At 57.3% G+C, this 113,591-nt stretch carries 104 protein-coding genes and 8 pseudogenes (1 of these 112 cut by a window edge); 54 read left to right on the top strand and 58 right to left on the bottom strand.

Annotated features, from left to right (window positions below; all coding sequences use genetic code 11):
• Window positions 1-195 precede the first annotated feature (195 nt).
• The 7 genes and pseudogenes from ACYZTY_RS12520 to rarD all read left to right on the top strand — a co-directional run.
• A pseudogene (locus ACYZTY_RS12520) lies at window positions 196-1,278 on the top strand (cache domain-containing protein); the annotation flags it as partial.
• Between the two features lie 384 nt (window positions 1,279-1,662).
• Window positions 1,663-2,187: pseudogene (locus tag ACYZTY_RS12515) on the top strand (methyl-accepting chemotaxis protein); the annotation flags it as partial.
• A 213-nt stretch (window positions 2,188-2,400) separates the two neighbouring features.
• Window positions 2,401-2,847 (top strand): DUF411 domain-containing protein, encoded by a 447-nt coding sequence (locus ACYZTY_RS12510; protein ID WP_403097981.1) that lies wholly within the window; start codon window positions 2,401-2,403, stop codon window positions 2,845-2,847.
• A complete protein-coding gene (locus ACYZTY_RS12505) occupies window positions 2,847-3,281 on the top strand; it encodes a YqaA family protein (RefSeq protein ID WP_461958742.1) in 435 nt (144 codons plus the stop codon). Before ACYZTY_RS12510 ends, ACYZTY_RS12505 begins: the two co-directional genes overlap by 1 nt.
• Window positions 3,282-3,366: 85 nt before the next feature.
• Entirely contained in the window at window positions 3,367-4,392 is a 1,026-nt protein-coding gene (locus ACYZTY_RS12500) for an alpha/beta fold hydrolase (protein ID WP_461958741.1), read from the top strand.
• Window positions 4,393-4,405: 13 nt separating this feature from the next.
• Window positions 4,406-5,359 carry a D-2-hydroxyacid dehydrogenase family protein gene (locus ACYZTY_RS12495; protein ID WP_461958740.1) on the top strand — a complete coding sequence of 318 codons (954 nt, stop codon included), beginning with the start codon at window positions 4,406-4,408 and terminating at the stop codon, window positions 5,357-5,359.
• A 110-nt stretch (window positions 5,360-5,469) separates the two neighbouring features.
• Entirely contained in the window at window positions 5,470-6,357 is an 888-nt protein-coding gene (gene rarD, locus ACYZTY_RS12490; protein WP_461958739.1) for an EamA family transporter RarD, read from the top strand.
• Between the two features lie 140 nt (window positions 6,358-6,497).
• Here rarD and hppD read toward each other — a convergent pair whose 3' ends face one another.
• Window positions 6,498-7,574, bottom strand: a complete 1,077-nt coding sequence (gene hppD, locus ACYZTY_RS12485) for a 4-hydroxyphenylpyruvate dioxygenase (protein ID WP_131058682.1) — start codon at window positions 7,572-7,574, stop codon at window positions 6,498-6,500.
• Window positions 7,575-7,823: 249 nt separating this feature from the next.
• Window positions 7,824-8,762, bottom strand: a complete 939-nt coding sequence (locus tag ACYZTY_RS12480; protein WP_461958738.1) for a DMT family transporter — start codon at window positions 8,760-8,762, stop codon at window positions 7,824-7,826.
• Between the two features lie 78 nt (window positions 8,763-8,840).
• Between ACYZTY_RS12480 and ACYZTY_RS12475 the strand changes: the two genes are divergently transcribed.
• The 3 genes from ACYZTY_RS12475 to ACYZTY_RS12465 all read left to right on the top strand — a co-directional run bounded on the left by ACYZTY_RS12475 (window position 8,841) and on the right by ACYZTY_RS12465 (window position 11,960).
• On the top strand, window positions 8,841-9,713 hold the full coding sequence (locus tag ACYZTY_RS12475; protein ID WP_461958737.1) for a LysR family transcriptional regulator: 873 nt from the start codon (window positions 8,841-8,843) through the stop codon (window positions 9,711-9,713).
• Between the two features lie 115 nt (window positions 9,714-9,828).
• A complete protein-coding gene (locus ACYZTY_RS12470) occupies window positions 9,829-11,364 on the top strand; it encodes an EAL domain-containing protein (RefSeq protein WP_461958736.1) in 1,536 nt (511 codons plus the stop codon).
• A 233-nt stretch (window positions 11,365-11,597) separates the two neighbouring features.
• A complete protein-coding gene (locus ACYZTY_RS12465; protein WP_461958735.1) occupies window positions 11,598-11,960 on the top strand; it encodes a histone-like nucleoid-structuring protein, MvaT/MvaU family in 363 nt (120 codons plus the stop codon).
• A gap of 176 nt (window positions 11,961-12,136) precedes the next feature.
• Here the strand turns inward: ACYZTY_RS12465 and ACYZTY_RS12460 are convergent, their stop codons facing one another.
• A complete protein-coding gene (locus tag ACYZTY_RS12460; protein ID WP_461958734.1) occupies window positions 12,137-12,661 on the bottom strand; it encodes a DUF4946 domain-containing protein in 525 nt (174 codons plus the stop codon).
• Window positions 12,662-12,806: 145 nt separating this feature from the next.
• On the opposite strand from ACYZTY_RS12460, the gene gloA reads away from it, so the two are divergent.
• Window positions 12,807-13,328 carry a lactoylglutathione lyase gene (gene gloA / locus ACYZTY_RS12455; RefSeq protein ID WP_461958733.1) on the top strand — a complete coding sequence of 174 codons (522 nt, stop codon included), beginning with the start codon at window positions 12,807-12,809 and terminating at the stop codon, window positions 13,326-13,328.
• Window positions 13,329-13,416: 88 nt separating this feature from the next.
• Here gloA and ahpF read toward each other — a convergent pair whose 3' ends face one another.
• The 3 genes from ahpF to ACYZTY_RS12440 form a co-directional block, all read right to left on the bottom strand.
• Window positions 13,417-14,979, bottom strand: coding sequence for an alkyl hydroperoxide reductase subunit F (ahpF, locus tag ACYZTY_RS12450; protein WP_461958732.1), 1,563 nt, complete (start codon window positions 14,977-14,979; stop codon window positions 13,417-13,419).
• Between the two features lie 138 nt (window positions 14,980-15,117).
• Window positions 15,118-15,681 carry an alkyl hydroperoxide reductase subunit C gene (gene ahpC / locus ACYZTY_RS12445; protein WP_010460707.1) on the bottom strand — a complete coding sequence of 188 codons (564 nt, stop codon included), beginning with the start codon at window positions 15,679-15,681 and terminating at the stop codon, window positions 15,118-15,120.
• A 150-nt stretch (window positions 15,682-15,831) separates the two neighbouring features.
• Window positions 15,832-16,770 (bottom strand): site-specific integrase, encoded by a 939-nt coding sequence (locus tag ACYZTY_RS12440; RefSeq protein WP_461958731.1) that lies wholly within the window; start codon window positions 16,768-16,770, stop codon window positions 15,832-15,834.
• A 177-nt stretch (window positions 16,771-16,947) separates the two neighbouring features.
• On the opposite strand from ACYZTY_RS12440, the gene ACYZTY_RS12435 reads away from it, so the two are divergent.
• Entirely contained in the window at window positions 16,948-17,967 is a 1,020-nt protein-coding gene (locus tag ACYZTY_RS12435; protein ID WP_461958730.1) for a DNA-binding protein, read from the top strand.
• On the opposite strand, the gene gorA is transcribed toward ACYZTY_RS12435, so the two are convergent.
• Complete coding sequence (gene gorA / locus ACYZTY_RS12430) at window positions 17,964-19,322, bottom strand: glutathione-disulfide reductase (protein ID WP_461958729.1); 1,359 nt, start codon at window positions 19,320-19,322, stop codon at window positions 17,964-17,966. The genes ACYZTY_RS12435 and gorA overlap by 4 nt on opposite strands.
• A gap of 130 nt (window positions 19,323-19,452) precedes the next feature.
• On the bottom strand, window positions 19,453-20,292 hold the full coding sequence (gene galU, locus ACYZTY_RS12425) for a UTP--glucose-1-phosphate uridylyltransferase GalU (RefSeq protein WP_010460715.1): 840 nt from the start codon (window positions 20,290-20,292) through the stop codon (window positions 19,453-19,455).
• A 258-nt stretch (window positions 20,293-20,550) separates the two neighbouring features.
• On the opposite strand from galU, the gene ACYZTY_RS12420 reads away from it, so the two are divergent.
• Both ACYZTY_RS12420 and ACYZTY_RS12415 read left to right on the top strand, forming a co-directional pair.
• Window positions 20,551-20,739, top strand: a complete 189-nt coding sequence (locus ACYZTY_RS12420) for a hypothetical protein (RefSeq protein ID WP_461958728.1) — start codon at window positions 20,551-20,553, stop codon at window positions 20,737-20,739.
• Window positions 20,740-20,882: 143 nt separating this feature from the next.
• Window positions 20,883-21,164, top strand: coding sequence for a hypothetical protein (locus ACYZTY_RS12415; RefSeq protein WP_461958727.1), 282 nt, complete (start codon window positions 20,883-20,885; stop codon window positions 21,162-21,164).
• Window positions 21,165-21,175: 11 nt separating this feature from the next.
• Here the strand turns inward: ACYZTY_RS12415 and ACYZTY_RS12410 are convergent, their stop codons facing one another.
• Together ACYZTY_RS12410 and ACYZTY_RS12405 are read right to left on the bottom strand one after the other, a co-directional pair.
• Window positions 21,176-21,406, bottom strand: coding sequence for a hypothetical protein (locus ACYZTY_RS12410; RefSeq protein WP_461958726.1), 231 nt, complete (start codon window positions 21,404-21,406; stop codon window positions 21,176-21,178).
• Between the two features lie 72 nt (window positions 21,407-21,478).
• Window positions 21,479-21,835, bottom strand: coding sequence for a hypothetical protein (locus tag ACYZTY_RS12405; protein ID WP_461958725.1), 357 nt, complete (start codon window positions 21,833-21,835; stop codon window positions 21,479-21,481).
• 212 nt (window positions 21,836-22,047) lie between these two features.
• Here ACYZTY_RS12405 and ACYZTY_RS12400 point away from each other — a divergent pair, with 212 nt between their 5' ends.
• From ACYZTY_RS12400 to ada, 6 genes are all read left to right on the top strand, one after another.
• Complete coding sequence (locus ACYZTY_RS12400; RefSeq protein WP_007946189.1) at window positions 22,048-22,350, top strand: DUF1883 domain-containing protein; 303 nt, start codon at window positions 22,048-22,050, stop codon at window positions 22,348-22,350.
• A 29-nt stretch (window positions 22,351-22,379) separates the two neighbouring features.
• Complete coding sequence (locus tag ACYZTY_RS12395) at window positions 22,380-22,556, top strand: hypothetical protein (protein WP_461958724.1); 177 nt, start codon at window positions 22,380-22,382, stop codon at window positions 22,554-22,556.
• 131 nt (window positions 22,557-22,687) lie between these two features.
• Entirely contained in the window at window positions 22,688-23,194 is a 507-nt protein-coding gene (locus tag ACYZTY_RS12390; protein ID WP_461958723.1) for a methylated-DNA--[protein]-cysteine S-methyltransferase, read from the top strand.
• A complete protein-coding gene (locus ACYZTY_RS12385) occupies window positions 23,191-23,895 on the top strand; it encodes a 2OG-Fe(II) oxygenase (RefSeq protein ID WP_461958722.1) in 705 nt (234 codons plus the stop codon). Before ACYZTY_RS12390 ends, ACYZTY_RS12385 begins: the two co-directional genes overlap by 4 nt.
• Window positions 23,885-24,565, top strand: a complete 681-nt coding sequence (gene alkB, locus ACYZTY_RS12380; RefSeq protein ID WP_461958721.1) for a DNA oxidative demethylase AlkB — start codon at window positions 23,885-23,887, stop codon at window positions 24,563-24,565. The genes ACYZTY_RS12385 and alkB overlap by 11 nt, the downstream gene beginning before the upstream one ends.
• Before the next feature lie 87 nt (window positions 24,566-24,652).
• Entirely contained in the window at window positions 24,653-25,717 is a 1,065-nt protein-coding gene (gene ada / locus ACYZTY_RS12375) for a bifunctional DNA-binding transcriptional regulator/O6-methylguanine-DNA methyltransferase Ada (RefSeq protein WP_461958720.1), read from the top strand.
• On the opposite strand, the gene acuI is transcribed toward ada, so the two are convergent.
• Window positions 25,718-26,701: an acrylyl-CoA reductase (NADPH) gene (gene acuI / locus ACYZTY_RS12370; RefSeq protein WP_461958719.1), complete on the bottom strand. Its 984-nt coding sequence runs from the start codon at window positions 26,699-26,701 to the stop codon at window positions 25,718-25,720.
• Window positions 26,702-26,940: 239 nt separating this feature from the next.
• Between acuI and ACYZTY_RS12365 the strand changes: the two genes are divergently transcribed.
• Window positions 26,941-28,005, top strand: a complete 1,065-nt coding sequence (locus tag ACYZTY_RS12365; protein WP_461958718.1) for an NAD(P)H-dependent flavin oxidoreductase — start codon at window positions 26,941-26,943, stop codon at window positions 28,003-28,005.
• Between the two features lie 409 nt (window positions 28,006-28,414).
• Here the strand turns inward: ACYZTY_RS12365 and ACYZTY_RS12360 are convergent, their stop codons facing one another.
• On the bottom strand, window positions 28,415-29,473 hold the full coding sequence (locus ACYZTY_RS12360) for an IS110 family RNA-guided transposase (protein ID WP_461959306.1): 1,059 nt from the start codon (window positions 29,471-29,473) through the stop codon (window positions 28,415-28,417).
• A gap of 240 nt (window positions 29,474-29,713) precedes the next feature.
• Here ACYZTY_RS12360 and modA point away from each other — a divergent pair, with 240 nt between their 5' ends.
• The 7 genes from modA (at window position 29,714) to ACYZTY_RS12325 (ending at window position 34,594) form a co-directional block, all read left to right on the top strand.
• The gene (modA, locus tag ACYZTY_RS12355) at window positions 29,714-30,481 is read left to right on the top strand and encodes a molybdate ABC transporter substrate-binding protein (RefSeq protein ID WP_461958717.1); all 768 of its coding nucleotides are present in this window, start codon (window positions 29,714-29,716) and stop codon (window positions 30,479-30,481) included.
• A complete protein-coding gene (gene modB / locus ACYZTY_RS12350) occupies window positions 30,482-31,162 on the top strand; it encodes a molybdate ABC transporter permease subunit (protein WP_461958716.1) in 681 nt (226 codons plus the stop codon). It begins immediately after the preceding gene.
• A gap of 3 nt (window positions 31,163-31,165) precedes the next feature.
• A complete protein-coding gene (modC, locus tag ACYZTY_RS12345) occupies window positions 31,166-32,245 on the top strand; it encodes a molybdenum ABC transporter ATP-binding protein (protein ID WP_461958715.1) in 1,080 nt (359 codons plus the stop codon).
• Window positions 32,246-32,322: 77 nt separating this feature from the next.
• Window positions 32,323-33,363, top strand: coding sequence for a DNA topoisomerase IB (locus ACYZTY_RS12340; protein WP_461958714.1), 1,041 nt, complete (start codon window positions 32,323-32,325; stop codon window positions 33,361-33,363).
• Window positions 33,364-33,435: 72 nt separating this feature from the next.
• Entirely contained in the window at window positions 33,436-33,657 is a 222-nt protein-coding gene (locus tag ACYZTY_RS12335) for a hypothetical protein (protein ID WP_461958713.1), read from the top strand.
• Between the two features lie 115 nt (window positions 33,658-33,772).
• Window positions 33,773-34,003 carry a hypothetical protein gene (locus ACYZTY_RS12330; RefSeq protein ID WP_010460746.1) on the top strand — a complete coding sequence of 77 codons (231 nt, stop codon included), beginning with the start codon at window positions 33,773-33,775 and terminating at the stop codon, window positions 34,001-34,003.
• 306 nt (window positions 34,004-34,309) lie between these two features.
• The gene (locus ACYZTY_RS12325; protein WP_461958712.1) at window positions 34,310-34,594 is read left to right on the top strand and encodes a hypothetical protein; all 285 of its coding nucleotides are present in this window, start codon (window positions 34,310-34,312) and stop codon (window positions 34,592-34,594) included.
• 92 nt (window positions 34,595-34,686) lie between these two features.
• On the opposite strand, the pseudogene ACYZTY_RS12320 reads toward ACYZTY_RS12325, so the two are convergent.
• Window positions 34,687-35,250: pseudogene (locus tag ACYZTY_RS12320) on the bottom strand (TetR/AcrR family transcriptional regulator); the annotation flags it as partial.
• A pseudogene (locus ACYZTY_RS12315) lies at window positions 35,250-35,648 on the bottom strand (MFS transporter); the annotation flags it as partial. The pseudogenes ACYZTY_RS12320 and ACYZTY_RS12315, both read right to left, overlap by 1 nt.
• Before the next feature lie 306 nt (window positions 35,649-35,954).
• Here ACYZTY_RS12315 and ACYZTY_RS12310 point away from each other — a divergent pair.
• Window positions 35,955-36,971 carry a zinc-binding dehydrogenase gene (locus ACYZTY_RS12310; protein ID WP_461958711.1) on the top strand — a complete coding sequence of 339 codons (1,017 nt, stop codon included), beginning with the start codon at window positions 35,955-35,957 and terminating at the stop codon, window positions 36,969-36,971.
• A gap of 60 nt (window positions 36,972-37,031) precedes the next feature.
• Here ACYZTY_RS12310 and ACYZTY_RS12305 read toward each other — a convergent pair whose 3' ends face one another.
• The 8 genes from ACYZTY_RS12305 to ACYZTY_RS12270 all read right to left on the bottom strand — a co-directional run bounded on the left by ACYZTY_RS12305 (window position 37,032) and on the right by ACYZTY_RS12270 (window position 47,319).
• On the bottom strand, window positions 37,032-37,706 hold the full coding sequence (locus tag ACYZTY_RS12305; RefSeq protein ID WP_461958710.1) for a GntR family transcriptional regulator: 675 nt from the start codon (window positions 37,704-37,706) through the stop codon (window positions 37,032-37,034).
• Between the two features lie 134 nt (window positions 37,707-37,840).
• Window positions 37,841-38,896, bottom strand: a complete 1,056-nt coding sequence (locus ACYZTY_RS12300; RefSeq protein ID WP_461958709.1) for an ABC transporter permease — start codon at window positions 38,894-38,896, stop codon at window positions 37,841-37,843.
• On the bottom strand, window positions 38,889-40,400 hold the full coding sequence (locus tag ACYZTY_RS12295) for a sugar ABC transporter ATP-binding protein (RefSeq protein ID WP_461958708.1): 1,512 nt from the start codon (window positions 40,398-40,400) through the stop codon (window positions 38,889-38,891). Before ACYZTY_RS12295 ends, ACYZTY_RS12300 begins: the two co-directional genes overlap by 8 nt.
• Window positions 40,401-40,485: 85 nt before the next feature.
• Window positions 40,486-41,727 (bottom strand): sugar ABC transporter substrate-binding protein, encoded by a 1,242-nt coding sequence (locus ACYZTY_RS12290; protein WP_461958707.1) that lies wholly within the window; start codon window positions 41,725-41,727, stop codon window positions 40,486-40,488.
• Between the two features lie 119 nt (window positions 41,728-41,846).
• Complete coding sequence (locus tag ACYZTY_RS12285; RefSeq protein ID WP_461958706.1) at window positions 41,847-43,346, bottom strand: aldehyde dehydrogenase; 1,500 nt, start codon at window positions 43,344-43,346, stop codon at window positions 41,847-41,849.
• A gap of 144 nt (window positions 43,347-43,490) precedes the next feature.
• Complete coding sequence (locus tag ACYZTY_RS12280; RefSeq protein ID WP_461958705.1) at window positions 43,491-44,768, bottom strand: carbohydrate porin; 1,278 nt, start codon at window positions 44,766-44,768, stop codon at window positions 43,491-43,493.
• A gap of 187 nt (window positions 44,769-44,955) precedes the next feature.
• Window positions 44,956-46,128, bottom strand: a complete 1,173-nt coding sequence (locus tag ACYZTY_RS12275) for an iron-containing alcohol dehydrogenase (protein ID WP_461958704.1) — start codon at window positions 46,126-46,128, stop codon at window positions 44,956-44,958.
• A gap of 39 nt (window positions 46,129-46,167) precedes the next feature.
• Window positions 46,168-47,319 (bottom strand): glycerol dehydrogenase, encoded by a 1,152-nt coding sequence (locus tag ACYZTY_RS12270; RefSeq protein ID WP_461958703.1) that lies wholly within the window; start codon window positions 47,317-47,319, stop codon window positions 46,168-46,170.
• Window positions 47,320-47,540: 221 nt separating this feature from the next.
• Here ACYZTY_RS12270 and ACYZTY_RS12265 point away from each other — a divergent pair, with 221 nt between their 5' ends.
• From ACYZTY_RS12265 to ACYZTY_RS12235, 7 genes are all read left to right on the top strand, one after another.
• Window positions 47,541-49,139, top strand: a complete 1,599-nt coding sequence (locus ACYZTY_RS12265; protein WP_461958702.1) for a GMC family oxidoreductase — start codon at window positions 47,541-47,543, stop codon at window positions 49,137-49,139.
• A 45-nt stretch (window positions 49,140-49,184) separates the two neighbouring features.
• Window positions 49,185-49,985 carry a shikimate dehydrogenase family protein gene (locus ACYZTY_RS12260; RefSeq protein WP_461958701.1) on the top strand — a complete coding sequence of 267 codons (801 nt, stop codon included), beginning with the start codon at window positions 49,185-49,187 and terminating at the stop codon, window positions 49,983-49,985.
• Window positions 49,986-50,016: 31 nt separating this feature from the next.
• Window positions 50,017-50,709: an SDR family NAD(P)-dependent oxidoreductase gene (locus ACYZTY_RS12255; protein WP_461958700.1), complete on the top strand. Its 693-nt coding sequence runs from the start codon at window positions 50,017-50,019 to the stop codon at window positions 50,707-50,709.
• Between the two features lie 127 nt (window positions 50,710-50,836).
• A complete protein-coding gene (locus tag ACYZTY_RS12250) occupies window positions 50,837-51,937 on the top strand; it encodes a glycerol dehydrogenase (protein WP_461958699.1) in 1,101 nt (366 codons plus the stop codon).
• Between the two features lie 86 nt (window positions 51,938-52,023).
• Window positions 52,024-52,911, top strand: a complete 888-nt coding sequence (locus ACYZTY_RS12245; protein ID WP_307337118.1) for a transketolase — start codon at window positions 52,024-52,026, stop codon at window positions 52,909-52,911.
• Window positions 52,912-52,913: 2 nt separating this feature from the next.
• Window positions 52,914-53,894 (top strand): transketolase family protein, encoded by a 981-nt coding sequence (locus ACYZTY_RS12240; protein ID WP_461958698.1) that lies wholly within the window; start codon window positions 52,914-52,916, stop codon window positions 53,892-53,894.
• Between the two features lie 150 nt (window positions 53,895-54,044).
• Window positions 54,045-55,352 (top strand): MFS transporter, encoded by a 1,308-nt coding sequence (locus ACYZTY_RS12235; protein WP_461958697.1) that lies wholly within the window; start codon window positions 54,045-54,047, stop codon window positions 55,350-55,352.
• 106 nt (window positions 55,353-55,458) lie between these two features.
• Here ACYZTY_RS12235 and ACYZTY_RS12230 read toward each other — a convergent pair whose 3' ends face one another.
• Together ACYZTY_RS12230 and ACYZTY_RS12225 are read right to left on the bottom strand one after the other, a co-directional pair.
• Window positions 55,459-56,841, bottom strand: a complete 1,383-nt coding sequence (locus tag ACYZTY_RS12230; RefSeq protein ID WP_461958696.1) for an efflux transporter outer membrane subunit — start codon at window positions 56,839-56,841, stop codon at window positions 55,459-55,461.
• Entirely contained in the window at window positions 56,834-58,531 is a 1,698-nt protein-coding gene (locus tag ACYZTY_RS12225; protein WP_461958695.1) for an efflux RND transporter permease subunit, read from the bottom strand. Before ACYZTY_RS12225 ends, ACYZTY_RS12230 begins: the two co-directional genes overlap by 8 nt.
• A 23-nt stretch (window positions 58,532-58,554) precedes the next feature.
• Between ACYZTY_RS12225 and ACYZTY_RS12220 the strand changes: the two are divergent.
• Both ACYZTY_RS12220 and ACYZTY_RS12215 read left to right on the top strand, forming a co-directional pair.
• Window positions 58,555-59,093 (top strand): annotated as a pseudogene (locus ACYZTY_RS12220) (DJ-1/PfpI family protein); the annotation flags it as partial.
• A gap of 409 nt (window positions 59,094-59,502) precedes the next feature.
• Complete coding sequence (locus tag ACYZTY_RS12215; RefSeq protein WP_461958694.1) at window positions 59,503-59,727, top strand: hypothetical protein; 225 nt, start codon at window positions 59,503-59,505, stop codon at window positions 59,725-59,727.
• A gap of 139 nt (window positions 59,728-59,866) precedes the next feature.
• Here the strand turns inward: ACYZTY_RS12215 and pdxR are convergent, their stop codons facing one another.
• The gene (gene pdxR / locus ACYZTY_RS12210) at window positions 59,867-61,369 is read right to left on the bottom strand and encodes a MocR-like pyridoxine biosynthesis transcription factor PdxR (RefSeq protein WP_461958693.1); all 1,503 of its coding nucleotides are present in this window, start codon (window positions 61,367-61,369) and stop codon (window positions 59,867-59,869) included.
• 102 nt (window positions 61,370-61,471) lie between these two features.
• Between pdxR and ACYZTY_RS12205 the strand changes: the two genes are divergently transcribed.
• Window positions 61,472-61,945 carry a GMC oxidoreductase gene (locus ACYZTY_RS12205; RefSeq protein ID WP_461958692.1) on the top strand — a complete coding sequence of 158 codons (474 nt, stop codon included), beginning with the start codon at window positions 61,472-61,474 and terminating at the stop codon, window positions 61,943-61,945.
• Between the two features lie 25 nt (window positions 61,946-61,970).
• On the opposite strand, the gene ACYZTY_RS12200 is transcribed toward ACYZTY_RS12205, so the two are convergent.
• Window positions 61,971-62,738, bottom strand: coding sequence for a hydantoinase B/oxoprolinase family protein (locus ACYZTY_RS12200; RefSeq protein ID WP_461958691.1), 768 nt, complete (start codon window positions 62,736-62,738; stop codon window positions 61,971-61,973).
• A gap of 520 nt (window positions 62,739-63,258) precedes the next feature.
• On the bottom strand, window positions 63,259-64,161 hold the full coding sequence (locus ACYZTY_RS12195; protein ID WP_461958690.1) for a LysR family transcriptional regulator: 903 nt from the start codon (window positions 64,159-64,161) through the stop codon (window positions 63,259-63,261).
• Between the two features lie 506 nt (window positions 64,162-64,667).
• On the opposite strand from ACYZTY_RS12195, the gene ACYZTY_RS12190 reads away from it, so the two are divergent.
• On the top strand, window positions 64,668-64,880 hold the full coding sequence (locus tag ACYZTY_RS12190) for a hypothetical protein (RefSeq protein ID WP_461958689.1): 213 nt from the start codon (window positions 64,668-64,670) through the stop codon (window positions 64,878-64,880).
• A gap of 1,085 nt (window positions 64,881-65,965) precedes the next feature.
• Window positions 65,966-68,758, top strand: coding sequence for an ATP-binding protein (locus ACYZTY_RS12185; protein WP_461959305.1), 2,793 nt, complete (start codon window positions 65,966-65,968; stop codon window positions 68,756-68,758).
• Between the two features lie 119 nt (window positions 68,759-68,877).
• Here ACYZTY_RS12185 and ACYZTY_RS12180 read toward each other — a convergent pair whose 3' ends face one another.
• From ACYZTY_RS12180 to ACYZTY_RS12120, 13 genes are read right to left on the bottom strand one after another with little or no spacing between them, the layout of a single operon-like run.
• Window positions 68,878-69,924, bottom strand: a complete 1,047-nt coding sequence (locus tag ACYZTY_RS12180; RefSeq protein WP_461958688.1) for an EscU/YscU/HrcU family type III secretion system export apparatus switch protein — start codon at window positions 69,922-69,924, stop codon at window positions 68,878-68,880.
• Window positions 69,917-70,735 (bottom strand): type III secretion system export apparatus subunit SctT, encoded by an 819-nt coding sequence (sctT, locus tag ACYZTY_RS12175; protein WP_461958687.1) that lies wholly within the window; start codon window positions 70,733-70,735, stop codon window positions 69,917-69,919. Before sctT ends, ACYZTY_RS12180 begins: the two co-directional genes overlap by 8 nt.
• Before the next feature lie 5 nt (window positions 70,736-70,740).
• Window positions 70,741-71,010 (bottom strand): type III secretion system export apparatus subunit SctS, encoded by a 270-nt coding sequence (sctS, locus tag ACYZTY_RS12170; protein ID WP_461958686.1) that lies wholly within the window; start codon window positions 71,008-71,010, stop codon window positions 70,741-70,743.
• Window positions 71,011-71,014: 4 nt separating this feature from the next.
• Complete coding sequence (gene sctR, locus ACYZTY_RS12165) at window positions 71,015-71,668, bottom strand: type III secretion system export apparatus subunit SctR (protein ID WP_461958685.1); 654 nt, start codon at window positions 71,666-71,668, stop codon at window positions 71,015-71,017.
• Window positions 71,665-72,696, bottom strand: a complete 1,032-nt coding sequence (sctQ, locus tag ACYZTY_RS12160) for a type III secretion system cytoplasmic ring protein SctQ (RefSeq protein WP_461958684.1) — start codon at window positions 72,694-72,696, stop codon at window positions 71,665-71,667. The genes sctR and sctQ overlap by 4 nt, the downstream gene beginning before the upstream one ends.
• Entirely contained in the window at window positions 72,693-73,166 is a 474-nt protein-coding gene (locus ACYZTY_RS12155; RefSeq protein ID WP_461958683.1) for a hypothetical protein, read from the bottom strand. Before ACYZTY_RS12155 ends, sctQ begins: the two co-directional genes overlap by 4 nt.
• 16 nt (window positions 73,167-73,182) lie before the next feature.
• A complete protein-coding gene (locus tag ACYZTY_RS12150) occupies window positions 73,183-74,511 on the bottom strand; it encodes a FliI/YscN family ATPase (RefSeq protein WP_461958682.1) in 1,329 nt (442 codons plus the stop codon).
• The gene (locus ACYZTY_RS12145; protein WP_461958681.1) at window positions 74,508-75,098 is read right to left on the bottom strand and encodes a FliH/SctL family protein; all 591 of its coding nucleotides are present in this window, start codon (window positions 75,096-75,098) and stop codon (window positions 74,508-74,510) included. Before ACYZTY_RS12145 ends, ACYZTY_RS12150 begins: the two co-directional genes overlap by 4 nt.
• Window positions 75,095-75,718 (bottom strand): type III secretion protein, encoded by a 624-nt coding sequence (locus tag ACYZTY_RS12140; RefSeq protein ID WP_461958680.1) that lies wholly within the window; start codon window positions 75,716-75,718, stop codon window positions 75,095-75,097. The genes ACYZTY_RS12145 and ACYZTY_RS12140 overlap by 4 nt, the downstream gene beginning before the upstream one ends.
• A complete protein-coding gene (gene sctJ / locus ACYZTY_RS12135; protein ID WP_461958679.1) occupies window positions 75,715-76,497 on the bottom strand; it encodes a type III secretion system inner membrane ring lipoprotein SctJ in 783 nt (260 codons plus the stop codon). Before sctJ ends, ACYZTY_RS12140 begins: the two co-directional genes overlap by 4 nt.
• Window positions 76,498-76,501: 4 nt before the next feature.
• Window positions 76,502-76,945 carry a hypothetical protein gene (locus tag ACYZTY_RS12130; RefSeq protein WP_461958678.1) on the bottom strand — a complete coding sequence of 148 codons (444 nt, stop codon included), beginning with the start codon at window positions 76,943-76,945 and terminating at the stop codon, window positions 76,502-76,504.
• A 10-nt stretch (window positions 76,946-76,955) separates the two neighbouring features.
• The gene (locus ACYZTY_RS12125; protein WP_461958677.1) at window positions 76,956-77,171 is read right to left on the bottom strand and encodes a hypothetical protein; all 216 of its coding nucleotides are present in this window, start codon (window positions 77,169-77,171) and stop codon (window positions 76,956-76,958) included.
• 17 nt (window positions 77,172-77,188) lie between these two features.
• Window positions 77,189-77,776, bottom strand: a complete 588-nt coding sequence (locus ACYZTY_RS12120) for a type III secretion protein (protein ID WP_461958676.1) — start codon at window positions 77,774-77,776, stop codon at window positions 77,189-77,191.
• A 123-nt stretch (window positions 77,777-77,899) separates the two neighbouring features.
• Here ACYZTY_RS12120 and ACYZTY_RS12115 point away from each other — a divergent pair, with 123 nt between their 5' ends.
• Window positions 77,900-78,682 carry a tetratricopeptide repeat protein gene (locus ACYZTY_RS12115; protein ID WP_461959304.1) on the top strand — a complete coding sequence of 261 codons (783 nt, stop codon included), beginning with the start codon at window positions 77,900-77,902 and terminating at the stop codon, window positions 78,680-78,682.
• A gap of 11 nt (window positions 78,683-78,693) precedes the next feature.
• Here the strand turns inward: ACYZTY_RS12115 and ACYZTY_RS12110 are convergent, their stop codons facing one another.
• The 7 genes from ACYZTY_RS12110 to ACYZTY_RS12080 form a co-directional block, all read right to left on the bottom strand.
• Complete coding sequence (locus ACYZTY_RS12110; protein ID WP_461958675.1) at window positions 78,694-79,101, bottom strand: hypothetical protein; 408 nt, start codon at window positions 79,099-79,101, stop codon at window positions 78,694-78,696.
• A 13-nt stretch (window positions 79,102-79,114) separates the two neighbouring features.
• A complete protein-coding gene (locus tag ACYZTY_RS12105) occupies window positions 79,115-80,437 on the bottom strand; it encodes a type II and III secretion system protein family protein (RefSeq protein WP_461958674.1) in 1,323 nt (440 codons plus the stop codon).
• A complete protein-coding gene (gene sctV, locus ACYZTY_RS12100) occupies window positions 80,434-82,572 on the bottom strand; it encodes a type III secretion system export apparatus subunit SctV (RefSeq protein ID WP_461958673.1) in 2,139 nt (712 codons plus the stop codon). Before sctV ends, ACYZTY_RS12105 begins: the two co-directional genes overlap by 4 nt.
• Window positions 82,569-82,907: a type III secretion apparatus assembly chaperone SctY gene (gene sctY, locus ACYZTY_RS12095; protein ID WP_461958672.1), complete on the bottom strand. Its 339-nt coding sequence runs from the start codon at window positions 82,905-82,907 to the stop codon at window positions 82,569-82,571. The genes sctV and sctY overlap by 4 nt, the downstream gene beginning before the upstream one ends.
• Window positions 82,904-83,263: a hypothetical protein gene (locus tag ACYZTY_RS12090; protein ID WP_461958671.1), complete on the bottom strand. Its 360-nt coding sequence runs from the start codon at window positions 83,261-83,263 to the stop codon at window positions 82,904-82,906. The genes sctY and ACYZTY_RS12090 overlap by 4 nt, the downstream gene beginning before the upstream one ends.
• A complete protein-coding gene (locus ACYZTY_RS12085; RefSeq protein WP_461958670.1) occupies window positions 83,260-84,192 on the bottom strand; it encodes a SctD/MshK family protein in 933 nt (310 codons plus the stop codon). The genes ACYZTY_RS12090 and ACYZTY_RS12085 overlap by 4 nt, the downstream gene beginning before the upstream one ends.
• Before the next feature lie 112 nt (window positions 84,193-84,304).
• Window positions 84,305-84,466 (bottom strand): hypothetical protein, encoded by a 162-nt coding sequence (locus ACYZTY_RS12080; protein WP_461958669.1) that lies wholly within the window; start codon window positions 84,464-84,466, stop codon window positions 84,305-84,307.
• Between the two features lie 651 nt (window positions 84,467-85,117).
• Between ACYZTY_RS12080 and ACYZTY_RS12075 the strand changes: the two genes are divergently transcribed.
• The 9 genes and pseudogenes from ACYZTY_RS12075 (at window position 85,118) to ACYZTY_RS12035 (ending at window position 96,482) form a co-directional block, all read left to right on the top strand.
• A complete protein-coding gene (locus ACYZTY_RS12075) occupies window positions 85,118-88,321 on the top strand; it encodes a hypothetical protein (protein ID WP_461958668.1) in 3,204 nt (1,067 codons plus the stop codon).
• A gap of 1,159 nt (window positions 88,322-89,480) precedes the next feature.
• A pseudogene (locus ACYZTY_RS12070) lies at window positions 89,481-89,747 on the top strand (methyl-accepting chemotaxis protein); the annotation flags it as partial.
• A gap of 297 nt (window positions 89,748-90,044) precedes the next feature.
• Window positions 90,045-90,509: a hypothetical protein gene (locus tag ACYZTY_RS12065; protein WP_461959429.1), complete on the top strand. Its 465-nt coding sequence runs from the start codon at window positions 90,045-90,047 to the stop codon at window positions 90,507-90,509.
• Between the two features lie 449 nt (window positions 90,510-90,958).
• On the top strand, window positions 90,959-91,120 hold the full coding sequence (locus ACYZTY_RS12060) for a hypothetical protein (RefSeq protein WP_461958667.1): 162 nt from the start codon (window positions 90,959-90,961) through the stop codon (window positions 91,118-91,120).
• Window positions 91,121-91,252: 132 nt separating this feature from the next.
• On the top strand, window positions 91,253-92,038 hold the full coding sequence (locus tag ACYZTY_RS12055) for a class I SAM-dependent methyltransferase (protein WP_461959303.1): 786 nt from the start codon (window positions 91,253-91,255) through the stop codon (window positions 92,036-92,038).
• Complete coding sequence (locus tag ACYZTY_RS12050) at window positions 92,038-93,570, top strand: class I adenylate-forming enzyme family protein (RefSeq protein ID WP_461958666.1); 1,533 nt, start codon at window positions 92,038-92,040, stop codon at window positions 93,568-93,570. The genes ACYZTY_RS12055 and ACYZTY_RS12050 overlap by 1 nt, the downstream gene beginning before the upstream one ends.
• A gap of 561 nt (window positions 93,571-94,131) precedes the next feature.
• Window positions 94,132-95,577: an MFS transporter gene (locus tag ACYZTY_RS12045; protein WP_461958665.1), complete on the top strand. Its 1,446-nt coding sequence runs from the start codon at window positions 94,132-94,134 to the stop codon at window positions 95,575-95,577.
• A 3-nt stretch (window positions 95,578-95,580) separates the two neighbouring features.
• Entirely contained in the window at window positions 95,581-96,105 is a 525-nt protein-coding gene (locus ACYZTY_RS12040; RefSeq protein ID WP_461958664.1) for a DedA family protein, read from the top strand.
• Between the two features lie 125 nt (window positions 96,106-96,230).
• Window positions 96,231-96,482, top strand: a complete 252-nt coding sequence (locus tag ACYZTY_RS12035) for a hypothetical protein (RefSeq protein WP_461958663.1) — start codon at window positions 96,231-96,233, stop codon at window positions 96,480-96,482.
• A 471-nt stretch (window positions 96,483-96,953) separates the two neighbouring features.
• Here ACYZTY_RS12035 and ACYZTY_RS12030 read toward each other — a convergent pair whose 3' ends face one another.
• The 9 genes from ACYZTY_RS12030 to ACYZTY_RS11990 all read right to left on the bottom strand — a co-directional run bounded on the left by ACYZTY_RS12030 (window position 96,954) and on the right by ACYZTY_RS11990 (window position 109,859).
• A complete protein-coding gene (locus tag ACYZTY_RS12030) occupies window positions 96,954-98,633 on the bottom strand; it encodes a BCCT family transporter (RefSeq protein ID WP_461958662.1) in 1,680 nt (559 codons plus the stop codon).
• 291 nt (window positions 98,634-98,924) lie between these two features.
• Entirely contained in the window at window positions 98,925-99,902 is a 978-nt protein-coding gene (lipA, locus tag ACYZTY_RS12025) for a lipoyl synthase (RefSeq protein WP_461958661.1), read from the bottom strand.
• Window positions 99,903-99,948: 46 nt separating this feature from the next.
• Window positions 99,949-101,070 (bottom strand): glycine cleavage system aminomethyltransferase GcvT, encoded by a 1,122-nt coding sequence (gcvT, locus tag ACYZTY_RS12020; protein ID WP_461958660.1) that lies wholly within the window; start codon window positions 101,068-101,070, stop codon window positions 99,949-99,951.
• 30 nt (window positions 101,071-101,100) lie between these two features.
• Window positions 101,101-102,477, bottom strand: a complete 1,377-nt coding sequence (locus tag ACYZTY_RS12015) for an L-serine ammonia-lyase (protein WP_461958659.1) — start codon at window positions 102,475-102,477, stop codon at window positions 101,101-101,103.
• A 31-nt stretch (window positions 102,478-102,508) separates the two neighbouring features.
• Window positions 102,509-103,762, bottom strand: a complete 1,254-nt coding sequence (gene glyA, locus ACYZTY_RS12010) for a serine hydroxymethyltransferase (protein ID WP_461958658.1) — start codon at window positions 103,760-103,762, stop codon at window positions 102,509-102,511.
• 72 nt (window positions 103,763-103,834) lie between these two features.
• Entirely contained in the window at window positions 103,835-106,705 is a 2,871-nt protein-coding gene (gene gcvP, locus ACYZTY_RS12005) for an aminomethyl-transferring glycine dehydrogenase (RefSeq protein ID WP_461958657.1), read from the bottom strand.
• A 13-nt stretch (window positions 106,706-106,718) separates the two neighbouring features.
• A complete protein-coding gene (gcvH, locus tag ACYZTY_RS12000; protein ID WP_461958656.1) occupies window positions 106,719-107,096 on the bottom strand; it encodes a glycine cleavage system protein GcvH in 378 nt (125 codons plus the stop codon).
• Between the two features lie 279 nt (window positions 107,097-107,375).
• Entirely contained in the window at window positions 107,376-108,914 is a 1,539-nt protein-coding gene (locus tag ACYZTY_RS11995) for a sigma-54-dependent transcriptional regulator (protein ID WP_461958655.1), read from the bottom strand.
• 12 nt (window positions 108,915-108,926) lie between these two features.
• Window positions 108,927-109,859, bottom strand: a complete 933-nt coding sequence (locus ACYZTY_RS11990) for a LysR family transcriptional regulator (RefSeq protein WP_461958654.1) — start codon at window positions 109,857-109,859, stop codon at window positions 108,927-108,929.
• A gap of 154 nt (window positions 109,860-110,013) precedes the next feature.
• Here ACYZTY_RS11990 and speB point away from each other — a divergent pair, with 154 nt between their 5' ends.
• The 3 genes and pseudogenes from speB to ACYZTY_RS11975 all read left to right on the top strand — a co-directional run bounded on the left by speB (window position 110,014) and on the right by ACYZTY_RS11975 (window position 112,285).
• On the top strand, window positions 110,014-110,988 hold the full coding sequence (gene speB, locus ACYZTY_RS11985; RefSeq protein ID WP_461958653.1) for an agmatinase: 975 nt from the start codon (window positions 110,014-110,016) through the stop codon (window positions 110,986-110,988).
• Between the two features lie 418 nt (window positions 110,989-111,406).
• Window positions 111,407-111,634 carry a hypothetical protein gene (locus ACYZTY_RS11980; protein WP_461958652.1) on the top strand — a complete coding sequence of 76 codons (228 nt, stop codon included), beginning with the start codon at window positions 111,407-111,409 and terminating at the stop codon, window positions 111,632-111,634.
• A 409-nt stretch (window positions 111,635-112,043) separates the two neighbouring features.
• Window positions 112,044-112,285 (top strand): annotated as a pseudogene (locus ACYZTY_RS11975) (ribbon-helix-helix domain-containing protein).
• 29 nt (window positions 112,286-112,314) lie between these two features.
• Here ACYZTY_RS11975 and ACYZTY_RS11970 read toward each other — a convergent pair.
• Both ACYZTY_RS11970 and ACYZTY_RS11965 read right to left on the bottom strand, forming a co-directional pair.
• A pseudogene (locus tag ACYZTY_RS11970) lies at window positions 112,315-112,461 on the bottom strand (Lrp/AsnC ligand binding domain-containing protein); the annotation flags it as partial.
• 220 nt (window positions 112,462-112,681) lie between these two features.
• Window positions 112,682-113,591 carry the 3' portion of a N,N-dimethylformamidase beta subunit family domain-containing protein gene (locus ACYZTY_RS11965; protein ID WP_461958651.1) on the bottom strand. The gene runs 764 nt beyond the window's last position, so the window shows 910 of its 1,674 coding nt (coding positions 765-1,674); the start codon falls outside the window, past its right edge; its stop codon occupies window positions 112,682-112,684.

The following is a 113,591-nucleotide window of genomic DNA, read 5'->3' as shown; positions in this document are numbered from 1 at the left end:
CTAATCCGACTCGTAATGCGTACTAAACAGTGCATGTGTATCGACATTGACACCGTTCGAGGCCTGACCATCCGTCACTCCGCCCATTCTTGCACGCCCGTACCTAAAGCTCGCCTGTTGCGGGCCGATAGCCCTTCGAAGCGCCGATCTTTCGATCGAAAACCACAATAAAAACGCTGCACAAGGACCGGTCCCATGCCCGCATTCCGCACCATCCAGGCTCGCTACACGCTGTTTCTGGTCCTGTTCATCCTGCTGTTGTTCGTCCTGACAGTGGTTGGCATCAGCCAGTTGGTCGCGCCTAAACTTCGCCACACGGAAGAACAAGTGGCCCTCAACCGCATCGCCGAAGTGGCCGAACAAATCCAGGGCGAACTGAACAAGGTTCAGGCGCAACAGCGCAGCATCACCCAGACCATCCCGTTGCTCGACAGCGCCGCCATCGACACGGTGCTGCCAGGCCTGGTCGATCAGTATGGCGAGTTGAAAGTGTTCGGTGGCGGGATCTGGCCGTTGCCCGGCCAGCGTGAGGCCGGACGCAACAAATTCAGCACCTTCTGGCACCGCGACGCCTCGGGCAAGCTGGCGGTCAATACGTTCTGGAACAGTGACGCCGCCCCCAACTATTACGACCAGACCTGGTACAAGGGCGGCATGCAAACCCCGCGCGGCCAATGCGCCTGGGCAGCTGCCTATAAAGATGACGCCAGCGCCGAGCCGCGGACCAACTGCGCCATGGCCATTCAGAAAAATGGCGCGGCGTATGGCGTCTCGACCATCGACGTGACCCTGGGCTTCTTCAACGATCTGATCGCGCGCAAGGAAAAAGACCTCGGCGCAGAAATGCTGATCGTCGAGGCCGACGGCAAGATCATCAGCAACAGCTCGCGGATCAGCGGGCCGATCGTGCTGAAGAACATCAGTGAACTCGCCAGCAACTCGCCCTTCGCCAGCCAAGTGAAGGCCGGCCTGCAAAACCGTGATCAGTCGCAGCGGGGCGAGTTCGATAACAACGGTGAAGCCAGCACCTTCTTCATGCGCCCGATCGAAGGCACGCCGTGGTTCCTCGCCACCGCCCTGCCGACCAAGCTGATCACCGCCCAGCGCGACGATGTACTCAGTACCTTGAGCCTGCTGCAAATCCCGATGGTGATCCTGCTGGTGTTGCTGCAGATCTACGCGATTCGCCAACTGGTCCAGCGCTTGAGAATTCTGAAGGCCAATATCGACGCCCTGTCCGCTGGTGATGCCGACTTGACCAAGCGCATCACCATCCGTGCCGAAGATGAACTGGGCGCAATCGGGCACTCGGTCAACGCCTTCATCGTCTACTTGCAGAACATGATCGGCGAAGTCACCCAGGCCACCGGCGCCATGGCGTCCAGCCTCGATAACCTGCAACGCACCTCCGCCCACACCAGTCAGATTCTGGTGCGTCATGCCTCTGAAACCGATCAAACGGTCACGGCGATCACCGAGATGAGTTCAACCGCCGAAAGCGTCGCGCAGAACGCCGCAGAAACCGCAGCCTTCACCCAGCGTGCCAACGAAAACGCCGACCGTTCGCGTGTCGTCGTCGGCGAAGCGTCCAGCAGCGTGATCGCCTTGATCGACGAAGTGGCGAGCGCCACTCATAAAGTCGAAAGCATGCAGGAGGATGCGCAGCGCATCACCGAGATTCTCGGGGTGATTGGTGCCATTGCCGGCCAGACCAACTTGCTGGCGCTCAACGCCGCGATTGAAGCAGCCAGGGCCGGTGAGCAAGGTCGCGGTTTCGCGGTGGTCGCCGATGAAGTCCGCGCCCTCGCCGCCCGCACGCAGGCCAGCACTTCGCAAATCAATGAAATGCTCAAGCGTCTGACTCAGGGCGTGAGTTCGTCAGTGAGCGCCATGGAAAATACCCAGGCCAGTTGCCAGTCCGCCGCCGATGCCACGGCGCGGGTCAACACGGGGCTGGATGAAATGGCCGGTTCGGTCAGCCACATCAACAGCCTGAGCACGCAGATCGCCACCGCCGCCGAGCAGCAAAGCGCGGTGACCGAAGAGATCAACCGCAGCATGGTGCAGATCCGCCACATGGTGGATGAGCTGGTGAAAAGCGGTCAGGCCAGCGAACTCAACACCCAGCAATTGCTGCACGCCAACGCGCGCGTCAGCACGATCATGGGACGGTTCAAGGTGCGTTGATTTTGGCGCAACTCCCGTGGTGAGGGAGCTTGCTCCCGTTCGGCTGCGAAGCAGTCGTCGCTTTTGGGGCTGCTGCGCAGCCCAGCGGGAGCAAGCTCCCTCGCCACAACAGCTTGGCGTACTTGTATTACTTCGAAACAACCTCGTATCTCTTCTCGGCAGAAAACGGTCAAAATGCATCTTTTTTGGCCGCCACCCCGAGACGAGATCCCCATGCGAACCCACCTGCGTCTGGTCGCCCTGAGCGCCCTTTTTATTTCCTCCCTGGCCCAGGCCGCCGACCTGATCCCGATCGAAGTCCACCGTGACGCCAACTGCGGTTGCTGCAAAAAATGGATCAGCCACCTCGAGGCCAACGGCTTCAAGGTCGAGGACCACGTCGAATCCAACATGAGCGAATTCAAGCAACAGCACGGCGTGCCTCCGCGCCTGGCGTCCTGTCACACCGGCCTCATCAACGGCAAATTCGTCGAAGGCCATGTTCCGGCGGATCAAGTCCTGGCCTTGAGCAAACGCGATGACCTGCTGGGTGTTGCGGCACCGGGCATGCCCATGGGCTCGCCCGGCATGGAAATGGACGGCATGAGCGATGCCTATCAAGTGATCGGCCTGAAAAAGGACGGCACTGATGTGGTGGTGGCGGACTACCCTGCCCATTGATGGGCGGTGCTTACATCGGGCTTTTCTTCGCAGCATTCGGTGCCGCGACCTTGCTGCCGTTGCAGTCCGAAGCGGTGCTCGTGGGCCTGTTGCTCAACGGGCAGTATTGGCTTTGGTTGCTGCTGGCCGTCGCGACACTGGGCAATGTCCTTGGCTCAGTGGTGAATTGGTGGCTCGGCCTTCGCATCGAACGGTTTCGCGACCGACGCTGGTTTCCGGTCAGCCCGCGCCATCTGGAACACGCCCGAAAACACTATCAACGTTATGGTCACTGGTCATTGCTGCTGAGCTGGGTGCCGATCATCGGTGACCCGCTGACGCTGGTGGCCGGGGTCATGCGCGAGCCGCTTGGGCGGTTCCTGCTGATCGTGACCCTCGCCAAGGGCGCTCGATACGGTGTGCTGGCCCTGGCCACACTTGGCTGGATCGGTTGAACGATCAGGTGCGGCGATTGCCTGTGTTTAATGTCGCCCTAATCATGCCGATCCAGCATCGGCTGTTTTCCAACGGAGTCCGCCCATGTCCTTTGCTCTTCTGCGCTGGTTGCCCGGCCTGTTTCTGACAGCGGCATTGCCGGTTCTGGCTCACGCTGAAGGCCCGGAGTACGGGCCGGAACTGCAAGGGTTCGAGTATCCCTACACGGTCAAACACTTCGCGTTCGAATCCCAGGGCAAATCCCTGCAGATGGGTTACATGGACGTCGCCGCCCATGGCAAGGCCAACGGGCGCAGCGTGGTGTTGATGCACGGCAAAAACTTCTGCGGCGCCACCTGGGACAGTTCGATCAAAGCCCTGAGCGAAGCCGGATACCGGGTCATTGCGCCGGACCAGATTGGTTTCTGCACCTCCAGTAAACCGGACAACTATCAGTACACGTTCCAGCAGTTGGCGACCAATACCCAGCAACTGCTCAAAGCCCTCGGCATCCAGAAGGCCAGCCTCCTCGGGCATTCCACCGGCGGCATGCTCGCCACGCGATATGCGCTGCAATACCCCGATCAGGTCGAGCAACTGGCGCTGGTCAATCCCATTGGCCTGGAGGACTGGAAGGCCCTCGGCGTGCCGTATCGCACCGTCGATCAATGGTACGAGCGCGAAATCAAACTCAGCGCCGACGGCATCCGCACTTACGAACGCAACACCTACTACGGTGGCCGCTGGAAGCCTGAATTCGATCGCTGGGTCGATATGCTTGCCGGCCTGAATAAAGGCCCCGGGCACACGCAAGTGGCATGGAACTCGGCGCTGATCTACGACATGATCTTCACCCAACCGGTGTACTACGAATTCAAGGACCTGAAGATGCCGACGCTGTTGCTGATCGGCACGTCCGACACCACGGCCATCGGCAGTGACATTGCCTCCCCGGAGGTCAAGGCGAAGCTCGGTCACTACGACGTGCTCGGCAAGCAAGTGGCAAAACTGATTCCCCAGTCCACACTGGTTGAATTCCCCGGTATGGGCCACGCGCCGCAGATGGAAGAGCCGGCGAAATTCCACCAGGCATTGCTCGACTGGCTGAACAAAACCAATCCCGTGCGTTGATGAGGTAAGGCTGATGGCTGTGCAGATTGCGGTGATCGATGATTGGCAGGACGTAGCCCGTGACGTAGTCGACTGGTCAGTGCTGGACAGTCTCGGCGAGGTGAGTTTTCTCCACGACTACCCTGCCGACAACGAAACCCTGGTTGAGCGTCTGGGCAAATTCGAGGTGATCTGCGTGATGCGCGAGCGCACCCGGTTCGATGAAGAACTGCTGCGTCAGTTACCGAAACTCAAGCTGCTGGTCACCGGCGGCATGCGCAATGCCGCGCTGGACCTCAAGGCCGCTGCAGCATTGGGCATTCAGGTCAGTGGCACCGACAGCTACAAACACGCCGCTCCGGAACTGACCTGGGCGCTGATCATGGCCGCGACCCGCAATCTCGTGGTCGAAGCCAATGCCTTGCGCGCGGGGAAATGGCAGCAAGGCCTGGGCGGCGACTTGCACGGCAAGACGCTGGCGATCCTCGGCCTTGGCAGCATCGGCCAACGTGTCGCGCAGTTCGGCCAAGTATTCGGGATGCGGGTGATCGCCTGGAGCGAAAACCTCACCGCCGAACGTGCTGCCGAAGTGGGCGTGACTTATGTCAGCAAGCAGGAGTTGTTCGAGCAGGCCGATGTACTGTCGGTCCACTTGGTACTCAGTGATCGCAGCCGGGGATTGGTCGACGCCCAGGCGCTAAGCTGGATGAAACCATCGGCGCTGCTGGTCAATACCGCCCGTGGACCAATTGTCGATGAGGCCGCGCTGATCAAGGCATTGCAGAAGAATCGGCTGGCGGGAGCTGCACTGGATGTGTTCGACGTCGAGCCTTTGCCGGTGAATCATCCGTTCAGAACGCTGGACAATGTGTTGGCGACGCCCCATGTCGGGTATGTCAGTCAACAGAACTACCATCAGTTCTTCTCGCAGATGATCGAGGTCATTCAAGCGTGGTCGGCCGGTGAGCCGATTCGGCTTCTGAACTAAGACTGCAGCGCCGCTCTCGCACTCGATCGATGTTGATCGGTTAGTCAATACTGAAAGCGAAAACCACGTATCCTCTGCGCCCGTTTCACGTCCAACCTCGCGAGGGCAGTTTGTCTAAAGGTATCGCTTTATCGGTCTCGGCCTCGGTGCTGTTTGCCGTCATGTATTACTACACCTCGTTGCTCACGCCCTTGAGCGGCGTGGAGATTTTCGGCTGGCGCATGCTGCTGACCGTGCCGTGCATGACCGTGTTCATGGTGGTCTCCGGCGAATGGAAGCGTGTGCTCGAAATTTTTCAGCGCATCGCTGGCAATCGGAAATTGATGGCAGGCCTGGTCGCCTCTTCGGCCCTGCTCGGTGTACAGCTTTGGCTGTTCATGTGGGCACCACTCAACGGCTATAGCCTGGATGTCTCTCTCGGGTATTTCCTGTTGCCACTGACCATGGTGCTGACCGGGCGGATCGCCTATGGCGAGCGCCTCTCCTATTTGCAAAAAATTGCTGTGGTGCTGGCCTGCCTCGGCGTGATCAACGAGGTGTATCAGGTTGGTGGTTTTTCCTGGGCCACCTTGCTGGTCTGCATCGGCTATCCCCTGTATTTCATCCTGCGCAAGCGTCTGGCCGCCGACAACCTGGGCGGTTTATGGCTGGACATGGCATTGACGCTGCCGGTGGCGTTCTGGTTCGTACAGAGTGGTGAACAGGGTTTCGGCGTGTTTGATCAGCATCCGTGGTTGTCGCTGCTGATCCCGATGCTCGGGGTGATCAGTGCGTCGGCGCTGGTCGTCTACATCATCGCCAGCCGGTTGTTGCCGTTCAGTCTGTTCGGGCTGTTGAGTTATGTAGAACCGGTGTTGTTGCTGGGCGTTGCGTTGCTGCTTGGGGAAAGCATCAAGCCCGGGGAATGGTTGACTTATATTCCGATCTGGCTGGCGGTGGTGGTGCTGGTGTTTGAAGGGTTCAAACACCTGATGCGGCAACGACGCAAATCAATGTAGGAGCGAGGCTTGCCCGCGAAGGGGCCGATGAAGACGCTAAAAGCTTCGCGGGCAAGCCTCGCTCCTACATTGGTTTTGCATAGTCCAAAAAAACCCGGTCAGCATTGCTGCTGACCGGGCTTTCTTACATCTGAAGCGGCTTATTCTGTGGCGAGTACGCCACGACGAACCTGATCACGCTCAATCGATTCGAACAGCGCCTTGAAGTTGCCTTCGCCGAAACCATCGTCGCCTTTACGCTGGATGAATTCGAAGAATACCGGGCCCATCAGGGTTTCCGAGAAGATCTGCAGCAGCAGGCGCTTGTCGCCCGACTCGGACGAACCGTCCAGCAGGATCCCCCGCGATTGCAGCTGATCGACCGGCTCGCCGTGGTTCGGCAAACGGCCTTCCAGCATTTCGTAGTAGGTTTGCGGTGGTGCAGTCATGAAGCGCATGCCGATGCTTTTCAGGTGATCCCAGGTCTTGATCAGGTCATCGCTGAGAAAGGCCACGTGCTGGATCCCTTCACCGTTGAACTGCATCAGGAATTCTTCGATCTGCCCGGCGCCCTTGGACGATTCTTCGTTCAACGGGATTCGGATCATGCCGTCCGGCGCGGTCATGGCCTTGGAGGTCAGGCCGGTGTATTCGCCTTTGATGTCGAAGTAACGGATCTCGCGGAAGTTGAACAGCTTCTCGTAGAAGTTGGCCCAATAAGCCATGCGACCGCGATATACGTTGTGGGTCAGGTGGTCGATGATTTTCAGACCGGCGCCGACCGGGTTACGGTCCACACCTTCGATGAACACGAAGTCGATGTCGTAGATCGAGCTGCCTTCGCCGAAACGGTCGATCAGGTACAGCGGCGCGCCGCCGATGCCTTTGATCGCTGGCAGGTTCAGTTCCATCGGGCCGGTTTCGATGTGGATCGGCTGGGCGCCGATTTCCAGCGCACGCTTGTAAGCCAGCTGCGAATCCTTGACGCGGAACGCCATCCCGCACACCGACGGGCCGTGCTCGGCCGCGAAATATGAAGCGACGCTGTGCGGTTCGTTGTTGAGGATCAGGTTGATCTGGCCCTGGCGATACAGGTGCACGTCTTTGGAGCGGTGGGTCGCGACCTTGGTGAAGCCCATGATCTCGAAGATCGGCTCCAGGGTGTTCGGGGTCGGCGAGGCGAGCTCGATGAATTCAAAGCCCATCAGGCCCATTGGGTTTTCGTATAAATCTGCCATTTTGGCGCCTCATCATTTTTTAGAATTAACGGATCGTTAGTTGCTAATAATGCTGAAGCCGGCGGGTGGCGCGCAGGAGATGCCCCGCACGCTGCGGGCGAGGAAGTCACCGTAGATCAATTGAAACCCGAAACTTTTCATTGTCGACCCAAGGCTGATGCGGGCGAGGCTTCTGCTTCCAGAAGACGATTATTATTGTATGCGTAACCCGATTCTACACAGCGTAAATAGGTTTGTCCGCCTTCTGTATCAAATCCCCTTTTTCCCTGCTCGCGCAAGGGGTTTGTTGCACAGGAAAATTCCGGCGAGAATCAGCCCTCCTCCCAGGCACATCGCCAGCGTCAACTGCTCGCCCAACAGCAACGCGCCGAGGATCACCGCGGTCAGCGGATTCAAGGCAATGAACACCCCCGAACGCGTCGCGCCGATCTGGCGAATGCCGTCGTAATAGCCGATGTAGGCCAGCGCCGAGCCCAACACGCCCAGGTACATCAGGCTCAACCATTGTTGCGGCCCCAGTCCGATGAACGCGCTGGCACTCAGTTCACCGCGCACCGCACTGGTCACCCACAGCATCAGCGTGCCCAGCAAAATCGAATATGTCACCGTCTGTACCGGCCCCAGCGTCTGGTTGAGGTCTTTGGAGAACAGCGAGTAAATCCCCCAGCCAAGCACGCAGCCGAAAATCAGCAGGTCACCGATCCAGGCGTCGGCATTGCCGGCCAGCAGCTGCGGACTGCGACTGACGATCACCAGACTCGCCCCGGCGATACAGATCGTGATCCCGATAACCTTCGCCCGACTCAAGCGCTCCTTGAAGAGCAGCCATGACGCCAGTCCGATCACGGCAGGGTTCAGCGCCACGATCAACGACGCTCGCGACGCATTGATGTAATGCAACCCGTAAAAAAAACACAGGTTGTAGAAGAAGATCCCGAAGAACCCCAGCAGCGCCAGTTGCAGCCATTGCCTGGGGCTCGGTTTCGCCAATGGCACTCGAGCCAGCAGCAAAAATAGCAGCAACGCCACGCTGGCCAGCAGAAACCTCAGGCTGGCGGCGAACAACGGGCTCAGGCTGTCCGCGAGAAACCGGCCTGCCACGAAAGTCCCGCCCCAGATCATGGTGACGGCGGCGAGTTTCAGATACACCGGCACATCCGATGACGTGGTTTGCGCATAGCTATTCATAAGGCGTGAGGACTTCAATCAAGGCAGATGACGTATCATTCGACTAATGCGCCATCATCGTAAAATGAGTAAAGACTCATGACTCTGACACAACTCGAGATTTTCTCGCTGGTCGCCGAACTGCGCGGCTTCACAATGGCGGCCAATCGTTTGGGGATTTCCCAATCGGCGGTGTCTCACGCCCTGAAGTCGCTGGAACAGGAATTGGGTGTCGAGTTATTCAGACGCCACCAATCCCAAATCGAACTGAGCGACATCGGCCAACAGCTCTTGTCCCGCGCCCGGGCGATGCTCGGGTTGGCCAACACCTTGCGCCAGGAAGCCGCCGACGCCCGAGGAATGAAGCGCGGCACACTGCGTATCGGCTCGTTCGGCCCGACTTCATCGATCAAACTGCTGCCACAGATCCTGCGACACTACCGTGCTGCTCACCCTGGCATCGAAGTCCACATTGACGAAGGTCCGGACCGGCAGATTCTCCAGTGGCTGGAAGAGCGGCGAATCGATATCGGTTTCGTGGTGCTGCCTGAAGATCGTTTCGACACCTTCCCACTGATCGAAGACCGGATGGTCGCGCTGCTGCCCTCCGACCATCCGCTGACGGGTCGCGACAGCCTGAGTTTGAGCGACTTGTGTCACGACCCGTTCGTGCTGACCGAAGCCGGGTCTTCGGAGCTGGTTTCACGGCTGTTCAGCGCTGCCCGGCTGACACCGAACATCCGTTATCGCTGCTCGCAGTTACTCAGCACCCTCGACACCGTGGGCCGTGGTGATGCCGTGACCGTTGTTGCTGAAAGCTCATTGCCCGACGACAACGACAGCCGCTACGTGAAAAAACCGCTGTCGCCATCCGTCAATCGGCAGGTGGGCCTGGCGGTGCTCGATCAGCGTCAGTCGTCACCCGCGACGCTGGCGTTTATCCAGCTGGCGTCAAGCCTGAACTATCGCTGAGCGGCAAAAGGATCGACGGCCATCTATCATGCCCACTACCTGAACTCTTTTTGGGGGACGTGCCGTTATCCTCCCAGCATTTGAGAGCCGTACCTCATCGTCACAGGCTTCGCGAATGCCACTGAACGCCAAAACCCGCCGCAAGCGCGGCAAACGACTGGTTGTAACCCTGCTGAGCGGCTTGCTCCCGGTACTGTTGGGGGGCGTCATCCTCTATATGCAGGCTGAACGTACGCTCCAGCAAAGTACCCAGCTGACGGCCGAAGAAGCTGTCAGCCAATTCGAGTTGATGCTCGACAACACCGCCCAGGCCGCACAGGAATTGCTGCCGCTGGCCGGCCAAAGCTGCAATGAAGTCAAATTGGCCCTGCGTGAACAGGTCACCCGCCGACCGTTCGTGCGCTCGACGAACCTGGTGTGGGACAACAACAACTATTGCAGTTCTTTGTTCGGTGACTATCAGGAAAAGATCATTGCCGGCGACTACTCCTCAGGCCGGTTGTTGCTGATGAAGGGCAATCGGGTCACGCCCGATACCGCGGTACTGGTGTATCGGCTCAGTGAAGGAGAACAGGGGGCGATGAGTGCGCTGGACGGTTATCACCTGAGCAACGCGCTGCGCATGATTGGCCGCAAGACGACGCTGTTGCTGCAAGTCGGTCCCGACTGGTTATCCGCCGAAGGTAAGGTTCACGAAGATCCCCTGCCCGTCCTGCCCGTGGCCGAAAGCAAACTGACGTCCACGCGTTATGGCTTTACGGTCGCAGCCGGCTTTCCCGAGGGAGAAACCTGGCGTTACATGAGCAGCGAGTATCCGCCGCTGTTCAGTTTGCTGATCTTCTTCGGGATGGTGTCGGGAGCAATCGGACATGTCCTGCAGAAACGCTCGTCGTCCCCCAGCCACGAAATGCAGCGCGCGCTGGAGGCTGCCGAGTTCGTTCCGTATTTCCAGCCCGTGGTGCATGGCGAGACTAAAACCTGGTCCGGGGCCGAAGTGTTGATGCGCTGGAGCCATCCGAAAGAAGGCCTGGTGCGCCCGGACCTGTTCATTCCTTTTGCCGAACATTCCGGGTTGATCGTGCCGATGACCCGCTCGCTGATGCGACAAACCGCAGCGTTGTTGGCGCCCGCTGCGTCCTCGTTCGACGGACCGTTCCACATCGGCATCAACATCACCGCCAGCCATTGCAAGGATCTGGACCTGGTCGAGGACTGCCGGGAGTTTCTCAGTGCCTTTGCGCCGGGTGCCATCAACCTGGTGCTGGAGTTGACCGAGCGCGAACTGATCGAGCCGACCGCCATCACGCACCAATTGTTCGAGCAGCTTCACGCATTGGGCGTGATGATCGCCATCGATGACTTTGGCACGGGTCACTCAAGCCTCGGTTATCTGCGCCAGTTCAACGTGGACTTCCTGAAAATCGATCAGAGCTTTGTGGCGATGATCGGCGTTGACGCCCTCTCCCGGCACATTCTGGACAGCATTATCGAACTGTCGGCCAAGCTTGATCTGGGGATCGTCGCCGAAGGCGTGGAAACCGAGGAGCAAAGTGACTATCTGGCCGCCCAAGGTGTGAATTTCCTGCAAGGTTATTTGTTCGGTCGACCGATGCCCGGCGCAGAATTCATTAATGCATTAAGGCACCATTAACCGACGGTTTTAAGCGACGAGACTTCGAAAGGGCGCACCAAATTGAATCAAAAGACTACAGTTGTTACATGAAGAAAAAGACAGGATTTACTCTTGGCCAATTAACTACTACAATTTTTCATGCCTGTGCAAGATTGGCAGGTGAGCCACTATCACCGAGTCGCTTCAAGGCTCTTGGCTTATAGCTTTGTTTGCGGTTGGTATCAGCCAAACACACTATTGGAGTAATGATTTTGTCCAGACTCGCTGAATTTCGTGCCGCTGAAAAGGCCCTTCAAGAACAGCTCAAGCAGCTGGAATCGCTGAAGAATGATGCCGGGCTCAAGAAAGAAATCGAATTCGAAGAAAAGCTCCAGGGGCTGATGAAAACCTACGGCAAAAGCCTGCGCGACATCATCGCCATCCTCGATCCGAACCCGGCAAAATCCGGCTTGCAGACAGCCTCCCCTAAAACCCGCCGCGCTCGCGTGGTCAAGGTTTATCATAACCCGCACACCGGCGAACTGATTGAAACCAAGGGTGGCAACCACCGCGGCTTGAAAGCCTGGAAGGAACAGTACGGTGCCGCTACCGTTGATTCCTGGCTGCGAGGTTAAGCACTCGCGGTGATAAAAAAGCCCTGCCAATGCAGGGCTTCTTTTATGGACGCCTTCTAAATGCAACGAAAGGAGACGATCAACTCGCTACTTGCCGACTCAACTTTATGCTTAATCCGTTTGGGTATCTAAAAATCTCGGATCGCACTGAAATCTGCAGTCATGCAAACCGTCAGCTAAAGTTTCAAGCTGTTACGAGCTGCTGCTATTTCGTCCTGACTTGCCTTATAAGCCTCGGCCTGCCCCGCGTAGGAAAGAACATAGGCTTTATTGGCATCCACCGCCGCGACCAATGTTTGTGACAGCACATGTCGACCATTCTGTGTAATCGTGCAGGTAGTTTCCAATCCCGATAAGCGGCCCAAGGGCGCTGGATGAATTTTGTTGCAGACACTTTGATAGCCGCTTTGAAAAAAGTCCTTCTGCACCGACTTGCGCATTTCAAGCAACACACCTTCCAGATTGACCTGATGACCGCTTTCTACTGGCGTCATGGTCAATTCCATTACCAGCACCGGTGTGCCACCTTGGTCGACCTTCACCGCGCGTTGCCGGACAACCTCTGGTTTGGCGTCATCTTGCGGCACGGCTTCGACCTCCCAGCCATTTGGCCAGGTCACCACCGGCGCATCCGCATGAGCGCTGGTAGCACCTGACAGCAGGCAAATCAGGACCAACGTCGATTTACAGAATCGGATCATTGCAATAAGCACTCACGGATTGAACCGTAAAGTCTGAGCCTCACCCGTCTGTCAGGCAATAGCCGACTGTTTGCGTTTGGTGATGTCCCACCCCTTGCGTATCATTGTCGCCATTCGTTAGCCCCACTTATTTTCCGGAGGGCCCATGAGCCTGCACGAATTGAACACTTTCCCCGGCGTGACCGCTCAACCTGACACCGCCACCCAGAAATTCGTCTTCAACCACACCATGCTGCGGGTCAAGGACATCACCAAGTCCCTGGATTTCTACACGCGCATCCTGGGTTTTTCGCTGGTGGAAAAACGCGACTTCCCAGAAGCTGAATTCAGCCTGTACTTCCTGGCGCTGGTCGATAAAAACCAGATTCCGGCCGACGCTGCTGCTCGTACCGAATGGATGAAATCGATCCCCGGCATTCTCGAACTCACCCACAACCACGGCACCGAAAACGACGCGGATTTCGCCTACCACAACGGCAACACCGACCCGCGCGGCTTCGGCCATATCTGCATCTCTGTACCGGACATTCGTGCTGCTTGCGAGCGTTTCGAGGCGCTGGGCTGCGATTTCCAGAAACGCCTGAACGACGGTCGCATGACGAGCCTGGCCTTCATCAAAGACCCGGATGCGTACTGGGTCGAAATCATCCAGCCTGCCCCGATGTAACCTCCACCACCATTCCCCTGTGGGAAGGTGTGAGGCACAAAAAACCCCATGATCACTCATGGGGTTTTTGTGTTTTCAGTGACGACGTTTATGCCGGCGCGGAGGTGCGGATCAGGTGATCAAATGCGCTCAACGAAGCCTTGGCGCCCTCGCCCACCGCAATCACGATCTGCTTGTACGGCACGGTGGTGACATCACCGGCAGCGAACACACCCGGCATCGACGTTTCACCACGGGCATCGACGATGATCTCGCCGCGGGGCGACAGTTCGATGGTGCCTTTGAGCCAATCGGTGTTGGGCAGCAAACCGATCTGCACGAAGATCCCTTCCAGCTCGACGTTGCGCAATTCGTCCGACTGACGATCCTTGTAACGCAGGCCGTTGACCTTCTGACCGTCGCCCAGCACTTCAGTGGTTTGCGCGCTAGTGATCACGGTGACGTTCGGCAGGCTGTGCAACTTGCGCTGCAACACCGCGTCGGCACGCAGCTGTACGTCAAACTCCAGCAAGGTGACGTGAGACACGATGCCCGCCAGGTCGATGGCCGCTTCGACGCCGGAGTTACCGCCACCAATCACCGCCACGCGCTTACCTTTGAACAGCGGACCGTCACAGTGCGGGCAGTACGCCACGCCTTTGTTGCGGTATTGCTGCTCACCCGGGACGTTCATTTCACGCCACCGCGCACCGGTCGCGAGGATCACGGTCTTCGCTTTCAGGGTCGCGCCGCTGGCGAAGTGGACTTCGTGCAGCTCACCATTTTTGCCCGACACCAACTTGTCGGCGCGTTGCAGGTTCATGATGTCGACGTCGTATTGCTTGACGTGTTCTTCCAGCGCCACGGCCAGTTTCGGCCCTTCGGTTTCCTGCACGGAGATGAAGTTCTCGATGGCCATGGTGTCGAGCACCTGCCCACCAAAACGCTCAGCCGCCACACCGGTGCGAATGCCTTTACGAGCGGCGTAGATCGCGGCCGAAGCACCCGCTGGACCACCGCCGACGACCAATACGTCAAAGGCTTCCTTGGCGCTGATCTTCTCGGCTTGACGCTCGATACCGCTGGTGTCGATCTTGGCGAGGATTTCTTCCAGGCCCATGCGACCCTGTCCGAAGTTCACGCCGTTCAGGTAAATGCTTGGCACGGCCATGATCTGACGATCATCGACTTCAGCCTGGAACAGCGCGCCGTCAATAGCGACGTGGCGGATGTTCGGGTTCAGTACCGCCATCAAGTTCAGCGCCTGGACGACGTCCGGGCAGTTCTGGCAGGACAGCGAGAAGTACGTCTCGAAGCTGAATTCGCCCTTGATGGAACGGATCTGTTCGATCACTTCCACACTGGCCTTCGAAGGGTGGCCGCCGACTTGCAGCAAGGCCAGCACCAACGAAGTGAATTCGTGGCCCATCGGGATGCCGGCAAAACGCAGGCTGATATCGGCACCCGGGCGGTTGATCGAGAACGATGGTTTGCGTGCATCGTCACCGTTGTCGAGCAACGTAATCTGACTGGAAAGACTGGCAACGTCTTTGAGTAATGCGAGCATTTCCTGGGATTTCGCACCGTCGTCGAGGGAGGCAACGATCTCGATCGGCTGGGTGACCCGTTCCAGGTATGATTTCAACTGGGCTTTAAGATTGGCGTCCAACATACGGGCGATTTCCTTGATTTTGTAAAAAGTCGAATCGAAAAAAAACGCCCGAGCGAATCTCGCCCGGGCGTTTTTTAAAGGGCGGTTGCAGCTTACTTAGGTGCGGAAACCCGCCTTGATGATGCTTTTGTCACAGACTTAGATCTTGCCGACCAGGTCCAGGGACGGAGCCAGAGTGGCCTCGCCTTCTTTCCACTTGGCTGGGCAAACCTGACCTGGGTGAGCAGCGACGTATTGAGCAGCCTTGATTTTGCGCAGCAGCTCGGAAGCGTCACGGCCAACGCCGCCATCGTTCAGTTCAACGATTTTGATCTGGCCTTCAGGGTTGATCACGAAGGTGCCACGGTCAGCCAGGCCAGCGTCTTCGATCAGCACGTCGAAGTTGCGGGAGATGGCGTGAGTCGGGTCGCCGATCATGGTGTACTGGATTTTGCCGATGGCTGGCGAAGTGTTGTGCCAGGCAGCGTGAGCAAAGTGGGTGTCGGTGGAAACGCTGTAGATTTCGACGCCCAGCTTCTGGAATGCGTCGTAGTTGTCAGCCAGGTCTTCCAGCTCGGTCGGGCAAACGAAGGTGAAGTCAGCTGGGTAGAAGAACACCACAGACCATTTGCCTTTCAGGTCAGCGTCCGACACTTTTACGAAGTCGCCATTTTTGAAGGCGTCAGCTTTGAACGGTTTAACTTGGCTGTTGATGATAGGCATCGATGACTCTCCGTCAGGGTTGAAAAGTTTGGTTGAGAAGTTGATGGGGTGAATCCTACCCACTCGATCGCCGCCTGGCTCATTGGCAAAGCTCATGCTGCTGATTGGTTTTCGCTATTAGCAGACAGTATTAATAGAAGAAAACGGTATCTAGGGCGCCAATGGTTTTTCAGCGACTCGGGCCATCCCGAGAAACGGGCTGGCTTCAACATAGCGCATGGCCGACTTCACATCCTTCCAACCCACATAATTCATCAACGATTTCAAATCCCAACCGCTCTGATGGGCCCAGCTGGCAAAACCGCGTCGCAGGGAGTGGCTGGTGTAGCGGTCGGCTGAAATGCCGGCTCGCTCCAGGGCCTGGCGCAACAAGGGGATGACGCTGTTGGCGTGCAAGCCCTCCTCGCTCAAATGACCCCAGCGATCGATACCGCGGAACACCGGCCCGCGGACCAGCGCAGCGTCCGTGATCCATTGGATGTAGGCGTTCACCGGGCAGAGGCGCTGCAAGGCGGGGGTCTGGTAAGTCTTGCCAAGGTTTTCGCGATCGCTCTTGCTGCGTGGCAAGTAGAGGGTGATGCCTGAACCGCCGCTCGCCTGTACGTGTTCGATCTGTACACGGCACAATTCATCACTGCGAAACCCACGCCAGAAGCCCAGCAAGATCAGCGCGGTGTCGCGTCTGGCGCGCAGCAATCCCGACTGATCGTTTTGCGCCTTGGCGGTTTGCGCTTCCTGCTCCAGCCACGCCACCACTTGCTCCAGATGCTGAAGCTGCAATGGCTCGGCCTGTTTCTCCTGGGCTGGGTGCAGCGCCCGTATGCCCTTGAAGACCTTGCGCACCACCGGCGACTTGGTGGGATCGGCGAAACCCTGGCTGTTATGCCACTGCGCCAGCGCCGACAACCGAAGTTTCAACGTATTGATCGATAGCTCGCCCGCATAGGCCACGAGATAACGCGCCACGCTGTCGCTCGTCGCAGGCAGGAAACCACCCCAACTGACTTCGAAATGTTCGATGGCCGCCCGGTAGCTGCGACGAGTGTTGTCGCGGGTGGCGGCTTGCAGGTAGCGATCCAGGTCGGTCATGGCTCAATTCTCTAAAACGTACCGCTTCAGCGGAGTAAAACCTGTCGCATGGCGTATCACACGGGGTAATACCAGTATATCCCGTATCAACAACTTACATTTTTTATGTTATTAGACATGATGGTACACTGCGTACTTTGGTGGCATGTACCACAGTACGAAATCGTAGGAGAGCACATGGCTCGTGGCGGCGTAAATAAAGCGGTGGTGCAGGCGGCACGTTTGGCAATCCTCGCCCGTGGCGAAAACCCCAGCATCGACGCGGTACGGATCGAGATGGGCAATACCGGCTCAAAAACCACCATTCACCGCTATTTGAAGGAGTTGGATGACGGCAGCGAACGCGCCGAAACGCCTTCAGCACCCATTGATGATGAGCTGACAGGCCTGGTCTCGCGCCTGGCGCAACGCCTCAAGGAGCAGGCGCAGGAACCCATCGATCAAGCTCGCGCGCAGTTCGATCAGCAACGAAAAGAATTGGAAATCCAGCTGACTGAAGCCCGACAAGCCAACACTGAATTGCACCAGCAATACGAGATTCAAAGCCTGGCCCTGACTCAAGAGTCCGAGGCCCTGCAAGAAACCCGCTCCATGCTGCAGACCGAGCAAACCCGCAACGCCGGACTGAACCAGGCGCTGGCCGATTTTGAACTGCGCTTGCAAGACAAGGATGAGCAGATCCGCTCACTGGAAGAAAAGCACCTGCACGCACGCGATGCCCTGGAACACTACCGCAACGCCGTCAAGGAACAGCGCGAGCAGGAGCAAAGTCGCCACGAAGGCCAGGTGCAGCAGATTCAGATGGAATTGCGCCAGGCCCAGCAAAGCGCATTGGTGCGTCAGGATGAGATCACTCAACTGCACCGCGACAATGAGCGCTTGCTCACCGAGAACCGTGGAACGCTACGTGAACTGGGGCTTTTGCAGGACCAACTCAAGCACACCAACAGCCGTCAGGATCAACTGGTGGAGCAGGTCAACCGCATCGACAGCGAACGCACCCTCCTCCAGGAACGCTTGCGCGCCGCCCTGCTGGAAAGTCAGTCGCTCAAGCAGAACGTCGACGAGCAGTCGCAGATAAACAAAGTGCTGGAAACGAAATTGCTCAAGACTCAGGCGAGCCTCGATGAAAGCCTGCGCCTGGCGGCGGTCATTGCAACAGCGCCAGACGCATCAGAGAGCGAAAAGAGCGATTAACCGGCAACCGGCGTACGCATGGTGACGAACTCCTCGGCGGCAGTAGGATGCACGCCGATGGTTTCGTCGAAGTCGCGCTTGGTTGCGCCAGCCTTCAAGGCAATCGCCAGACCCTGAACGATCTCGCCGGCATCCGGCCCGACCATGTGGCAACCCAGAACTTTGTCGGTCTTGGCATCGACCACCAGTTTCATCAGCGTGCGCTCTTGGCATTCGGTCAAGGTCAGCTTCATCGGGCGGAAACGGCTTTCGAAAACCAGCACGTCGTGGCCGGCCTCGCGCGCCTCTTCCTCGCTCAAGCCAACCGTGCCGATGTTCGGCAGGCTGAACACGGCGGTCGGGATCATCTTGTAATCCACCGGGCGATATTGCTCAGGCTTGAACAAACGACGCGCCACAGCCATGCCTTCAGCCAGGGCGACGGGCGTCAGCTGAACACGGCCGATCACATCGCCCAGCGCCAGGATCGACGGCTCAGCGGTCTGATACTGATCATCGACCTCGACGAAACCTTTCTTGTCGAGTTTGACACCGGTGTTTTCCAGCCCAAGGTTGTCCAGCATCGGACGGCGACCGGTGGCGTAGAACACACAATCCGCCTCCAGCTCGCGACCATCCTTGAGCGTCACCTTCAGGCTACCATCGGACTGTTTGTCGATGCGCTCGATGTCGGCGTTGAATTGCAGGTTCATGCCGCGCTTGGTCAGCTCTTCCTGCAAATGCTTGCGCACTGCTCCGTCGAAGCCGCGCAGGAACAGCTCACCGCGATACAACAACGTGGTCTCGGCGCCCAGCCCGTGGAAGATCCCGGCAAATTCGACAGCGATGTAACCACCGCCCACCACCAGAACGCGCTTTGGCAGTTCTTTGAGAAAGAACGCCTGGTTGGAACTTATCGCGTGCTCGTGCCCCGGAATCTCCGGGATCTGCGGCCAGCCACCGGTAGCAATCAGGATGTTCTTGGCGGTGTGGCGCTCGCCGTTGATCTCGACCGTGTTCGGGTCGACGATTTTGGCGTGGCCTTCATGCAAGGCCACACCGCTGTTGACCAGTAAATTGCGGTAAATACCATTCAGGCGGTTGATCTCGCGATCCTTGTTGGCAATCAGCGTTGCCCAATCAAACTTCGCTTCGCCCAGCGTCCAGCCGAAGCCCGAAGACTGCTCGAAGTCTTCGGCGAAGTGCGCGCCATAGACCAGCAACTTCTTCGGCACACAGCCGACGTTCACACACGTACCGCCCAGGTAACGGCTTTCGGCCACCGCCACTTTCGCGCCATAACCGGCAGCAAAACGCGCAGCCCGTACACCGCCGGAACCGGCGCCAATCACATAAAGGTCAAAATCGTAGGCCATTTTCAATCTCCTCGGCAGGCAACCAGCATACCCGCAGCCGTCTGTTGGGCAAGCGCTGCAAGCGATTTGGGGGCGGAAAATGAAAAAGCCACCCGAAGGTGGCTTTTCAATACAAGTGGTTCAGGCGCTATCAGTAAGCCTTGCCAGTCTTGTAGAAGTTTTCGAAGCAGAAGTTGGTCGCGTCGATGTAACCTTCAGCGCCACCGCAGTCGAATCGCTTGCCTTTGAACTTGTAAGCCATGACGCAGCCGTTCTGGGCTTGCTTCATCAGGGCGTCGGTGATCTGGATTTCACCACCCTTGCCTGGCTCGGTTTGTTCGATCAGGTCGAAGATGTCCGGGGTCAGGATGTAACGGCCGATGATCGCCAGGTTCGACGGTGCATCTTCAGGCTTTGGCTTCTCGACCATGCTGTGAACGCGGTAGATGTCGTCGCGGATCATCTCACCGGCAATAACGCCGTATTTGTGAGTTTCTTGCGGATCGACTTCCTGGATGGCAACGATCGAGCAACGGAACTGCTTGTACAGCTTGACCATCTGGGTCAGAACGCCGTCGCCTTCGAGGTTGACGCACAAGTCATCCGCCAGCACCACGGCGAACGGTTCGTCACCGATCAGTGGGCGACCGGTCAGAATCGCGTGGCCCAAGCCTTTCATTTCGGTCTGGCGGGTGTAGGAGAACGAGCAGTTGTCGAGCAGCTTGCGGATACCGACCAGGTACTTCTCTTTGTCGGTGCCCTTGATCTGGTTTTCCAGCTCGTAGCTGATGTCGAAGTGGTCTTCCAGGGCGCGCTTACCGCGACCGGTGACGATGGAGATTTCAGTCAAACCAGCGTCCAGTGCTTCTTCGACGCCGTACTGGATCAGTGGCTTGTTTACCACCGGCAGCATTTCTTTGGGCATGGCTTTAGTCGCTGGCAGGAAGCGAGTACCGTAACCGGCTGCTGGGAACAAGCATTTCTTGATCATATAAGTCCTTGAAAGGGCTGTGTGTACGAGTTTCGGCGCAGTCTAATCAGGCGGCGTGCACCTTACAATGCCCCGCGCTGGCTAACCGATGCCATCATAGAGAAATATTCCCGCGGATAGTTCCATTCGCATTTTTGCGCGGTCAAATCAGCGTAGCTCAAAGAGGCCGGCAAACTGAACTACCATACGCTTATCGTCCCCCGATGCGAGCATTTGCCGGTATCATGGCGACTTTGAACCAGTGAACGAGACAGATAGATGACCGTAGCAAAAATCATCAACGGGTACACGGTCGACAAAGGAACAGATGGCCAGTGGCACATTACCGCCGCCAATGGCGAAGATGTTTCCGGGCCGTTACCCACCGAAGCGATGGCGATTGAAGTGGCGTCGGTGCTCGACTACACGCCCCCCGCGCCGAAGCGACGCGGCAAGAGTCAGGACTAATCTCCTACGGCACTCGCAGAGCCCTGCCATCGAGCAGGGCTTTTTTGTGGCTGGGTGCAAACAAGTGGCCAATCGCTATAACCTTTTCACACTGGCGCTGTCAGAGCGTCTAGCCCCCCTCGCTGAAGACGACAACTATGAACATGAACAGATTTTTGCCCCTGATTGCGATCCTGGCCCTGACCGGCTGCGCCACTTCCGAAAAAATGTACCTGAACAACGGTGAGCAAGGCCTGGCGATCGACTGCTCCGGCGAAGCCAATTCCTGGGCCACGTGCTACGAAAAAGCCGATGCCTCTTGCGCCGGCACCGGCTACCGGATTGTCGGCACCGACGGCACGCCTTCCACCAAGGAAAGCGACAAGACCCTGGGCGTCGATGTCGGCAACTTCAAGAACCGCAGCGTTGTGGTGGTCTGCAAGTAAGGCGCCCTGCCCTACATGTGAATTTCCGCGAATTTGATCCCGAGGCCGCGCACGGTCTCGATCAAATCGTCGAGACGACCAAACGACTCGACCTCGTCATTATCGTCCACCAGGAAATAACTGCGCCCGGCGCTTTTCTTGAAAAACACAATCCATTCCCCGGGGGTCGCCGGATTTTGAATGACGTGGGTGGCAGAGATCAGACCCTCTGCATGGCGTTCCCGTACCTGCTCTCGCTTCATGCTCGACTCCAGAAATGACAATGCCGCCAAAGCATGGCTTTGACGGCATCGGTATGAACGGCGGCCAGTCTATCAGCCGGAAATGCACGCATTGGCGGCTTTCTGTACGTCCTTTGGACGGACCGGCACATTGGACATACGTTCATGCAGCTTGATACCGCTGCCGCCCGAGCGGTCTTCGATGTCGAACACGGCTGCCGGGGCCGTCGAGAGTTTCGCCGGCACGATCACGCGCATGCCGTCCTTGTGCGACTCCACTTGCAGGGCACCACGACTGTCGGCCAGTTTTTCAACCAGGCATTGCGCGTACTCATTGGGCTTTTTGCCTGAGATCACGTTCATGGTAGGCAGCGTCTGGTTAATCTCCGAGACACTTGCACAGCCACTCACTACCAATGCCAACGGCAAGACCAACACACCCCACTTCATATAAAACCTCCGATAAAGACCCTCCGACAGCACAAATGGCAATTTTCTCCGAGGCTCACTGCGTTTATCGCTCATAGAATTCCGAATAACTGTTTTTAATTGTCAAAGCGCACCCCGACGACCGGATAATAACCTGTTCGGGCTGATAAACTGCGCCAATCGCCCATGCTATCGTTTTGATTTTGTAGAAAAAGCCCTTCTGGAGGCGCCTCATGAAATTTATCCACCAGCGCGAGCACCTCAACGAAGACGACATCGTCGTCATCCAGTGCTCCCAAACGTGCAACATCCGCTTGATGAACGACGCCAACTTCCGCAGCTTCAAGAACGGCGGCCGTCACACTTACCACGGCGGTGCTTTCGACACCTTCCCGGCCCGGATCACTGCGCCGAGCACCGGTTTCTGGAACATCACCATCGACACGGTCAACCGCCGGCCGATCAGCGTGACCCGCAAACCGACCCTGACGCACTCGATCAAGATCATCCGCCGCTCCAGCACGAAACTGAGCTGAGAGTCGCTCCCACACAAAGAAAGGCAGGTATGACCGTGGCCCAAACGACCAAGTACGTCATCAAATACAAACTCAACGGCGAACGCCGCTTCGAATTTGCCCAGCTCGAAAACGGCACCGAAGAAGAAGCCAAAGCCGCGCTGGACGCCATTCATGGTACGAGTGAAGACGTCATCAGCGACATCGCCGTCAGCAAAGCGCTGTAAACGCGACCCGGAGCGACAACAAGGACGTCATGCTCCGCGCCCGATTTGAATTCGACCGCAAGCGCCGGAGTGTTCACTCCCTTGGCGCTCCCTAGACTGGCCACCTCGACCTTTGGTTAAGGAGTCAGAACATGCTTGTTTCCCCGATTCGCTACATCAGCGGCACTTCCAGCCTTGGCGTCTTGATGCTGGCGTTCAGCGCCGAGGGCCTGTGCGCGTTGCTGCTCGGTGACGACTTGATCACGCTCGAACGGGATCTGGCACGGCGTTTCCCCGGCCAACCCAACCCACAGCGCGATGAAGGTTTGGTGCCGGCACTGGAGCAAACCCTGCGCCACCTCGAAGACCCACACACCGCGCTCGATCTGCCACTGGATCTGACCGGCAGCGTATTTCAACGGCGGGTCTGGGAAGCCCTGCGGCAAATCCCCGTCGGCGAAACCGCCAGCTACCGCGATATCGCCCAACGCCTCGGCCAGTCCAGCGCTTTTCGGGCGGTGGCGAATGCCTGTGGGGCAAACCCGGTGGCCGTTATCGTGCCTTGCCATCGAGTGCTGCGCCAGGACGGCAGCCTCGGCGGCTATCGCTGGGGACTTGAGCGCAAACGGCAGTTGCTGGATCGTGAGGCTCAACGATGAGCGAGCAAACCTTCGATGCGCTGGACTGGACAACCCTGGAGCAACAACTCGATCAAGATGGCTGCACCGTCATCAGGTCCCTGTTGAGTGCGCAGACGTGCGACGAAGTCAGCGCCCTCTACGCCCAGTCGGCGCCCTTTCGCTCTCAAGTGCTGATGGCGCGTCACGGTTTTGGCCGTGGCGAGTACAAGTACTTTAAATACCCGTTGCCGGAGCAGGTCGCCCGCCTGCGCAGCGTGCTTTACCCTCGACTGGCGCCGATCGCCAATCGCTGGTACGAATGCATGGACCTGCCGACCCGTTTCCCCGATACCCACGACGCGTTTCTGCAACGCTGCCATGCCGCCGGTCAGGAGCGCCCGACTCCGTTATTGCTGCAATATGGCCCGCAGGACTACAACTGCTTGCATCAGGATCTGTACGGCGAACACGTGTTCCCGCTGCAAGTGGCGATTCTTCTGTCAGAACCGGACGAAGATTTCACCGGCGGCGAGTTTGTGTTGACTGAACAACGCCCGCGGATGCAGTCACGGCCTCAGGTTGTCGGCCTGAAAAAAGGCGATGGGGTGATCTTTGCGGTCAGCCAACGCCCGGTCAAAGGCGTTCGCGGGTATTACCGAGTGACGATGCGTCATGGCGTGAGTCGCCTGCACAGCGGAAAACGGCATACCCTTGGAATCATCTTTCACGATGCGTTATGACCCCATGAGCCCGATCACCTTCGATCTGTTTGCCGACGCCGAGCCCGAGCAAGCGCCCAGACGCGAACAGATCGGTGAACAATCCTACGTCTTGCGCGGCTTTGCCTTGCCCCGGCTGGATCAGTTGCTGCCTGCACTGGAAGTGATTCTTACGTCCGCGCCGTTTCGGCAGATGATCACGCCCGGCGGCTTTACCATGTCGGTGGCCTTGAGCAGTTGCGGCACCTGGGGCTGGACCACGGATCGCAGCGGCTACAAGTACACGCGCAATGATCCACAGACCGGGCAACCCTGGCCCGAGATGCCCGATGTGTTCTTCGAACTGGCACAGGCCGCGGCACGGGAAGCGGGATTTGCTGATTTTGTTCCGGATTCCTGCCTGATCAACCGCTATGTCCCTGGGGCGAAGATGTCATTGCACCAGGACAAGGACGAAGGTTCCTACACAGCACCGATCGTTTCGGTGTCATTGGGATTGCCTGCCATCTTCCTGTTCGGCGGCTTTGAACGAAGCGATAAAAGCCAACGCGTACCGCTGCTGCATGGCGATATCGTGGTCTGGGGCGGCGTTGATCGCTTGCGTTATCACGGCGTCCTGCCCATCAAGGATGGCCATCACCCGCGCTTGGGCGAACAACGGATCAACTTCACCTTTCGAACCGCCGGATGATGCCCTCGAATTCAACCGCAAGACTCGGGGTGCAGCGGGTTTGCGGGCTGGTTAATCTGAAGGAAACGGGTCAACGGACATGAAGCCATGACAACTCATTCGACAAAGATTGCCACCGAGAACGATCCGCGCTGGGCCGCCGTCGTAGCACGGGATCCAGGCGCCGACGGGCAGTTTGTCTATGCCGTGAAAACCACCGGCATCTATTGCCGCCCCAGCAGCCTGGCGCGTTTGCCGAACCCACAGAATGTCGAATTTTTCGACACGGCGGAACAAGCCCAGGCAGCGGGATATCGTCCGAGTAAACGGGCCACAAAGGATCAAAGCGACGTCGCCGCACAACACGCGGCAACCGTGGCCGCCGCCTGCCGGTACATCGAGTCCGCCGAAAATCTACCTGCGTTGACTGAACTGGCAGAGGCAGCGGGTCTGAGCAGCTTCCACTTCCATCGAGTGTTCAAAGCCGTGACCGGGCTGACACCCAAGGGTTACGCCACTGCCCATCGCTCACGCAAGGTTCGCGAGCGCCTGGCCGATGGCGGCTCGGTCACCGACGCCTTGTACGACGCCGGATTCAACTCCAACAGTCGCTTCTATGAGTCGGCAGATCAGTTGCTGGGCATGAAGCCCGGCGATTATCGCGCGGCGGGCCAGAACAACGACATCCGTTTTGCCGTCGGCCAGTGTTCCCTGGGGGCGATTCTGGTGGCGCAAAGTGAACGCGGCGTTTGCGCGATTCTGTTGGGGGATGATCCGCATCAACTGGTCTGCGACCTGCAAGACAAGTTTCGGCGTGGGAATCTGATTGGCGCCGATCACGCGTTCGAGCAGTTGATTGCCAAGGTAGTGGGTTTTATCGAAGCACCGGCCATTGGCCTGGACTTGCCGCTGGACGTTCGCGGCACCGCTTTTCAAGAGCGGGTCTGGCAGGCGTTGCGGGAGATTCCTGCAGGCAGCACCGCGAGCTACGCCGATATCGCTCAGCGTATCGGCGCTCCCAAAGCCGTGCGCGCCGTGGCCCAGGCTTGCGGTGCAAACAGTATTGCGGTGGCGATTCCGTGCCACCGCGTGGTGCGCAGCGACGGCAACCTGTCGGGCTATCGCTGGGGGGTTGAACGCAAGCGTCAGTTGCTGGAACGCGAGACTCGCTAATCAGCGATTCACATCGACCACAACTCGTCCGCGCAATTGCCCGGCGAGCAGGCGCGGCGCGACGTCGAGGGCTTCGCTCAAGCCGATTTCATGACTGATCAGCGGCAGCAACGCGAAGTCCAGGTCCTTGGCCAGGCGACTCCAGGCCTGTACCCGTTTGGCTTTGGGTTGGGTCACGCTGTTGATCCCGGCCAATGTCACGCCGCGCAAAATGAACGGCGCGACGGAGGCCGGAAAGTCCATGCCTTGCGCCAGCCCACACGCGGCGACCGTGCCATTGGCCTTGGTGCTGGCGCAGGCGTTGGCCAACGTGTGGCTGCCGACCGAGTCGATCACCGCTGCCCAGCGCTCCTTGGCCAACGGTTTGCCTGGTTCGGAAAGCGTGGCGCGATCGATGATTTCGCTGGCACCCAGTTGCTTGAGGTATTCGTGCTCGGAGGTGCGGCCCGTGGACGCCACGACCCGATAGCCGAGTTTGCTCAGCAGCGCGATGGCGAAACTGCCTACCCCGCCATTGGCCCCGGTGACCAGGACTTCGCCCTGCTCAGGCGTTACGCCGTTATGTTCCAGCGCCAGGATGCACAGCATCGCCGTGTAACCCGCGGTGCCGATTGCCATGGCCTGGGCCGCGGTGAATTCCTTGGGTAGCGCAATCAGCCAGTCGCCGTTGAGGCGCGCTTTTTGCGCCAGTCCGCCCCAATGCCCTTCACCCACGCCCCAGCCATTGAGCAGGACCTGGTCACCGACCTTGTAGTCCGGATGACCGCTGACTTCGACCGTACCGGCCAGATCGATCCCCGGCACCATCGGGAATTTCCTGACCACCGGGCTGCTGCCGGTGATCGCCAGGCCATCCTTGAAGTTCAGCGTACTGTACGCAACGCGCACCGTCACATCGCCCTCAGGCAGTTGATCGTCATTGATCTCTCGCAGTGTGGCCCGGTAACCGCTGTCGTCTTTGTCGATCAAAATACCTTTGAACATCATTGCCTCTCAATGGAATCAATAAGGGGGTGGGGCTATTGAAATACCATAAAGAAACATCTGGCCGTACAAGACTTTAAGCTAAACCGCCAAAGCGCCGAGCGTTTCCATGATGTGCTACCACGCTTTTTTTTCGCGCTTCTGGAACACTGGAAATCGTCCTGGATACAAAAGTCGGCTGGCCCTGCGACAGCCATTGCTGGTAAAAAACCGGTTCTACCCGTCGGAGAACCATTCAAATGAGCCAATGGCCAGACACCCGCATTCTTGACCTGCTCGGCATCGAGTTGCCGATCATCCAGGCGCCCATGGCCGGTGCGACCGGCTCGGCCATGGTCATCGCGGCGAGTAACGCCGGTGGGCTGGGCTCGATGCCCGCCGCAATGCTGAGCATCGAACAGCTGCGCGACGAGCTGAAGACGATCCGTCAACACAGCCAGTGTCCGTTCAACATCAATTATTTTTGCCATCAGACGCCGGCCGCCGATGAGCAACGTGCTCGGGACTGGAAAAATTTACTGGAACCGTATTACCGGGAACTGGGCGTCGATTTCGATGCACCTACACCAGTGTCGAATCGCGCGCCTTTCGATAACGCCGCCTGCGAAGTGCTCGAAGAATTTCGCCCCGAAGTCGTGAGTTTTCACTTCGGCCTGCCGGAAAAATCGCTGCTGGATCGAGTGAAAGCCACCGGCGCGAAAATTCTCTCTTCGGCGACCACGGTCGAAGAAGCCATCTGGCTGGAGCAACATGGCTGCGACGCGATCATCGCCATGGGCTACGAGGCAGGAGGACATCGCGGGATGTTCCTCAGCGATGACTTGAGCAGCCAGGTGGGAACATTTGCTTTGGTGCCTCAGATTGTCGATGCGGTGAAAGTGCCAGTGATAGCGGCGGGCGGGATCAGTGATGCCCGGGGCGTTGCGGCGGCTTTTCTGTTAGGCGCTTCGGCGGTGCAGGTGGGCACGGCTTACCTGTTCACGCCGGAAGCCAAGGTCAACGCGTCGCACCACAAGGCGTTGCGCACCGCCAAGGAAAGCGAGACCGCGGTGACTAACCTTTTCACCGGGCGCCCGGCACGGGGGATTCTCAATCGGGTGATGCGCGAACTCGGGCCCATGAGCGATAAAGCCCCGGCCTTCCCCTTGGCCGGTGGTGCGTTGATGCCGTTGCGCGCCAAGGTTGAAGCGGATTTCAGCAACCTCTGGGCCGGGCAGGCGTTTACGCTGGGCGTTGAAATGACCACGGCAGAGCTGACTCGGCGTTTGGCGGAAGAAGGCTTGGCCAAGTTGCTCCGTCGCTAACGCACGACCTGTAGCAGCTGCCGAGCAGCGCGAGGCTGCGTTCGGCTGCGAAGCAGTCGTCAAATCAGCCACTGCGGTCGTTCAGGTTAACCGTGGCGCCTGGATTTACGACTGCTCCGCAGCCGAACGCAGCCTCGCGCTGCTCGGCAGCTGCTATGTATGGACTCGCCCCCACTGTCTACCCGCTTTTGAAAAACCGCCGCCCCGTTGCATCTATGTATAAGGCCTATTCGTGGAAGTCGTCGTCGGCTTCTGGCCAAAATTGGAAGAGCTCGTGGTATGCCGATTACAGTCAGGCCTCGAAGGCCAGTAGCAGCTAAGGCATCAATCCACGCCGGTCTTACCTGGGGTCAATTTTTTTTCAGCAAAGGGCCGGACAGTTAGTACCTCGGTGGCAGAACTCTGTCGCTCAGTGGCTCATCGTCGCTTGCTGGCCATCACCAGCCTGGCGACGATAAGTCTGGTCATTCTGTAGAAGCACCCAGACGATTCGCAGGTTGCGGTTGGCCAACCTGACCGCAGCCTCCTTACGGCCCAGTCGGCTCATCCAGCGCAACAAGCGGCGGTCATCGGGTTGCTGGGAATCAGGTCGTAGTTGTTGCAGTACCGCATGGGCTCCCTGGATCATCAGGCTGCGTAAATAAACATCGCCTCGCCTGGTCATGCCCCCCAGCCGGACCGTCTGCCCGCTGCTGTGCTGGTCAGGCACCATGCCAAAGTACGCGGCAAACTTGCGGGCATTGGGAAATCGCTCAGGCTTGGTTTCCTTGGCCACCAGTGCCGTGGCAGTGACTGGGCCGATGCCGCGCACAGTCATCAGTCGCTTCGCCGTCATGTCGGCGTTGGCGGCCACTTCCAGGCGCCCCGTCAGCACGCTGATGCGTTCGCCCAAATGGCGCCACTCGGCCAACAGTTCGTCGATCAGTTCACGCAGCAGGCCCGGCACCGGCTGGGTGGCATCTTCCAGGACCCGCGGAATTTTCTGGCTGATCGCAACGTCACCTTGCGCCAAGGCCACGCCGTGCTCGAGCAGCAGGCCGCGCATCTGATTGCTCACCGCCGTGCGTCGACGCACATAGCCTTGGCGGGCGCGATGCAACGCCTGCATTGCCAGCGCCGCAACGCTTTTGACCGGCACTGCGTAGATCTTTTCATCGCGACCAGCCCGCAGAATCGCCAGCGCATCGTTGCGATCATTTTTAGGCCCGCTGCGATGTGTGGCCACCAAACCGGCTGGAAGAATCCGCGCCAGATTGCCTTGGTCTTGCAGCTGCCGGGCCCAGGCTTGAGCACCCGGACCGGTCTCCATCAGAACCACGACATGAGGCGGCAACTGGCGTAGAAACTCATAAAACGCCTCGCGCGACTTGATCCGTTGCTCGTAGTGCACCTGGCCGAGGACGTCTTCACCGGCGACCTGAAAGACCTGCTTGGCCAGATCGACCGCTACGGTTGTGCAGGCCGACAAATCGGAAGAAGACAGGGATTGATCAACCGAAGTATGCTTTTTCATGGACTCGCCCTCGCTGTCGTTGGCTGTTTAGACTGCCACCGTGGCGCATTGACGCCTCGGCTTGGGCGAGTCCATCCAATTACAAGTCCCGCGATAACTCAGTACCGACACATTCCGTTTGCAGGCATTTCGCTATATATTCCGATATATAGCGTTTCGCCCCCTCGTTGCATTTGCCTATAACGGAGCCGTTTCATGACCATGCGTGCCTCACGTTTTGCCCCCACCTGCCTGGCGAGTCTGATCGTCGCACTCCCTTTCGGGTCCGCTCAGGCGGACGAAGTCCAGGTGGCCGTCGCCGCCAACTTCACCGCGCCGATCCAGGCCATCGCTGCAGATTTCGAGAAAGACACCGGGCATAAACTGGTCACCTCCTTTGGTGCGACCGGCCAGTTCTACACCCAGATCAAGAATGGCGCGCCGTTCGAAGTGCTCCTCTCGGCGGACGACACCACCCCGCAAAAACTTGAAGCCGAAGGCGATACCGTCAAGGATTCGCGCTTCACCTACGCCGTCGGCACGCTGGCGCTGTGGTCAGCCAAGGAGGGTTACGTTGATGCCAAGGGCGATGTGCTGAAGAAGAATGAGTACAAGCACCTCGCCATCGCCAACCCGAAGGCCGCGCCTTACGGCCTGGCCGCCACTCAAGTGCTGGGCAAGCTGAGCCTGACCGACCAGGTCAAAGACAAAATTGTTGAAGGCCAGAACATCACCCAGGCCTATCAGTTCGTTTCCACCGGCAACGCCGAACTCGGCTTCGTGGCCTTGTCGCAGATCTACAAAGACGGCAAAGTCACCAGCGGCTCGGCCTGGATCGTCCCGGCCGACATGCACGACCCGATCAAACAAGATGCGGTGATCCTCAACAAGGGCAAGGACAACCCCGCTGCCAAGGCGTTGGTCGACTACCTCAAGGGGCCGAAAGCCGCCGCTGTTATCAAATCCTACGGTTACCAACTCTAAATGTCGCTGACAAGTGCCGACTTTTCCGCCATCTGGCTGACCCTGAAACTGGCGTCCCTGACGACGGTTATCCTGTTGATCATCGGCACTCCGATTGCGTTATGGCTGTCGCGCACCCAATCCTGGTTGCGTGGTCCGGTCGGGGCGATCGTCGCCCTGCCCTTGGTCTTGCCACCCACGGTGATCGGCTTTTATTTGTTGCTGGCGCTCGGCCCTAACGGCTTTATCGGCCATTTCACCCAGTCACTGGGGCTCGGCACGCTCACATTCAGTTTTGCCGGGCTGGTGATCGGCTCGGTGCTGTACTCGATGCCGTTCGTGGTTCAGCCGCTGCAAAACGCTTTTTCCGCCATTGGCACCCGCCCACTGGAAGTGGCCGCTACCTTGCGCGCCAATCCTTGGGACACATTTTTCAGCGTGATCCTGCCGCTGGCACGACCCGGGTTCATCACCGCTGCCATTCTCGGTTTTGCCCACACTGTCGGCGAGTTCGGCGTAGTGCTGATGATCGGCGGCAACATTCCCGACAAGACCCGCGTGGTCTCGGTGCAGATCTACGATCACGTTGAAGCCATGGAGTACGCCCAGGCCCATTGGCTGGCCGGGGCGATGCTGGTGTTCTCCTTTGCGGTGTTGCTGGCGCTCTACTCCAGCCGTAAAACCAAAGCGGGCTGGAGCTGATTGATGATTCATACGCGCCTGAAACTGCGTTATTCGGGATTCGCCCTGGAGGTGGATCTGCAACTGCCTGGCCGTGGAGTCACCGCACTCTATGGTCATTCCGGTTCAGGCAAGACCACCTGCCTGCGCTGTATCGCTGGTCTGGAACAGGCCGAACAGGGTTTTATCCAGGTCAACGACGAAGTCTGGCAGGACAGCGACAGGAAGATTTTCGTACCGCCGCATAAACGTGCACTGGGTTACGTTTTCCAGGAAGCAAGTCTGTTTCCCCATCTGTCAGTGCTGGCCAATCTGGAGTTCGGCCTGAAGCGCATTCCCAAGCTGCAACGTCGGGTCGACATGGCGCATGCCACTGAGCTGTTGGGAATCGGTCATCTACTGGACCGCCATCCGCAGCACCTCTCCGGCGGCGAACGGCAGCGAATCGGCATCGCGCGCGCGCTGCTCACCAGCCCGAAGCTGTTACTGATGGACGAACCGCTGGCAGCGCTGGATAGCCAGCGCAAAAACGAAATCCTGCCTTACCTGCAACGCCTGCACGATGAACTCGACATCCCGGTGCTGTATGTCAGCCACTCACAGGATGAGGTCGCCCGACTGGCCGACCACATCGTCCTGCTCAGCGACGGCAAGGCGCTGGCCAGCGGCCCTGTCGGCGAAACCCTGGCGCGTCTCGACTTGCCCCTGGCGCTGGGCGACGATGCCGGCGTGGTGATTGAAGGACAGGTCAGCGCCTATGACCCCCACTATCAATTGCTGACGTTACAACTGCCCGGTACCGACCTGAGCATTCGCGTGGCGCACGCTCCGATGAGCCAAGGCCAGGCGCTGCGCTGCAAGGTTCAGGCACGGGATGTCAGCCTGAGCCTGCAAGGCGACGGGCAAAGCAGCATCCTCAATCGCTTGCCGGTGACGGTGATCAGTGAAATCGGCGCCGATAACGCCGCCCACGTGCTGATTCGCCTGAATGCCGCTGGCACGCCGTTGCTGGCACGCATCACCCGCTACTCCCGGGACCAACTGGGCGTGCACCCCGGCCAGCAACTCTGGGCGCAGATCAAAGCGGTGGCCGTCCTGGCGTAAATTCGTCGGCACCACGGCGAACGGGCGCGGTCAATGGCTGTACAGGCCCCCTGACTTGATCGCCAAGGATTTTCGCCATGTCCGACACCGCGCTGCCCGATGTGCTGCCACCCGATCTGCATTATGTCGATGACACCCAGCCTGGAATCACCCGCAAACTATTGCGTGGCAAATTCTGCTACTTCGATCCGGCAGGCCAGCGCATTACCGATCCCGACGAAATCAAACGCCTCAACGCCCTTGCGGTGCCGCCGGCCTACACCAATGTGTGGATCTGCGCTGACCCACGCGGTCATTTGCAAGCCACCGGGCGTGACGCCCGCGGTCGCAAACAATACCGTTATCACGTGCGCTGGCGCGAAGTACGCGATGCCGACAAATACTCGCGCCTGCGGGACTTTGGCCTGGCACTGCCAAAACTGCGCAAACAGCTTGAAGCGCTTCTGGGCGCTCCGGGGTTCAGCCGAGACAAAGTCATGGCCACCGTCATTACCTTGCTCGATGCGACGCTGATCCGGGTCGGCAACACGCAGTACGCGCGGGAAAATCGCTCCTATGGCCTGACCACCCTGCGCAGCCGTCACGTAGAGGTCAACGGCAGTGCGATCCTGTTTCAGTTCCGCGGCAAGAGTGGTGTCGAGCACCAGATCACCGTAAAGGACCGACGCCTGGCGCGAATCATCAAGCGCTGTCTGGAGATTCCCGGACAAGACCTCTTTCAGTACCTGGACGAAAATGGCGAGCGGCACACCGTCACCTCCTCAGACGTCAATGCCTACCTGCAAACCCTCACCGGCGCCGACTTCACGGCCAAGGATTACCGCACCTGGGCGGGTAGCGCGCTGGCATTGTCGGTGCTGCGCGAGTTGCAGTGGGAACCCGAGTCGGATGCGAAACGGCATGTGGTGGAGATGGTCAAGAACGTCGCCAAGCAACTCGGCAACACCCCGGCGGTGTGCCGCAAGTGCTACATCCATCCGGCGGTGCTCGAAGGCTTCATGCTCGGCGCCTTGGCCCAACTGCCTCGGCCGAGACTGCGTAAAGGGCTCAGGGCAGAGGAAGTCGGGCTGGCCGTATTTCTGGAAAAAATGATCGAGGCCGCTGAACCGACGAACTGACCCGTTCATTTTTTGCACGATCGCAAAGAACTTCTATAGTTGATGTGGACATGAACCAGCCGCGGTGACGCCATGGAAGACATTTTCGTTGTGCAACGTTGCAACAAGATCATCATTCATGGCCGTCGGGCCGGAGAAGTTAGTCACTCGCCACCTGAAGCCGAAGTCTGGTATCGCATCTTCGATACCCGCACCTATGGTTTCATCGGTGACGGTTATGATCTTGAAGAAGATGCCCAGCGTGAATGCCTGCGGCTCAATCTCACCTCACAGGTGACGGCCCGACAAGCCTGAAGTCCGGGTCTATACTGAAAACAGCTGAAGGACCAGCGACCCCATCGGCAGAGAGCTCGCACCAAGCGGGCTTTTTGCTGCTATTTGTCAGATTTCTTGAACGGAGGTGTTTGCCATGTCCGAAAAAGAGTCCATCACCACCCTGCTCACCCTGCTCGACTCACGTCAGGCTCGACTTGCCGCTGCGTGCAAGGAGATTGCCGACTGGGTAGATCATCAAGGAGGGCACCCGACAGCCCTCAGAATTCGTGACCGCCTGAACGACATCGAGAAGGACGCGCCACTGATTCGAAACACCCTGTCTTCGCTGAAACCTGTCGACCCGCCTCTTCCGCGGTTCAGATGATTCGATCTGGACGCGCGATTCGAGAACAGGGCCTGATTCAGGACGCATGAACGGCGACTCCATCGTCACCGCGTCCGTGCCTGTCTGATTATCTTGCGCTACACACCCACCTGGCCTTGAGCCGGGCTTTTTTTTGCGGCCCTCTTTTCACGTAATGTTCACAACACACGTCCTACAGTGAACCACTCCTTTGAGAAATACCCCTGGCCTGCCCGCATGCAGGCCTTTTTTTTGCCCGCCAGGCAGCCAGCGAACGTCGTCGCTGGAGGGAGGTCAAACGATCACACGTCGCGAAGGAGACGTCCCATGGTCACCCACTTCAAAGTCAGCGGGCATCTGGCCTGCGGTCACAAAGGCAGCAATCTCACCTCAAGCAGCGAATTGACCCGCGTAAAGTGCAGAAGCTGCCGAAACACCGACGCGTTCAAGGACGCGCGCAAAGCTGAACGCAACGCAGCACGCCGTGCTGCACGCAAGGCCAAAGTCACCCACACCGCCAATGACTGGCGCGCAGCCTGGGTAGAACGGCTTACCGCCATGGCCGGTTTGCAAAGACTACCTCGTGGATTTACCGGCCAGCCTTTCGTTTAAAGGCAATGAAAATCCAATGTGGGAGCGAGCCTGCTCGCTCCCACAGGGGGATTGCATTTGGCAGCTGAGGCGACGTGCTCTGCCCGGTCCTGTTATGACTCGAACGCTTTTATGCACGCGGGCGGCATGATCTCAGCGAGGGACATGCGCTTGAATGCCTCAAACAACCGCCGCCCCTCTTCGGGCGCACAAGAAATGGCCAGCCGCATGGTCGCTTCACCGAGCTGCCAGATCAGAAAGGCAGTATCAGCAACCCGCTGCGCATCGCTGCCTGGAAACACCCGCAGCATCGCATCGGCCAGTAACCTGCCCGCCACGCGACTCTCCTCCAGTTCCAACGCCAGCAGCTGCTTGTCTGCCTGCATGCCCGACCAGATATCGCGCATCGCAGGCTCGGCCTGAACGATCTCGTAATACTGATCCAGCAGGTCTGAATAGGCATCAGCCAACCCTTGGGCATCCTGCACCGCGACCAGAGCCTCTTCGATACAACGACGGCTTGCAGCGTTATAGCGCTCGGCCAGCGTGCGAATGACCGAGCTTTTGTCGGGGAAGTATTGATAAAGCGATCCGATCGAGATCTCAGAGCGCTCGGCAATTTCACTCATCTTTACTTGATCGCTACCCTTGGTCGCGATCAGCTGAGTCGCCACGGCGCCCGCACCAGGTCTTTTTTCTCGGTAGTGCGAAGCACCGCCAAGCGCCCCACCAGCACCATCATCGCTCCACTGATGCCCTGCAGCACGCGCGCGGCGACAAAGGTTTCCAGGCTTTTACTCAACCCGCACATCAACGAAGACACGCTAAACAGCACGATCGCCGAACTGAATACAAGGCGCGAACCGAAGCGGTCAGCCAACCAGCCGCTGATGGGGATGAACACCGCAACGGCGAGCATGTAGGCGCTCATACCAATGTTCACGTCCACCGCCGCGACGCCAAACGTCCTGGCCATGTTCGGCAACGCGGTAGCGATCACTGTGACGTCGAGGTTCTCCATAAAGAACGTGACGGCGACCAACAGAGCAATCCATGTTGAACGGCGTTGAGACATCGGTCATTCCTGTTCAGCGACGGCATGTAATCGGTAATTTATCAATGAGTGCGTTTTTAATGCCCAGCAACATTGCGCGCCGAACCTCTACCGGTTCGGCATACACCGGACCGAGGCGATCTAGACGACCGCTAGTATATTGAGTCAATTGATGATTTCTGATCACAACACCTTTGCGTAAATCAACGTTCTCCTCATGGATACCTGAAGGGATACTACCGGCCTTAAGTGTGGCGCACCCATGACCACTCAAGGCCTGTTAACGGATTGAAATGGCTTCAATCCGGTCTTTCATGAGGACTCACAATGCACGCTGATTTCGCCGCCTGGTCTTGGACCGCTGGTAAAGGTATCGACGGTTTACAACTGATCCGCAAACCCCTTGTGCAACCTGGCCCGGGCGAAGTTTTGATTGCCAACCGCGCGCTGGCGTTGAACCCGGTGGACTGGAAAATCATTGAGTGGGGCCACCCGGCATGGAAAACCGGCCACGTGCCGGGTGTGGATGGCATGGGGGTAGTAGTCGCTGCAGGCGCCGGTGTGCAGATCAAGCCGGGAACCCGTGTGGCGTATCACCAGTCACTGGAGCGAGAGGGTAGTTTCGCCGAGTTTTGTCTACTGGATGCCGCAACCGTGCTGTTGGTGCCCGCTGCGCTCGATGACGGCGCCGCCGCGTCCTTGCCTTGCCCCGGCCTGACCGCCTGGCAGGCCCTCGAAAAAGTGCCCACTGCCGCATCCCGCGATGTGCTGATCATCGGCGCAGGTGGAGCCGTAGGCCTTCTGCTGGTTCAATTGGCGGTACAGCGCGGATTTCGAGTCTGGGCAACAGCCTCCACAGCCCACCATTCAAGCTTGAAAGCGCTGGGTGCTGTGGGGGTTTTCGACTACCGTGAAGCGAATTGGCAGCAAGCGCTTGAGGCCGCTTTGGGTGAACGTCGACTGCACGCAGTGTTCGACACAGTCAGCGGCGAACATGCAGCCACCCTGGCTCCATTGCTGGGCTACAACGGTCACCTTGTGTGCATTCAGGATCGTCAGGAAACGGCGCCATTGCCTGCCTTCAGCACCGCTATTTCATTGCATGAGGTGGCGCTCAACAGCTTTCATGCCCACGCCAGCCTGAACGACCGACAAGTGCTGCGGAAAAACGGTGAACGACTGCTAGAGGGCTTGCTGGACGGTAGCCTATTGGCTCCCAAACGTCAGGTCTTCGACTTCCGAAATCTTCCGGAGGCGTTGCGTGCACTCAAACAAGGTGCAGAAGGAGGCAAATGGATTGCCCAATTGAACGACTCCGACCCCATCCTTTCTGTATTCCAGTAAAAGCGACAACGCCCGAGCCCCTTTGATCGGAGCTCGGGCGACAGCCTGACACAGCAGGGTTTAGGCCTCAGCCAGGCTTTCCTTTTTCTCTAGCCAGTCAATCATCAGCTCGCCCCAGGCGATATCGGCCTGCAACGCGCCTTTGGCTTTGGCTGAGTCACGGGTGCGCAAGCCTTCCAGGACTTCGAAGTGTTTGTGCCTGGCACTGGCCAGTTCCAGTTTGGGTACCTCAGCGTGGAACCTACTCAGTAGTGGTCCCATGATGACCCACATGTTTTCCAGAGTCTTGGACACCACTGGCATGCGGGCAGCGGAAATCAATCCGAAGTGAAATTCACGATTGAGCAAAGCCGCTTGTTTGTGATCGACTGAAACCGCCTTTTGGAAAGCATCTTGAATGGCTTCGAGGTGCTCCAGTTCCGGTTTGGTAATACGCTGAGCGGCCATACCCGCCGCCTCGCCTTCGAGCAAATGACGGATCAACTGGATTTCTCGCAGTTGACTGACGGTGAGCTCTGGAACATAAATCGATGTCGCCGCCTTCATGTCCAGCGCATGATCGCTGACCAGGCGAAAAATCGCTTCGCGCACCGGTGTGATCGACACACCGAACTGTTCGGCCAACGTACTGATGCGCAATCGATCCCCGGGTTGGTATTGTCCGTCCATCAACGCGGTGCGGATAATGGAATACACGCGTTCGCTCAAGTTGCCTTTATCAATGGGCTTATGCACGGTCACTGTTACTCGATCTCCATGGACGATGATGATGCGCCGACGGCGGCAGACATGAGTAGCTGCCAATCCGAGGCGCAGATAACGCATCATACATCATCAAATTACGCCTGCCACTCCGGCAGGCGAGTCACTCAAATCCGTGCGTCACGGCGACCGACACCCTGCAACAGCACGGCGATGACGATAATTGCGCCTTTGATGATTTGCTGTGGATAGGCCGGCACGCTCAGCAAGTTCATGATGTTGCCGATCAGCCCCAACACCAGTACGCCCACCGCGGTGTAAAAAATCGTGCCCTTGCCCCCCGTCAGCAACGCACCGCCGATGACGCAGGCGGCGATCGCGTCCAGTTCCAGCGCCATACCGGCGCTAGGCGTCGCGACCCCCGAACGAGAAGCAATCACCACCCCGGCCAATGCAGCGAGTCCGCCACAGATCCCATAGGCCGCCAGTTTGTAGCGTTCTACCGGAATACCCGCCAGGCGTACGGCGGTTTCGTTGCTCCCACTGGCAATAGTCAGGCGTCCGTAGGCGTTGTAACGCAGGATCAAGGCAAACACCAACGTCACCAGCGCTGCCAGCCACACCGGCCACGGAACACCGAGCAAACCATCGGCCAGCCTACCGAAATCACGCAGCAACTGAGCGCTGACCAGTTTGTCATCCAGCCTTTGTGGCTGACCATTCGACAAAATAAACGCCAGGCCACGCGCAACCGTCATCATGGCCAGGGTCGCGATAAATGGCGCCATGCGGAAATACGCGATAAAGGTGCCCGTCACCAACCCCATCAACACCCCGGATGCCACCGCAATCGCGACAGCCAGCAACAACCCGAAACTACCTTCGACCGGCATTACGTTGAGGGTCATTGCAACCACGATACCGCCCACGGCAGCCACCGAGGCAACGGATAGATCGATGCCCGCCGTCAGGATCACAATCAACATACCGATGCTGACCAGCAGCAAAGGGGTCAACTGGCGCAGCAGGTTGCCGATGTTCTGGTACGTGAAGAAGTCATCGGAGAGGACACTAGCAACGATAGCCAGCAATACCAGCATCACCAACGCGTTGTGTTCCAGAAACAGGCGCTGCAACGAACGCCAGTTCACCTTGCTCTCGTGAGCGCGGCTGTTTTCCTGCAAAAGCTCAGCCGGGGCCAGCTTGGAATTAGGGTTACTCATGGTGCTCGACTCCCATCGCCAGGCAAATCATTTCTTGTTCTTTAATGCGTTCGCCCGCCAGTTCGCCGGCGACCGCGCCTTCGCGCATCACCAGCACGCGATCACACATGCCGATGATTTCAATCATTTCCGAAGACACCATGATGATTGCCACACCCTGTTCGGCGAGGTCGTTGATCACCCGGTAGATTTCGGTTTTTGCGCCCACATCCACTCCGCGGGTAGGCTCATCGAGAATCAACACTCGACACCCCGCATCCACCCATTTCATCAAGGCGACTTTCTGCTGATTACCGCCTGACAGGTCGCCTACCAACTGTTCTATCGAGTGAGTCTTGACCGCCAATTGCTGGCGCAAGGCTTCGATGCCCAGGGTCTCCCGGGCGCTGGAAATCCAGCCCATGCTCCCGGTATAGGGACTGTCAGGGCGAAGCGCGCCATTGACCCTGATCGACATTTCCAGCAGCACGCCCTGGTGTTTGCGGTCCTCGGGCAACAGGCCTATGCCATTGGCGATGGCTTCACGGGGGGTACGGTTGTGGATTTCCTGCCCATCGAGTCGCAGCGTGCCGGAGGTTTTTTTATCGGCACCAAAAATCGCCCGCATGGTTTCGGTACGTCCCGCACCGACCAGTCCACAGAAACCCAGGACTTCACCGGCACGCACCTCAAAGCTCACATCGCGCACCAGACGTCCGGCACAGAGATTCTCAACTTGAAGCAATACCTCGCCGATCTGCTTGTTGCGCGGGGGGAACAGGTCGCTGAGCTCTCGACCGATCATCATCTCGATCAAGCCGCGCTCGGTAATGTCAGCCAGCTCTAGCGTACCCACCGTCTTGCCGTCCTTGAGCACCGTGGCGCGATCGCAGATCCGGAAGATTTCATCCATGCGGTGCGAGACATAAACAATGCATGCCCCTTTGCGGCGCAACTCATCAAGGATTTTGAACAGCTTCTCCGCCTCATGAGAGGTGAGTACCGCCGTTGGCTCGTCAAAAACCAGCACCGATGAGTTACGTGACAGTGCCTTGCAGATCTCGACTGCTTGTTGGTAAGCCACCGGCAAACTGCCGACCGGTTGGCGCACATCGATATCGCTGAAACCCAGCTCATCCAGAATTGCCCGAGCTTTTTTGCGCATTGCGGCCCACTGGACAAATCCCTTGCTCTTGCCCAGATCGTCGATGCAGATGTTCTCGGCCACCGACAGATGCGGGGCCAAGGCAAACTCCTGGTAGATGATCGAAATACCCAGCTTGAGTGCGTCCCCAGGTTTACGAATATCGACTTTTTCGCCGTTCAGACTGACCCCGCCAGCGTCGCGCACATAGGCGCCTGAAAGGATCTTCATCAACGTTGACTTGCCCGCGCCGTTCTCACCCATCAGTGCATGGATTTCACCCGCACGGGCAGAAAAACTGGCACTGCTCAGAGCGCTGATACCACCGAACTTCTTCGAGATGTCGAGCATCTCTACGGCAGGTTTGTGCATCGCATTCATTTTCTTCACCGCCTATAAACTGTCACCGATCGGTCTGTAACCGCCGTCAAAGACAGCAGTAACAGACCGGTTCAACACCGCTAAATCACTTCATGGCGGTTTTGATCTGCCCGATGGAGCGGAACGGTGGAACGTTGTCGGTGGACGGTGGCAGGCTGTCGGCCTTGATATAAGTGTCGACGTTGTCCGGCGTGATCAGCGTGACCGGGAAGTAGGACGCCAGCGGCAGGTTGTTGGCATCCAGGCCCTTTTCAAGGATCTGGTGAATCAACTCGATGGCGGCAACCCCGGTTTCCGAGCCACTGTTTGTGGCGCTCACCAGCAATTTCCCTTGCTTGATCAAGTCCAGCGCCACCCGAAAACTGCCTGCACCGGAAGCGACCATGACGCTGTTTTTCTTGCCGGCATTTTCCAGCGCGTTGATCGCACCAATGGCAATGAAGTCGTTCTCGGCCAGCACCAAATTGAGCTTTTCGCCCTGGGACGCGAGGATGTCTTCAGTCGCGGCCAGACCACCCTCTTCGGTCCAGTCACCACGCCCCCAGGCGAGCACGTTAAAGCCACCTTCCGGCCAGCTGAAGCTGCCTTTGGCTTTGACTTGCTGGAACAGTTTGAAGCCCTTAAGCATTGCGTCTTCTTTGGAAAGACCCAGCTTGCGCTCTTGCGAACGGGCATAGACGAGCCCGGAGATCATGCCGTTGATTCGGCTTTCGGACGTGGAGTTACCCATCACACCAATGACCATAGCCGCATTGATCACCTTGGCCGGATCGGTCTTGGAGGCGACATAACGACCGGCCTCAAAACCACTGCCATAAGGGTTACCCGTGCTGGTGGTGATCACCGGAGCCTTGGAATCCGGGGCGGTACCCACCGTAATGACCGGAATCCCTGCAGCCACTGCACGCTCAACATCCGATACCGAGCCGAGGACATCGGTAGGGTCGATCACAATCAGATCGACACCCAGGGTAATGAAGTTATCGACCTGCGCACTCTGCTTGGCGACATCACTGTCAGCCACTTGTAGCTCGATATCGTAGTTGTACTTTTTAGCAATGGTTTTCGAGTCGTCGATCATCGAGACAAACCAAGGGTTGCCCAGGGTGATTTCAGTCCAGCCAATACGCAGACGCTCGCCCTTCTTTTTCAGCGGCAAGGCTTTGTTGATCGAAGTGCGATCCGGCATATCGGGATCAATCACACCCGATAACGCCGTGTTAGGAATCAAGCTATAGATTTCATGCTTGCTGGCTGCCCAGGCATGTGTGCCGATAAGCGTCGCCAGGGTAAAAGTCGTGATCGAATGAACAGCTGACAGCTTCATATTATTATTCTCCAGTGCGCTGATTTGAACGGTGTTGCGGGTCTTTCAGTGAGCCGCCCCTGCGGGTTCTGTCGCAGACAGGGCCTGTTTCGAAGGCGGCCATGAAGGTCCGGCCGAATCTAGAATTCGATCCAGGCGGATTTGAGCTCCGAGTACTTGTCCAGCGCGTGCAGCGACCGGTCGCGGCCGTTGCCCGATTGCTTGTAACCACCAAACGGCATGGTGATATCGCCACCGTCGAAACAATTGACCCAGACACTGCCGGCACGCAGCGAACGGATGATCGAGTGGGCCCGCGACAGATCGTTAGTCCATAGGCTGGCGGCCAGGCCATAGGGCGAATCATTGGCGATGCGCACAGCGTCCAGGTGATCCTTGGCGGTGATGACTGACAGCACCGGACCGAAGATCTCTTCCCGGGCGATGGTCATGTCGTTGGTGACGTTGTCAAAAATCGTCGGTGGAATGAAGAACCCGTCGGCTAATACGCCTGTGGCACGTTCGCCACCGAGGATGATTCGTGCACCTTCCTCGGAGCCTTTTCTGATGTAACCCAGCACCCGATCCATCTGCGCCTTGTCGACCATGGCACCCAACTGCGTAGCCGGATCGAGCGGATCGCCGATGGCGATGGTCCGGGCAACTTTCAACACTTCAGCAACAAACTCGTCGCGAATCCCCTCCTCGACGATCAGCCGCGACGGCGCAACGCAAACTTCGCCCTGATTGAAAAACATCGATTTGGCAGCAGTGGTCGCGGCCTTTTCCAGGTCGCGGCAGTCATTGAGAATAATGTTCGGGGTCTTGCCTCCGCACTCCAGCCACACCCGTTTCATGTTCGACTGCCCCGAATACTGCAGGAACAATTTCCCCACTTCTCCTGATCCTGTGAAGACCAGCGTGTCGACGTCCATGTGTAGGCCAAGCGCACGGCCAGCAGTGGGACCAAAACCCGGTAGCACGTTGAAAACGCCTGGCGGAATGCCCGCCTGTGCTGCCAGTTCGGCAATGCGCAAGGCTGTCAGTGGTGATTGTTCGGCGGGTTTGAGGATCACCGAGTTGCCCATCGCCAGAGCCGGCGCGACTTTCCACATCGCCATCAGCATCGGGAAGTTCCACGGTGTCACGGCGGCGACGACGCCGATGGCCTCGCGGGTGATCATACCCAGCGCGCCCGGCCCGGACGGCGCGATTTCGTCATAGACCTTGTCGCAGCACTCGGCGTACCACTGCAGGCACTCAAGCACCGCATGCACATCAAACCCGGCACTTTCGGAGACTGGTTTACCCATGTCCAGCGTCTCGAGCAAGGCCAGTTCCGTCATGTGCTGCTCGAACAGCGCTGCAAAGCGCAGCATGACTTTCTTGCGTTCCTTCGGCGCCAGTTGCGACCACACCCCACTGTCGAACGCCTGGCGCGCGACCTTGACGGTGAGGTCTACATCTTCGGCCTGGCAGGACGCTACGTGGTTCAGCACCTGGCCGTTACGTGGAGAAATGTTGGCAAATGTCTCGCCGCTCAACGCGTCGACAAAACGGCCATTGATGAAGGCTTGTCCCGGCAGTTTCAGGGTGGCGACACGCTGCTGGACCGCAGCGATATCAACGAGATTGTTCATGCTGGTGCGTCTCCTGTTTGATCTTGTTGTAGGCATAGGCGCCAAACGACGATATATCATGCATTATCAAAATCGCAAGCAAAGTAATGCTCAGATTCAAGGTGTTTTATTCACAAGTTTTTTTATTTAAAACGACGTAATCAATCAGAAGCTGACTTCGGTTTTCAGCCCAAAGACCACCACGCTTTTATCGCCACTCAAGCCGCCAGGATTGCTGACGTATTGCACGTTGGGCCGCAGGGTCAGGGCTGGCGTTACGGCGACGCCGTAGTACAGCTCCACCGGGTATTCAGTGTCAGGTGCTGCTTGGGTGTAACCGTTTTGCTGACGAATTCGTTTCGCTGATTTTTCATTCACCTCAAGCCGACCGATCGCCAGGCCGATCTCATCCTGAGGGCGCCCGGCGAAAGGACCGCTGATAAACGCACCGGCATGCCAGACCTTCTCCACGTAGGAGACGTCGCGATCCGATTGAATGAAATTGGCAAATAGAGTCACGCCACGTGCGCTGTTATTCGGGTCCTGGTAGACCCGTTGCTCGGCCAAGGCGTAATAACCGCTGGCTTGATCGTGCTGCTCGGGAGCGTTGCCAGTGAGGCCGATCGGCTGATCGTTGACGTCGCGGTAGACATCATTGAAGTCACCGGTATTGCGCCAGATCCCGGCTCGATAGGCGCCGGGCATACCGTTCAAGGTCGGCTTCCACGCTAACTCACCCACCGCCAGATAACCGGTTGTGCCTGACGGGCTGCCGAAGTTCAGCCCTTGGGAGTTTTCGGTAAACCGTGGATTGACCTGATACAGCGAAGCATTCACGGACAGTTCATCCGTCAGCTTGGCCGCCACCGCCGCGCCCCATTGGCTGACCGGCCAGGTGAACCAGTTAGGCGTAATGTAACCGGGCACAGTGCCGCAGAACGTCAGGTTCTGAAACTTGCAGGAAAACGGGAAGACATCTCCGCTCATGGGCAAGCGGCCAAGTTTGACTACCAGCCGATCGTCCAACAGCGCTTGCTGGTAATAGAACTGCACCAACCGCGTGACGCTGCCATACCCGTAGATTTCCTGAGAGGCCAACAAAGTATTGGTTCCGGCCTCGGAGGTCAGACTTTCACCGTTGCGGTTGGTGAACGTCATCCGGAAAGCCGCGCCCTGCCAGCCGAAGAGTTTCTGCAAATCGAAGTTGGTATCGACCATCAACTGATCGCTGTAAGTCCCTTTGTGCTCTTCCCCTCCCTGGGTGTTGTAGGCAAGTTCGTTGACGTAGGTCAGCTGGAAATCCACACCCTGATCATGCAAGCGGGTGCGCTCGCCGTTCCAGTCACCTAGCAGAAAGTTGTTCGGCGAGTAACTCACCGCTTGGGCTCCCGACAATACGCAAGCACTGAAAAACCCAACACCGACCACTGTGATTTTTTTCATTCTTATATTCCCCGAAACTATTTTTTTTGTTGGTTTTTTATCGTTAATAGTGTTTTTCGAGCATGCAAAACCCCGCCAACCCAAGTGACAGGTCGGTCAAACAACGTCTTCAGAACTTCGTCAGGCGCGAGACGAAACGCCGATCATCGAGCGATCAGCAAAGACTGCGCCTGTTAAACAACGGCGGTTAAAAACACATTCTTATGATGTCGGCGACTTCCTCTTTGCTGTTGATTTTCTTCGGGTGACAGGCCAGGTCCTGGTTGAAACTGGTCCATACGGTTTGTGCAAAATCATCGATCTGATGTTCTTGCAGGCCATAACTGCGGAACGTATCGGTGACGCCCAACGTGGTGAACAGTTTTTCAAGAATGCCTGGCAGACGCTGCGCACGTTCCATCTCCGTGAGGCTCTGCGTCGACGGATCGAGAATCTCGGCCACGCGGGCAAACTTGTCTGCGCACACCGGCAGTGTCCAGCCAATCACATACGGCGTACTGGCCGCGACGGTGCCGCCGTGGGGTGCGTCGGTCATCGCCCCCAACGGTTGGCCCAACGCATGGGAAACCGTTACGCCAGCACTGGCAATCGCCATTCCTCCGAGGGTCGATGCAAAGGCCATACGTGCGCGCGCTTCAACGTCATCGCCGTGTTCGACGCAGCGCTGGGCGTTCGTCGCAAACAAACGAATCGACTCCAGGGCAACCATCTCGACCCAGGGGGTACAGTGAATACTGATGTACGCTTCCAGCGAGTGGCAAAAGGTGTCGACTGCCGTCAACGCTGTCAGCTTCGCAGGTTTCGAAATCAGGATCTGTGGGTCGACCAAAGCAACATCTGGATAGATGAACGGATTGACGATGGCGCACTTAAGGCCCAGTCCGGGATTGTTGATCACCGCAAAAGGGGTCGCTTCGGTTCCAGTCCCGGAGGTAGTCGGCACTACCAGCAGCGGCAACCCGCGGCTTTGCGGTCGAGTCACCGCTTCGCCCAGGCGTTCGGTGTAATCCCAGCAATAACCACCATGTACGGCAACGAGGGCAACGGCTTTGGCTGAGTCAATGGCGCTGCCGCCACCAACCGCAACCACGACATCGCAACCCGCTTCGCGGACAAGCTCAACCGCACGATCGATCGTGGTATGCCGAGGGTTGGGCACGATGTCGTAGAACTCGAGATACGCGATGTCGTGCTCGGCAAAACTGCTGGTAATTTGTGCAACCAGGTCACTGCCCTGAAGAAATGGGTCCACCATCAGGAAGACATTTTTACCGAATGGCTCGACCTTTTCACCCATGCGCTTGATCGCTCCGGCCTCGAAATCGAGTGTGACCGGTAGATTTGCCTGAAATGCTTTCATCAGTTCACCTTTTGTTGTGGCTCTGCGCTGCAAACGGGCTCAACCCGCCAGCAACGAACCGCCTTTTTTATAGAGTTCGCCAAGGTCGCTGGCCGAGATCAGCGCGGCCTTCATTTCATCGAAGGTGACCTCAAACGGCTCGACCTTGCTGGTCTGGTTCGGGTCAGCAGCGGTGCGTGCCACACAGTCGAGTTCGTGTGGGGTGATATCGGCCAGGCCGAGGTCTTCAAAGGTGACTGGTAAACCGATGCTCAGGCAGAACCTCAACACTGCATCCAATTCACCGCTGGATTTGCCTTCAAGCACCAGCATCACCAGCGTTCCGAAGGCCACGTACTCGCCGTGGTACATCGTTGCGCGGCTGCCCAGTTCGCTGAATCCGCAATACACCGCGTGTGCGGTGGCGACGCCATTGTTCTCGAAGCCAATACCGCTCATCAAGGCATTGGCTTCCACCACGCGGTTGAAGGCTTTGGTCACGCATTTGTTTTCACTGGCGCGCTTGGCTTGCAGCCCGTTTTCAAGCAGTACTCGGTAGCACAGCTCGGCGATGGCCATGGAAGTCAGCGTCGATTTGGCGCCGGAGCCGCCCTCCTTCATCCCGGCGCCGGCGTTACCGAGAAAATTGTCCCGGTACGATTCAACGCAGGTGCGGGCTTCGAAATAGGTCGATAAGGCATCCCCCATTCCGGCCACCAACAACCGCACGGGGGCCTGGGCGATGATCCAGGTATCCACCACTACTACATCCGGGCTGCGCTCATAAAACAGCACATCGTCAAACGCGCCTTCCTCGGTGTACAACACCGAAAGCGAACTGGTGGGGGCGTCGTTGGAAACAATGGTGGGCACGATACATAACGGAACCCTGGCTTGATGCGCCACAGCCTTGGCGGCATCCAGGACCTTGCCGCCGCCGACGCCGATCACCCCATCGCATTCAAAGGTGTTCATGCTCGTCGTCAATCGTTGGATTTCCTGACGGGTCACTTCGCCGGAAAAAATCGCGTAGTGCAATTGGGTGTGCTCAGCCTCGAAGCTGGCACTCAGCGTCTGCTTCAGGCTATCCAGGCGCCCCTGGGTGGTAACCACCAATAACCGCCGACCAAACCAGGCAACGTGCCGGTGAAGGCGGTCGAGCTCTTTGTAGCCCTGGATGTAGCGGCCGGGAGCAGCAAATATCTGTGTCATATCAACGTTCATCCTGGCCTCTTCGTGGAGGCTTTTTTTATTGCTTTGAGGACGTGTCCGAGAAGTTCAGCTTCTGGCCAACCGATGATATATCATATTTTATTTTTGACTGCCAACCGTTTTTTGGCTTACCTGTTCGCACAAAATCATCTGGGTTGACGCTTGGGGGGACCAACGATATATGATGCATGAAAACAAGAAAGCACTGTTCGGAGAGAGACATGCACGATTACGTTGTCATTGGAGGCGGGTCCGCGGGCTGCGCGCTGACCGGTCGATTGATCGAGGCTGGCGCCTCGGTTCTACTCATCGAAGCCGGGCCGAGAGATACCCACCCGCTGATCCACATCCCCGCTGGTTTCACCCGGCTGCTGTCCAGTCCACTGCTTTCACGCCACGAAACTCAACCGCAAACCGCCATGGATGGTCGCAAACGAATTCTTCCTCAGGGTCGGGTGCTGGGGGGAGGAAGCTCGGTGAATGCGTTGATCTATATCCGCGGCCAGCAAGAGGATTACGACGACTGGGCAAGCAGCGGCTGCAATGGTTGGTCTTATCGTGAAGTACTGCCTTACTTCAAACGCGCCGAAGACAATGAACGCTTCGATAACCGCTATCACGCAACAGGCGGCCCGCTGGGTGTCTCAGACCTCAAGCAGGTTTGCGAACTGTCTCGGGGATTCGTGCGTGCCGCGCAGCAGGCCGGTATTCCCTTTACAGCGGACTTCAACGGTGAACGCCAGAACGGCGTTGGCTTCAACCAGATCACCGCTCGCAACAATCGCCGTTGCAGTGCGGCTGTGGCTTATTTACGTACCGCTGAAAAATCCGATCGCCTGACGATCATCACCGATGCCACCGTGCAACGAGTCCTGATCGAAGGCAATCAAGCGGTGGGGGTCGAGTACACACACAAAGGCCAGGTGGTGCAGGCGCGTTGCGGTAAAGAAGTGATCCTCAGCGCTGGCGCCATTCAGTCACCCAAGCTGTTGATGCTTTCCGGTATCGGTCCGGCCGAAGAACTTGAACGCCATGGCATTCCATTGCAGCATGCCTTACCCGGCGTCGGTCAAAACCTGCAGGACCATGCGGAAGTCGGAACCATCGCCTACTGCCATGGCAAGTACGGTTACTACGGCCAGGACAACGCCTTCAACACCGTCAAGAATGGCCTGCAGTACCTGATGTTTGGCAGTGGCCCGGTGAGCTCGAACGTCACCGAAGCCTGTGCTTTCGTCAACACCGATAACGCGCAAGAACGACCAAACGCCCAGATGCATTTCGTGCCTATCGTGTTTTTCGACCTCGATCAGGACACGATCAAAAAGCCCGGCGCAACCATCAATACCTGCGTATTACGCCCCATGAGCCGCGGCGAAATCCGCCTGACCGACAGCAAGGCCGACACGCCACCGTGCATTGACCCACGTTATTTCGCCCACCCGGAAGATCGCCGCGTAGCGATCAAAGGGTTGAACCTGTCCCGCGAGATTCTCGCCCAACCGGCGATGCGCAAGTACACCGGCGAAGAGGTCTTTCCTGGACTGAGCGTACGCAGCGATGAAGCATTGCTGAGTTACATCGGCCAGCGCGCCAAGACCGTTTACCACCCAGTGGGAACGTGCAAGATGGGCGACGACGAGATGGCCGTCGTCGACCCTGAATTGCGCGTTCGCGGCCTGCGCAACCTGCGCGTGGTCGATGCCTCGATCATGCCCAATCTGATCTCCGGCAATACCAATGCACCGTCCATCATGATTGGTGAAAAAGCCGCGGACATGATTCTCGGGCGAGACGCGTTGGCAGCTGCCAGCTTTTAGCCCTTGGCACTCGCCGCTATCCACCATTGAAAGAGGAATTTCGTAATGCCTATAAGCGGTAAAACCCGAGTCGTCGTTCATCTCACTTACCCGGCGAAACACCTGCGTACCCCTGAGTTTTTCAATCCGTTACTGGAAAAACTCGGCTATGACGGCGTGCTGGTGCCATGGGAAGTCTCGCCAGCCAACCTGGCCACCGCATGGGAAGGTTTGCGCGGGATTGAAAACCTGGCGGGGGTGATCGTCACTGTTCCGCACAAGCTGGAGGTTGCAAAATTGTGCGATGAACTCAAAGGCACAGCCAGCCTGCTCAACGTGTGCAACGTTGCAAAACGTTTACCTGACGGGCGCTTCAGCGGTCGCATGTTCGATGGCGATGGCTTCGTCGGCGGCCTTAAAAAACAAGGCCATGATCTTCACAACAAGCGTGTGCTGCTGCTAGGGGCAGGTGGCGCGGCCACCGGTATCGCCCACGCATTGCTCGCCGAAGATATTCAAGAACTGGTAATCAGCAACCGCACCCCGGCCAAGGCCGAAGAGTTGGCCCGCGAACTGCGGCAGATTTTCCCCCATCAGCAGGTCAATGCCGGCCCCGCCGACGCGACCGGTTTTGATGTGGTGATTAACGGCACGGCCTTGGGCCTAAAAGCGCAGGACCCTCTGCCCCTGCCGGTCGAGACCCTAGCACCCGGCACGGTAGTCGGCGAAGTAGTGATGAACCCGGACATCACGCCGCTACTGAGCGCCGCCGCCGAGCGTGGCTGCGTCATCCATAAAGGCTCGCACATGATTACTGGCCAGATCGATCTGCTGGCCGAGTTTCTGTTTTCCCAATGTGGCGTTTAAGACGCCCTCTTCCAACACGTAAGGAAAGACCATGAAAAAGACTGCAATCGTGACCGGCGGCGGCTCCGGCATCGGCCTGGCCACTGCACAACGTCTGCTCGCTGACGGCTATGAAGTATTCACCGTGGGGCTCGGCGAACCCGAGCAACGCGTTGAGGGTATCCATTACCAGGAACTGGATGTGACCAGCGACGAGGCGGTGAATGCTTTCTTCGAACAGTTCCAGCGGGTCGATGCCATCGTCAACGCCGCCGGGATTATTGATCACAATCGCGAATGGGAGTTGGAAGGTTTCAGTCGGGTCATGGACGTCAATCTGACTGCGGTATTGCGGATTACCAATGCCGCCCTGCCCGGCCTGAAAGCCGCGCGCGGTGCGGTGGTCAACTTCGCTTCGATGTGGGGAATTTTCGGTTCGGCCAAAACACCCGCCTACGCGTCAAGTAAAGCGGCCATCTCGGAGCTGACTCGCTGCATGGCCGTGGCTTGGGCTACCGACGGTGTGCGGGCCAACGCTGTTGCACCTGGCTGGATTCTGACCAACCTGTCGCGTCGTGCGTTTGAAGACCCGGTCCGCTCGGAAGGCATCATGGCGCGCATCCCGATGAAAAGCTGGGGAGCCCCGGAAGACATCGCCAATGTGATCGCCTTCCTGGTGTCGGACAACGCGCGCTACGTGACGGGTACAACCTTGCCAGTCGATGGCGGGTATTCGATCGCCTGACGTCATCTCGTCGCATGAGTGCTTGACCGTTTAAAAACATGATATATCATGCATCATAACAAGACCGAGCGCTCGGCAACCTGCCGCCGAGCCTCGAATAACAATAAGCAGTGAAACGAGGTGCTGAATGAATCTGGTTTTCGGTTCGCCCGGACGGTACGTCCAGGGCACTGAAGTGCTCGCCCAGGCGGGTACTTATCTGGCGCACTGCGGACGCAAGGCCGTGGTGGTCATCGACAGCTATGTGCTGGGCCTGATCCGGCAACGACTCGATGACACCTGTGCGCACTCCGATGTCGAGTTGCACTACATCACCTTCGACGGCGAGATCACTGCCGACGGGATTGCCGGCCTGCGAATGGCGGCTTCAGAGATCGAGTTCGACATGATCCTGGCGGTCGGTGGCGGCAAGTGCATCGACGCCGGCAAAGCCCTCGCCCACACCTCCGGCCGCGCACTGATCACCATGCCGACCGTTGCGTCCAACGATGCACCCACCTCGAAAAACTACGTGGTTTACGACGCCCATCATCAACTGAGCGAAGTCGGTCACCTGCTGATTAGTCCTCGCTACGTGCTGGTGGACACCTCGTTGATTGCCCAGGCCCCGCGTCAGTTTTTGCTGGCGGGGATTGCCGATGCGCTGACCAAAAAATTCGAAGCCGAGCAGTGCTACAAATCCGGTGGCTTGAACATGTTCGGCGCACGCCCGGCGCTGTCGGGGCTAGTGCTGGCACGCGAGTGCTACCGCATCATTCGTCAATACGCCGAACCGGCACTGGCCCAGGCCGGTACTGGAGAGGTAACTGTCGCCTTCGATCACCTGATCGAAGCGGTGCTGTTGATGAGTGGCCTGGGCTTTGAAAGCGGCGGCTTGTCTATCGCCCATGCGATGACACGCGGCCTATCGAAAATCCCTGGTGCGCAGCAGCAGGTTCACGGTTGGCAAGTGGCGTATGGCTTGCTGGTGCAGCTGGTTCTGGAAGACCGTGACGCCGAACTCATGGGCGATATGTTGAGCTTCTATCAACGTATCGGCTTGCCCCGCAACTTGACCGAACTGGGCGTACTTAACGTCGACGATTCGGTGCTGATGCAGGTGGCCGCCCCCACGTTGAAAGCCCCGCACGCCCGCAACTTTTTCTCGGTATCGGGCGCCGCACTCACCTGCGACGAGCTGATCGGCGCGATGCGTGCACTGGAAGGCCTGACTCACCGAACATTTTGATTGAACGAACCACCACCCCGTTGAAGTTCAAGCCCCGCCACTGAGATTCAACTTCAACAAATTCATGCCTGTGATTGGAGGTAGAGATGTCTGCACCCCGCAAAACACTCGAACAGTGGAAAGCCAGTAACTTTGTGCCTTCCGCCGAGACTGTTATCAAGTTGAAAGACCGGGCGAAATTCGTTCGTCTTGAAACAATCCGCCTGATCGAAATCGCCAAGACCGGTCACTACACCTCGGTGTTTTCCGCCGCCGAATTGTTCTCCGCGCTGTACTACGACGTGATGACGATTCGCCCCGACGAACCGAAATGGCCGGGTCGCGACCGGTTCCTGATGGGCAAGGGCCACGCCGCCGTGGGTCAGTTCCCGATTCTTGCGGACCTTGGCGTGTTCCCCAAGGAGTGGCTCGATGAATACACCCGCCTGGGCAGCCCTCTGGGCGATCACCCTGACATGCGCAAGGTGCCCGGCATCGACTTCTCTTCCGGCTCCATCGGTCACGCCCTCTCCGGCGGCCTGGGCATGTGCCTGGCACAGCGATTCACCGGCGAAGTCTACGACGTGTTCGTCATGCTCGGAGACGGCGAAATGCAAGAAGGCCAGGTCTGGGAAGCCGCGATGAGCGCCGCCCACCACAAGGCCAAGCACTTGATCGCAATTGTCGACCGCAACGGCTTCCAGCTCGACGGCTCGGTCGACGACGTGATCGGCATCGAGCCGTTGGACGAAAAATGGCGAGCTTTTGGTTGGGAAGTGCATGTCATCGACGGCCACAACATTGCCGAAGTGACTGAAACCCTGCGTCGGGTGAAAGCCGATGAAACCCGCGACAAGCCGGTCTGCATCATCGCCAAGACCGTTAAAGGCAAAGGCGTTTCCTACATGGAAACCGAACCCGGCTGGCACCTCGGTTACCTCGATCCGGAAGATGCCAAACGCGCTATCGCTGAAATTGAAGCCATGGAGATCTGAACATGAATGCCCCTCTTTCCCCCAATTCCTGGCAGTACCGTGGCCTCAATGCCCTTAACCCGGGCCTGTCTTATTTGTCCGACGCACTGATCGAACTGACCAAGGCCGGTTACCCGGTGATGGCCGGCTCGGCCGACTTGCAGTACTCCAACGGCCTGAACAAGTTTGCCAGTGAGTACCCTGAGCGTTACCTGCAGTTCGGTATCTCCGAGCAGAACATGGTGACCGCCGCCGCGGGCCTGGCCACCTGTGGCGTGATGCCGTTCGTGGCGACCTTTGCTTCGTTCCTCGGCCTGTTGTGCTGCGAACAGATCCGCATGGACGTCGCCTATTCGGCGCAACCGGTACGGTTGATTGGTCACCACACGGGTATTTCTCTGGGCTTCTACGGCACTTCGCACCACGCCACTGAAGACATCGCCACCATGCGCTCGATCGCTGACCTGGCGGTCGTGTCGCCGGCCGATGGCCCACAACTGGTCGCCGCGATCAAAGCCTCGGCCACCTACGACAAACCGGTGTATTTCCGCATCGGCCGCGGTCGCGATCCGATCGTTTACGAGGACGGTGTTGTCTTCGAATTCGGCAAGGCCCACGAGCACATCGAAGGTGAAGAGCTGACCATCATCGCCTGCGGTATCACCGTGCATCCGGCACTCGCCGCTGCTCGCAAGATGAATGCAGAAGGTCGTTCGGTGGGTGTGATCGACATGGCTTCGATCAAGCCGATCGACCGTGACGCCATCCTGCGCGCCGCGGCTCGCAGCAAACGCATGATGACCGTCGAAGAGCACAACGTGCTCGGTGGCCTGGGTGCGGCTGTGGCTGAAGTCCTGGCGGACGAAGGCGTCGGCGTGAAGCTCAAGCGCCACGGTATCTACGACGAATACAGCCTGATTGCTCCGCCGACGCACTTGTATCAGCACTACAAGCTGGATGCCGCCGGTATCGAGGAAGTGGCACTGGCACATATGAAGGCCTGATCACCTTTCAGGAGCGAGGTTTACCCCATAGCGGGCAAGCTTCGCTCCAGTATTTTCGTCGTATTGGACACCTCTTTTCCTCAGGGAGCCTCACGCAACTCACCTCCACCGACCACACCCCGTGGTTTATGAAGTATCTCGGAGCCAACAATGAATAACATCACCGAGACCATGTCCGATTACTCGACCGGACAGGCCAAAACACGTACCTCCCTGCGCAGAAAGTCATTGATGGCCACTGGCGTCGGCAACTTGCTGGAGTGGTTTGACTGGACTATTTATACCGTCGCGTCGGTGTACATCGCCGCCGCACTCTTCGATAAAAGCAACGCAACTTCTGCATTACTGAACACCCTCGCGGTATTTGCCGCGGGATTTCTATTGAGACCTATTGGCGGCATCTTCTTCGGCATCCTGGCGGACAAGCTGGGCAGGCGCATTGTGTTGCTCAGTACCATGTTGTTGATGGCTGGCGCGAGCCTGCTGATCGCCTTTATTCCCTCTTACGATTCGGTTGGCAGCTGGGCTTCAGGACTCTTGCTGCTGGCCAGGTTGGTACAAGGTTTTGCGCATGGCGGTGAAACCACCACCTCCTACGCCTACATTGCTGAAATCGCGCCGCCGAAACGCCGAGGACTGTGGTCAAGCACGGTGTTTATCGCGGTGGGCTGCGGCTCGTTGCTGGCGACGTTCTACATGGCGCTGCTGACGTCACTGTTGTCCGTCAGTGAGATGCAGGAATGGGGCTGGCGTATTCCCTTCGCGACGGGTGGCCTGTTGGCCGTCTTCGCCTTGTGGCTGCGTCGTAACATGATGGAAAGCGAACACTCGCCAAGCGCTGGCGGTGAATCGACAGCACCAGCCTGGAGTCGTGGCAAGATCATCCAGCACGGCGTTCGTCTGTTTCTGTATGAAGCCGGTGCCACGTTGACCTACTACACATGGGTCACCTCGGCCTCGATCTACGCCATCAGTGTCAAAGGCATGGACCCACGCAGTGCGTTTACCATGAGCTGTATTGCGCAGGTCATCTACCTGGTATTCCTGCCAATCTCCGGCTGGATATCGGATCTCTGGGGGCGGAAGATTTCAGCGTTGATTTCCTTGCTGGGGATTGCCGCCACGCTGTTCCCGTTGTGGGGTTTGATTTCCAGCGAACCGTGGACCTTGATGGTGGCGCAGACTGCAGGCTTGTTGTTGGTGGCCTTTATCACCGGTTGCAAACCGGCTTCGATCTCGGAGCAGATTCCGACTCGCTATCGCACTCGAATGTTTGGGGTATGTATCTCTCTGGGCGTCGCGGTGTTCGGTGGTACAGCCTCCTATCTGACGACCTGGCTGTACTCGGAAAACATTGGCTGGATGTTCAATATCTATTTGATCGTTGTCGCGGTCATTGCCAGTGCCGTGGTGTTCATGTGGAAAAACAATCACGGTGTGCCGATCGACAAAATTTGAACCTCGTTGCTTGTTTTCGCCATTGCGGGCAAGCCCGCCCTTACAGGCATCTCATAACCTATGAGGGCGGGCTTGCCCGCAACTTACTTCAATTGTCGTTACATACCTATCCCCCTAGCGCATTCACCAACGCCGCTTGATTCTGCCACTGTGCGGTCTTCACTTGGGACAGCGCATTCTGCGCAGCCAGTTGCAGCCGCTGAGCATGCAACACATCAAGGAACGGAGTCTCTCCCGCCTGCCAGGCTCGCTGAATCTGCTCGGCAGCTGAGCTGGCTTGACTGGCCGCACTGGCCAGGAAAGTCTGACGTTCGGCATTGCGTTGGGCTGCAGCCAGCGCTGACTCCACCTCGGAAACGGCCGTCAACACGGTGCGTCGATAACTCAGCAACGCCTGCCGCGCCTCGGCATCCCGAAGATCGGCCACGTTGCTCCGACGTCCGCCGTCAAACACCGGCACACTGGCATTCAACCCGGCCAACCAGAACGTCGAACTGGCCAGATTGGCGGCGCTCACACCATCAATCAAAGACCCCAGAGCCGCTGACAGGCTCAAGCGCGGCAACAGATCCGCCTTGGCCACACCGACTCGCGCATAGGCCGCAATCAAGCGTGCTTCGGCGGCGCGTATGTCAGGACGCCGACGCAACAGATCCGCAGGCGTACCGGCGTCCAGCAACGACACCGTCGAGATCTTCGCCGGACTCTCCTTGAACTGCTGATAAAGCGTCTCGGTCGGCTGGGCGAGCAGCACCGACAAGCGATGCAGCGAACGTTGCCAGTTCAGTTGCAGCGCTGGCACTTGGGCGGCGGTGGAGTCCGACTGCGAACGTGCGCGAAGCAAATCCGCTTCAGGACTGTCCCCCGCCGCATACAGCTGCTCAGTCAGCTGCAAGGTCTCAGCCTGGCTGGCCGCACTTTGCTTGACGATCGCCAGGCGCTCCTCCAGCCCTCGTGCTTCGGCGTAGGCCTGGACCACTTCATTGATCAGCGCCACACGCACACCCCGCGCCTCTTCCTCTGTCGCGTTGAGGTCGGCGTCGGCAGCGCGCACACCTTCCCGGATACGGCCGAACAGATCGATTTCCCAGGCCGCACTTAACCCCAATGAGGTCGGCTCGGTGATCAGCGAGTCAGTGAAACCCGCCTGATCCGCCGAGATACGCTGACGAGCGACACTCGCCCCCAAATCGACCTGAGGGCTGCCGGAAGCTCCGGCGATGTTGCGCAGTGCACGCCCGGCATCGATCCGCGCCAACGCAATCTGCAGGTCAAGGTTTTCCCCCAGGGCGCGCTCCACCAGACGGTCGAGCAACGGGTCCTGATAAAGCTTCCACCAATTGTCTGTCACGCTGGCGGGTACAGCCGTTTGAGCGTTGACGAAACTGTCGACCGGCAAGTCGCTCTTGGGCGGCATGACCGGCGAGGCGCAGGCACTCAGTAGCGCGGCCCCAAGTACCAGGCCTGGAACGCTGAGATAATTATTCATGGGCCTCACCCTGTTCAGAATGGTTGGTTTTAGACTGTGCCTGACGCTCGCCACCGGCCATTCGGCGGATCAACACATAGAAGACCGGAGTGAACAGCAGACCGAACAGCGTGACGCCGATCATCCCGAAGAACACCGCCGAACCGACTGCCTGACGCATCTCGGAACCCGCGCCCTCAGACATCACCAACGGCAACACACCGAGGACGAAGGCCAGCGAAGTCATCAGAATCGGGCGCAATCGCAGACGACACGCCTCGACGACCGCATCAACGATGCCTTGCCCCTCTTTCTCCTGCTGCCTTGCCACTTCGACGATCAGAATCGCGTTCTTCGCCGCCAGTCCCACCAGTACGATAAAACCGATCTGAGTCAGGATATTGATGTCCTGCCCCATCAGACGTACGCCACCGGCAGCCGCTAGCAGACACATCGGCACGATCAACAGAATCGCCAGTGGCAGACTCCAGCTGCCGTACTGCGCCGCCAGTACCAGGTAGACAAAAATCACACACAACGGGAAGACCAGGAGGCCCATGTTGCCGGCAGTGGTTTGCTGATAGCTCAGATCAGTCCACTGATAGGTGATGCCGGCTGGCAGCGTCTCATCAGCTAGACGTTCCATCGTCTTGATCCCGAACTCGGAACCCAGTCCCGGCAATGTATCGCCGTTGATTTCCGCAGTAGGAAACAGGTTGTAGCGCGGGAATCGCTCCACACCCAGCGTCTCATGCAGACGCGTCACGCTGGCAATCGGCACCATCTGACCGGCATCGTTGCGCACCTTGACCCGTGACAGATCCTCTGGCGTGACCCTGTACGGCAAGTCCCCCTGCGCCGTCACTCGATACGTACGTCCCACGAGGTTGAAATCGTTGATGTAGGACGAGCCAAAGTACGTCTCGATGGCCTGGTTGATCTGGCTGCTTGGCACGCCCAGCATTTCGGCGCGTTCACGATCCAATTCAACGAACACCTGTGGCGTCCGGGCCGAGAACGGTGAATAGACGCCGGTCATGCCTTGAGTGGCGTTGGCGGCAGCAATCAGGTCGTCGGTTGCTTTGGCCAATGCTTCGGTACCCAGCCCGGCAGTATCCTGCAAACGCATGGAGAAGCCGCCCGTGCTACCCAAGTCTTGAACCGGTGGTGGCGTGGCGACAATGACCGTTGCACCGCCGACCGCTTTCAAACGTTCACGCAAGTCTTCGGCGATCTTGTCCGACGTCAACCCATGCACTTTACGCACGGACCACGGCTGGAACACTGGCGCCAGGCCGGCCGAGTTCGATGAGCTGGTACCGGTCACCATCGAGAAACCGGAGAACGTCGGTACTCGGTCCACACCCGGCACATCCAGGGCAATCGCCTCGATCTGCTGAGAGATTTCGTTGGTCCGCTCCAGAGAGGCACCGTCAGGGAGCTGCACGATGACCACCAGGTAGCCACGATCCTGAACCGGGATGAAGCCCTTGGGCGTCGACACCATTAGATAAGCGGTCGCGGCAATCAACACCGCGTAGATCGCCAGCATCAACGGAGTTTTTGCCACGAGGCCACGCACGCTGCCGGCGTAGCCTGAAGAGAGTTTCAGGAAGCCGCTGTTGAAGCCATCAGCGGCACGCTTGAGCACACCAAAGACGCCTTTTTTCGGCTTCTGATGGGCTTCAGGATCATGTCGACGCAGAATCATCGCCGCCAACGCTGGAGACAGCGTCCTCGCCGGGTGAGTCACCGGTCATTAGCCTGTCGCGGGTCGAACAGATCGGCTACGAGCACTTCGATGCTGTCTATGTACCTGGTGGCCATGCACCGATGCAGGATCTGCTGCACAGCGTCGAGCTCGGAAAACTGCTGAATAATTTCCATGCGCACAGCAAGACAACCGCCCTCGTTTGCCATGGACCGATTGCCCTGCTGTCGACGCTGTCAAACCCCACCGCCTTCACGCGCCAACTCGAAACCGGCACCCAGGCTACGACCTCGGACTGGACCTACGCCGGCTACAAGTTCACGGTCATCAGCAATCAGGAAGAAGAGTTGGCCAAGGGATTATTGAAGGGAGGCGTTATGAAGTTCTATCCGCAAACGGCACTGGAACAAGCCGGCAGCGTATACAGCAGCAACTCTTCACCGTGGACCAGCCATGTCGTCATCGACCGCGAACTGGTGACCGGTCAAACCCTGGTTCAGCGCTGGATGTGGGTAAGGTGATACTCGATCGACTCAAGTCCCAGAACCAAGCGAAAGACTGATCGATTCAACCTCTCACCTTTTCACCGACAGTACATTGCCGCTGGGATTGTCTTTAGGCCGCTGCTTACGCAACGTGTAGGCGTAGGCGTAGGCCTGAAGCTCCTCCACTTGGGAAATAGGGAAACAAATGAAGTGAACAAACCACGACTGGTCGGCCAGGCAGTCATTTACCAAAAATCACGTACAAACAAAGCGCCGCTCAATTAGCGGCATTTTTTTGAGTTTTGGGCGGGAAGCGAGACTCGCAGCGATTACCCCTTCCTCCTCCAGAAAGGAAAGCTTTCTAATCGTGCGTTTTACTCAAGACTATTGTGCTATTTGATGCATTTTTCTCCGGAATGGAGCCGCAGATACTGTCGGTATTCACCCATGGAGTCGCCCTGCATCATGCAAGGCGCAGGAGACCTGATGAACTCACATTTTCAACGTTTGCTCGGCCCCAACAACTTCTCTATCGGATTGGAATTACCGCTGGACAATGATTGGTCCACTGCCGGCCAACGCTTGCGCATGGCGGAAAAGCGCCCTTTTGGCGTCCCCGATCTGAAGCAACATGCCCAACTGGCCGCACTGCCTAAAAGCTACACCAGCTTAAATGGTGAATATGTAACGAACAGCAGCCAAAGCCAATAATCAAACTAAGAGCCTAATGCGAATATTCATGTTCAAAATTGACTCTAATTAGCCAAACATTTCAACAGCTCTTATGCCGCCAACCGAAACGACCTAGCAAACTGTATCGCGCCAACTAAACAGCAAGGTCAATTCTCAGTCAGCGGCAATATTTATCACCTAACAGGCTAACCTGTTGCGCATTTTTTACAGCCTTCGACAACCTATTAACTCCCTCAACGATTTTGTTAGCGGATACAGCACCGTACCCCAATACGACACCGCATTCATTCGGTACTGAAGGAGGCGTTATGAACTTTGGGCTCCCCAATACCAACCCTTCTTTTCGCGCACACTCAATGAGAAATTCTGATTGCAAGTTAAGCTTGAACTTAGCATAAAGATGCAGTCCCGCCTGAGCATTTGAAAGCTCAACGAAGCTACCAAACTCTCTTTGCAGCTCCTGACGTAATAGGTGCTGACGGATAGCGTACTCTTGTCGCATACGTCGAATGTGTTGTGAGAAATAACCTTCTTTTAAAAAATCGGCGAGGGCAGCTTGCAAATATAGTTGCCCAGGCCTGTATATTTTTGCGTTGGTTTCACAGAATTGCTTCGATACATGAGAAGGTACAACGAGATAGGCAAATCGAACGCCTGCAAACATTGCCTTGCTAAATGTACCGGCGTATATGACGCGAGAATCGACGTCCAGCCCCTGCAACGATGGAATCGGTTGCGAGTCGTATCGGAATTCACTGTCGTAATCATCCTCAATCACCCATAAGCCAGACGACCTAGCAGTCTGCAAAAGCTGCAGTCGCCGAGCAAGGGGCATGATGACGCCGGTCGGATACTGGTGAGAAGGGCTCGTTACCACCAAACGGGAGCCGTCCGGCACTTGCTTTGCTCTCAGAGCCAAGCCTTCTGAATCTACATCCCTCCCCACCACGTTCAATCCTGATGCCGCCAACACCGTAGGAAACGCCCAATGACATGGATTTTCAACTATGGCGGTATCTCCAGGATCAGTTAAAAGTCTAGCGCAAAGATCAATGGAATGATTTGTTCCTGACGTGACGATGACTTGATCAGGATTACAATTAACAGAACGGGATATATTCAAGTAACTTGATATGGCCTCTCTAAGTGGGAGGTAACCTCCGCCATCCATAGCGTATCCGGACATCTCGATATCTGTTTTACCCAAATGCCGAGCTATCAGTCGTTTCCAGAGATGAAATGGAAACATCGTAACGTCTGCAACACCTGGCACAAACGCTCCTGAGCTTTGATTCAATCCGCCGGGTAGTGTTTCGAGCAACTGACCTCTTTGTGAGATATCCAAGCTGTTTTTTGTATGACTGACTTCGGATCCAGTTGATAACGGCACACTCATCGTTGGTGCAACAAAGGTTCCGCTGCCGGTCTCCGCAATCAGGTAGTTCTCGTTAATCAACCTCTCATAGGCTAGCGCTACCGTAACGCGAGATATACCTAAGTCCTGCGCAAGAGCTCTAGAGGAAGGCAGCTTTTGTCCTGCCAAAAGCGAATGGTTAAGAATCGCTCGACTGACCAGCTCATATATCTGCTTTTGCAGCGAAATGCTGCTATCTCTGGAAAGCGCACCGGTGAGCAGATCGGTGAGCAGCACATCTTTCATCGGATTGGCCCTATCAGATAAACCTGCAATCACTCATTCCTAAAGCCACTTCCCGGGCTCGTCAACTCCAATCGTGAACATGGATTCACTCCTTACTTCGATGTGTGTCGACCAAAAAGCCGTGGATCAATACAAATTCATTCCACAGACCCTACTCTGCACCCGCTAATACAGCCCAATTACTTTTCTGACCCTTCGGACATTGAGTTGGCTAGAGAGGGGATTCGCATCGGACGGGAAATCATCAGCCAGAAGGCCTTTGACCCGTTTCGTGGGGAGGAATATGCGCCAGGAGCAGCCCTGCAGACCAACGCCCAAATTGATGAGTATTTGAGGATGAATGTCGAATCAATTTATCACCCGGTGGGCACATGCAAAATGGGTTGGGATGACGCCGCTGTCGTCGATGACAGGCTCAACGTGCACGGCATTGAAGGGCTGAGGGTAGCGGACGCGTCTATCATGCCAACGTTAGTCAGTGGTAACACCAATGCCCCCACAATCTTGATCGCAGAGAAAGCTTCGGACATGATTTTGGGTAAACACGCCTGCAGGGTTCAGCTGAGTCCTCCTTGAACAGCGCTAAGACAGTTCGACTCTCTTAGAAAACTGGAGAACAATCAGAAATCTTCAAATCATTTCGGGGCGATTCAATATTGATTGGGGTGTCATACCCATCAACGCGCATCAGGTTTTGATACAGCCCATGGGGCAACGCATTGATTCGCTCAAGCGTGGCCGCATGGCTGCGCTCGAATATGAATTGCGCCAGATTCTCGAGATCGCCCAGGCCGAATTCGTTCATCATTTCCATCAGTCGGCGGTGGCCGATTTCATTACACGCGGCCAGGGAGTAAATGTCGCCGACTACCTGGCGGCTTTCACGCACGTTATTACGAATGATGTGCACCAGATCGCGGTCCACGGTGCCACGCTCGGCGAACTTCATGATCGGAATGAAAATCCCCTCCTCATACACCTCGTTGGCGTCCGGGCCGAAGCCACGCCCACCGACATCCACTACGTGGGCGGTGCAGGCAAAAAAACCTACAAGGCTTCCCGCGCGAAAGCTCGGGGATACCACCGTAAAATCGTGCAGGTGACCCGTGCCCTTCCATGGGTCATTGGTGATGTACACATCACCTTCAAAGAGGTTGTCGCGGCCGATATCACGGATGAAATGGCCGACCGCCTCGGCCATCGCATTCACGTGTCCCGGGGTTCCGGTCACTGCCTGGGCGATCATCTCGCCGGCCTGATTGAACACCCCGGCAGAAAGGTCGCCGGATTCACGCACACTTGTACTAAACGCTGTACGGATCAGCGTCAGGGCCTGCTCTTCTACGACCGAAATCAGACGATTCCACAATTACGACATAAACCTGGACATATTTGACTGTTTCGTCCAAGTAACTTAGAGAAAAATTGCGTATCTCCGATACTTGCCCACGAGGTTTCTCATGACGCCGCTTCAGCAGCCTATTCACACGCCGATCAACGCCGCGAGCACAGCGGCCCAAGTTATGGCAGATGTTGATCTGTGGGGTGGCGGTTGTTCCGGGCTGGGTAACCTCGAAGAGCCTGGCCGACACTGGTGCGCACGCTATCGTGCCTGCCAGAGATCTGGCTCGCGCGTGCTCGCCTTCGATGAGGATGCAAAGCACTTTCCCTACCCCTGCTCGAAGGACCGTCTCCGTTCATTGATTGTGTCGGCACGATGTCGGTGCAGGACGATGCCAAAGGCGGGACGTTGGCGTCCTGGTCTAGCACCTTTCTTGTCCAGGGCGCAGAGGAAACACAGGTCGTTGCGCATTTAGAGGCGCTCTGTCGAACAGGGCTGCAACGCCTGAAGGCCGTCATCGAGTCCAGGCACTGGGACGGTAGCGGGTTTATCCGCGGCTCATGAAAGATTGTAGGCGTGGCACCATAAAGTCGAGGAACGTCCGGATGCGTTGGGGCACATGCTGACCGCCCTGATACAGCGCGTGGACTTCTTCGCAGTCGTGACCGGTTTGCGCGAGCACCTCGACCAATCGGCCGGCGGCTAGGTCCTCGTCAATGTGATAGTCGGCCAATCGGGCAATCCCCACCCCAGATATGGCCATACGCCGAACGGTCTCACCATTGTTGGCTTGCAGGTTGCCCTGGATGATGCGATCAACAATGCGGCCACTTTGATGCATGGGCCAGACCGGACTTGCACGTCGGAAACTGAAGCTTAAGCAATTGTGCTCGCCGAGCTCTTCGAGGGTCTCAGGGATACCGTACTTTTCCAGATAAACGGGTGAAGCGACTATCTTTCGGCGTGCGACACCGATCGTCCGCGCTCGCAGTGTCGAATCGTTCAATACGCCGACCCTGAAAGCAATGTCCGTTCGATCCAGGTACATGTCGACGATGTCATCGCACAGGGACAGGTTGATTTGAATATTGGGATGAGCTTCCCAGAAAGCCGGCAAATTGGGTTCGATCGCCAGCGTACCGAACGCTACCGAGGAATTGATGCGTACTGTTCCGCGAGCTTTCTGTGCACCTTGCGCCAACACTCGCTCGACATCATCGAGCTCTGCCAGCAACGCATTACTGCGTTCATAGTAAATACGCCCTTCATCCGTCAACGACAGCTTGCGTGTCGAGCGCTCCAGCAGGCGAACGCCCAGACGCAACTCCAGGCGAACAATCAATTTGCTGACCGTTGAAGGCGTCATCAGCATCTGGCGTGCGGCTTGCGAAAAGCTACCGGCATCGACAACCCGCACGAAGACCGACATCTCACCTGCTCTGTTATCCACGTCATTCCCCCTCTGAGTCATTAGTGAAAAAATATCACAAGTTCTTCACGGAAAATCACAGAAGTAATGTGATGGTGCTCACTTAACTTATGAATAAAATTCACATGCATAACCCAATTCAACAACCCGATGCACTTGTCAACATCCGGCGCAGTTGTGAAAAAAACTCACAGAACATGTGAAGCGTTGCCAGGTTATCAGCGAACTAGCCAGCGCCTACGCTCTTGAGCATCATCAAGCGAGGGAAAGGTTTCTATGAGCACATTCTTTGACCTCTGCCGGGCTGGTGTGTTGACGCTATGTAATCGCATCGCAATAGCACCGATGACCCGCGCTCTCAACCCCGAGGGCTTCGCAAATGAACTGACCGCGCCTTACTGCTGCCAAAGGGATAGCGCCAGACTGAACACTCCCGAGGACACTCCGATTTCAAGCTCGGCTAAAGGTTTTCTGACCCTCCCACGCATCGACACCACACCACACCACAGGTTAACGGCTGGCGCAAAGTGACTCAGACTGTCCACGATGCTGGCAGCGTTATCTTTACGCAGCTATGGCATATAGGACGTGTAGTCAAGCTCGCTTTTCGGTGGCGTATTCCCTACGCACTCACCGAGCTAGCTGGCCTGGCTCGGTTTGAGTTGCTCACTACGCTTGGAAAACATAAATCGCTTGAGTCGCGAGATCTCATGGGGCGGTTTTCATTAACTGCTTTGTGATGGTGAATTTGCTTATACATCGCCTTCACCTTCTGATCGATACTCCCGAGGCGCTTCATCGAATGTATCCACAAGGCATGCATTTGCTCAGGGTTTATTTGGTCGAGACTAGGATGGGAAGTCATGCTGCCGCCTGTGCCAGAGAGGGTTGTGGGAGGCGATAGACGGATGGGCCAATGACGATTCTGACGTTGAGGGTATTGCGTCCGTTTAAAGCGCGGACAAAATCGGCCAAATGGGGCGAGCTCGGAAGGTGTGCTCGCAGCCCCCTACCGCCACGTGGCCTCTGACAGAGAAAAGGCGCTTCCAAAATGGGAATCCGAACTCAATGCCGCCGTAACCCACTCATTCACTGCAGGGCACGGGCTGGTGATGATGGCCAGTGAGCGTATTTTGTTGGCTTAGCCGAGTTTTCATGAATTCTGTTTCGAAAAAAGAAACGTTATAATATATTATTTGTGACGTATAATCGCAAAACCCAAAAGGGAGACAGTAAAAACCGAGGGGGGCGGCGCTCTATTTTGTCTGTATTTATATAGCTAAAGTAGGAGGGGCAATCGTGCGGTTGTGTATGGATTCAATCCTATTGCGGCGGGAGTGGCGTGGGGGATATTAAGCCAGGCGAAAGCCCTCCCAAGCATGTGTTTACGATCATAAATCATGTCTGGATTACTAGGAGCAATAGCGAGTCTGGGTACCGCATCGAAAACGTATAAGAAAATGAAGATGACTCCGTTCTAAAAAAGGCTCTTTCCTAACGTACCAAAGAGCTGTTGAGCATTGTTGCAGATCGAGGAATTGTCATTCCTCTGTTGCTTCTTCCCATTTGGTCGGCTGGTTATGGAGAGCAAATCGATCCAATAACTTCTGGATCAAATAAAGGAGCCTGAGTAACACAGAAAAATCCGCAAACATCCTCACGTTTCAACGCTGTGCGGATGTGCAGAGGAAGGTCCCTTGCACCGAATGAAGCAGAAACAGGAATTAAACTTACATTACTTTGATACTACATAGATCCGCTGCAGATACTCGTTATTTTGATCCCTTCGATCGCCGACAAAACCTTAACTACAAAAGGCTTGATCATGACCATCAACAGGATCGCTTCCGGGAAAATAGCCACCGTCAACACGCAGCATACGACAGCTCCGGAACGCTGCCTCTACTTCGGACCTTTTGCGCTCTACACCCAACAGCATCTACTATTAAAGAATGGTGAAACTGTGCAATTGGGCAGCCGTGCACTGTTGTTACTCATCGCGCTGGTAACCCGCGCCGGAGAGCTGTTGAAAAAAAACGAATTGCTGTCTCTGGTATGGCCCACAGTCATCGTCGAAGAATGCAACCTTCGGGCCCAGATCGTGACCTTACGACGCGTTTTAGGCGACGTAAAAGACAATTCATATATCGCCACTGTGCCGGGACGTGGCTACCGTTTTGTAGCTGCAGTGACGGTCCAAATGGAAGCGCAGCAGGCGATCCCGACCTTGGATCAGGCAGCATTAGAACGCTCAGCACTACCACGCCTGCAACATTCAGTGATTGGCCGGGATCTGCTAGTCGAGACACTTGGAGAACAGCTTCAGCAATGTCGCTTTGTCACCATCACTGGGCCTGGTGGCATAGGCAAGACCACGGTAGCGCTGACGCTGGCAAAAAGCCTTGCAGCGCACTTTCCTCAAGGCATGGCGTTTCTGGATGTAGCGTCAGTCAGCGGCACACAACTGGTGAACGGTACGGTCTCTTCGATCATGGGTATCAGCCCAATGACCCGATCCAGTGGCAGCAGCTTTGACGACAACAAACGGCTGCTGATTCTGGACAACTGCGAACATGTCTTGGAAGAATCCGCCAACGCAGTGGAAACCATCCTGCGCCAGGCACCTAAGTGCTGCGTGCTGATCACCAGCCGCGAACCCTTGCACGCCGAGGGAGAGTTCGTACACGATCTCGCCCCCCTGCAGGTTCCTTCGGACGATCCCGACCTCTGTTCCCGTCAAGCCCTGACTTACTCCAGCATTCAGTTGTTCATCGAACGGGTCACCGCCCATGATCCAGACTTTGTGTTTCGGGATATCGACGTGCATGCCGCCGCCGCCGTCTGCCGCAAGCTCGACGGCAATGCCCTGGCCATTGAAATCGCCGCTGCTCGTGTTCGCGCTTTCGGCATGACTCACTTAGTGGAGTTGCTCGACGGAAGCTTTCGCCTGCAGATGATCGGGCGGCGGACTGCCCAACCACGCCACCGTACGTTAAGTGCCATGCTGGACTGGACCTACAGCAGACTCTCGGATGATGAACGGGCCATGTTACGCCAGCTCTCCGTGTTCACCGGGGCCTTTACCCTCGGTGCCGTCAAAACTGTGGTAGCTATCAACCCGGGCGAAACCCAGGACTCAGTTTCGCTACTCGAAAGCCTGATGAACAAATCCTTATTGATCGCGGTGGCTTCCACATCGGTCAAGCGCTATCGACTACTGCAAACCACACGCCTGTACGCCTCGGAAAAACTTGCCCAGTACCTAGAGGCTCCCGCTACCGCGCAACGCCACGCCGCCTATACGCTGAATGCACAGCGAGATGCCGTAAAGAATTTGGACAGCATGAGTACTGATGCCTGGATGGCCTTTTACGGCCCGGAGGTCGACTCCATCCGCGCCGCGTTGAACTGGGCATACTCCCTGGATGGAGACCAATCTCTCGGGGTTGAACTGACCCTTATGAGCGTACCGCTGTGGCTGCGCCTGTCACTGGTCGACGAATGCCATGACTGGGTCAACCGGGGACTGCAGACCGGCTCGCATTTGGATGTGATCATGCCCCGTCAGCGCATGCTGTTACTGACCGCCTCGGCCAGCGTGATGGTCCTGACCCATGGTGCGGGACAGAGAATCCGCGAGGCCTGGAAGCTGGTCATCGAAGATGCCCGCGCCTTGGGTGATACCGAGCATGAATTGCGCGGCCTTTGGGGGCTTTGGAATGACCGCTGTTGCAGCAACCAACATCGGGAGGCTCTGGATTTGGCTACCTGTTACATCCAGCTCAGTGAAAGCAGCGGCAGCACAGACCGCAGACAGCTGGGCAAGCGAATGCAGGCCGGCCCACTGTTTTACATGGGCGATCTGCTGCGGGCGCAACAAGTGATCGCCGAATCGCTGAGCGCTGCGTTGTCACCACGTACCCATATCATTGACATACATTTCGACCAGCGCATCGGCGCTTGCACGATCAAGGCACAAATCCAGCTATTGCAGGGCCATGTTGGCCAGGCCCTGTTAACCATTGACCGCACTGTCGAGGAAGCCCGAGCCGCCTCTCACCCAGTTAGCCTGTGGTATGTCCTGTGCCTGAGTGCCATACCCACCTCGTTGCTAGTCGACCATAGGCAAAGAAGTCACAGCTTTCTGAAGCTGCTGCAGAACAGCGTAAACGGTGATGACCTGTATACCTGGCGCCTGTTCGCCCGCTGCTTCGAGAACATTCTGTTAATCCGCGACAACAATCCCGAAGAGGGCGTGCCGCGCCTGGGCGAAGTACTCAACCAATTGCATGAGGTGGGTGACACCCCGCTCTACAGCCTGATCCGTTGCGAGTACGCACAGGGCATCGCCGCGCTCGGACTGAGCCAGCAGGCCCTGAACGTCCTCGATGAAACACTGCTTATAGGCGCCGCTCGCCAGGAGCGCTGGTTTCGCCCCGAGCTGCTGCGGGTTAAGGCACAGCTGCTGATCAAGCAGGACGATCCCACGCTACTGTCACTGGCGCATGAGATACTTCGGGAGGCGATGGCCGAAGCAGAGGTTCAGGGCGCCTGTTTCTGGACCGCGCGAATCACTGCCGACCTGGCGCGCCTGGCCGTTCCACTGCAGATGAAATGAAGCTTACGGCCACCCCGAAAGACACTCGATTTGAGATCCGCCTCATCTCCCCTCCTTTCCTCTTACCTTCTTGATAATTTTCGCAGACGGGCCAACTACACGCTACAAGGTCTCAAGTTTCAGATCAGCCGCGCCGCCACCAACAAGTCGGCGACTGCCTGGAAGGTGTTATCCGGCACCGGATCACCGGGGACAGTGCGCCGGGCAATCTGCGCTGCAAGGGCTGGGGCCGCACCATGGGGTATCCCGAGCTCACTGGCTTCGACCAACATTTGTTTGGCGCCCTCCGGCCCCGCGCAGCAGACCACAACAGGCACGGGCGTCTCGCCACGAACATAGCGGATCCCCACCACCCAGCCGCCCACCGAACCGAGCATCAGCGAAGCGCGACCCAACCCTAGCTTGGTCGCCAAGGCCTGCATTTCCCGACGTTGGCGTTGTAGCTCGCTCTTGATCAGCGGATCACCGTCGAGGTCCTTACGCTCGCGTTTCTGCTCGCTGCGGGTCATTTTCATGTCACGCCCAAACAGCCAGCGTTGCACCAGCACATCCACGCCACCCACCAGTAGAAATGCCGCCAGCACAGTAACTACCAACGGTTTGAGCACCACAAAGAAGGTGGACTCGATGCACTCAGTGCCACACCTGGAAGACTCCATCAGAACTTGCAAGGCATGCCGCCCCACCACATAGAACGCCAGCCCAAGCAAATGCACCTTGACCAAGCCCTTGAGAAATTCGACCACGTTGCGCATGGCAAAGATGCGTTTGAAGCCTTCGGTAGGGTTAATCCGCTTGAAGTCCGGCTTTATCGGCTCGACCGAGAACACTACGCCCCGCATAGTCACCAAATTGGTCAGAATCACTACGCCCACCGTCACCGCCATCACCGGCAAGGTAATGCTGATCAGCAACTGTTGGGCGGTATCCAACACCCTGGGCCAGACCGTGGCAAAGGGTTCGATATAGATCAGAGCCGTAAGGTCAATCAGTGCACTGACCTGTGCCTGGGCCCTGGGCGTAACAATCGAAATGCACAGGGTGCAGAACAGGATGACCATGCCCGACACCAAGTCCTGACTCTTGGCGACTTGGCCCTTCTTGCGTGCGTCCTTGAGCTTTTTGTCAGTGGCCGGCTGGGATTTCTCTTCGCTGGTATCAGCCATCGCCACCGCCCACCAGGCTTTTGAGCAGCCCCACAGCGCTGCGAAACTCAGCCAGTTGATCAAGCATCAGCGGAATCAGGAAGCTGATGTAGATCACCATCAGAATCGAGAAAAATAAATTCTTCACCGGCAACGATAAATCGAAAATATGCAGACTTGGCGCCATCCTCGACAGGTAGGCCAGCATCAGGTCGGTGACCAGCAGCGAGATCATCAGCGGCGAGATCATCAGCACGCCAATGCGCATTACCTGATCCAGGATCGACAGCACCGCCAGCAGGGCCGACGAGGCAAACAGCGGTGTAAAGGCCGTGACGGGCCACAGCTTGTAACTATGAAAATAGCCATCCACCAGCAAAATAAAACCGCCCGACAGGAAGAACAGGGCAATCAGCATCACAGTCAACAAGGTCGCCATGACGCTGGACTCCCCCGAAGACAACGGGTCCGTCAGTTGCGCCATGGTCGAGCCTCGCTGCAGGTCAATCAGTTCCCCCGCCACTTCCGCCGCCCAGAACGGGATACCGAACAGCAGGCCGACCACCACGCCGATCAGGAATTCCTTGATCAACAGGCCGGCCAGCCAAAAGCTGCCGTGTTCAGGCATAGCGGTAAAGGCCGAAAACACCGGAACGAACATCGGCACGGAAATCGCCACCGCCACGCAGCCGCGAATCATCCCGGTCAGGCCAAGGCGATTGAACGCCGGGGTAATCACTACCAAACCCATAGCTCGGGAAGCCGCCAGCGCTGCCGAGCTGATTACCGGGTAGGCGACTTCCAGGAAGGTGTTGGCCAAGCTGGCGTCCATATACTTCAGCGCGTCCACAGTGGGAAGTTATCGAGCACCTGATTGCCCAACTCCAACACCTGCCCAGCCAGTAAGGGGCCGACAAACACGACCACCAGCAATACCGCCACTAGTTTGACCGCCTGAGGCAAGGTCTGGTCCTGGATCTGGGTCAGGGCCTGTAACAACCCGACGCTCAAACCGACGATAATCGCCACCCCAAGCGCCGGAGCCGACAACAGCAGCACCGTCATCAAAGCCTGTTTCACCAACGAAAGAAAAACGTCCTGCCCCATAAACTCACCCGTAACTAAGAATCAGACCGTGCATCAAACGCGACCAGCCGCTCAATGAGACAAAGAGAAAAAGCTTCAGCGGAATAGAAATCAACGTTGGGGAAACCATCGACATGCCCATCGCCATCAGCACGTTGGACACCAGCAGGTCCACCACCAAAAACGGGATGTACAACAGGAAGCCAATCTCGAAGGCACGGGTCAGTTCCGAGCTGACGAATGCGGGTACTAGCACCACAAGATCGTCATCACGCAGGTCGGCACGCGCCTCGGCGGACCAGATCGTCTCGGTCGCCTGGATGAAAAAACCACGTTCACTTTCGTTGGCAAAGCGTGAGAGGTGTGCCTGCAACGGAGGTCGCAGGGCCTCCCCAAACTCCTTGACCTGCTCAACGTTCTGCATGTTGAGGTCTCGCCCCTCCACTTGACGGTACATGTCGCCAATCAACGGCGTGGTCACGTAGACCGAGAGAATCAGAGCAATGCCGTACAACACCAGATTGGGCGGTGTCTGCTGCACGCCCAAGGCGTTGCGGATCAGAAACAGCACCACGGAGATTTTCATGAAACCGGTCAGGGTCACCACCGCCAGCGGAATCAAACCGATAGTAGCGACGACCAGGATGATCTCGATTAGGTTCGGCTGATAGCCGTTCATAACTTGGAAAATCTCACCAACCGCACACCCAGGCCGTCACCAATTTTAACGAGTTGGCCCTGACCGACACAGAGGCCATTGATCAGTAAGTCGACGCCCTCCTGCATCGAGGGTGTAAGTTGCAACAGGCTGCCGTTTCCCAGCTCACGCAGTTGCGCCATGGACAATTCGACACTGCCCACCTGACAGACCAATTTCAGTTGTAGTTCGTTAAGAATCGCATCCAGGTTAGGCTCGGCGTCCACTTCGGTCATGTGATGCTCCTTCATAGAATTCACGGCAAACGGTTGTTCAAGCAATTGCAGGCGGATGCCTTCCAGTCGTGCGCGGGCCCGCAAACGTGTGCCCAGGTTCAGACGCACCAGGCTGTCAGCCCAAGGGTTAAGCATCACGACATCACCGGGCAATAGGCTGCGCAACTCAGGCAGCGTGAGCCAGGCCTCGCCGCTGTCTACCGACATTGGCATCGGTAAATGGCCCAGGTCCTGAGGCGTGGCCGGCGCGTGCTGATCCAGCGCATCGGCCATCCATGCAGCGGCGACCTCACTCAGGTGTATCCGCACGCTCAATCGGGTGTCATCACCCCACTGCACCCCAAGGTCAATGCCCAGCTGCAGCGTCGAAGGCGCGATCTGGGAAGCGTCAAGATCGCGCACACGAATCGGTTGGCCAATAAGCTCTTCAAGCGGGGCGATCAGCGCGAGCAGTTCCTGCTCCAGCAACAGGCTGCCAGGCAGGCTGTCGAGCGTCAGGTTGTACGGCAGTGCCAACGCCGCCACCGCTTGCGCCGGCAACGTTAACTTGAGCAAAGCCTCCCCCAACGTCAGCCACAGTTCAGTCCCCTCCTCGACTGCTGTCTCGTCCGCGCTCCAATCCACACTGATGGCCTGCCCGCCAAACTGCCCGTGCCAAGTGGGGCGAGGTCGATGCAGACGATTATGCAGAGCTGTCCATTGCGGGTCATGCCAAGCCAGAGCCTGCTCGAACGTCGGTGCGTCGGGGCCGATGGCGGCCGCCTGGGAGGTCAAGGTGCGCCTCCGGGCAACGGCACAAACAATTCATCGGATTCTTCCCGACGCTCATAGGCCAGTCGCTCGCTTTGCTCGCGCCTTTCGACCAGCATTTTCCAAGCGTCCGCCTGGCGCTGCCGAGCGGCACGGGCCACACGAAATACCTCGCGCTCCCGCTCCTGCCCATCAAGGATCTGGCGGACCTCGTACACGGCGCTTTCCAGTTGCCATTGAGCGTCCTCCAGTTCATCCAGGCGATTCTGGTCCGCTTGCCACGCTGCGATTGATAAGCCTTCGATGATGCGTCCGAAGAGGCTTTCAACCTCACGCTCTATGGCCACGTGATGCTTGCCCAAACATTCCCGGGCATTTTCCAGGGCTTCATGGGTTTGCCGGCAACGTTGTTGCTGCGCGGCCAACTGACTCGCCGCACGTTGTTCGCGCAATTGCCTCATGCTTAGCAGGCTTTGCAGTTCATGGCTCTTCATCAGGCCTCCGTGGAAGTTATGCCAACACCTGGCGCATGAGTTTCAAGGTTTCACTTGGACTGCTCGGCTCGCCGGCCGTCTGCCGCAGAAAGGCTTCGATGGCCTCGTGCCGGGCAATGGCTTCGTCGGCGAGAGGATCGCTGCCCGCGGCGTACTCTCCGATACGTATCAACATTTCGATTTCATTGCGTCGCGCCATCAGTTCACGAATACGCATCGCCAAATGTTTGTGTTCGGCGCTGGCCACCTGGTCCATTAAACGGCTGCGACTGCGCAACACATCGATGGCCGGAAAATAGTTGCGCTGAGCCAGGTCGGCGCTGAGCACGATGTGGCCGTCCAGAATTGAACGCACTTCCTCAGCGACCGGATCGGTGGCGGCATCGCCTTCGGTCAGGACGGTGTATAGCGCTGTGATGCTGCCTGTGGGGCCGGGGCCGGCGCGTTCCAGCAAGCGGGGCAAAGCAGAAAAGAACGAGGGCGGGTAACCACGGCGGGTCGGCGGCTCCCCGACTGCCAGGCCGATTTCGCGCTGGGCCCTGGCAAAACGCGTGAGGCTATCCATGAGCAACAGCACATTGCGCCCTTGGTCTCGGTGATATTCAGCCATCACCGTCGCCACATATGCCGCCCGTACCCTCTCGGCAGCGGGCCGATCGGAGGTGGCTACCACCGCCACGGTACGTTCGCGGGCCTGGGCATCGAGCTGAACATCCAGCAGCTCACGCACCTCGCGTCCACGTTCACCAATCAGACCGATCACAATCACGTCTGCGTCGGTGTTGCGCACAATGCTCGCCAGCAGGGATGACTTGCCCACGCCCGGCTCTCCGAAGATCCCCATGCGCTGTCCTCTTGCCAAAGTCAGCAGACCATCGATGCTACGCACGCCCAAGGACATTGGATGTGCAATCAACTGTCGGGCAAAAGGCGCCGGAGGTTCGGCGTGCAGTGGATAGCGTTGCAGGCTACCCAAAGGCGGCACACCGTCGCCATCGAGATAATCGCCTACGGGACTGACCACCCGGCCCAGTTGCCCATCACCGACACTGACGCCTAGCGTCTCGCCTGTAGCGGTGATTTCAGTTCGGGTGGAAAGCCCCTCCATCGAACCGATCGGAGACAGGATCGCCTCGTCTTCATCGAAACCGATGACCTCTGCCGTCAAACTGCGGCCGCTATTGGGGTCATACAACAGACACAATTCGCCAATCCCCACCCCGGCGACGGTGGCCCGTAGCAGTACCCCGCGAATACTGCGGATGGTGCCTTTCATTGGACGTGGCCGAGCCTTGCCGAGACGACCGCATAGGCGCGGCATTATCTGCTGCAGATCAACGCTCATGCTGTTACCTCGGAAAAGGGCAGAAGGCTGCTGCGCAGTGCTTGCAGTTGAGCATCCAGGCCCAACTCTACCGAACCGACTGGGCTACTGAGGCGCGCCTGCCCGGCATGCAACTGGTCATCGGATTTGACGGTGATAGCGGGCAGGCTGTCGGGCTCGCTTTTCAGACGGTCGCGCACCCTCTCGACCTCCAGCGAGGGCACAAATAAGGTCAATGCCTGATCCTGGCGAAAAGCTGCCAAGGCCCTGCGCGTAAACCCCACGATACGTTCAGCCTCCTCCAGGCGTTCCAGCACCTCAAGCACCACGCCCAACGCAAGATCGACCAAGGAGGTTTCCAGGCTCGCCAGATAGGATTCGACCTTGACAGAGGTCTCCGCCAGCAATGCACTGATCTGCTCCGCGCCTTCCTGGCGGGCACTCTCGAAACCCTCCGTACGGGCTCTTTCCAGCCACTCAGTGCTGTCCTGACGGATCAGTTGTGCCTCATCACGGGCGGCCTGCAGGAAGGCATAGCCGTCGGTCCACAGCGTGGCCTGGTCAGCACGCAAAATACGAGCGCTCGGACGTGTCGGCAATTCGCTCATGGCGTCTCTCCGGTGTCGGTGCGGACAAGAACCGCTGCAATATGTCTCACGATCTGAACATTCATCGGCGATGGCCGCCCGTCAGCCACTGCAGGATCAAGCAAGCGTAGGCGCAACCATTCACGCAGTGGCGACGGTTGAGTTTGCAACCAGGCCGCCACACACCGCGCGCCGTCTTGATCGATGGCCGCCACCAACTCATCAGGCTGACGCAACGAATCCGTAGCCCCCGCCCATTGCCGATTGGCCAGCGCAAGGGCGAACACTTCGTCGCCCAGCCTCTCGCGCAATTGACTGACGAACTCGCTGCGAATCTCCCGGCTCAGGGTCGCGGCGTGCCAGATGGCGCCACACAACCGCGGTAACCGCCGGAAGACGTCGGGCGCCATCAGCAGCACCGGCAAGTCTTCTTCGGCGGGCGTGGGTGTCTGCGCCAGGGGGTGAAGCTTGAAATGCGTCATCAGCATCTTCAGCAGGCGCGACTGAAAGCGGGGCTCTGTCGTCAGTGCATGAATCCGCTCGATCGCCACCGCGTCGGGAAAACACTCATACAGATAATGCCGTTCGACAAAGGTCAGCGGCTGTTCCAGCAAGTCTTTCCATCGCAGTGACAGGCTCATGATGCCTCCGGCAAGGTGTACAGCCTCTGGGCGCAGTGGCGGCGCCAGTAGTGCCAGCCCAGTGCTCCTCCCAGGCCCAGCACCAGCACCATGCCGCCGCCGAAGAGCAGGCGCGCCCAGGACAGGTCGCCCTCGAGCAGCCAGATGCCCATGAAGCTGGTCAGGCGCGGTTGGCCATTACCGCCATGGATCGGTATGGCGACCTTGATCGCGGTCACCGACACGCCGTTGTAACTCAGCCCGGAAATGCCGTTGGCCACCAGCGTCTTGATTTGCGGGATCAACGAATTGATGTCGGTGTTGGCGTCGTAGCGCACCAGCACCGATGCCGATGAGGGTGAAATCACCCGCTTGAGCAGGTCGTTGTCGGGCAACACCACATGCACCCGCGCCGAGACAATGCCGTCGATCTGCGACACGCTGTGGGAGAGTTCCTCGCTTAAGGCAAAGACCATTTGCGCCCGTTCCTGTACGGGTGAAGACACCAGGCCGTTGCCTTTGAACACCTCGCCCATATTGGAAAAGGACTGCCCGGGCAAACCGGCTTCATCGAGCAAGGCCATGGCCTCGGCGAAGCGGCGCTCGTCCACCACGATCTTGAGCTGGCCACTGTCCTGGACCTTGCGCGAGGCCGGGATACCGTCGCGCAACAACACCGCGAGCATGGCATTGGCGTCCCGCTCGCTGAGGTTGCTGTACAGGTCCATGTCGCATGCCTGGAGCAAACCAGCGAGGGCAACGACGATCATAAAGCGCAGGGTACGGCAACGGCTGAACATGACTTTATTGACCTTTGAGAAGGGTATTGGCGGCGCCGGATATCTGCGTCGCACCGCGTACGACCATCTGCGTTTCAATGGAGTAATCGAACATCCTGCTCAGGGAGTGGACGATCTGGTCGACTTGTTTTTCGCCGACCTTTTTTGTCGCCTCGCTGCTGCCGGGCGCCGGTGTAAAAGCGGTGTTTCCCGAGGTGGCCGACGGTGGCGAAGCCCCAGGCAAACTACCTTTGCCGATCACGTCGGCGCGCTCGGAAAAACTCCGGGAGCGGTCAATGAAACCATTGAGCCGCTCCATCAACCCTTCACCAATCTGATGCGGGCTGGCCCCCTCAGGCATGCCCTTTGCGTTGCCGGCCATGTGTTCAAAGAGGTTCTGGGAAGCCTGAAGCCCCCCCTGCCCTCCTGACGGCGGCAATGCCGCCGTGGTTGCAAAATTTACAGTCATGGCGTGGCCTCTATTCTTCGTCGTCATCCGACATGGATTCGTTCAGCATCTCCTGGGCTTTGGGCATGATGATGAACTGACCGCCGATGGTGACCGCTTGGGTAATTATCGATTCAGTGAATTCGGCATCATTGAACTCATCCTTGGACTTATCCACCGCGGCATTGAAGCGGGCCTCGGAACTCGGTGGTGCGCTGGTGCTGCTATCGATTGGAGCGACTGACATGGTGCTTCTCCTTGGTTTCAGTTTTCACTGACGACGCTGCCGCGAAACACCCGTATGCCGCGTTCGCGACCCATGGATGCCGCGACAGGACGTGCTTGGTGATCGAGATGCTGCTGGATCATGTTCAAGTAGGCCGGAGGCCCGGAAACGAACAATTCATCGCCATTGGGACTGGGCCGCATCGATATTTGCTTACCGTAGACATCGAGGCCTGCCAGGTAAGCGTGCAGTTGATCGAGGTTCAGGCCCGCACTGCTGCGGAACAGGCGAGTGGTGACTTCATCAATGGCATTGAGGTACAGGACGTTGCCGTCGAAGTACCAGCCCAGGCCATTGAAGTCGCATAACTGGGTGAGGAAATCACCAGCGGTTACACCGCGCACAGTACTGCGCGACTTGCCTCGGACCTTATCGGACAGCACCACGACCATGTCCAGGTTGTGACCGAACTCAGTCAGCGCAGCACGCACGTCCTGATCAACCAACACATAGGTAAAAGGTTCAGCGAACCAACCCGGTTGCTCTCCCGACCGCTCGGTTTGCGCCTCGAGGCGCAGCGTCGACAGCGTCAGCAAACAGACAATAATCATCATCAGCCTACGCATGGCAGTGCTCTCCCGGTGACGTACGGCCAAAGATGAACAACGTGATAATTCACACACATAACGGTCGCTATTGAGCGTCAAGTCGCTAAGATGACCACCACATCGTCCGGCCGAGTCCTGTCCATGCAAAACCGCTTGCCGTCTCCCCTGCTGCTGATCGTCAGCGCGCTGCTCACTGCCTGCACCAGCCAATTGCCGTCCGACAGCAGTTACGACCGTTTCATGCGGCTGGCCGGTGATCTGGAAAAACGTGGTGATGCCGCTACCGCCGCTTCGCTCTACGAAAAGGCTGCGCAAGAACCGGGCGGTCATTTTGATGCCTGGCTCAAGCTGGGCGAAACGCGCCTGGCCAGCGACGATGCCAGAGGGGCGGAGCGCGCTTATCAACAAGCCCTGGAGCTCAAACCAGACTCCCCTGATGCGTTGCTGGGCCTGGGCACGGCCTTGGTGCGCCTGGGCAAGTTGGACCGTGCCGTCACCGCCCTGACCCAGGCCGTCAACACGGGCAATCAACCCGAAGCTTGGAACCGCCTGGGCATTGCCCAGATCCTGCGCGGCCACTCTCAGGACGCTCAGGCAGCGTTCAACAAAAGCCTGACTCTGGCTCCCAACGATCTCGACACCCGCTGCAACCTTGCCCTGGCCTATGCCCTGGGTGGCCAGAGCCGCCAGGCACTGGAAGAGATTCTCAGCGTCAGCCAGTCGCCCCGCGCCCAGCCTCGGCACCAGCGCAACGAACTGCTGATCACGGTCCTGGCTGGCCACGAGCGGGACGTCGCCGGCATGGCCCTGGAAGACATCCCGGCGGTCGACCGCAATGCGCTGCTGGTCGAGGCACGACGCATCAAGGCCATCAAGGACCCGGTGGTCCAGGCTCGTGAGCTGGGGCTGATGAGCAGCCACTAAGACCCGGCGCTTCATTGTTTTTCCTGCTTGTCGGCACTGGACTGTTGCTCGTCCTGGCGAGGACGCTGCTCTTCGCGGTCATTACCGTCGATATACACCTGAGCAGCACGACCCACCGGTGCGGCCATCGTCAGGCCGGTCACCCGCCCCTGAAACAGATCCTCACGCTGCTCGACTATCTGCATCAGCGTGAGGTTGTTGGCACAACCCGGCGCCAGCAGCGGGACAAAATCCTTACCGGCACCGAACTCGTCCTTGGAACTCGGCTTGAGGCACTCTGCCGGTAGCAGTTCGACACGGCCATCAGCGCCCACCAGGCGCTCGTAGTTCGGTGAATAAAATGTTGGTTCCAGGTGGGTTTTGCAGCCGCTCGGCAAGCCCAGCGTCAGCATCAGAATCGTTGCGAACAATGCCCTCATGGTCGCTCCTCGATCAATTCAGGTAGAAGCCGAACTTGCCACCATTGCGCGGCCCGGAAGACGCGGTGGGCGTACTGCCGGGCAAGGCATCCAGTGGCGTGGCCAGGTTTCGCCCGGGTATCGGCTGCACCAGGTATGGGGTGATCAGAATCACTAGCTCGGTTTCATTGCGCTGGAAGCGCTTGGAGCGGAATAGGCTGCCGAGGATCGGAATGTCGCCCAGCATCGGTACCTTTTCCAGGTCCTGGGTGCTTTCACGCTGGAACAACCCGGCAATCGCGAAAGTTTGGCCACTGCCCACTTCCACTCGGGTATCGGCACGCCGCACGCGAAACGAAGGCACCAGATAGCCGTTGACGTTAACCGTGCTGGAGCCCATCAAGCTACTGACTTCCGGGCGTACTTGCAGGGCAATGCGACCATTGGGCAATAGCGTCGGGCTGAACAGCAGCGACACGCCATAAGGCTTGTATTCAATGCCCACCAAGTCGCGGTTGACCGGCACCGGCACGGCCACCTCGCCACCGGCCAGGAAGCTAGCCGTCTGACCAGTCATCGCGGTGATGTTAGGTTCGGCGAGAATCTCCAGAATGCCGTTGTTTTGCAGGGCTTCGAGCATGGCGTCGATGTTCACGTTGCCCGAAGACAGCCCTGCGCTGATGACATTCGAGGCGCCCCTGGCGGCATCGGCCGCAAGGCCACCGCCCGTCAAGAGGCCAAAGGAAAAGGTGCCGTTATTAAACAGAGCATTCCAGCTCACGCCATAGCGCAGCAGCTCGGAGCGCGAAACCTCCGCGAAACGCACGCGGATATTCACTTGGGCTGAACCGCTATAAGTCGTGTTATTCCTGGCGGTTTGCGGACTCTGGCTTTCACTGTCGAGCAAGGCATTCAGGTCAGTGGCCTCAGCCACATCCCGGACAACGCCGCTTGCCACCATACGATTTCCCGCGGCGCTGATTTGGGCCGTGCTGTTTGGATACAGGGCCTTCAGGGGCCGACTGACACCCTGCGTGCCGCTGCTCACTGCCACGCTCAACTCAGCCACTTGCCGGCCTTCAGCGCCCAAGGCAATCAGACTGGTCTGCCCCACAGCCTTGCCAAAAATATAAATCACACCCGGCGCCACAACCTGCAGATCAGCAACGTTGGGCTCCGCCAACAGCACTGATTCAACAGGTGCCTTGAAATGCAAAATGCGCCCCTCACCGGAAGCCAAGTCCAACGTGCCACCGGTCCCTTGGGCAATGTCTTGGGCGCCCGCCAACAGCGGAAGCAGTACGGTCAGTAAGCCAACCAGATAACCGGTGGCGGGAAAGCGAAAAAAGCCAATCATGAAGAACTCGCCAGAGAGGTAACCGGAGCTCCGTCTTGAGGACGGCTATGAGTGATGTCGTTCAGGCTGATAGAACCCAAGGCTTGCAAGTTGTATTCGCCCGCCAGCTCGCGGAACGAAAGCACGGCCAACTCAATGTCGCCACGCACTACTAGGCGACGCATAGCACGACGCAATTCCGAGTGAACCAGCAGCACTGAGCTCTGCACATCCGGCAGGGGGTGGCAGGCTTCGCGCAGTTGCATCAGTAAAAAACGGCAGATTGGTTCGGGAAGTGAATCACGCCCGCCGTCCTGTCGACGTACAGCCGAACGCAGTTGTTCTTCCAGCGCTGGGGTGAGGACAAACGCACTGATCACTCTGTTGGCATCAGCATGCTGGTGGCTTATCTGCCGCGCCAGAGCCGCACGCACGTGCTCGGCCAGCCTTGATGCATCCGCCTCCTGGCCGCCCCATTCGGCCATGGCCTCAAGCAAGGCCCGCTGATTACGGATCGATACACCTTCGGATATCAAGCAGCGCAAAGTCTCGGCCATGCGTTGCAAGGGCACGTTGCGCAGCACTTCCTTGACCAGTTCTCCATAACTGTTTTCCATTTGTTCAAGCAGCATGCGGGTTTCCTGAATCCCCAGAAAATCCGCGACATGGCGGCGCAAGACGCGGTCAAGCACGCCACGCAACACCTCGTCCGGAAACAGAAAGCCCACTCCGGCCTCCTCCAGGCGCGCCTGATGATGACGTTCAATCCAGTGCCCTGGCCGCTGGTTCAAAGGCGAAATAGCTACCTGCGTCGGGATATCCATCAGATGTACGTGTACGGGGTCATCCTTGAGCAAAAGGTAATCGGCGGGCAGTTCACCCTCACCGACTGGCACACCTTCCAGCTCAACCACAAAGCGTTGGGCAGCGACTTGGCCATCTACATAAACCGCAGGCAGCGGCATCTCGATCCCCAGGTCACCGCGAATCTCATGACACAGACCCTCGATGCGCTGGCGCAAAGGCTGTTCGGGAGCGAATTCGGCCAGGCCTGAGCCCAGGACCAGCAGGACACGACGATCCAGCGGTTTGCCCAACATCGGCGCAGGCTCAGCAGGCTCGTACTCAAGCTCGTGTAGCTCCACCTCTTCCACTATCGGCGGCGATTGATCGCTACGCTGTCGCCGATACAAGAAAAACGCAGAAGCCCCAAGGATCACCGCAAGGCCAATAAACACAGGAGCCGGGAACCCTGGCAACAGGCTGACGCCCAGTAGGATCAAGGCCGTAAGGGACAGAGCTCTATGGCTGCCACCCAGTTGGCGGACAATTTCGGTACTCAGGTCACCTTCGGCACCGTCACTGTTGACCCGCGTGACGACCGTCCCCGCCGCTACCGAGATCAGCAGTGCCGGGATCTGTGCAATCAGGCCATCACCAACGGTCAACAACGAATAAGTATGTACTGCCGTACTGAACGACATGCCACGTTCGATTATGCCAATCAGCATGCCCCCTAACAGGTTGACCGAGAGAATTACCAAGCCGGCAATGGCGTCACCCTTGACGAACTTCATCGCGCCATCCATTGCGCCGAACATCTGGCTTTCCTGCTCCAGCCTCGAACGACGGCGACGGGCTTCGTGCTGCTCGATATCGCCGTTGCGCAAGTCGTTGTCGATGCTCATCTGCTTGCCTGGCATGGCATCGAGGGTGAAACGCGCGGCCACTTCGGCGACACGCTCGGCACCCTTGGTAATTACCACAAACTGGGCCACGGTAATGATAAGGAACACCACTAGGCCGACCACGACCTGTCCGGCAATTACAAAATCACCAAAGGCCTTCACAATGTGCCCCGCGTCGCCATCGAGCAGGATCAAACGCGTGGTGGTGATGGACAATGACAGGCGAAAAAGCGTGCTCAGCAAAATCAGCGGTGGCAGCGAGGAGAACTCCACCGAGTGGGAAATATAAAATGCGACGATCAGGATCAAGATGCTTAGAGCAATGTTCACGCCGATCAGCATGTCAACCAGATAGGTTGGCAATGGGATGATCATCATGACAATCGCCATCAGCATAAACGCTACGATAATCACATCGGTGCGTTTGGCGGCAATGCGAGCTAAGGAGTTGAGGCGGTTAAAGCTCATAAGGTAGCCCCTCGGGTGGCCAGATAGCGCTTGAAGCACTGCTGTGCCTCCGTCTTACGTCCCCCGCGCCACAACGCGCGACTGCGCAGCAGCAACAGTTCGGGCGACTCGCTCTCTTGCTCGGCCAAACGATCCAGCACACTGAACGCACGTTCGGTATCGCCGCTGTCAGTGAAAGCGATGGCCAGATTGCGTAGCAGCAGTGCATCGTTCGGCGCCATCTGCACCGCGATCAATAACATCACAAGTGCGCGTTTGGGCTGACCGCTGCGTTGATACAACTCACCCATGCCTCTGAGCAGATCGACGCAATCGTGTTCTTCACTGGAGATCATGTCTGCACCTCAGCGCGTTGCTGCTCCAGGGACTGGCGCATTTGAACTTCCTCAAGTATCAGGTCTTCCGCCAGGGTCTTGATCTCCGGTTCCATATCCAGCCCCGGTAAGATCTCAGTCAGCAGGTATTCAAGAATTTTCACCGAGCGCGTACTGCCAAACAGCTCAGGGCTGATACCTTCGGTGCTACCGAAGCGCTCCACTTCCCCTCGCAAGGAGCGCCGCGCAATCACCTCGCGCCTTTTTAGTACGGCATCGAAGAGAACGCCTTGACGGGCAATGGCCGGAAGCACACCGTCAACTGCGACGGCTTTTCCCGCAGGCGTTGGCAACAACGGGCGCGAGTCAACTCTCATAGCGTCAAGCTGAAGCGCGCTTCACCCTTGGCCAGCACCACTTGGTTGTTTTCGATACGCTCCAATATCCAGCCATCAGCCAGGGCGGCACCGGGGTAAAGACGCTTACCGCTGTCATTGATCGCGTAAGGATTGGCCCCGAACCAGACCGCCTGAAAGCGTACCCTGGGATTGGCAATATCGGCATGCACGGTGACATTGGCTTGCAACATCACCTGCTGGCTGAACTGTTTGTCGAAGGCTTGTTGCAAAGCGATCCACTGCGACTTTTGCCCTAGCTCGTAACTGCCTTCAGCGATCAACTGCCCCTCGACCTCGCTGAGCTTGATGGTCTTAATGCCGGCGGCGAGCATCTGCTGGTCAAGCCAGAGCCGGGCCTCAGCCCGGGTGGCTCGTGACGCCGGAGGAATCTCGGTCGGGAGGCCGATAAGCAGAGCACCTGGCGTCGTCGGCTCACCCCGAAAAGCAAAGGCACCCACGCAGAGAAACATCAAGACCAGTGCGAAGAGCCATTGCTGCCTATTGCGCCAGGCGGGAGGAACCGCTGCGGGCGGCCCCTGAGTCGGCACGCTGCACTCCAGGCGCAACCTGGCATTACCAATGCCGATCTCCAGTGGAAGGCGTGCACGGTGGCCGCTCCCCATGGGAACGAGGGTTTCACGTCCCTGTGGACCGAGGACCAATACGTCACCACCAAGGGCTTCAACGCAGATCCGCCCCTCAACGAAACGCAGCACCATATGCCGTTCGGTGATGCCGGCGTCACTGAGAATAAGGTCGGCGCTAACTGCACTGCCTATGGTGTAGACGGCGCAGTCCAAGGCCAGATAAACACCGCGATGTAGACCGCGAGTAATACTGAGTAACGGATGGGTCTTCCCGAGCACCGTAGAACCGGGCAACGGGAACAATGAAATAAGGGCTGTCATACGCGAACTACCACCGTGTGATCCACAGACGACGCCAAATCAGCGGCCCGGTAAAACTATAGAGCGCGGCAATAGGTATGCGAGCAGCGCAAGCGCCACCCGCATAAGAGCATCAGTTCTGAGGCCGCTGCTTGGTCGCATCGAGCTCAGCTTTTTTGGCAGTCGATAATTCGGTGATTTTTGCCGACTTCTCGATTGCCATATTGAAGGTTGCTTCCATTTTTTGGATAGCCGCGTCTGCGCCGCCGGATTTTACTGCAGGAACACCACTCATATTGAAACTCCTTGCTGGGATAATGACTTCGTTTGGGTATAGTAAATACATACGCCGCATGCGCGGAGAACTGCACAAGCAAATGGCTTAGGAATTCCTCGCCGAGGTAGTTGCCTTGCACAGCTCAATACTAAGCAGGGACGTTTTAAATTTGCTGTGAAAACTTGTGAATCCACATCAGGGCACGCTCAACGTAACAAATGCGATCTCAGTAAAAATGATGGTGTCCCTTTTCGGATAGCATCGAAACTTCACGCACAGAAAAACCCCCGCATTTCGCACCCCGCCCATACAAAAGCAAGTGACTGCGCATTACTAACATGTGAATTATTGTGAAATATCGAGATATTGATACCAGATGGCATTTTTTTTTGACCGGCCGGCTGATAACGTCTGACGCCACCTTTCAATAAAATTGTGAGCTCATAAAACGGCTTAATGAAAAAAAATTGCACCAGGAACAATAAGTGAGCTTGTGTCTTCAACTACACGACCGAAACAGCTTCGCCCGCTCAAAGAAATAAGCAATCCAACTCAGAACCCTAACCGGATCAGATTGAAAATAACGCATGACATGAAATCCTTTCCGAATTGTCTTTCAGAAAGATAACGTTAGGTTGATTGAAATCTCTATCCCTTTGGAGAGTTACGATGACAGCTAAGATAGCAACTCCTTCTTCCAAAGACGCCGCAGGCGCCAACAAAAACACCGTCACAACGACTGCCTGGGAGAAGGAAGTCAATAGAGTTTCCACAACCTCATTGAAAAAACCTTCAACTGATGAATTGGGCAAAGGACAAAAGCGCCCGGAAGGAGATAAGCGTTCGGCGAAACAAATCATTAAGGACACCCCCCTGCTTGCAAACCTCGGCAATCAAAACGACGTCAAGGACAACCTCAAGAAGCAAGTCGGTGATTTCGAAACCGACGCAGATGCAGCCTACCGGGCGTCCCAGGTTCTTGAGCACGTCGAGTACATCAATGAAGACGGCAAGCTCGCCCGCAGCAAGATAGATAAAGATGCCGGCAACGGCAAAATCGATGGGTTTTCCAAAGGTGATGCTAGCCACGGCACCGAGGCAGGCCGCCTGCAGGATTTCGGCAAATACGGCTATTCGAGCCTGAAGGGCAAGGTCGTTAAACTGGATCTAGGCGAAAATCAAAAGCGTCCTGAAGGTGATACTCGCTCTGCCAAGGAGATTATCGAAGACAACCCACTTCTTCGCTATCTAGGCAATCAAAGCGACGTCAAGGATAACCTCAAAAAGCAAGTCGGTGATTTCGACACCAACGCCGATGCCGCCTACCGGGCGTCCAAAGTTCTGGAACATGTCATTACCGTGGATGAGAACGGCAAGCAAATAACTGGTTCCGATGCAAAGAATAGAGACAACGACAGCATTGAAGGTTTTACCCACGATAAAGAAGCTAGGCACGGCACCGAGGCCGGTCGTCTCCAGGATTTTGGCAAATACGGCTATTCAAGCCTAAAGGGCCACCTCATTCAAGCGACACCCAAAACATATTCGGATAAAGCAGCGCCTGCCGATGAGCCGAAAGATGTGCAGGCGCTGCGCGAAAAGTACGATATCCCTTCCTTCGGCGCAGAAGCACTCATGGAAATGGAGTTACCCAACGACAAGACCATCGGCGGCCAAACGGCCGAGAACTTCGTCAAGGAAATCAAGGACGACATCAAAAGCGGAAAGCTTTCAAAAAATTCCGATGAAGCGAAAATCATCAAACTGATGGATGCACAAGCCGCGCTTGACAATGGCTACGAACTTTATGGCTATGCGGAAGGCATCAATCTGGGCGGCGGCACCTATCGTGAAACTGCTAAGAGCCCTACCAAACTGAACGGCGAAGACGTCAAGGAAATCGTTGACGAGAAAAAGCTGGCCAAACAAATTTCCGAGTTGATGGAGAAAGACGAAATTAAAGAGCGTTACGACAAGGAACTCCAAAGTAGCGTCAGCAATTTGTCAAAAGATAGACTCGATGAAGTTCGCGAACAGGTCTCAACTGCACTCTTCAAGAAGGAAGGCAGCAAGGAAGCCAATCTCAAATTTGAAGATTATGTTATCGCAATGAATGACTCAGGTGATCCTAAAAAGTCAGAAATGGCTGAACTGGACGTAGACCGCTATTTCGAGTCTCTACGAATCCTTGAACCGGACAGTTTCAAAGCCCGACGTCAGACCTTCGACCAAAATATGATGACGCACCAACTCAATACCTACATGGAACATCCAGATAAGGTGTCCCCAGAAAATGCCGAGAGTGGGCTGCGTTCGACATTCACAATACTCAAAGGTGGTATCAACGGGGCTCTTGGCGGTCTCGACAAGGGTGATAAAACTTATGACATGTACAAAAAGATGAAGGACGAGGTCGATATTCTCGACGGCCATATCAAAGGTTTGACACCAGGAGAGAACAGTAAGATCGCAGCCGCCATCCGGCTCGCTTCTGCAAGTGGTGATCCCAAGGCAATCGACAAGATAGTCGACACACAACTCAAGGGTCTTAAGAGCAATCGAGAGGAAACAGCCGGCTCCTTCAAGAAAGTACTGCATTCAGCCAGTTCCAGCGGGTCGCTAGGTGCAATGGCGGGCACAATGAATCTGGTCAATGGTGCCATGCAACTCGCCAATGGTGGCAAGGGTTTGACGGATGACCAGAAAGTGGCCGCCGCGCGAGACCTGGTAGGCGGCTTGAGTAACACCAACGACTTCCTCAAGTTCGGTTCAGAGATAGTAGAAACCCTTGGCGGCAAACATTCATATGATCCAGCTGCGGACGTTGATGGCAAACGGCAGCCAAAAATCAATGCCACTCAGTGGCTTGGCCTACTTGACGAAAACTTTCCCGATATTTGGGGAAAGGAAAAATCAGCAAAGTCAGACGCACTCGCCGACGCAATCAGCACCCGCGTTCAGAAGTCCTCCGAGACTCTCGAGAATATCAATGTGGCTAACCTATCGCCTTCTGAGGTCAAGGATTATGATAAAGCCGTCAAATCCCTTGGCGAAACAATGGGTATCAAAGATATCCCGGGAGGCGGCACCGATGTTAAAAAACCCAACTCTGCCATGGCAGCCGGACGTTCTTTCCTGCGCTTCATGGGCGGTTCCGGATTGGACTTGACCGGCGGGGTCATGGACATCGTCTCCGGCGCCCGTAAACTCAAAAAGGCCAAGACAGCGCTGGAGAAAGCCGACGCTGGCATAGGGCTCGCCGGTGGCATCTCCGGAACCGGCATGGCAATTGCCAATACTATCTCGATGTTTGCGCCCCAAGGCGCTCACCTCGCAGGGAAACTAGCGGGTGACCTGGCTGCAACGGTCGTGCGCGGCCTAGCCATTGGCGCTCGCGTTACGGGCCCCGTTTTCGCCGTGGCGGGGGTTGTATTCGGTATTGCCGGCACCTTGATTGCCGAAGCTGTCGAGCATGCCAAGTTGCAAAAACTGACAGACTCACAAGGACAGTTTTTCAAGGACCTCGCCAGCGCTGGCGTGACCAAGGACGACTGGGGCGACAAGCTGGAATATGCACGTTATGCCACTTATATGTATGGCGGTCGGGAAGCACCTGAAGACAAATCGATGTTCGAGTTTCAGTCGGACGAATGGAAACACTTCCAGGAAACCGAGGACAAAAAAGGCAGCTCACTTGCACGGCTTGCTCCCTATCTTCACAAAGATAGTGACCCCGACAACAACAACCTCTGGGAACAGGCTTTAGATGGAAAGACCGCTAGTACTGGCGGCCAGGGGCAGGTTATAAAAACAGATAAGTGGCGCCCTTGGGAAAACACGGACAGGGAGGCCGGTAAAAAGGAGAATGCCTGACCTAGAAAGTCGCCGACCGGCTATCAGGCTGGATAAAAAAGCGAGCAACGGCCGCTAAAAAGTACCACTCCAAGAGCGAGGATTATCCGGCGCTTGGAGTGGTCTAATGAAATCTATGGGCACCTGCATTTTGCAATATTGATTAACGGCTGAAGTGATTGGCCTACTGAACCTATAAGGCGCCTGTAATGATGTAGCCCCGCACCATGATGAGAGCGCGTCAAGCAATCCTGAAAACCAAATCGGCCTCTAAAGCCGCTTGATAAATCAGGTTTTTTACTTAGCTAGTCGGCCGTTCACTTCATCTATTGTTCAGCCATCGAAAACCTGAAAGTTGATTACTGATACAGTAAAAATCGCCGTGGCAGGTTTCAAGGCATCTGCCCCGCCGTCAAGTTGTGTATGGTGAGCCAATATTGCCAAAAAAGTTTCGCGCCAGTTTCCGACGCTAACGCTCCACCACCTTGGAATTTCTTCGCTGGTATCAGCGATACCGAAAGGCCAGCCCTCCCCCTATTGAGTCCCCAGCCTCTGCGTATAAAGCCTGGCACACTGCACCAACAGCCCCCCCCGACGTGTGCATTCAGTTGCAATAACAATGAACTCAACGGCATGCCAACATCTCATGCTCGCTCCAGGACTGCATAACCAGCTCCGGTAATCGTCTTTTTCATTAGGCAACCGGACATCACACATTGCTTGGCAGTTCCTAATGATATGGCAGCGAATCGGCAATTGCGCTTAGCGTTTACACCCGTATGGCTAAGCAACCGTACAGAAATAGCTGCGGACCTACTACTTGCCGCCCAGCACCGGGTCGTATCGCCACTCGACGGTGTTTTCCAGCATTGCGCTGTGAGTCGCCTCCGGCGACACACGTCATATCCACGATAGTTAAATCCGCAACCCACGGCAGCGTTCTGTTTTCACTGCGCGAAATACAATCAAGTTAAGGCTCGTTATCCGTCAAGTTGATGGTTCATCGACTGTAATTTCTGCGGTTGCGGAAAAACTCTCGACCGCCACGGATTAGACCCGTATCGGCGTCGAAAACCAAAGGTTAGAGATTGTTCAGGTAGCGACGGCCATTAATGGGATGTAGGCCTCTACTATTGAGTAGGCTCGTAATTTTGAAGATGCGGCGAATGCAGCCTCAAGCGCAGATATGCAGGCGCAGGCAGGCGAAGGAATGGCCAAGCAGACAATCATTGAGATAAAGCGTCTTGCAGATGACGTCTCTAAATATGCGACTGCCATGACGCGCCTCAAACAGGAAAGTGAACATATAGGTGGCGTTCTTGATGTGATCAAACCAATAGCGGATCAGACCAAACTGATTGCACTGAATGCCGCAATCAACGCCGCTCGCGCTGGCGATGCTGGTCGTGGCTTTGCAGCGGTTGCCCATGAGACTCGAAACCTGGCCTAGCGAATCTGAGAACTGGCTGCTGGCGTAGGCCCAGACGTAACGCGATGAGTCTTTTTGTGGCCAGGCGTCAGCATCTGTACCATCGCTTGGCAAACACACCACTGTCGAATAGCGTGATCTCTTGAAGAATATGTTCGGTCCAGCAGCTCTTCAGGCGTGAATCTCTGTGAAATTTCACCGACTTTGTGAATTGTTGTGAGGTCGCTGCGAGACGGCTATTTGCCCATGCTACCTTCTTCGAAGGGGTATCGTCAGTGCGACGATCTCATTCATTCCACTGACGGAGCAGCGCCGATGTCTACTACTGTATCACCCGCTAATGGTGGGTCAATTACTCAAAAAACCTCGTATTCTGTGTTCGACGATAAACTGAACATTGCCAAGTCGAGCAAAATCGTTGCCGATTATATGCGACAGAATGGAAAGTCGGCCATTTCCGGGAAAGAGCTTTCTCAACTCGCCAATAACTCTTCGGGGAACGTTCCCAGCAAGGTTTCCGATGCTGCGAAATACATGCAGCGTCACCCCGATGTATTTACTGCCATCGAAACACAGGATGTGGCAGGTGCTGACAACCTTTCTGGCGTCTGGAACTTTGATTGGGCAGCTAATGGAGGTTTGAAGGGCACTGCGACAGAAGCTACCGCCAAAATGCAGGACACTTTTGACATGGCGATCGCCAAATCTGCGGAAATCACCGAAATCTCCACAGGTAAAAAAGCCGAGCTGGATTCGAGCAAGCAGCGCCCGAGTAACTAAAACCAGAGCCACGCTATACCACAGGCAAACAAGTTCGGGAGTATTCAAAATTAGAATCCAAGGAAACATCGTTGTTTAGCGAGCACTTGGAAAACTCCGGCGATTTGAAATTTTCACAAAAAAAAACAGTATGTATAAATCCATCGTATGGCATCGTAACTTTTAAGCGCTGGCAGCAATGTCGGCGTCTCCGAGGCTGAAAAACTAGGCTTTGTACGAAAAGTGGTTGCGCATCGGTGATGCTCCGTTAAAAACAGGCTTGTGCGCGACTTCGACCGTTCCTTTCCTGTTTTTATCCTGCCTAACCTTCGCTTGCCGATTTTTTGTACAGGGTCTAGTGCGTTTCAGATCATCCGTAAACTTGCTATCGAGCTTTTCCAAGAAGTCCGACCGCTTTGAGGCGATGACTGAAATCGCCGTAGAGGTCATCGTCAAAAGAGGCCATTGATATGGCCAACAAAGCCGACGCTGATGGAAAAACACGTAATGCTTCATCGATTACCGCTGAGCAAGTGCTCAATGCCGTAGCTTGTTACAACTCAAAGCTGCGTGCCTATCAGGCAATGTCTCTGTATTCCATTGCAGACTTTCCCTGCGTGACTCACGCCTAATTAGAACTCTAGATCGAATCTTTTTTCTTGAGGGATTCACTGTTGATACGGATGTTAGTGGTGTAGAGGCGAAAAAGGTTTAAACCTCTGCCCCGCTACGCAATATTTTTACAAGGAGAAGTGATAGTGAACATGGCCAAAAAAAATATAAAAGAAACTGATACGTTGTTTTCCAAACAATCTCATCACTATGCAGCCTTTCGTTTCGACTACCCTGTCGAGCTTTATGAGTTCATCCAGAGGCACAGCCCCGACACGAAGCAGGTGTGGGACTGCGCAACCGGCAACGGCCAGGCCGCCATCAATTTGGCGACGACCTTCAACCATGTCACCGCCACCGACATCAACGCATCGCAAATCAATCACGCGCCTAGGGTGGCCAATATCAGTTTTCAGGTGCTGGCGGCTGAAGACGCCCGTTTCGCTCACCAGCAGTTTGACGCGGTCTGCGTGGCCCAGGCTATCCATTGGATAGACACCTCAAGCTTTTACGCCTTGGTCGACCACTGCTTGGTCAGTCAGGGATTGCTCCTAATCGTCGGCTACGCCTTCAACGAGCCGCTGACCCCTGCCTTAGACCAGGTGATCAATGACTTCCAGTTCGGGGTGCTCAAGGACTTCTGGCCAGTCCAGACCGAGATCTTGTTCGCTGGGCTCAAGGATCTGCCATTCCCTTACCCGCGACTTCCAACCCCAGAAATGCATATCCAGCGCCATTGGAGCCTAAAGGACTACGTCAACTACACCAGGACCTGGTCCGCGACTCAGCTTTACATCGATCAGCACGGCATCGACCCTTGCCTCGAACTGGCCGCGCGGTTGGCCGCAGTGTGGCCCGAGAACGAGGAACGCCTGGATTTCCAGTGGCAGCTGTTTGTCCTTGCGGGGACCAAACCCCCACACCAGGACCGTGCCTAATGAACGTCAAGGACGTCCTACTTCAGGCGGTACAGACTTTCAGCGAGCGCCCGGCGGTCAGCGATGGGCAACGCAGCCACAGCTATCAGCAGGTATGGACGCGTGCCTGCCGCTTGGCCAACGGCCTGCTGGCCTGGGGCATCGAGCCCGGAACCCGAGTGGCGGTGTTGGAAGACAACAGCGTCGAATCCCTGGATGTGGTGGTGGGGCTGGCCATTGCTGGATTTGTCCGGGTGCCGCTGTATGCCGGTAGCGCCCTGGCCATCCAGAAAAATATTGTCGAACACACCCACTGCCAAGTGCTGATCGTCTCACCAGCCCACGCTGATACTGCCAAGGAAATGCATCGGCAAAACCACAACCTGCGGCTGCTGACCTATGGTGCCGGCTATGAGGCTTGGCTCGCCTCAGCAGACGACAGCGACCCGAACATCAATGTCGCCGAGGAGGACCTGTTCATCATCCGCCACAGTGGTGGTACCACCGGTGTGCCCAAGGGCGTGCCTATCAGCCACAGAACGTGGCTCTACTCAATTTACGAGTGGTCATATGGTTTGCCACCGCTGCATCCCGGGGATGTTTTCCTGCAGGTCAGCCCGCTGTCCCACGGGGCCGGTTACCTGTTGCTGCCCACCTGGGTCGCCGGGGCCTGCACCTTGGTCAGGCCCGCTTTCGATGCCGCCGACTGCCTGCGCTGTCTCACCGAACATCGGGTCACCCACAGCTTTATCGGACCCGCCGACCTTAACGTGTTGACTCGCCTGGCTGCCGCAGAGCCGCCCCAAAACTGGCTCAAGGCCTTGATCACCGGCGGCTCGCCCCTCGCTGAATCCACTATCCGTCGTTTGCATCAGTGTTTCGGCCAAGTTCTGTATCAATATTATGGTCAGGTCGAGGCCGGTATAATCAGTGTGATGCCGCCCTTGAACCTGGATGAGCTGCCCCTCGGTGATGGCCGCCTGCTGTCCTGTGGCCGGCCTCGCCACGACGTGCAGATCTGCGTACTGGATGACGCCTGCCAAGCGCTGCCGCCCGGCCAAGTCGGGGAGATTGCCATTCGCGGCCAGGGTGTGATGCCAGGGTATTGGAACAATCCACAGAAAACCGCGGACAAGTTCAATCAGGGTTGGCTGCTGACCGGCGATCTCGGGCGCGTCGATCAGCAGCACTACCTCTACCTGCTGGATCGCAAGGAAGAAATGGTCGTCAGCACCGGGATGAACATCTACCCGATTGAGGTCGAGAACGTCTTGATGGGCCATCCGCAAGTGGTAGAGGCCGTAGCGTTCGGGGTTCCCGACGAAAGCAGCGGCGAAGCCTTGCAGGCAATCTGCGTCCTGCGTCAGGGAGCCAATACCGAGGCACAGGCCTTGCTCGACCTGTGCCGCCAAGCCCTAGGCGAGTTCAAAACGCCGAAACACATCGTCCTGCAGCACGAACCTCTGCCCCGCAGCGCCGTGGGAAAGATTCAGCGCCGGGCCATTCGCGCCACTTGGTGGGGCAATACGGAGCGTTTTATCCATGCCGTTTGAGCGCACAACCGGTGGGACAGAAACACCAACTCTGGATTTTGTCCTTATACCTGGCGCCGGGTTCAGAGGCTGGGGCTGGCGGGATGTTGTCGGCCTGATGCAGGATCTGGGCCATCGGGTGCTGACCCCAACCCTAGCAGGGGTCGCCGACCGCCAAGACTCGGTCGACGCTGAGGTAGGCCTCTGTCGCGACGGTGACGGACAACCACCATGATGGTGCTGGTGGGCTAGAGCTACGGCGGTGAGGTGGCAGCAGCATCGGCCGAACTTTCCTCTCGAGTGCGAGCGGTGAGTTTCCTCGACGCCTTCCTGCCCTTAGACAACAGCTCGCTGCTTGAGCACTTGCCCACCGCCCTCCGATCCCTGCTCATGACGTGGCAGCGTGAACGCCCAGGACCGACAATCACTCTGGGCAACGTCGACTGATTCGGCCTAGAGGACCGGATCTTACCTACCGAGGTCGAGCAGCGCCTGTGTGCCCACCCACCCAAGCCTACTGGCTCAGCCCCTAACGGAACTGGGCGCAAAAAAACGGGAAACTGACCTATGACAGCTGCTCCAATGCAAACGCAGAAGCCTGCCGTGGCCCTGGCCCGCGCAAAGCGCTGGCTGTGCCTGTCAATCCTTCTGGTGGGTTCGTTCCTGCCGCCCTTGGACTACTTCATCGTCAATATCGCCCTGCCCTTTATCAAGGCCGACCTGCGGGCCAGCGATGGCCTGATGCAGACTTCAGTATCGATCTATGCCGCAGCCTTTGCACTATTCCTGATCCTCGGCGGGCGCTTGGGGGACAGGTACGGACCGCGGCGGATTTTCATCCTTGGCATGCTCGGCTTTGCCGCTGCCTCGGTGGCCTGCGGCACGGCCGGAAGCGATCTGGCGCTGGTCCTTGGGCGCTTCGTACAGGGCCTGTTCGCCGCCATCATGGCCCCCCAGTCCCTGGCCCTGATCCATGCCAATTTCAACGGTAAGGACAAGGCGCTTGCGCTCTCGCTGTATGCCTCGATTTTCGGCCTGGCCTGTCTGGTGGGTCAAGGCGTGGGGGGCCTGCTGATTGCCGCCAACATCGGCGGACTGGGCTGGCGCAGCTTGTTCCTGATCAATTTACCGATCGTCTTGCTCTGCCTGTTGGTCGCGGCGCGCCTGCTCAACGAATCCGCACGACAGCAGTCGAAGTTTCTGGACATCCGCGGCTGCGCGCTGTTCGCCGGGTTCCTGCTACCGCTGCTGGCCTGCCTGATCGAGGCCGCGCCCCGAGGTTGGCCCTGGTGGTCGTGGCTAGCACTGACCCTCAGCACCCTCAGCCTTAGACTGTTCGTCACTTGGGAGACCCGGCTCAAGCACAACGGAGGCACACCCTTTGTCGATCTCGAGATCTTTTGCCTACCGGCGCTGTTGCCCGGTTTTCTGGCGCTGTTCTGCTTCTATGCCATTTCGCCATTCTTTCTGATTTATGCCGACTATCTACAGTCGGGTTACCAGCTCGGCCCGGCGGCGGTGGGAGCACGGATCCTGCCTTTCGGTGTGGGCTTTTTCCTTGCGGCCCTGGGCAGTGCGTTTCTTGGTCAGCGCCAAGGCACACCCGGGGCTCTGCTGGGCTTGAGCCTGCAGGCCGCGAGCATGCTGACTGTGGTCATGTGCGTAGGCGGCGGGCGCCCAGACCTGCTGTACCTGCCTCTGGTCTTGCTCGGCGCCGGACAAGGTTTCGCCTTGCCGGCCATGGTCGGGGTAGTCAGTGACACCCTCAACCGCCACCAGGCTGGCATGAGCGCCGGGCTTATCAATACCGTCCTGCAATGCAGCTCGGCGTTTTTTGTCGCCAGCGTCGGCGGAGTGTTCTTCGCCTTGAAGAACCAGCGTCCCGGCGCTGTCGGGCTCTCCGAGGCCTTGGTCGCCGCCGCGCTGCTGATTCTGTTGTGCCAACTGCTGGCGCTGTGGTTGATCCGTCTGGCCATAATGCGGCAGGCGGCCAGCGCGCTGCCGCTACCTACATCTAACGTCAACTGATAAATGCAATGCCACTCCCTCAAATCGCCAGCTATCGCCCGCACTACCGACAAGACGTCAGACGCCATCGCGGGTGATGGTCTGTCGTTCTGGCTTGGGCACCGGTACCATCACGAGATTCTCGGTCTCTGGCCGCTGAACCGACACTCCAAACTGATTCAGCGCAGCGAAGCCTTTTTCATCCGTCGTGGCGACAAAAGTGTCTTTCTCGCGCGCTTCACACCGGGCGTCCGTGCCTTTGTTCCGCTCCTTGCCGGCACGCTGGGGATGGCCGTCAGTCGGTTCTGCCGTCAATATCGCGTCGGCGCTCGCCTGGGCACCGTCGCATACGCTGCCTGGTGTGCTCATCGGCGCAACCTTCAGCATTCTCGGTGCGGCGGCAAAACCACTCGCGATCCTGCGGGTCGCTCTGTCACGGTGGGCTGGATGGTCCTGCATATCGTGCGCTGGACGCTGCGTCGCGGCATACCCTACCTCATCGTCGCAGTGCAGAGGTTGCGGAGCTGGGCCGGCACCCACGACACCTGACAGTCCTGTTCGTCGGTGCAGTCTGGATCCTTGAGGACGTCATAAACGGTGACCCTCTGCTGCTTGCAGATAGCGCGATATACCGCGAGTTCCAGGATCTTCGTACAACACCAGGCGATGCGGTGATGATCGCCATCACAGAACTCGGCAACACCAAGGTTGGGGTGACGGTCACGATTGTTGCCTTGCTGTGGCTCATGTGCAAACGCGCCTGGCGTACAGCAGCCTATTGGCTGATTGAACACGATGAGCTCCTATTCGAGAGTCAACCCCCGATGCTCGTCTGGCAGCCTGAGAGGATTCAGCAACAATACGAATTTGAGTCTATCCATAAAAGAGTACTCAAAAAGGTACTTAAACGTACTGGAACCCCCTGAACTCCGATGTTTTCCCGCAGCAACGAAAAAAGACGCCTAAGCGTCTATTTTGTGGATCCCAGCGCCCAGTGGACATCTGTGGATCAGATTTTTGAGCGGGAAACGAGACTCGCATCTGGCGTCCGATTGAAATATAGGGGATTTATTACATTCCTAAAGCAGGAAAGAACTTGATGCTGGACTTCTTCTTGGGGTGTAGCAAGAGCAAGAAACGGAACTGTTCCAAGGCACGATACCAGATTCTTCTGATAGCCAATCGGGAGTATGTCATTAACCCGAACACATCAATGGCTCAGATTTAGATCTGAAATCCGCCCCCACCGACAAGCCCCCCTACAGAGTCCGCCCTTTCCTTGACCTGGGCGAAAGTTTTCACGCCGCCAATCCATAGCCACTGACAACCCTCGCTCACCGGGTTTTCTACTTAAGTGCTCCTCCTTGAGCATGACCCGAGCGTTCAGTGTCCAGGTTTCAAATAGTTGCAGTGGGCGCTTCGCAGGCCGCTGCAGTCGCTGCAGATGCCCCATCGAGGATCCTGTTCTCAGGCCCCCCGTCAAGATTCAATCCGAGACGACGTGACTCTTCTTCAATGTCCTGTGCACTTCGATTGCGATAATCAGCGTGGATCCATTTGACCAACCCATAGGCCATGATCAGTAGCAGGAAGAGAAATGGAATCGATGTCAGGATGACTGAGGTCTTCACGGTTTTCAGCGAAATATGATTGGCGATCATGGTCAAGGGCACCAAGGCCAGCATGACGCACCAGAAGAGTCGCAGGAACGGTGAAGGATCACGGCCTTCAGGCAGATTACGCGTGGTAGCGGCAGCTACGGTATAGGCAGAGGCGTCGATGTGCGAAGCCAGGAAGATCACCATCACAAACAAATAGAACGCAGTCGCTACCGTGGACATCGGAAACCCGTCCAGTAACCGAGTGATGGCCACTTCTCCACCTTGGCTGGCAACGATGGCTGGAACATCGAGTTGCCCCTGAATCAATTGATCGATGCCGTAGCCACTCAGGCAGCCGAAAATTACCCAACAACTGGCACTTCCCCCCAACAACAGCGCCGCAGAGACCTCTTTCAACGTGCGACCACGAGAAACCCGTGCGACAAAAATCGAAACCGCAGGTGTGTAGGAGATCGCCCAGAACCAATAGAACACCGTCCAATTCCGTGTGAACTCACCACTACCTGACGGATCGGTGAAAAGGCTCATGTGCAGGAAGTTGGAAAACATCAAGCCAACGCCATTCACTGTGTTGTTGACGATAAAGCCCGTCGGTCCCACCACCAGCACCGCCAGTGCACAAAATAATGCGCCCCAGCACACCATGCTCGCTAGGCGCTGCATGCCGCCCTCCAGCCCGATGTATGAACTGAGCGAGAAGATACTGGCGATCAGCAACACGATTCCCGCCTGCATCGCAAAGTTGTTTTCCAGTCCCGTCAGGTTTGAGAAGCCGTTGGAGAATGTCAGCGTGGTCACCACCATCGTGACAGTGAGTCCGCCGAAGGTGCCAATCAGGAAAATGATATCCACCAGGCGCCCTATCGGGCCATCGGCTTTCCATCCCGTAACAGCCTCTATGATGCCGGCAAGGCTGAGCTTGTCATGCTTGCGCACATGGTAGTAATAAGCCATGGCCATGCCGCCCACCGCATAGCACGCCCATGTACCAAAGCCCCAATGGAAGAACGCATACGCGATGCTCATGTTCAACGCTTCGGTTGAACCTGCCGTGATATTCAAACCCGGCGTGTTGTAGTAGTAAGCCCACTCCACCAATCCCCAATAGAGGGTAGCGGAACTCAATCCTGCGCAAATGAACATGAAGATCCAGGGCACGGTCTTGAACTGGGGCTGACCCGAGCCGAGACGAATGTTCCCGTACTTGCTGAAAATGATGAACAGCGAGCCCATCACAAAGGCCAGGAAGGTCACCAGTACCGGCGCTGAGAGCAGCGTCGTGGCACGCGTGAACAACTGGCTGGCGACCTGCTCGGAGCGCGCCGGAAAGGCGGCCAAAGCAAACACGGTGAGGAAGATCGAAACCACACTGACCACTATCAGCAAATAATCTTTGCTGGCTCGGGGAAGTTGGTCACCCGGCTGAACCGGGTTAACTTTCACGGAAATTTTCATGGGTTACCTTTCTATAGCGGCTATATTGTTGTTTTTGCCTCTTCCCTGGCGACCTTCGTCCGCCTGGTACAGTCATAGAAGTGCAGAAGTGATGCCCCCGCCCAAAGTGCGATCGAGCGTGGTCAATCCTGGTACAGCTGGTCTTTTGAGCGGCGGCGGACCAGTATAGGAACAGGTCGAAACGGCCTTACATCCACAATCGCCGATCCTTGCATCTGCGTCTGCGAAGTAAGCTCTCAGTCAAAAAAAGGCGGCCTCAAAGGTCGCCTTATGTGTACCCGATTACCCTGGTCAAGACCTCAGGTTGCCCTGCACCTGTTGATCTGCATGGTAGGAGGAGCGAACCAACGGCCCTGACGCAACATTGCTGAAACCCATTCGCCGCCCTTCCTCGGCAAACCATGCGAAGACGTCCGGGCGGACAAAACGCTGTACCGGTAGATGGCTGCGTGAAGGTTGCAGATACTGCCCCAGTGTCAACATATCGATTCCGTGTTCACGCATGCGCTGCATCACTTCAATCACTTCGTCGTCCGTCTCACCCAACCCGAGCATCAAGCCCGACTTGGTGGGAACGCTCGCCACGCGTTTTTTGAAGTTTTCCAGCAGGTCCAGCGACCACTCGAAATCCGAACCTGGGCGTGCCGCCTTGTATAGCCGCGGAACTGTTTCGAGGTTGTGGTTGAACACATCAGGCGGCTCCTGCTCGGTGATGGCCAGAGCCACGTCCATACGTCCGCGGTAATCAGGAACCAGGGTTTCGAGCTTGACGCCCGGCGTCAGTTTGCGAATCTCGCGAAGGCAGTCAACGAAGTGGCCTGCGCCGCCGTCGCGCAGGTCGTCGCGATCCACTGAGGTGATCACGACATACTTGAGTCGCAAATCAGCAATGGTCGTCGCCAGATTTTTTGGCTCATCGACATCCAGCGGTTTCGGGCGACCGTGGCCCACGTCACAGAAGGGACAGCGCCGGGTACAGATGTCGCCCATGATCATGAATGTCGCGGTGCCGCCAGAGAAACACTCGCCAAGGTTAGGACAGGACGCTTCCTCGCAGACGCTATGCAATTTGTGCTTGCGCAACAACGCCTTGATCCTGGCTACCTCGGGCGACGTTGATATCGGTACGCGAATCCAGTCAGGTTTGCGCGGTATATCCTCGGTTGGCAGGATCTTCACCGGGATACGTGCCACCTTCACCGCGCCACGCAATTTGACTCCCGTCGTCAACGATTCCGGCCGACGATCAGCTCTTTGCATTTCTGTCATTGCCCTGTTCCAGAAGATGGCGCTGCGCAGAGGTGCACGCACATGCTCAACCACGGTAGTAACGCTGCGCCACGAATGGCATCTTGACGACATGCATCGGCACAGCCTTGCCCCGCACTAGCGCGAAGACTTCCGTGTCGAGGGCGGCATAGGTACTTTCCACATACCCCATCGCGACTGGCCCGCCGAAACTTGGACCGAAGCCACCACTGGTGACTCGACCGATCACTTGCTGGTGTGCGTTGATGATCTGCGTGCCTTCACGGACTGGCGTACGTTCCTTTGGCAGCAAGCCGACCCGTTTGCTGAGCACACCATCACGCTGCTGAGCAAAGACACGTTCCGCCCCCGGAAAACCGCCGGCACGAACACCATCGGCGCGGCGTGCTTTGGAAATGGCCCAGGTCAAGCTGGCTTCGACCGGTGTCGTGCGCGGTTCCATGTCATGGCCGTACAGGCAAAGGCCAGCTTCAAGGCGCAACGAGTCGCGGGCCCCCAGGCCGATGGCCTTCACTTCTGGTTCTGCCAGGAGAGAACGGGCCAGGACATTTGCTTGCTCAACCGGCACGGAAATTTCGTAACCGTCCTCGCCGGTGTAGCCGGAGCGACTGACATAACAATCGATGCCGAGCAACCGCACGCGCGCAAACTGCATGAACGTCATGGCTTTCACTTCCGATGCCAGGCGAGCCAGTACGTCGGCAGCACAGGGACCTTGAAGTGCGAGCAATGCGCGACTGTCGAACAGGGATTCGACATCGCAATGTCCGTGCAAGTATTTGGTCAAATGCGCCAGGTCCTGATCCTTGCAGGCGGCGTTTACCACCAGGAACAAATAATCTCCGGCGTTAGCCACCATCAGGTCATCGAGTATTCCGCCGTCCTCATTGGTGAACAGCGCATAGCGTTGCATACCCACCGGCAGATCGACGATATCGACGGGTACGAGCGCCTCCAGCGCCTGGGCTGCACCGGCACCGTAAAGACGTATCTGGCCCATATGCGATACATCGAACAGACCCGCCATTTCGCGAGTGTGCTGATGTTCTTTCATGACTCCAAGCGGATATTGCACCGGCATCTCGTAGCCAGCGAAGGGCACCATGCGTGCACCAAGTTCCACATGCAAAGCGTGAAGTGGGGTTCGCAATAGTTCTTTGTCGGACATGGATGACTCCTTGAATGAATTAAATGGATGTCAGCATTCGATGATGTTCACAGCGAGGCCACCGCGGGCCGTTTCCTTGTATTTGCTTTTCATGTCGGCACCGGTCTGGCGCATCGTGCGAATCACCTTGTCGAGCGAAACAAAGTGCTGACCGTCGCCACGCAAGGCCATGCGCGCAGCGTTGATAGCCTTCACCGACCCCATGGCGTTACGCTCGATACAAGGCACTTGCACCAACCCGCCAATCGGATCGCAGGTCAACCCGAGGTTGTGTTCCATGCCGATCTCGGCAGCGTTTTCAACTTGCTGCACAGTGCCGCCCAGCACCTCACACAGTGCCCCCGCGGCCATGGAGCAAGCGACACCGACCTCGCCCTGGCAGCCGACTTCGGCACCGGAAATCGAAGCGTTTTCCTTGTAGAGAATGCCGATGGCTGCGGCAGTCAGCAGGAAACGCTGCACCCCGTCCTCGTTGGCTCCCGGCACAAAGCGGGCGTAGTAATGCAGCACTGCAGGTACAATCCCGGCCGCCCCATTGGTGGGTGCGGTCACCACTCGACCGCCACTGGCGTTTTCTTCGTTCACGGCCAAGGCATAGAGGTTGACCCAGTCGAGGACTGAAAGACTATCTCGCAGGTTGGCCTCAGGGCTGGCGCTCAGCTGTTGGTAGAGCTGCGCAGCCCGCCGCTTAACCTTGAGCCCGCCAGGCAAGACACCTTCGCTACTGCATCCGGCAAGCACGCAGTCCTGCATGACCTGCCAGATGTGCAATAGCCCCTGGCGGGTTTCCTCGGGGCTGCGCCACGCCATTTCGTTCTGCGCCATCAACTGGCTGATCGAAAGATTGTTAAGCCTGCATTGCTCCAGCAACTCCCGTCCGGTCAAAAACGGGTAGCGCAAGGGGGTCCGGTCTTCGACGATCCGATTGACCCCGATCGCCTCCTCGTCCACGACAAAACCACCACCCACCGAGTAATACTCGCGACTGACCAATTGCAGCCCGGCGCTATCGAACGCTCGCAAAATCATGCCGTTCGGGTGGTAGGGCAACGGTTTGCGGATCATCGCCAAGTGTTCTTTCTCGACGAAGCGAATGACCTTTTCACCCAGCAGGGCCAAAGTTCCAGAGCTGCGAATAGCCGCCAACCGGATGCCCGTCATCGAAGTGTCCACCGACTCCGGGGACTGCCCTTCCAGTCCCAGCAATACCGCCTTGTCGCTACCGTGCCCCTTGCCGGTGGCCCCCAGTGAGCCATAGAGTTCGGCCTGCACGCTTGCCACCTGCCCCAGCATCCCTTGCAACTTGAGCCATTCGGCGAAACGTGCGGCAGCCTTCATCGGGCCAACAGTGTGCGAACTGGAAGGTCCGATGCCCACTTTGAACAGATCAAAAACACTTAACGACATACTCGTCTTCGCCTTGGATATTGATTCGTAATCAAGCCGGATACACGGGGAACAAAGCGCACAAGCCCTCCACTTGCCGGGCGACATGAGCCTCGACATCTGCATCGCCAAGATGGTCCAGAATGTCGCAGATCCAAGTCGCCAAAGCTCTGCACTCAAGGACCTGGAAGCCACGGGTGGTTACCGCTGGCGTGCCGATACGCAGGCCGGAGGTCACAAAAGGCGATTGCGGATCGTTGGGCACCGCGTTCTTGTTCACTGTGATGCGCGCGCGACCCAACGCGGCGTCCGCATCCTTGCCGGTAATCCCCTGGCGAATCAGGCTGACCAGGAACAGGTGGTTATCGGTGCCGCCGGACACCACGTCATAGCCGCGCTGCTTGAAGAGGGCCGCCATGGCCTGGGCGTTGTCGATGACCTGCGCTTGGTACGTCTTGAAGCCCGGCTCCAAGGCTTCTTTGAAGCACACGGCCTTGGCCGCGATCACATGCATCAACGGCCCGCCCTGCCCGCCCGGAAACACCGCCGAGTTGAGCTTTTTTTCCAGCTCGGGATCGGCCTTGGCCAGAATCAGCCCGCCACGGGGACCGCGCAGGGTCTTGTGGGTGGTGGTGGTGACCACATCGGCATAAGGCAGCGGGTTCGGGTACAGACCGGCCGCCACCAGACCGGCGACATGGGCCATGTCGACAAACAGGTACGCCCCGACCTTGTCGGCAATTGCGCGGAAACGCGGAAAGTCGAGGGTCTTCGAATAGGCAGAGAACCCAGCGACGATCATCTTCGGCTTGTGCTCCATCGCCAGACGCTCGACTTCGTAATAGTCGATCAGGCCATTGCCATCGATGCCGTATTGAACGGCGTTGTACAGCTTGCCGGACGAACTGACCTTGGCTCCGTGAGTCAAATGACCGCCATGGGCCAGGCTCATGCCGAGGAGAGTGTCGCCTGCTTGCAGCAACGCCAAATACACCGCCGCGTTGGCCTGGGAGCCAGAGTGCGGCTGCACGTTGGCATAGCCGGCACCGAACAGTTGCTTGGCCCGATCGATCGCCAGTTGCTCGACCACGTCGACATGTTCGCAGCCACCGTAGTAGCGCTTGCCCGGATAGCCCTCGGCGTACTTGTTGGTCAGCTCGGTGCCCTGGGCCTGCATCACTTGCGGGCTGGTGTAGTTCTCGGAGGCAATCAGCTCGATATGGTCTTCCTGGCGTTGTGCTTCGCGACGGATAGCGGCAAACAGCGCAGGGTCGAAATCGGACAGGGTCAGGCTTTTATGGAACATGCTGGGTTTTCCTTTTTGTTTGGATAAACACAAAGCGCTTTGCAAGGCCCGGACAGGGTCCGGGCAGACCGATCAAGCGTCCTGGTAAATCGAGATAGGTGGGCAAGCACAGGCCAGGTTGCGGTCGCCATAGACGTTGTCGACACGACCTACAGGCGGCCAGTATTTGCTGTCGCGCAGCGCGCCCAACGGGTAAACCGCCAATTCGCGGCTGTAGCAATGGCTCCAATCACCGACCAGTTCGGCGGCGGTGTGCGGCGCGTTTTTCAAGGGGTTGTCGTGCGGATCGAGGCCACCGCTTTCCACGGCGCGAATCTCTTCGCGAATGCAGATCATCGCTTCGCAGAAACGGTCCAGTTCTTCCAGGGATTCGCTTTCTGTTGGCTCGACCATCAGCGTGCCGGCCACCGGGAAGGACATGGTCGGCGCGTGGAAGCCGAAATCGATCAGCCGCTTGGCCACGTCTTCCACGCTGATGCCACTGCTCTCTTTCAGCGGGCGCAGATCGAGGATGCATTCGTGCGCTACCAGGCCGTTTTCCCCGGTGTAGAGCACCGGATAATGGTCCTCCAGCCGGCGGGCGATGTAGTTGGCGCTGAGGATGGCCAGTTGCGACGCGCGCTTGAGGCCTTCGCCGCCCATCATGCGCATATACATCCAGGTGATCGGTAGAATACTCGCACTGCCATAGGGAGCCGCGCAGACAGCACCTTGTTTGCGCGCCATGGTTTCATGCCCGGGCAAAAACGGCGCCAGGTGTGCCTTGACGCCAATCGGGCCCACGCCCGGCCCGCCGCCGCCATGTGGAATGCAGAAGGTCTTGTGCAGGTTCAGGTGCGAGACATCGCAGCCAAACTCGCCCGGCGCGCAGAGTCCGACCATGGCGTTCATGTTGGCGCCATCCAGATAAACCTGGCCGCCGTGGTCATGCACGATCGCGCAGATCTGCCGGATGCCCTCTTCAAACACACCATGAGTCGACGGGTAGGTGATCATCAATGCCGCCAGACGATCCTGATGCAGTTGCGCCTTGCTCAGCAGGTCTGCCACATCGACGTTGCCCCGGACATCGCAATCGACCACCACCACACGCATGCCGGCCATTTGTGCGGTGGCCGGGTTGGTGCCGTGGGCGGAAGAAGGAATCAGGCAAACATCGCGATTTGAATCACCACGACTGGCGTGATACGCACGAATGGCGAGCAGCCCCGCGTATTCGCCCTGGGAACCGGCGTTCGGCTGCAATGACATGGCGTCGTAACCGGTCGCCGCGCAGAGCATCGCTTCCAGTTCCTCGATCAGTTGCTGATAACCCTGGGTTTGCTCGGCCGGTGCGAACGGATGCAAGGCGCCAAACTCGGGCCAGGTGATCGGGATCATTTCGCTGGCGGCGTTGAGCTTCATGGTGCAGGAGCCCAGTGGAATCATGGTGCGATCAAGCGCCAGGTCCTTGTCCGCCAGTTTGCGCAGGTAACGCATCAGCTCAGTTTCCGAGTGATATCGATTGAACACCTCGTGTTGCAGAATCGCTGACTCGCGCAACAGCGGCAACGGCAGGCAGTCACCCGTGGTGTTGGCCAGTGCGGCGAAGTCCGGCAGTGGCTGCCCCTCGCTTGCAAACACCGCCCACAGCGCTTCGACGCTTTGCTGCTCACAGGTTTCATCCAGCGACAGGCCGACACGGGATTGGTCGATGACCCGCAAGTTGAACCGCGCCGACCTGGCCGCGTCGTGCAAGGCTTGCACCGGGATCACGGGCACCACGCTGATGGTGTCGAAGAAATGGTATTGCTCGACCTGATGCCCGAGTTGTTGCAGGCCCTGGGCCAGGATCGATGTCAAGCGGTGCACCCGTCGCGCGATGTCGGCTAGGCCCTTGGGACCATGGTAGACCGCGTACATGCTGGCGATATTGGCCAGCAGCACTTGCGCGGTGCAGATGTTGCTCGTGGCTTTTTCGCGACGAATGTGTTGCTCGCGGGTTTGCATCGCCAGGCGCAGGGCCGGGTTGCCATGACGGTCGATGGAAACCCCGACCAGCCGCCCCGGCATGTCCCGCTTGAAGCCGTCGCGTGTCGCAAAGTAAGCCGCGTGCGGTCCGCCAAAACCCAGCGGCACGCCAAAGCGTTGCGCGCTGCCCAGCACCACGTCGGCGCCGAATTCACCCGGAGGTATCAGCAGGGTCAGTGCCAGCAGATCAGCCGCGACCGCAACCAACGCGCCGACCTCGTGGGCGCTTTGTACCAGCGAACGGTGATCGGCAATGTCGCCGGTACTGGCCGGGTATTGCAGCAGCAGGCCGAAATAGCCATCGAGCCCTTCTTGCTCAAGCTCCGCTTCATCACCGATCACCACCTCGATGTTCAACGGTTCCGCGCGGGTGCGCAGCACGTCGAGGGTTTGCGGGTGGCAGTGACGCGAGACAAAAAACGCCGGGGCTTTGTTTTTCGCCAGACGCTTGCAGAAGGTCATGGCTTCCGCCGCCGCTGTCGCTTCATCGAGCAACGATGCGTTGGCGATCTCCATGCCGGTCAGGTCGCTGATCAAGGTCTGGAAATTTAGCAGCGCTTCCAGTCGGCCCTGGGAAATTTCCGGTTGATACGGCGTGTATGCGGTGTACCACGCCGGGTTCTCCAGCAGGTTGCGCAGGATCGGCGTTGGCGTATGGCATGGGTGATAACCCTGGCCAATGTAGTTGCGCAACAACTGGTTTTTTCCGGCAATGGCTTTGATCGCGGCGAGTGCCTCGGCTTCGCCCTGCCCTGCCGACAACTCCAGCACGCTGGTGCCCTTGATGCTCTGTGGCACGACACTGTCGATCAGTGCTTCAAGCGAGTCATGGCCGGTTAGCGTCAACATGGCGCTGATGTCTTCGTCGCGAGGGCCGATGTGGCGGGCTATGAACTCATTGTCCGTGCCCAGCAGGATCTGTGGCTTGTTCATCTCGACCTCCGGCTCAGGCGTTTTCGGCGACGAAACGGTCGTAGCCTTCCTGATCCAGCAGATCGTCGAGGGCCTCCAGGTTGTCGATGCGGATTCGGAAGAACCAGCCATCATTCATTGGCGAGGCGTTCACCAGCTCGGGGTCATCAGACAGCGCCTGATTGACTGCTACTACTTCCCCCGTCAACGGCATGCTGATATTGCTCGCGGCTTTCACCGACTCCAGCACTGCCACCTCATGTCCTTCCGCGAACTGCCCCAGGTCTGGCAATTGCACAAAAACCACATCCCCCAATGCCTCTTGGGCAAAAGTGGTGATACCCACGGTCAACTCGCCGGACTCTTCCAGACGTAACCATTCATGCTCGGGAGTGAAACGCAGCGTACTCATGGATTTTCCTCTTGTTGTCAATGTGCCAGCGGATAGTCGGCTTGGCTGATGAAACAAGAGCAAAGGTGATGCCAGTTATATTTTTCCGTTATTTATCATTATGTTAGTTGTGTTTTTACAAGACGTGACAGAACCTACGGAACGAAATCGCTCCAGATTTTTATTTGGTTTTATTGCGTTAGATCCGGCTTGAGCCAACGGTGGCGCGGCTTGCTTACCGATGGAGCGAAATTGCTCCACTGGAGCGTTATCGAACCGCCCTCGCTTCAACCCAACACGCTAAGAACGCGATCCGATCCCGTACTTGCGCAAGCGCTGCCCGATGGCGGTGTGTGATGTTTGCAGTCGCAGGGCCAATTGGCGGGTCGAGGGATAGGCCAAGTAGAACCTCTCCAACAAAGACTTTTCGAAATCCTGCACCGCGTCTTCGAGGCTGACCACCTCCTCGTCATCCGTCTTCTGACTGATCAGTTCAGTGCCGGCCAACTCAAGACCATCGCTGTCGATCACCTCCCCTTCGCTGATCGCGGCCGCGCGGAAAATCACATTCTGCAATTGGCGGACATTGCCTGACCATCGGTTTCCCAGTAACAGCGGATGAGTCGTAGGCGACAGCCGACAAGGCGTGCGCTGGATCTGTTCGCAGGCCTGGCGCAAGAAGTGTTCGGCCAGCAGCAGGATGTCCAGCCCGCGCTCGCGAAGCGCCGGTACCATCAGGTTCAGGACATTGAGGCGGTAGTAGAGATCTTCGCGAAAACTGCCCTCGGTCACCATGCGTTCCAGATTGCGGTGGGTGGCGCACAGCACCCGGACGTTGACATGCACCTCGCGGTCGCCACCGACACGGCGGAAGCATCCGTCACTGAGAAAGCGCAGCAATTTGGCTTGCAGGTAGGGCGACATCTCGCCCACTTCATCGAGGAACACCGTGCCGCGATCCGAGAGTTCCAGCAACCCGGGCTTGCCGCCGCGCTGGGCGCCGGTAAATGCACCGGCCGAATAGCCGAACAATTCACTCTCGGCCAGGCTTTCCGGAAGCGCGGCACAGTTCAGTGCCAGGAATGGCGCGTCACGCCGCACGCTCATGGCGTGACAGGCCCGCGCGACCAACTCCTTGCCTGTCCCCGTTTCGCCTTGAATCAACAATGGCGCATCAAGTCCCGCTACTTTGTGCAGACGCGTCTTCAGCTGTTTGAGCGCCGGTGATTTTCCTAACAACGCGTCCAGCCCTTCCGCGTGATGGTGATGCAGTGAAGCCAGGCGCTCGCCAATGCGGCTCGGCGGGTAGAGGGTCAGCAAACCACCGGCGAGAAACCGTGAACTCTGTGCCGTACCGGTGATTGGAGTGGCATCGAGCAGCAGGTCCTGCCCTTTGAAGTTCACCTCGCACATAGGCAATCTAAATCCCTTGTCGACTAGGGACCTTGCCAGGTCTGGCTCGGAGAACAGATTCGACAGCGGCTCTCCCGTGGGATCACTGCCGTAAAAACTGATCAGCTTGGGGTTGGCCAGCAGTACATAACCGCCAGGATCCACCGCCAATACCGGGTCGCTCATCGCTCCCAAAAGTGCATCCAGTTGCAGCCGGCGCCGCTGACCCGGAAGCATGTCAACCAGCTCCACGCCTTTGACGCCCTCTATGCGCAACAGCGCGTAGTTAAGTTCGTTCAACACAGTCTGGCTCAGGTCCGGTGCATCGATGTAGACGTTGGGTGGAATCATCTCCACCGCGTCCAGGTTGAGATTGCGTGCACCGAGCAATGCCAGGACTTCTTGGGTAATGCCGACGCGATCATTGAAAGTGACATGGATTCGCAATATGCACCTCGGTCAATGGGGGTTAGAACAAAGATCGTTGGCGAGTGCCCGAGCGCATTGCATTAACTCGTCGAGAAAAGCCCTTAGTATCAACGGTGATGCGATACCGCGCCGAGTGATGATTTCGAAGGCGGAAAGCAGGCGCAGACGACCAGCTCCTAGATGCTCAAGGTCGCCGGTTGCCACCCACTGCCGGGCATAATGCTCCGGTAAAAATCCCGCATAAGCGCCGGAGAGTATGAGCATTGCCTGAGCTTCGACGTTGTCCACCGTTGCAGCCGCCTTGTCCACACCCAATGCCTGAAGGTCGCGATGTTGCAGGTAGCCTCGCGCGACGATCCTGCTGGCAGCGATGCGCTCCAGCAGGTTGATTTTGAGCTCTTTCAGGCCAAACAGCGCATGGCTGCGACCGCAAAAAAAACCATGGCTCTCTTGATACAACGGTGAGTACGACAACCCCGGTACACGAAACGGAAAATGCCCGACCGCCAGATGCAAACGGCCATCGATGACGCGCTCTTCCAACTCCGCCGGCGTCCCGATGTACACATTCAAGTGCACCTCATGACCGCGCTGCACAAAACGCTGAGTGGTTTGTTTCAGCGGGCATTCCGGGTCGGTGATGGTGGTGTCGATCACGCCAAGATTGAGAGTCCCGCTGACTTCGCGCTTGAGCACATCGGCTTCCACGCAAAAGTCCTCCACTGCGCCAAGCAAGCGTTGGGTGGCTGCGTAGATGGCCTGCCCTTGCTCGGTTAAGCGAAAGCCACTGCGGCCCCGCTCGCACAGTTTGACCCCGAGCCTGATCTCAAGATGGGCCATCTGCTCACTGATGGTGGATTGGGCTACGTTGAGTGCAGCCTGAGCGGCAGAAAACCCACCGCATTTGACGATGGTACCGAATACCCTGAGTAGTTTCAGGTCGACATCGTGCAACTGGATCATCTCACACCTCATGGCGGGCATTTCATCGGAAATAGCGATGTACGTATCGTTAGATCATCATTTTTTCGTCCGCGAGTAAAGCCGATATTGAGGCGTATTCGAGATGCATCTATCTCGTCTTTCATCCAACAAAAACAATATGGAGACGCCTGAAATGTCCAGTAACAGCTATGAAAGCGGACGCCTGAACCTGCCCTTTGTCGGCCATTGCACTTTTGCCAAATCACCCGTCTGTACTGACTGGGAGGCAATCGATGCGGATGTTGCAGTGCTTGGCGCGCCCAATGACATGGGTACTCAATGGCGTTCGGGCGCTCGCTTTGGACCGCGAGGGATCCGCGAGGCATCGACGCTGTTCTCGTTCGGCCATGCCGGTGCCTACGACTTCGAGGATGATGTGATGTACCTGCAATCGCAAGACGTACGCATCGTTGACGTAGGTGACGCAGATATCGTTCATACCGATATGAAAAGCAGTAACGATAATATTGAATTTGCCGTACGCAAGTTGCTTGAAGCAGGTGCGATGCCGGTGGTGCTGGGTGGCGATCACTCAGTCCATGCCCCGGCTATCAAGGCCTTCGAAGGTCGTGGTCCGATTCATATCATTCACTTCGACGCGCACCTTGACTTCGTAGACGAGCGCCATGGCGTACGCTATGGACACGGAAACCCGCTGCGTCGCGCATCGGAAATGGACCACATTGTCGGCATGACCCAGATGGGGATCCGCAACGTTTCCTCGTCCAATCGAGACGACTACAACGCAGCGCGCGAAGCCGGTTCGAAGATTCTCTCGGTCCGAGATGTACGCGAGCTAGGCAGCGAGGGGGTACTGGAGTTGATCCCCGAGTGCGAGTCCTACTACATCACGATTGATATTGATGGCTTCGATCCATCGATCGCCCCCGGTACTGGCACGCCAAGCCACGGTGGCTTCCAGTACTACGAGGTCCTGGAAATCATCCAAGCGCTGGCCAACCGGTGTCAGGGTCGTATCGTTGGGATGGACCTGGTGGAAGTAGCACCGGCCTACGACCCGACCGGCATGACCTCCATCCTTGCTGCACAGCTGCTGATGAACAGCATCGGCTTTGTGTTCCATGCTCGGGCGCAAGCTCGCAGCTAAGTAGATATAAGCTTTTCCAGGGAAGGAAAAGCAGAATATAGGGCCAGTTGAAGCCATCACGGCTGGTTTCTTAGGTATTGCTTTGGCAAGAAAACGTCCAAGATCCCTCTGTTTTTTGCCACTTACAATTCAGGCCTGCAGATCTTTCAGTCCATGACCTGCACTTCTCGGAACGTTTCGCTCTGCTCCAAAGCCGCGCGTCGGCGATCACCAAGATCAATCAAGGTATCAAGTATGCGGAGCGATCCTGCAGCCTGGTCTTGGCAGAGAGGATAATGTTTATCAGCAAGCCGTTGGATCACAGCCGCTAACCAATCATTGTCGCCAGAGTATCAAAGCCAAATATCTTGAGAGGGAGCGGGCAAAGGGGAGTCCGCGACGTAAGAGTGTTGAGGAGCAAGCCAAGGAGGCAGACGTTTTGGACCTGTATACCCGTTTCTATAGATTTTTATCGCTTGAGACCCATAACTACAACGAAAGCCCCAAAGAAAAATCAGAAATCGCAGCTCTGTGCGTTACCCACCTTCAAGGGATTGGTGGCATCAGTCGCGCCATCGGTCAGGCAGCCGTTTGGTGGCTGATGCATTGTCACTGGCCAGACAACGAGTCACTACGTGAAGTGTTGGGCTTAAATGCAAAGGCTTAGAAACAAAGCTCAACGACACCCTGCCCTTCGTTGGACAAGTACTCTCTATCCAGTCCCACTTACGAAGGTACACTGAAGGCCAGCCAGCCAAAACCACACTGGGATTTATCAGAAGTCACTATTCGCGATCGCTCGCACTCCCGGCGCAAGTGGGGGGCAAAAACTGGGGGCATCATTTATTTTTAATGACCCGAAAACACCGCCCTAGGGCCAAGTCAAAATGTTTTTTGGCGATCCTGAGAGCCTGTAATGGAATTCCACTAAATTCCAGACCCACGCTTAATAACAACTCGTTATAGGCAAGATCAGTCTGCTGCCGCCTGTCTAATCCCAGAGCTCATGGGGCACAATTGGGGGGGAGTTTCGACTTTTAAAACGGTGCCCCCCCCCGCCGATAATTCCAGATAACATGCCTGTTCTCAGACGAAAACTCAGCAATGCCTTCATCCGCTCGCTGACCGAACCCGGCAAAATCAAGGCCCAGATTGAGGCAGGCCATTACACCAATGACAGCGAGTACATTCGCGATTTGATTCGTCGCGAACAGGCGCGCACTTCGGAAGTAGAAGCCATCCGTGCCGCATTGCTTGGGGCGAGGCCAGCGGTAAGCCCCGCGCGTTCAAACAGAGGATGCTGAACGCCCATGGCTGAATGAGGCCGTTACTGCGTCGACGCAGCAGTCACACGGGCAACGGCGGGTCTTGGATGACTCGCTTCATGACGAGCGTCGAGGTCAGGCGTTGCACATTGGGCAAGGCTGGCAGACTCTCATCGTAGAGCCGTTGAAAGGCCAACAGGTCCTGAGTAATGACGTGAAGCAAATAGTCCCGGCCTATGCTCCACGCCACCGCCAGTGATTTCGCGCGGGAGGTGAAGAGCGGCCAGTTTCCGGGGGCCGAACATACGTTCTGACCCCCGGTACCTAAGTGCTTCAACGACTCAGCTTGAACGCCTGGCGTGCATTTTCCACCAGAACCATTTGCAAGATTTACGCACCGTTGTAACGGAGCGCCAACTTGACGTTATGCCAACGCTACAACCGCTTTTTTAAGGAGACCGGCGAACCTCCTGCGTTTTGCTCAAGAAACGATCGAGCACATTTTTCGTGATCATCTCGGTGTAAATATCTCCCAGCATGAGGCCATGTATCCATTCGCACGTGGCGGCGGTAAATACCTCACCTCGACCTTTGTGGAAGTGCACCACCATGCCGACCCCGCGGCTATGCAAATCGATGCTGGCGTCGTTAAGTTCGGGCGCCAGGATGGAAGCACGAAACCGGGCATCGCCATCGCCGAGCATGAATGAATAGGCATCCTCGGACCGACCATGCTCGGCATTGGTCGCCCAGCCCATTGCGAGGATTTGCAATCCGCAGGGCGCACCGTCTATGCCGAGCGGTTCTGGGAGACCGTCGACGAACGTGTATTCCAGGCCATCCACCTCATAGCCAAAGATGTTGGCTTCGTCTCCGAACATGTCCGCGTAACCCAGTCCAGTTCCCATAAACGCCCAGTGCTGGGGCCTGAAGACTGTATACCCGCGAGGGTTGCGCGGTGCCATTCCCCCAAAGCTGCCATATATCCCCCGCAGAGCATTCACCCCGAACGTCCTTGCCCCGGGGTAATTTACCCTCGGATCTTCCCAGGCCCCCGTTAGCCGATGAGGCTCGGTAGCCGCCACAGGATCGAGCGCGCCGGCATCGTACTTGTAGGCCACCTGCCGCCGGCCCTCATCCTCCAGGCGAATCTGCCACATAAAATTGCCGGCGAATCGCGCGACCTTGCCGCCCTCCTCGACAAAGGCGTCGACATGGTCGCGCATTTCCCGCGTCCAGTACTCGTCGTGCCCGGCGAAGACGGCGCAGGCGTAGCCCTCAAGCGCGTGCGGGTCGTGATGCAAATCGTCCTGGGTCAGGATATGCACCGTATAACCTTGCTGTTCGGCCCAGACCACA

The sequence above is a fragment of the Pseudomonas sp. LB1P83 genome, assembly GCF_054897885.1.
This window is presented reverse-complemented; position numbering and strand designations above follow the sequence as displayed.

What these genes read in the sequence shown, in the direction of transcription:
- ACYZTY_RS12510 (WP_403097981.1), top strand. Translation starts at nt 2,401, where the DNA reads ATGCGAACCCACCTGCGTCTGGTCGCCCTGAGCGCCCTTTTTATTTCC.
- ACYZTY_RS12505 (WP_461958742.1), top strand. Translation starts at nt 2,847, where the DNA reads ATGGGCGGTGCTTACATCGGGCTTTTCTTCGCAGCATTCGGTGCCGCG.
- ACYZTY_RS12500 (WP_461958741.1), top strand. Translation starts at nt 3,367, where the DNA reads ATGTCCTTTGCTCTTCTGCGCTGGTTGCCCGGCCTGTTTCTGACAGCG.
- ACYZTY_RS12495 (WP_461958740.1), top strand. Translation starts at nt 4,406, where the DNA reads ATGGCTGTGCAGATTGCGGTGATCGATGATTGGCAGGACGTAGCCCGT.
- hppD (WP_131058682.1), bottom strand. Translation starts at nt 7,574, where the DNA reads ATGGCAGATTTATACGAAAACCCAATGGGCCTGATGGGCTTTGAATTC.
- ACYZTY_RS12480 (WP_461958738.1), bottom strand. Translation starts at nt 8,762, where the DNA reads ATGAATAGCTATGCGCAAACCACGTCATCGGATGTGCCGGTGTATCTG.
- ACYZTY_RS12475 (WP_461958737.1), top strand. Translation starts at nt 8,841, where the DNA reads ATGACTCTGACACAACTCGAGATTTTCTCGCTGGTCGCCGAACTGCGC.
- ACYZTY_RS12470 (WP_461958736.1), top strand. Translation starts at nt 9,829, where the DNA reads ATGCCACTGAACGCCAAAACCCGCCGCAAGCGCGGCAAACGACTGGTT.
- ACYZTY_RS12460 (WP_461958734.1), bottom strand. Translation starts at nt 12,661, where the DNA reads ATGATCCGATTCTGTAAATCGACGTTGGTCCTGATTTGCCTGCTGTCA.
- gloA (WP_461958733.1), top strand. Translation starts at nt 12,807, where the DNA reads ATGAGCCTGCACGAATTGAACACTTTCCCCGGCGTGACCGCTCAACCT.
- ahpF (WP_461958732.1), bottom strand. Translation starts at nt 14,979, where the DNA reads ATGTTGGACGCCAATCTTAAAGCCCAGTTGAAATCATACCTGGAACGG.
- ahpC (WP_010460707.1), bottom strand. Translation starts at nt 15,681, where the DNA reads ATGCCTATCATCAACAGCCAAGTTAAACCGTTCAAAGCTGACGCCTTC.
- ACYZTY_RS12440 (WP_461958731.1), bottom strand. Translation starts at nt 16,770, where the DNA reads ATGACCGACCTGGATCGCTACCTGCAAGCCGCCACCCGCGACAACACT.
- ACYZTY_RS12435 (WP_461958730.1), top strand. Translation starts at nt 16,948, where the DNA reads ATGGCTCGTGGCGGCGTAAATAAAGCGGTGGTGCAGGCGGCACGTTTG.
- gorA (WP_461958729.1), bottom strand. Translation starts at nt 19,322, where the DNA reads ATGGCCTACGATTTTGACCTTTATGTGATTGGCGCCGGTTCCGGCGGT.
- galU (WP_010460715.1), bottom strand. Translation starts at nt 20,292, where the DNA reads ATGATCAAGAAATGCTTGTTCCCAGCAGCCGGTTACGGTACTCGCTTC.
- ACYZTY_RS12420 (WP_461958728.1), top strand. Translation starts at nt 20,551, where the DNA reads ATGACCGTAGCAAAAATCATCAACGGGTACACGGTCGACAAAGGAACA.
- ACYZTY_RS12415 (WP_461958727.1), top strand. Translation starts at nt 20,883, where the DNA reads ATGAACAGATTTTTGCCCCTGATTGCGATCCTGGCCCTGACCGGCTGC.
- ACYZTY_RS12410 (WP_461958726.1), bottom strand. Translation starts at nt 21,406, where the DNA reads ATGAAGCGAGAGCAGGTACGGGAACGCCATGCAGAGGGTCTGATCTCT.
- ACYZTY_RS12405 (WP_461958725.1), bottom strand. Translation starts at nt 21,835, where the DNA reads ATGAAGTGGGGTGTGTTGGTCTTGCCGTTGGCATTGGTAGTGAGTGGC.
- ACYZTY_RS12400 (WP_007946189.1), top strand. Translation starts at nt 22,048, where the DNA reads ATGAAATTTATCCACCAGCGCGAGCACCTCAACGAAGACGACATCGTC.
- ACYZTY_RS12395 (WP_461958724.1), top strand. Translation starts at nt 22,380, where the DNA reads ATGACCGTGGCCCAAACGACCAAGTACGTCATCAAATACAAACTCAAC.
- ACYZTY_RS12390 (WP_461958723.1), top strand. Translation starts at nt 22,688, where the DNA reads ATGCTTGTTTCCCCGATTCGCTACATCAGCGGCACTTCCAGCCTTGGC.
- ACYZTY_RS12385 (WP_461958722.1), top strand. Translation starts at nt 23,191, where the DNA reads ATGAGCGAGCAAACCTTCGATGCGCTGGACTGGACAACCCTGGAGCAA.
- alkB (WP_461958721.1), top strand. Translation starts at nt 23,885, where the DNA reads ATGCGTTATGACCCCATGAGCCCGATCACCTTCGATCTGTTTGCCGAC.
- ada (WP_461958720.1), top strand. Translation starts at nt 24,653, where the DNA reads ATGACAACTCATTCGACAAAGATTGCCACCGAGAACGATCCGCGCTGG.
- acuI (WP_461958719.1), bottom strand. Translation starts at nt 26,701, where the DNA reads ATGTTCAAAGGTATTTTGATCGACAAAGACGACAGCGGTTACCGGGCC.
- ACYZTY_RS12365 (WP_461958718.1), top strand. Translation starts at nt 26,941, where the DNA reads ATGAGCCAATGGCCAGACACCCGCATTCTTGACCTGCTCGGCATCGAG.
- modA (WP_461958717.1), top strand. Translation starts at nt 29,714, where the DNA reads ATGACCATGCGTGCCTCACGTTTTGCCCCCACCTGCCTGGCGAGTCTG.
- modB (WP_461958716.1), top strand. Translation starts at nt 30,482, where the DNA reads ATGTCGCTGACAAGTGCCGACTTTTCCGCCATCTGGCTGACCCTGAAA.
- modC (WP_461958715.1), top strand. Translation starts at nt 31,166, where the DNA reads ATGATTCATACGCGCCTGAAACTGCGTTATTCGGGATTCGCCCTGGAG.
- ACYZTY_RS12340 (WP_461958714.1), top strand. Translation starts at nt 32,323, where the DNA reads ATGTCCGACACCGCGCTGCCCGATGTGCTGCCACCCGATCTGCATTAT.
- ACYZTY_RS12335 (WP_461958713.1), top strand. Translation starts at nt 33,436, where the DNA reads ATGGAAGACATTTTCGTTGTGCAACGTTGCAACAAGATCATCATTCAT.
- ACYZTY_RS12330 (WP_010460746.1), top strand. Translation starts at nt 33,773, where the DNA reads ATGTCCGAAAAAGAGTCCATCACCACCCTGCTCACCCTGCTCGACTCA.
- ACYZTY_RS12325 (WP_461958712.1), top strand. Translation starts at nt 34,310, where the DNA reads ATGGTCACCCACTTCAAAGTCAGCGGGCATCTGGCCTGCGGTCACAAA.
- ACYZTY_RS12310 (WP_461958711.1), top strand. Translation starts at nt 35,955, where the DNA reads ATGCACGCTGATTTCGCCGCCTGGTCTTGGACCGCTGGTAAAGGTATC.
- ACYZTY_RS12300 (WP_461958709.1), bottom strand. Translation starts at nt 38,896, where the DNA reads ATGAGTAACCCTAATTCCAAGCTGGCCCCGGCTGAGCTTTTGCAGGAA.
- ACYZTY_RS12295 (WP_461958708.1), bottom strand. Translation starts at nt 40,400, where the DNA reads ATGAATGCGATGCACAAACCTGCCGTAGAGATGCTCGACATCTCGAAG.
- ACYZTY_RS12290 (WP_461958707.1), bottom strand. Translation starts at nt 41,727, where the DNA reads ATGAAGCTGTCAGCTGTTCATTCGATCACGACTTTTACCCTGGCGACG.
- ACYZTY_RS12285 (WP_461958706.1), bottom strand. Translation starts at nt 43,346, where the DNA reads ATGAACAATCTCGTTGATATCGCTGCGGTCCAGCAGCGTGTCGCCACC.
- ACYZTY_RS12280 (WP_461958705.1), bottom strand. Translation starts at nt 44,768, where the DNA reads ATGAAAAAAATCACAGTGGTCGGTGTTGGGTTTTTCAGTGCTTGCGTA.
- ACYZTY_RS12275 (WP_461958704.1), bottom strand. Translation starts at nt 46,128, where the DNA reads ATGAAAGCATTTCAGGCAAATCTACCGGTCACACTCGATTTCGAGGCC.
- ACYZTY_RS12270 (WP_461958703.1), bottom strand. Translation starts at nt 47,319, where the DNA reads ATGACACAGATATTTGCTGCTCCCGGCCGCTACATCCAGGGCTACAAA.
- ACYZTY_RS12265 (WP_461958702.1), top strand. Translation starts at nt 47,541, where the DNA reads ATGCACGATTACGTTGTCATTGGAGGCGGGTCCGCGGGCTGCGCGCTG.
- ACYZTY_RS12260 (WP_461958701.1), top strand. Translation starts at nt 49,185, where the DNA reads ATGCCTATAAGCGGTAAAACCCGAGTCGTCGTTCATCTCACTTACCCG.
- ACYZTY_RS12255 (WP_461958700.1), top strand. Translation starts at nt 50,017, where the DNA reads ATGAAAAAGACTGCAATCGTGACCGGCGGCGGCTCCGGCATCGGCCTG.
- ACYZTY_RS12250 (WP_461958699.1), top strand. Translation starts at nt 50,837, where the DNA reads ATGAATCTGGTTTTCGGTTCGCCCGGACGGTACGTCCAGGGCACTGAA.
- ACYZTY_RS12245 (WP_307337118.1), top strand. Translation starts at nt 52,024, where the DNA reads ATGTCTGCACCCCGCAAAACACTCGAACAGTGGAAAGCCAGTAACTTT.
- ACYZTY_RS12240 (WP_461958698.1), top strand. Translation starts at nt 52,914, where the DNA reads ATGAATGCCCCTCTTTCCCCCAATTCCTGGCAGTACCGTGGCCTCAAT.
- ACYZTY_RS12235 (WP_461958697.1), top strand. Translation starts at nt 54,045, where the DNA reads ATGAATAACATCACCGAGACCATGTCCGATTACTCGACCGGACAGGCC.
- ACYZTY_RS12230 (WP_461958696.1), bottom strand. Translation starts at nt 56,841, where the DNA reads ATGAATAATTATCTCAGCGTTCCAGGCCTGGTACTTGGGGCCGCGCTA.
- ACYZTY_RS12225 (WP_461958695.1), bottom strand. Translation starts at nt 58,531, where the DNA reads ATGATTCTGCGTCGACATGATCCTGAAGCCCATCAGAAGCCGAAAAAA.
- ACYZTY_RS12215 (WP_461958694.1), top strand. Translation starts at nt 59,503, where the DNA reads ATGAACTCACATTTTCAACGTTTGCTCGGCCCCAACAACTTCTCTATC.
- pdxR (WP_461958693.1), bottom strand. Translation starts at nt 61,369, where the DNA reads ATGAAAGATGTGCTGCTCACCGATCTGCTCACCGGTGCGCTTTCCAGA.
- ACYZTY_RS12185 (WP_461959305.1), top strand. Translation starts at nt 65,966, where the DNA reads ATGACCATCAACAGGATCGCTTCCGGGAAAATAGCCACCGTCAACACG.
- ACYZTY_RS12180 (WP_461958688.1), bottom strand. Translation starts at nt 69,924, where the DNA reads ATGGCTGATACCAGCGAAGAGAAATCCCAGCCGGCCACTGACAAAAAG.
- sctT (WP_461958687.1), bottom strand. Translation starts at nt 70,735, where the DNA reads ATGGACGCCAGCTTGGCCAACACCTTCCTGGAAGTCGCCTACCCGGTA.
- sctS (WP_461958686.1), bottom strand. Translation starts at nt 71,010, where the DNA reads ATGGGGCAGGACGTTTTTCTTTCGTTGGTGAAACAGGCTTTGATGACG.
- sctR (WP_461958685.1), bottom strand. Translation starts at nt 71,668, where the DNA reads ATGAACGGCTATCAGCCGAACCTAATCGAGATCATCCTGGTCGTCGCT.
- ACYZTY_RS12155 (WP_461958683.1), bottom strand. Translation starts at nt 73,166, where the DNA reads ATGAAGAGCCATGAACTGCAAAGCCTGCTAAGCATGAGGCAATTGCGC.
- ACYZTY_RS12150 (WP_461958682.1), bottom strand. Translation starts at nt 74,511, where the DNA reads ATGAGCGTTGATCTGCAGCAGATAATGCCGCGCCTATGCGGTCGTCTC.
- ACYZTY_RS12145 (WP_461958681.1), bottom strand. Translation starts at nt 75,098, where the DNA reads ATGAGCGAATTGCCGACACGTCCGAGCGCTCGTATTTTGCGTGCTGAC.
- ACYZTY_RS12140 (WP_461958680.1), bottom strand. Translation starts at nt 75,718, where the DNA reads ATGAGCCTGTCACTGCGATGGAAAGACTTGCTGGAACAGCCGCTGACC.
- sctJ (WP_461958679.1), bottom strand. Translation starts at nt 76,497, where the DNA reads ATGTTCAGCCGTTGCCGTACCCTGCGCTTTATGATCGTCGTTGCCCTC.
- ACYZTY_RS12130 (WP_461958678.1), bottom strand. Translation starts at nt 76,945, where the DNA reads ATGACTGTAAATTTTGCAACCACGGCGGCATTGCCGCCGTCAGGAGGG.
- ACYZTY_RS12125 (WP_461958677.1), bottom strand. Translation starts at nt 77,171, where the DNA reads ATGTCAGTCGCTCCAATCGATAGCAGCACCAGCGCACCACCGAGTTCC.
- ACYZTY_RS12120 (WP_461958676.1), bottom strand. Translation starts at nt 77,776, where the DNA reads ATGCGTAGGCTGATGATGATTATTGTCTGTTTGCTGACGCTGTCGACG.
- ACYZTY_RS12115 (WP_461959304.1), top strand. Translation starts at nt 77,900, where the DNA reads ATGCAAAACCGCTTGCCGTCTCCCCTGCTGCTGATCGTCAGCGCGCTG.
- ACYZTY_RS12110 (WP_461958675.1), bottom strand. Translation starts at nt 79,101, where the DNA reads ATGAGGGCATTGTTCGCAACGATTCTGATGCTGACGCTGGGCTTGCCG.
- ACYZTY_RS12105 (WP_461958674.1), bottom strand. Translation starts at nt 80,437, where the DNA reads ATGATTGGCTTTTTTCGCTTTCCCGCCACCGGTTATCTGGTTGGCTTA.
- sctV (WP_461958673.1), bottom strand. Translation starts at nt 82,572, where the DNA reads ATGAGCTTTAACCGCCTCAACTCCTTAGCTCGCATTGCCGCCAAACGC.
- sctY (WP_461958672.1), bottom strand. Translation starts at nt 82,907, where the DNA reads ATGATCTCCAGTGAAGAACACGATTGCGTCGATCTGCTCAGAGGCATG.
- ACYZTY_RS12090 (WP_461958671.1), bottom strand. Translation starts at nt 83,263, where the DNA reads ATGAGAGTTGACTCGCGCCCGTTGTTGCCAACGCCTGCGGGAAAAGCC.
- ACYZTY_RS12085 (WP_461958670.1), bottom strand. Translation starts at nt 84,192, where the DNA reads ATGACAGCCCTTATTTCATTGTTCCCGTTGCCCGGTTCTACGGTGCTC.
- ACYZTY_RS12080 (WP_461958669.1), bottom strand. Translation starts at nt 84,466, where the DNA reads ATGAGTGGTGTTCCTGCAGTAAAATCCGGCGGCGCAGACGCGGCTATC.
- ACYZTY_RS12075 (WP_461958668.1), top strand. Translation starts at nt 85,118, where the DNA reads ATGACAGCTAAGATAGCAACTCCTTCTTCCAAAGACGCCGCAGGCGCC.
- ACYZTY_RS12065 (WP_461959429.1), top strand. Translation starts at nt 90,045, where the DNA reads ATGTCTACTACTGTATCACCCGCTAATGGTGGGTCAATTACTCAAAAA.
- ACYZTY_RS12060 (WP_461958667.1), top strand. Translation starts at nt 90,959, where the DNA reads ATGGCCAACAAAGCCGACGCTGATGGAAAAACACGTAATGCTTCATCG.
- ACYZTY_RS12055 (WP_461959303.1), top strand. Translation starts at nt 91,253, where the DNA reads ATGGCCAAAAAAAATATAAAAGAAACTGATACGTTGTTTTCCAAACAA.
- ACYZTY_RS12050 (WP_461958666.1), top strand. Translation starts at nt 92,038, where the DNA reads ATGAACGTCAAGGACGTCCTACTTCAGGCGGTACAGACTTTCAGCGAG.
- ACYZTY_RS12045 (WP_461958665.1), top strand. Translation starts at nt 94,132, where the DNA reads ATGCAAACGCAGAAGCCTGCCGTGGCCCTGGCCCGCGCAAAGCGCTGG.
- ACYZTY_RS12040 (WP_461958664.1), top strand. Translation starts at nt 95,581, where the DNA reads ATGCAATGCCACTCCCTCAAATCGCCAGCTATCGCCCGCACTACCGAC.
- ACYZTY_RS12035 (WP_461958663.1), top strand. Translation starts at nt 96,231, where the DNA reads ATGATCGCCATCACAGAACTCGGCAACACCAAGGTTGGGGTGACGGTC.
- ACYZTY_RS12030 (WP_461958662.1), bottom strand. Translation starts at nt 98,633, where the DNA reads ATGAAAATTTCCGTGAAAGTTAACCCGGTTCAGCCGGGTGACCAACTT.
- lipA (WP_461958661.1), bottom strand. Translation starts at nt 99,902, where the DNA reads ATGACAGAAATGCAAAGAGCTGATCGTCGGCCGGAATCGTTGACGACG.
- gcvT (WP_461958660.1), bottom strand. Translation starts at nt 101,070, where the DNA reads ATGTCCGACAAAGAACTATTGCGAACCCCACTTCACGCTTTGCATGTG.
- ACYZTY_RS12015 (WP_461958659.1), bottom strand. Translation starts at nt 102,477, where the DNA reads ATGTCGTTAAGTGTTTTTGATCTGTTCAAAGTGGGCATCGGACCTTCC.
- glyA (WP_461958658.1), bottom strand. Translation starts at nt 103,762, where the DNA reads ATGTTCCATAAAAGCCTGACCCTGTCCGATTTCGACCCTGCGCTGTTT.
- gcvP (WP_461958657.1), bottom strand. Translation starts at nt 106,705, where the DNA reads ATGAACAAGCCACAGATCCTGCTGGGCACGGACAATGAGTTCATAGCC.
- gcvH (WP_461958656.1), bottom strand. Translation starts at nt 107,096, where the DNA reads ATGAGTACGCTGCGTTTCACTCCCGAGCATGAATGGTTACGTCTGGAA.
- ACYZTY_RS11990 (WP_461958654.1), bottom strand. Translation starts at nt 109,859, where the DNA reads ATGATCCAGTTGCACGATGTCGACCTGAAACTACTCAGGGTATTCGGT.
- speB (WP_461958653.1), top strand. Translation starts at nt 110,014, where the DNA reads ATGTCCAGTAACAGCTATGAAAGCGGACGCCTGAACCTGCCCTTTGTC.